This is a genomic window from Alcanivorax sp. S6407 (assembly GCF_023016115.1).
Classification (GTDB): Bacteria; Pseudomonadota; Gammaproteobacteria; order Pseudomonadales; family Alcanivoracaceae; genus Alcanivorax.
The window spans coordinates 977,899-1,090,678 of the sequence record NZ_JALKBH010000002.1 but is presented as its reverse complement, the minus strand read 5'-3'; the positions used below and the strand labels follow the sequence as shown (position 1 = coordinate 1,090,678).

The following is a 112,780-nucleotide window of genomic DNA, read 5'->3' as shown; positions in this document are numbered from 1 at the left end:
CATGAAAAACAGACAAGCGATCCAATCCTGGTGCCCCCCAGGATTGGGGCTGATCAATAAGAGACAATGCAGACAGGAATGATCTGTTAGGGAGAAAGAGATGCGTGGGAGGTCTTGTGCCAGTGATCCCGAATGCGTAGACATTCTTAATGCCATCAGTGGTGGCAGTCCATTGGTGCTGATGATTGAAATAGTGCTGTTTATCCTGATCTGTACGTTGATTATCGTTTTGGTTATGGGGCGGGATTCCGAATAGTCATTAGTCCTCATCCTCCTCTCTGCGGCGCTGGGCTCTCGGATGGGCTCCATCGTATACCTGCGCCAGATGCTGGAAATCCAGATGGGTGTAGACCTGGGTGGTGGCCAGGTCGGCATGGCCCAGAAGTTCCTGTACGGCGCGCAGGTCGCCGGAGGATTCCAGCAAGTGGGTGGCGAAGGAGTGGCGCAATTTGTGGGGATGCAGATGGTCGTCCAGTCCTCGCTCCAGGGCGTGGCGCTTCAGCCGTTGCTGAACACTGGAAGGGGAAAGGCGTTTGCCATTCTTGCTGAGGAAGACCGCTTTTTCGGCGCTGTCCTTGACGAACAGGGTGCGCGCCTTGAGCCAGCGTTTCAGCGCGGTCACTGCCGGCTTGCCCATGGGGAGCTGGCGGGTCTTGTTGCCTTTACCGGTGACCAGCAACTGGGCCGCAGGAAGATCGATGCTGTCGATATTCAGGCTGAGCAGTTCCGCCAGACGCAGGCCGCAGGCATAGAGTAGCTCCATCATGGCCTGGTCGCGCAGGCTCAGCGGATCGCCCTTGTCGGTGCCCGCATCCAGCAGCTGGGTCACCTGATCCGCATCGAGCGCCTTGGGCAGGCGCTTGCCGCTTTTCGGCGCGCGCACATCCACCACCGGATTGTCCCTGGCGATGCCTTCGCGCATCAGATAACGGTAGAAGGTGCGGAGGGTGGAGAGCAGGCGGGCAATGGTCTTGCCACCTTTTCCCTGACGATGGAGTGAGGCCACCAGGGAGCGGATGTCATGCACGGTGACTCCCGCCCAGTCCTGCTGACCCAGCACCCGGGAGGCCTCTTTCAGATCACGCTGATAATTGGTGACGGTGTGGGCCGAGAGCCGCCGCTCAGACTCCAGGTGTTTCAGGAACGCAGTAACAGTGTCAGGGTCACGGGGTGCGCTGTTCACTGTTAACTATTCACTGTTCACTGATTTTCTTGGCTGCCTGATGCGGGTACTGGCGAAGCACTTCGTGCAGGCGACGGCTGAGGATCTGGCCGATATGGGTGATGAACAGGGTGCCCAGGGAGCTGCGGAAGTGCATGGCGCTCTTGCTGCCGATGGCCAGCAGACCGAGGCGGCCCTGGTACTCCAGCGGCACCATGGCGGCGGAGCGAATGTCGGTGGCGTGTTCCTTGAACAGGTCTTCCATTTCTTCCTGGCGCATGGCGCCGCACACGGCTTTGCCATTGCGCAGCAGGTGATTCAGTGCTTGTGGCAGGGCGGTGCTGTCCACGCAGCGGATCTGGTTGCGAAGATCGCCAAGGATTGGCACTTCCCGGTCGTACAGCATGAGAGAGACGCGATCACTGCGGAAATCATCGGTCAGGCTGCCGAGCAGGTTGCGGAACAGTTTTTCCGGGCTGCGTGCCTCGAGCAGGGACAGGGTCAGTTTGCGGGTCTTGTCGAACAGATGGTCGTTTTCCCGGGCCACATCCAAAAGGCCGTTGAGGCGGTCACGCAGCTCGGTGTTGCGCTCGCGCAGGATCGAGGCCTGACGTTCCAGCAGGGAGACGGCCTGGCCTTTTGAGTCGGGCAGGCGCAACAACTCCAGCAGTTCCGGGCGCTGTTCGAAGAATTCCGGGTTGTCGCGCAAATAGGCGGCCACCTGATCGGCGCTTACCGGGCTGTGATCCGTCATCTGTCCTTCCTGTGCTGGTGGGTATCCGTCTGTGCGGATTCAGTCAGTCTCAATGTTGATGTTGCCATCATAGACATGGCTGGCGGGCCCTGTCATCCGAATGCCGCCGGTTCCGGCATATTCGATCTGCAGGCTGCCGCCTGGCAGGTGCACGGCGACCTGTTCATCCAGAAAGCCGCGACGCTGGCCGATCACCACTGCAGCACAGGCGCCGGAGCCGCAGGCCAGGGTTTCGCCGGCGCCACGCTCATAGACCCGCAGGCGCACCTCGTTGCGGCTGACAATCTGCATGAAGCCCACATTGACCCGCTCCGGGAACTGCTCGTGGCTTTCCAGGATCGGACCCACGGTTTCCACCGGGGCGGTATCCACGTTTTCCACCAGCAGGGTGCAGTGCGGGTTGCCGAGGCCGACGGCACCCACTTCCCAGGCTTGTGTGCCGGAGACCAGAAAGTAGCTGTCGGCTTCCGCCTTGGCAGTCATGGGAATGTCGTCCGGGGCCCAGCGCGGCGCACCCATGTCCACGGTGACCTGCTCATCCTCTGTGATGGTCAGTGTCATCAGCCCTGCGGCGGTTTCCACCACCACATCCTGTTTGTCGGTGAGCCCCTGATCGCGGACAAAGCGGGCAAAGCAGCGGGCGCCATTGCCGCACTGGCTCACTTCCGAACCATCGGCATTGAGGATGCGATAGCGGAAATCCGCCTCGCCGCCGCGGGCCGGCTGGACGATCAGCATCTGGTCGAAGCCCACGCCGAAATGGCGGCTGCCCAGACGGCGAATCTCATCCGCGGAAAACGGCAGGCCGTCCTCCGGCAGCGACTGGCTGATACCGTCGATGACCATGAAATCGTTGCCGAGGCCGTGCATTTTGGTAAAGCGCAGGTTCATTGCTGCTGTCCGGTACAGGTTAAAGGGGCATTGTACTCCGGCTGGCAGGCGGCGTCAGGGGGCGTGACGAGTCTCGAGTCGCGAGTTTCGAAGATCAAAACCGGTTTTGCCTTTCGTAACTCGTCACTCGCTTCTCGCTGCTACAATACCGACTCAGGTGTACAATGCGCCCCTACACTATTTCAGGCTGCCATCATGCTTTCCTACCGCCACAGCTACCACGCCGGTAACTTCGCCGATGTCCTCAAGCACATCGTGCAGATCGCCATCATCGAGTATCTCAAGAAGAAGGAAAAACCCTTCACCTTGCACGATACCCATGCCGGCGCGGGGAATTACCTGATCGACAGCACTCATATGCAAAAGACCGGGGAGTACCACGATGGCATCGAGCGGCTGTGGGAGCAGCGCACCGGGGTCGGCGTGATTGACCAGTATGTAAAACTGGTCAAGCAGCTCAATCCGGTGGGCAAGCTGCGCGAATATCCCGGCTCCCCTCGGATTGCCGCCAGCCTGTTACGCGAGCAGGATCGACTGCAATGTACCGAGCTGCACAGCACCGATTTCGAATTGCTCAGCAAGCTGTTTGCCGGCAACAAGCAGGTGCGGGTGGAAAAGATGGATGCCTGGCAAGGCATCAAGGCGATGCTGCCGCCACAGCATCGTCGCGGCATGGTGCTGATCGATCCCTCCTACGAGCTGGAAAAGGATTACCGGGAAATGCTGCCAGCCCTGCAGGCCGCCATGGAACGCTGGGTCACCGCCACCTACGCGATCTGGTACCCGGTGATGGATCGTAACCGCACCGAGTCCTTTATCCGCCAGTTCATCAAGGCGGATATCCCCAATATGTTGCGACTGGAGCTGTGCGTTAAGCCGGATGCCTCCGGCCGAGGCATGACCGGGTCGGGCATGCTGGTGATCAACCCGCCCTTTACCCTGGCCCAGCACATGGCCCAGGCCATGCCGCTGCTGGAAAAGCATCTGTGTGAAACCGGCGGGCACTCACTGGTCAAACGGTTGACTGAAGAAGCGTCATGAGTGCGGTGTTGAGAGCGGCCCGCCGCGAGGATGCCGCCGAGCTGCTGCGTCTGATTCGTGAGCTGGCACGCTATGAGAAAGCGGAAGACCAGGTCGAAACCGATGCAGCGCAGCTGGCTTCCACCTTGTTTGATCCCGGCGCCACCGCCCATGCCATCGTCGCTGAGCAGGATGGACGTCTGGTCGGCATGGCGATCTACTTCTTCAATTATTCCACCTGGCAGGGGCGCAACGGCCTGTATCTGGAAGATCTGTTTGTCGAGCCCGAGCAGCGTGGTGCCGGCATTGGCAAGTCGCTGCTGGCCCGGCTGGCAGCCATCGCGGTAGAGCGTGATTGTGGTCGCTTCGAATGGAGTGTGCTGGACTGGAACACGCCAGCGATCCAGTTCTATGAGAGCTTGGGGGCTCAGGCCCAATCCGAGTGGGTGCGTTACCGCCTGGAAGGTGAAGCCCTGCAGGCGCTGGCCCGAACGGCGAGCCAGGGAGTCTCTGAATAACTCCTTGCATGCTCAGTCTTTTAGGCTGATTCACAATCTAGGCGCACTTTTGAAGGCATGCTGGTTGCCTGTCGAGAAAGTGCAACAACGAGTGTGGATCAGCCTGGAAGACCCGGAGGGCGGGGCCTGGAGCGCCCATCTGCTGCGCCTTGTCTCTCGGAAAGGGAACCACCCTGACCATCGAGACAAGACACAACAGCTGCACGCTCCAGGCCACGCTGAGTACGCAAGGAGTTATTCAGAGGCTCCCTAACGCGCCGACGGCTGGCGCTGCATGGCGCCTGCGGCGCTGGTAGACTGCGCCGCTTTCAGCGTTACCGTAAGTGCTTACTCGCTCTGCGGGGCGTATAACTGAAAGCTCTTTTTCCGGATCCTGCCGTCATGACCGAGACCCGAATTCGCCGTCCCTCCTTAGTCGATGCCCTGTTCCCGATCCTGGTATTGATCAGCCTGCTGGCGGCAGCGGTGTATTTATACGGTGATGATGCCTCCTACGGCCCCAACCAGATTGCCCTGTTGTTCTGTGCGGGCCTGGCCTCCCTGATCGGTCTCAAGAATGGCCTCACCTGGCGGGAAATTGAAACCGCCATGGTGCGGGGGATCTCGGTGGCGTTGGGGGCCATCCTGATTCTGCTGATGGTGGGAGCCCTGATCGGCACCTGGCGATTGGCCGGCATCGTACCGTCGCTGATCTACTTCGGGCTGGAGTTGATGAACCCGTCGCTGTTCTACGCGGCGGCCTGTCTGATCTGTGCGGTGATCGCCCTCAGCATCGGCTCCAGCTGGACGGTGGCGGCGACGGTGGGGGTGGCGCTGATCGGGGTCGCCAGTGGTCTCGGGCTCTCCCTGCCGGTGGCAGCGGGGGCGGTGGTGTCCGGTGCCTATTTCGGCGACAAGATTTCCCCGCTCTCCGAAACCACCAACCTGGCGCCGGCGGTGGCCGGTTCTGAACTGTTCGAACATATTCGCTTGATGCTGTGGACCACGGTGCCGTCCATCGTGATTGCCCTGCTGATCTTTCTGGTGATGGGGCTTAACACGGATATTCCTGACACCGGGGAGGATCGCATTGCGCCCCTGTTGGCGGGTCTGGAAAGCCAGTTCCATATTTCCATTATTCATCTGGTTCCGCTGGGGCTGCTGCTGTTCATGGCGCTCAAGCGCATGCCGGCGCTACCCGCCATCTTCATCGGTGCGCTGGTGGGAGGTGTCTGGGCCTTGTTGTTCCAGCCGGATGCCATTGCGGTGCAGGCCGGCGTCGAAAACCCGGACTGGACGCTGACCCTGCAAGTGATCTGGCAGACCTTCTTCGCCGGGGTCAGCGTGGATGCCGGCGATGCCGCGCTCAACGATCTGCTCTCCGGCGGTGGCATGGCCTCCATGATGAACACGGTGTGGCTGATCATGTGCGCCATGGCGTTTGGTGCGGTGATGGAAAAGGCGGGCTTGCTGGCGCGCCTGATCGAGGGGCTGCTGGGGATGGTAAAGGGCGCGGCGGGTCTGATCACCGCGACCCTGGGGACCTGCTTCGGCAGCAATATCCTCACTGCCGACCAGTACATCTCCATCATCATGCCCGGGCGCATGTTCCGCGAGGAATATGAGCGCCAGGGGCTGGCGCCGGTGAATCTGTCCCGCGCCCTGGAAGACGGCGGCACCATCACCAGCCCGCTGATTCCCTGGAATACCTGCGGTGCCTACATGCAGTCCGTGCTGCTGGTACCGGTGACCGACTATCTCTTCTTTGCTTTCTTCAACCTGATCAATCCCGTGCTGGCACTGGCCTATGCCTGGCTGGGCATCAAGGTGCTGCGTTTGAGCCTCCCACAAAAAACCTCAGCCTGATACCGTAAGAGCTGCGCAGATAGGTCTTCAAACAAAAAGGCCCGCCCGGAAACCCGGGCGGGCCTTTTTGCTTTTGGCGTGTTGCCTGTTGCGTGAAGCGTGCCGCGTCTCCTACATAAACTGCATATTCACTGCAAAGAACAGCTGCCACTCCGGCTGGCCGGGGCCGCGGTCGGCGATGGAGACCTGCGGTTCCATGAACACGTTGAACACGGTCTTGTTGGCCTTCAGCACCTTGCCGAGGCGGGCGCCCACCGGGACGCTGTAGTTGTCGGACTGGAAGTCATAGTTCCACAGCGGGGCGGTGCCGGTGTACCAGCCATCTTCCAGCTGATAGAAGAAGAACGGCTGCATGGCGGCCAGGCTGACCCGCGACCGGCCGTTGGTATCGCCAATGCCGCCACGGTAGATCAGCAGGTAGCCGTACTGGTATTTGGCCGAGGTGGCGTTGAAGTAGACGTTGGCGACACCGGCCTGCCACTGTTCATTGCCGAGCGCATCGTCAGAGGCGGTGGGGGCCACCAGTTGTGGCCCGACCCCGAAGCTGATGGCCGGGTTGCCGGTATCCATCAGGTAGGCCGCAAAGATATCCGCATCACCCACGCCGGTCTGGTGGGCGCCACGCATCCCGGTGGGGAAGGTGTTGATGGGCAGGGAGGCGCGCATCAGCCAGTCGCTGTCACCCAGGGAGAAGGGCTGGGCATAGCGCAGCACCATCTGGTTGGCATCCTCGTCCGTGTCGGTCAGTTCGCCGATGTAATAATTCTGAACGTTGAAGGCCTTGATGTCGGCCAGCGGGTTGTTGGCCTGGGCGGCGGCTGAGCCTTCAGCATGACTGAGCCCGGGCAGCGTCAGTGACAGGGTTGTGAGGGTCATGGCACCAAGTCCCTTGGCCATCTTTTTCATGCTCATGCTGCTACCTTTCTGTTCCGTCAAAAAAACAGTGTAGAGAAATTCCCTGGAGCTGCCACGTGAAGATCAGTCTTCGTTGAACAGCAGCACCAGGGTGCCGCCGCGCAGTACGCTGCCGTAATTCAGATTGATGCCGATGCCTACATTTCTGACAAAGGGAATGCGCTCGGGGATATCCACCAGCCAGCCGATGCCCGCCTCGTAGTAGTAATGATTGCCCAGCGGTTCATCCAGGTCAGCACCCAGATCGTAGCGTGATGCCTGCATCCATACGTTCTGGCCACGCATCAGCCGGGTCAGAATCGGGCTGCGCCAGCGTACTCCATTGGACCAGTACCAGGCTTCCGGCTGAACCTCATGGGCAGTTTCCCCGGTGTCGAAAGTGCGCCCGCGCATATAGTGGATTTCGCTGATCAGTTTCACTTCGCTGTCGCGGCCTCCCACAAACCAGGTGGCGCGCAGGTGGGGTTCGGCCTGCCAGGCCTTGGCGGAATAGTTGGTAATCAGACCATCAAGGAACGGCGCCAGCGCCTGTGACTCCAGGGTGTTGAAGTCAGTTTTGTTGCGGTAGCGCTGCAGGTGCAGGTTGAGGCCGGCATCCAGACGCAGGTAATCGTTGCTCCGATGGCGCAGCTCGCCACCGAGAGAAAGCGTGGTGACTGAGCTGTCGATCACATCATCGGTACCGTTACCGGTGGGGATAATTTTGGTTTCCTGCTTCTCGCCCAGGTAGGCGGCTTTGGCGCCCAGTACCAAGGTGTTGCTGTGCTCACCAATGGGGGTTTTCCAGCTCCAGGGCAGAGAAAGGGTGCTGATCTGTTGTCGAAGCTCCTGGGCTTCCAGTGTTCCCAGCTGTTCATCTTCCAGGCCGACAAAATCATTGGGATTGAAGTCCCAGAAGCCAAAGCGGACTGCATTACCACCTGTGAGCAGCAGGGCGGTCACATAGCTTTCCGCCAGACCGAGACGGATGGCCCTGTCCAGCGGCGTCGCAGCCCGGGCCGGCATGGCGAGGGTGGTAATGAAAAAAAACAGCAAAAGATGTCGAGTCATGGCCGGGGACGCTCGTGACGATGCGCCCAGTTAAACACAAAACGACAAGGTTTGACTGCCACGCGAGGGGCATCAGAAAGCAAAAAGGCCGCACCCAACATCCGGGCGCGGCCTCCTGCGTTTTCGCTTAAACAGCAACTTTTCCGCGTTGTAGCGTGAAGCATGCAGCGTGTTGCGTTTTTACGGCAAAACCGATTCCAGCTTGAGCTGCTCGTCAAAGGTTTCCCGCTGACGCACCACAAAGGCCTGATCACCATCCACCATGATTTCCGCGGGGCGGTTACGGCTGTTGTAGTTGCTGGCCATGGCAAAACCGTAGGCGCCAGCGCTGCGGACGGCGAGCAGGTCGCCGGTTTCCAGGGACAGGGCGCGATCCTTGCCAAGGAAGTCGCCGGTTTCACACACCGGGCCAACGATATCCCAGGTACGGCAATCCGCATCGTGGGGCTTCACTGGCACGATGTTCTGCCAGGCGGAATACAGGCTCGGCCGGATCAGATCGTTCATGGCGCCGTCGACGATGGCGAAGTTCTTGTGCTCGGTGGGCTTCAGGAAAAGCACCTGGGTAATGAACAGCCCCGCGTTGGCGGCAATAGAGCGGCCGGGCTCGATGTGCACCGGCAGGTCGCCGGGAATGTGCTTGAGCAGGGCCTGCACATAGGCCGCGCGATCTGGGGGTGTTTCTTCGTCATAGGTCACGCCGAGGCCGCCCCCCAGATCCAGGTGATGGATCTCGATGCCGTGCTGCTGAAGGGTGCCCAGCAGCTTGAGAACGCGCTCCAGCGCATCTTCGAACGGTGACAGGCTGGTGAGCTGGCTGCCAATGTGGCAATCGATGCCGAGAATGCGGATATGCGGCATCTCGTGGGCGCGTTGATAGAGGGCCGGGGCCTTCTCGATGTCCACACCGAACTTGTTGTCTTTCAGGCCGGTGGAAATATAGGGGTGGGTCTGGGCGTCCACGTCCGGGTTTACCCGGATGGCAATGGGCGCTTCCATGTCCAGCTCGCCGGCTACCAGGTTGAGCAGTTCCAGCTCGGCGGCGGATTCCACGTTGAAACAGTGGATGCCGGCTTTCAGGGCGGCGGCCATCTCGGCGGCAGTCTTGCCGACGCCGGAGAATACGATCTTGTCCGGATCACCACCGGCACGCAGTACCCGCTCCAGCTCGCCACCGGAGACGATATCGAACCCGGCTCCCTGACGGGCCAGTACATTCAGTACTGCCAGGTTGGAGTTGGCCTTTACCGCATAGCAGACTTGATGCGGGTGCTCGCCAAAGGCCTCATCGAAGGCTTGATAGTGGCGTTCCAGGGCGGCGCGGGAATAGAGGTACAGAGGTGTGCCAAAGCGGTCTGCCAGTTGTTCTATGGGCAGTTCTTCGGCAAAAAGCTGGCCGTCGCGGTACTGAAAGGGATCCATGATCAGTCCTGTTCGTCGTCTTGCTGAGCGTCGTCAGCGGTGTTGGGGGCCGGTTGGCTGGCGGCCGGCTGTTCGGGCTCGTCCGGGGCATAATACAGCGGGCCTTTCTGGCCACATCCGGCAAGAAGAGCAAGCAGGCAGAGGGCGGAAAGACGCATTGTCGGACTCCGGCGTTGGCTGGCGGTGCCCGCTGTGCGAGACCGCCAGGGAATGATGGCTTAGGCGTTGCCGGTATTGTCCAGCGCTTCGCGGGCGCGGGCAACGGCGGCGCGAACCTGATCGGGGGCGGTGCCGCCGATATGGTTACGGGCGCTCACGGAGCCTTCCAGGGTCAGTACCTCGAACACGTCATCGTCGATCTGGTCACTGAACTGCTTGAGTTCGGACAGGGACATGTCGCCAAGGTCCTTTTTCTTCTCTACGCCGTAGGCCACGGCCTTGCCGACGATCTCGTGGGAGTCACGGAAGGCGATGCCCTTGCGCACCAGGTAATCGGCCAGGTCGGTGGCGGTGGCGAAACCACGACGGGCCGCTTCGCGCATTACTTCGCGGTTGGGCTCCAGGGCCGGGATCATGTCGCCGAAGGCGCGCAGGCTGCCCTTGAGGGTGTCCACGGCGTCGTACAGCGGCTCCTTGTCTTCCTGATTGTCCTTGTTGTAGGCCAGCGGCTGGCTTTTCATCAGGGTCAACAGGCTGATCAGGTGGCCGTTGACGCGACCGGTCTTGCCGCGTACCAGCTCCGGCACGTCCGGGTTCTTCTTCTGCGGCATGATGGAGCTGCCGGTACAGAAGCGGTCGGGCAGGTTGATGAAGTTGAACTGGGCGCTGGTCCACAGCACCAGCTCTTCACTGATCCGGGAGAGGTGAGTCATGGACAGGGCGGCCAGGGCGCAGAACTCGATGGCAAAGTCACGGTCGCTCACCGCATCCAGGGAGTTTTCGCAGACACCGTCGAAGCCGAGCAGCTCACAGGTGCGCTCCCGGTTGATCGGGTAGGTGGTGCCGGCCAAGGCGGCCGAGCCCAGCGGCATGCGATTAACACGCTTCTTGGCGTCCAGCAGACGCTCGCGGTCGCGCTTGAGCATTTCGAACCAGGCCAGCAGATGGTGGCCAAAGGTCACCGGCTGGGCGGTCTGAAGGTGGGTAAAGCCGGGCATGATGGTGGCGGCTTCGCGCTCGGCCAGGTTGAGCAGGCCCTGCATCAGGTACAGGTACTGCTCTTCCATGATCAGCATTTCATCGCGCAGCCACAGGCGGATGTCGGTGGCCACCTGGTCGTTACGGCTACGGCCGGTGTGCAGTTTCTTGCCAGTGATGCCGATCTTGTCGGTGAGGCGTGCCTCGATGTTCATGTGCACGTCTTCCAGGGCCACAGACCACTGGAATTCGCCGGCTTCGATCTCTTTCTGGATTTCCGCCAGGCCATTGATGATGGCGTCGCGTTCCTCCTCGGTGAGTACGCCCACTTCTGCCAGCATGGTGGCGTGGGCCTGGGAGCCGAAGATGTCCTGACGGTACATGCGCTGGTCAAAATTCACGCTGGCGGTGAATTCCTGCACGAACTGGTCGGTGGATTCGCTGAAGCGGCCGCCCCAGAGTTTGTTCTGCTGCTTGTCAGTCATCGTTCTTGCTCATCTAAAGCCGGAATTGCGGGCGCGCAGTATAGCAGGGACGAGGGAACCTCTGAATAACTGCGTGCAGACAGGGATTCCGTGAACCGGTTCAGCCGCCTTATAACTATCCCTTGGGGCTGACGCCATGTTCAGGTATAAGTGTCTGAAGACTCGTAATTTATACCGATAAGGAGCCGGAATGGCGGCCATGGAAGAGCAGCCCTCCTCGAGCTTTCTGCCGGATCTATGTAGCGCCCGTGCCGTGCTGGTGGTGGTGGTGGTGGCAGAATTGCTGGCCATGGTCGTCACCCTGGTAGCCACCTACTACGACGATTTCAGCCTGGCCCGGCTCGCCACCACGTCCCTGTTCGTGCAATGGGTGGGGCTGACATCGGCGGCACTGGTGTGTCAGCTGCGCTTTCGCCTCAATCGTCTGCCCTCCAACTGGGCTGCCGTGGCCGTGGTACTGCTGGTGGTCGTGGATACCCTGATCTTCAGCGTCATCGCGGCAGCGGTGATGGGCTGGGTGCAGGGAATTCTGCCAGTGGTGTCTCTGGTCAATGCCACGACTTTCGTCAACGGCCTGATTGCCGCCATCATTGCTGGCCTGGTCATGCGTTATTTCTATGTGCAGGAACAGCTGCGGGCAAAGGGCCAGGCCGAACTGCAGTCCCGGATTCAGGCGCTACAGTCGCGGATTCGTCCCCATTTTCTGTTTAATTCCATGAATATCATTTCCAGCCTGATCGCGGTGGATCCGGACGCTGCTGAACAGGTAGTGGAAGATCTCTCCGTATTATTCCGGGCCAGCCTGAAAAGCACGGGCAGTGAGGCCTCGCTGGAGGATGAACTGGAGCTGTGTCGCCGCTATATTCATATTGAGCAGCTGCGCATGGGGGACCGTTTGCAGGTGGAATGGGATATACAGGTACCCACTAACCGGGTACCAATTCCACTGTTAACCTTGCAACCCTTGCTCGAAAATGCCATTTATCATGGTATCCAACCGTTGGCAGCAGGTGGTCTGGTGACCATTCGCGCCACGGAAGCGGACGGCATGCTGGTGTTGTCAGTGAGCAATCCCAAGCCTGCCGGTGATGGGCATCACAAGGGTAACCGCATGGCGCTGGAGAATATTCGCCATCGCCTGGAGGCGCTCTACGGTGACCAGATCGCGGTAGAGGCCCATCCGCAAGAAAAAGAATACGAGATCGAGATTCGATATCCGCTGCAACGAAAGGGATGAAAATTATGCGGGTACTAGTATGTGATGATGAACAGCTGGCTCGGGATCGGCTGAAACGTCTGGTCGAAAAGGCCGACAACGTGGAAGTGGTTGCCGAAGCCGCCAATGGCCGTGAAGCCATTGAGCAGGCCCAGGAGCATCGCCCCGATGTGGTGCTGATGGATATCCGCATGCCGGAAATGGATGGCATGGAGGCGGCAGAACACCTCAGCAAGATTGATAACCCGCCGGCGATTATTTTCTGTACCGCCTATGATGAGCATGCCCTGCAGGCCTTCAAGGTCCATGCGGTGGATTACCTGCTCAAACCAGTGAGTCTCAGTGATCTGGAGCTGGCACTGGCCAAGGCGCGCACCCTCAACCGGGTACAGCTGGCGGAACTGGGCAAGGAAGTCAGCGAAGACAAGCCTCGCCGTCGCGGGCATATCAGTGCCCGCACCCATCGTGGTTTGGAGCTGGTGCCGGTGGATGACGTGCGCTACTTCCTGGCCGACCAGAAATACGTGACGGTCTGTTTCAGCGAGGGCGAAGTGCTCATCGATGAAACCCTGAAAGACCTGGAAAACGAATTCGGCGACCAGTTTGTACGCATTCATCGTAATGCCCTGGTGGCGCTGAAGTATATCGAGGGGATGGAGCTGGCTACCGCCGGGCATCACCAGGTGCGTCTGCGCGGTATTGAAGAGCGCCTGACGGTGAGTCGCCGTCATGTGGCGGGGCTGCGCAAGGTGCTGCAGAGCCTCTGATTCAGTGCGTCCGGGGTAATTAACAGGTGTCCCCGGGCGTGCTAGCCTTGGCTTTCCTTGGGGTATGCAACAAATAACAACAACAGGTAAAACGCCATGAAGAAATTCCTGATGCTGCTGGCCAGCGCCGTGCTGCTCAGTGGCTGTGCCACTGCCACCATGCCGGTATCCGGCCTGCTGTACGCCAATGTGAAGGCGCCGCTCACCGCGACGGCCTCCACCGAGAAACCCACCCGCGTGGGCCGTGCCTCCACCCGCTCCATTCTCGGCCTGATCGCCTCCGGCGACGCCACCATCCAGACCGCAGCCCGTAACGGCGGCATTACCGAAATCCACCATGTGGATTATGAAGCGCAGAACTTCTTCGGGGTGCTGGCGGAATATACGGTGGTTGTGTACGGCAACTGATAAAAACAGCTACAAGCTACAAGCTACAAGCTTCAAGCTGCAAGCGACAACGCGGCTGAGAGGCTTGAGAAGGCTGCAGCACCGGGGCCGCGTCCAGAGTCTGGCCGCGGCCCCGGTCGTTTATAAAGACTAGGTGCCGGTTCAAGTCATAGGGTTTGTGGTTTTTGATTGGGCCTCCGGGTTGTCCGGGGGCGTAGTCGCGGCCCCAAAACGTGAAGCAGGCCCCGCCCTTTATGGCGCGTTGTAGCTTGCAGCTTGAAGCTTGCCGCTGCTTTTCCTGTAGACTAGGGACCCTCTGAGCAATGCCTTGCTTACTCAGCGCGGCCTGAAGCGTTCAGCTGTTGTGTCTTGTCACGATGGTCAGGGTGGTTCCCTTTCCGAGAGACAAGGCGCAGCAGATGGGCGCTTCAGGCCGCGCCCTCCGGGTCTTCCAGGCTGGCCCGCACTCGTTGTTGCGCTTTTTTGATGGATGGACATACACCTTCAAAAGCGCGCCTAGATTGCGAACCAGCCTGAAAGACTGAGCATGCAAGGCATTGTTCAGAGGCTCCCTAGGCCCACTTTTAACTGAACAACAGGATGCCCCATGTCCCGCGAAATCTTGCGTATCGCTACCCGTTCCAGTCCGCTGGCCATCTGGCAGGCCGAGTATGTTCAGGCCCGGCTGGAAAGTCTGCATGAAGGTTTGAGCGTGGAGCTGGTGCGGATCAAGACCCAGGGGGACAAGATTCTCGATACCCCGCTGGCCAAGATCGGCGGTAAGGGCCTGTTCGTGAAGGAACTGGAAGAGGCGATGATGGATGGCCGCGCCGACATCGCGGTGCACTCCATGAAGGACGTCCCCATGGAGTTGCCGGAAGGCTTTGTGCTCCCGGTGATCTGTGAGCGGGAAGACCCCCGCGATGCCTTTGTCTCCAATACCTATGAAAGTCTTTCTGCGCTTCCCCTGGGCGCCTGTGTCGGTACCTCCAGCCTGCGTCGCCAGGCCCAGGTGAAGGCCAATCGTCCTGATCTGGTCGTGAAGAGCCTGCGCGGCAATGTGCAGACTCGTCTGGGCAAGCTTGATGCTGGCGAATTCGACGCCATTATTCTCGCGGCCGCCGGTCTCAAGCGGCTGGAAATGCATGAGCGTATCCGCTACGAAATGCCGCCGGAAGAATCCCTGCCTGCGGTGGGCCAGGGCGCGGTGGGTATCGAATGTCGTGAGGGGGACGAGCGCACCATTGAGCTGCTCAGCCCGCTCAGTGATGTGGATACCTGGGACCGGGTGGTGGCCGAGCGAGCCATGAATCGCCGCCTGGAAGGCGGCTGTCAGGTGCCCATCGCCGGCTTTGCCCTGCTGGAAGGCGATGAGCTGTGGATGCGGGCCCTGGTCGCCGAGGAAGATGGTAGCCGGGTGCTGCATGCCCAAGGGCGAGCCCACCGGAGTGAAGGTGCAGAGCTGGGTGTGCGGCTGGCGGAGGAGCTGCTCGGCCAGGGCGCGGATGCCATCCTGAAGGCCCTGTACGACAAGCATTGATCATGCGAATTCTGGTTACCCGTCCTGCGGGGCAGCAGCAAGCGCTGATGGATGCCCTGCAGGCGGCCGGTTACCAGGCCGCCCACTGCCCGGCGCTGCGGATCGAGCCGCTGCCGGTCAGCGGCGATACCCGGCGGGTGTTGATGGATCTGGACCTGTATCACGCCGTGTTCTTTGCCAGCGCCAATGCCGCCAGGCTGGCGCTTACCGCCATGTCGGATCTGTGGCCCCAGTGGCCGGTGGGAGTGCATTGGCTGGCGGTGGGCCGGGCCACGGCGGCAGAACTGGCTACCTGGCATCTGCAGCCGGAGGTGCCGGAGGCCGGCTTCAATAGCGAAGCGGTGCTGGCTCTGCCCTGTCTGCAGGATCTTCACGAGAAAAAAATCCTCATCTGTCGGGGTAACAGTGGCCGGGAGCTACTGGCTGATACCCTGAAAGCGCGTGGTGCGGAGGTGGTAGCCTTGCCATTCTATCAGCGCTTGCCGAACCCGGATTTCGAGCCCACGGCTGGCTGCCAGTGGGTGATGATCACCAGTGTGGAAAGCTGGCGGGCAGTGGCGTCTAAGTTGCCGGGCGGTTGCGGCATTGTGGCCGCAGGTGAGCGCGTGGCGGCGGCTATTGCAGAAGACCATTCGGGCGAGATCCGGGTGGCGGCCAGCGCCCATGATGACGATATGATTGCGGCCCTGCCCCTTCCTGTCTGAATGGTGTCGTCCGGCGCACACCATTACATTGTTTAATGGACACAAGGCCTTGCCCCCATTAAGGTTTTTCAGGTGTCTTTTGTCCGATAAATCGCAATCTGATCATGGAGCTGTCATGACGCAGGATCGTCTTTCTTCCCGCCAGACCGGTATGACCCGTTGGCTTGTGCTTGTCATCCTGATCCTGGCCTGCGTCATTGGAGCCGGTGGGTGGCTGGGCTGGCAGGAATATCTGCGCCTGCAGGCTGACAAGGCAGATGTGGTTGGGCAGATGGAAGCGCTGCAAGCCGACATGGCGGCCCAGCGCAGCGAGGTGCAGGGGGCGCTGGCCGGGTTTGAGAAGAAGCAGGCGGAACTGGCTGCCCAGCGGGTGAAGGACCAGGCGGTGCTCACCGACATGAAAACCGGTGGCCAGAAACTGTGGTTGATCAACGAAGCCCGCGCTTTGGCCAGCCTGGCCAGTCAGCGTTTGCTACTTACCCAGGATGCCCTGGCGGCCCGCCGCTTGCTGGAAGCGGCCGATGGCGTGCTGACCCGTATTGATGATCCCTCGGTTCTGACTGCCCGCCAGGCACTGGCTGTGGACATGGATAAACTCAGCCGTGCAGGCAAGGTGGATGTACAGGGCATGGTGCTGCAGCTGGGCGCCCTGCGCCAGACGGTGGCGGAACTGGCGGTGCCAGTGGAGGAAGCCCCGCCGGAGCGGGATACTCCGGAAGTCAGCCAGCCCTGGTGGCAGGATGTGCTCGATCGTATGCCGGTGACGGTGCGTCATCACGAAGGTCGGGTGCCGCTGCCCCTGTCTGCCCAGCAGGCCTCATTGGTACGCCTGACGCTGGATGGCAGCCTGCAGCAGGCTCAGCTGGCGTTGATGCAGGGGCGAGGCGAAGCTTATGAACAGGCGCTCAGCAACGCCGAGATGACGCTGAAGGAATGGTTCCGCAATGACGACCCGCGTGCCTCGCACATGCGTGAGGTTATCGAGGAAATGGGTGGTCGCCAGATAGCTTATACCTTGCCAGAGATCGGCGCAGGGCTGGCGGCGATCGAGGCGCTCAAACGCAAGGAGGGCGGCGCATGAAGAAAGTCGTCCTGCTGATCGTCATCGCGCTGATCGCGGCCCTCGGGCTGGGGCGCTGGATGGCGGCGGACTCCGGCTATGTACTGGTGATCCGTGATGATTTCTCCATGGATACCACCCTGGGATTCGTGGTTCTGATGCTGATCGTGTCAGCGGTGGCTCTGGTGGTGTTGACCCTGTTGGGCAATGCCGCCTGGAATACTCTTGAGCCTCTCCGCGCCACCCGGCGCTGGAAAAAAGCGGTGGCCGCTCGCCGTTTGCGCAGCGGTTTTCTGCAGCTGGTGGATGGCGAGCTGGACAAGTCCGAGCGTCTGTTGGTGGCTGCCGGTGAGGACGGTGACTGGCCGCTGCTGGCCTGGCTGCTGGCGGCAGAAGCGGCTCAGGAGCAGGAGAATGTGGAAGCGACTCAGCGTTATCTGGAAAAGGCGGGTAGTGACCACCGCGGCCGGCTGGTCGCGGGCCTGATGAAGGCGCGTTTTGCGCTGGATGATGGCTATCCTGATCAAGCCCGGGAAGAACTCAAGGTGCTGGCGGACATGGCACCACGCAACAAGCGTATTCTGCGGACCTATGCCCAGGTGCTGGAAAGCCAGCGCGACTGGATAGCGCTGTGCAAGCTGATGCCCAGGCTCAAGCGGGCGTTTGGAGATGGCGAGTCTCGCCGGGAGCGACGTGCCTGGCTGGCCCTGCTGCAGGAGACCGCCCGTAAACCTGGCTTCAATGATGCCGACAGCCGTCGCGAGGAGTTGCGCAAGCTGTGGAAGGACGTGCCGGTGCAGCTCAAGAATGATCCGGCCATGGTGGCTCGCTACACCGGCTTCCTGGCCCAGCTGGGGGGTGGCAAGGGAGCGCTTAACCTGGTCCGTGAACAGCTCGATCGGCAGTGGGATGATCGCCTGCCTCCGGTGCTGGAGGCGATTGATGAAGTCTCTCCCGATGAGCTTCTGCAGATTCTGGAGCGCTGGCTGGAGCAGCGGCCGGGAAACGCCGCGGTACTGATCACCGCCGGCCGGGTAGCGCTGAAGGCCCGCCTGTGGGGCAAGGCCCAGGGCTTCTTCGAAGCCGCCGCCAACTCCAGCCAGAGCGCCACGGCGCTGGCAGAGCTGTCCCGCCTTTATCAGGCTCTGGGAGATTCCAGCAAGGCCATGAAGACGTTCGAGAAGCGCCTCGACAAACTGCAGGGCGAATTGCCGGCCTTGCCCATGCCAGACAAGGCGGTGTAGGAGACGCGGCACGCATCACGCTGCATGCGACACGCCCCAAAACAAAAAAGCCGCGCCCATTGGGCGCGGCTTTTTTGTTTTGACCACAGAGGGCCCTTTCGCCGTAGGAGCCTGCCTGCAGGCGATAAAAGCGAGTAACGAGGTACGAGTTTCGAAAGGCAAAAACACCAGGTTGAAAGGTTTTCGCAACTCGAAACGCGTCCCTCGCTTCTCGACCCTTGCCTCGCTTGGGCTCGGATCGCCTGCAGGCAGGCTCCTTCGGCATAAGGGGGGCTCCGGGAGTCCCCGCTTTCAATCAATCCCGTGGCGCGTAATCGAATACGTCGGAGTGGATGTTTTCTGCGGGCACGCCTTCTTCTACCAAGGCATCGAATACCGCCCAGGCCATGGGCGGGGAGCCGCCGAGAAAGAACAGGGGGAGTTCCGGTTCGCTGAGGGCGGCGAGGGCGGCTTCGTGCACCAGGCCCTGCTCATGATCGGGGTGGTGCATGTCCGAGAGCGCGGTGGTGCCTTCGAAATCCCTGAGCTGGCTGGTCCAGTCCCGAAGCGGGTCGGTGAGATACAGATCCTCGGCCACGCGTGCGCCCCAGAACAACCGCACCGGTTGCTGAAAGTCCAGCTCCACCAGACGCTCGATCATGGCCTTCACCGGGGCGAACCCGGTAGAGCCGCAGATGAACCACACCGGCTGGTTGGGCGCGGCATCAATGAAGCGAATCCCGGCGGGCAGGGTCACACTGACGGTGCTGTCCTGGTTGAGGCTGGCCATGATGTCGCGGGCGGCGCTGTTGTCGTCGCCATGGCGGACATGGAGCTCGAGTTGACGGCCCTGGCAGACATTGGCGATGGAAAACGGGTAGCACTCGCCATGCAGATTGAGCATCAGATACTGCCCGGCATGCCACTGGATGCGCTTGCCGGCGGGCAGCAACAGCCACACCCGGCTGACATCGTGATTGAGCGACTCAATCTGGCCGATCTGGCAGTTCAGGGTATGCACCGGCAGTTCACCGGGGGCTGTCACATCAGACACGCTAATCTCGCAATCGCTCAAGGGCTGGGCAACGCAGTATAACACCTCAGTGCTGCCGGCTTCGCCCGCATGAATGGTGTGGTTTTTTTGCTGAACGTGACCGGCGGTGAGCGCGCCCTCGCAGCGCAGGCAATTGCCGTTGCGGCAGGCCATGGGAAAACTGAAGCCGGCCAACTGGCCGGCTTCAATAATTTTCTGGTCGTCACGGCAGGGGAAAGAGCCCTTGCCGTTGACGATGATGGTGAAGGTCGTCATCAGGGGCGAGACCCGAGTTTGGAGTTACGAGTAGCGCAAAGCTCAAACAGGGCTTCGATTTTTGCCTTTCGAAACTCGTTCCTCGCAACTCGACACTGCCTTTTAGCTGCTAACGCCAACAAACAGGGCAACAATACAGCCCATGCCGAACAGCCATACCACGGTACGGGCGCTGGCCCAGTCGGCTACATAGCAGAGGGTGAACAGCAGACGGCTGACCACAAAGGCGAGCGCAATGCCGTCGATGGTGGGCTGTGCAGAGGTGGCGGCCAGGTGGGCGATGATCACCGCTGCGGCAAAGGCGGGAGTGACTTCAAAGCCGTTCTGCTGGGCCCAGTGGGCGCGTTTGCTGGCCCCCTGCTGCTGTTCCAGGAATTCACGGGGGTTATGATTTTCCTTGAGACCAAAGCCGCTGGTGGCCTTGGCGATCATGGTAGACAGGTAGGGCAGAAAAAGTGCGGCAAGCACGCACCAGTAAGCAACGGTCATGAAGTTCTCCTTGGTTATTTTAAAATGTGTGGGGGCTGGCAGGCAGAGTCAGGTTCAGTTGAAAGTTCAAAGTTCAAAGTTGAAACGCGAAGACAGGGCCTGGCAATTTCCAGCTCTGGTGCCCCGCGCTTCACGGTTAAGGTTCGCGGGCAGGGCATTAAGGTTCTCGATAAACCCTTCCCGCGCTTTTCAACTTTAAACTTTGAACTTTCAACTCGATCTTGTCGTCGCGGCCGCCAACCCCGCTTCGGCAGACTACCTCAATCGCCGTCGCTCTCGCGTGAGACTGAGGCTAGCAGGCTGCGCTCGATTATCGCAAAACGATCCTGTCCCCAGACCATGTCATCTTGTGTCAAAAAGGTGGGCACGCCCCAGCTGCCGGCGGCCATCATGGCGTTGCGGTTATCTTCGGCGCGATCGCGCCAGCTGTCGTCATCCAGCCAGCGGCGGGCCCGGTTCCAGTCCAGACCGGCGGTTTCCACCAGGAACTTCAGGCCATTGTCGCTGGCAGCATTGATGCCTTTGCTCCAGATGCCGGTGGCGGCGGCCCGCAGCCATTCACGCAGACGCCCTTCCTTTTCCGCAAAGGGCCACAGGGCCATGCAGCGCTCCACCCCGGGTCCGACCGGATCACAGACCCGGCCAAAGGGCACCTGGTGAAGCCGTGCTTCCCGGGCGGCATCCTTGAGAATGTAGAAGCGCTTTTCCTTTGGTACGCTCAGCCCGCGCATGACCATGGGCAATACCGGGCGGATCTTCAGGTCCAGTCCGTAGTGATCCGCCAGTGCATAGGCGCGGGACAGGGCGAGATAGGAGTAGGGGCTGCGGAACGAAAAGAACAGCACCAGGGGTTTGCCCTTCAGTGCGGGTTCGCTGTGGCTCATTTGGGCCCGTTTGGCACGACCATAAGGCAGCGGCCAGTCCTGGGAGCCAAGTCCCATTTCATTAAGACGGTGGCCCAGATGATCGAGCCGCTCTACGCTCCAGTACCATTCACCCTCATAGAGCAGGGTGCCGGTGAGGTAATGGCCGTCGCTGAGGAACTGGTCGCGGCGGGCCTCCAGGGCCAGTTGTGCCTGGTCCGCGGGCATCTGTCCGTGCTCGTTGAGCAGGGCTTCCAGTTTGCCGTGGTCATGGCGCCAGAGGGCATCGGCCAGCGCGGCGGCCAGGCTCCAGAAACGCTCGTCCTTTTCATGGTGAAGCAGGCAGCGGGTTGCCGCCAGACTCACTTCCCGCTGCGGCAGATGCCAGTCGGCAGGAAAATCCAGCCCATGCAAGTCGGCCAGTTGGCGGGCATCCCGGGGTGCCAGCTCAGCCAGCATATCCGCGGCGGGATACATCTGCTGATCCAGATAGAGCATCACGCGCGGGGTAATCTGGATACCGAAATGGCGGGCAAAGCGGGGAAGCACCTGGGCCATCAGCACCGAGTAGGGGTCATCAATGCGAAAATAGAAGGTTGCCTGATGTGGCTGGCGGCGCAAGAGTCGGCGCCATTCCAGCAGTCGCCGGCGTAACTGTTGCAGGCCTTCACTGGTGATCAGCCCGGCAAACAGGGGCATCAGTTTATGTTTGAGGCTCATGCGGTCGGAAGCTCCTTTGGCATGGGGCACGTTGCTGGCCAGAGTGAAGACTATAGCCTAAGCGATCCATGCTTATCCGTGAAAAGGGGTAAAAACGCCAGGGAGCCTCTGAATAACTCCTTGCGTACTCAGCGTGGCCTGAAGCGTGCAGCAGTTGTGTCTTGTCTCGAAGGGAAGGGTGGTTTCCTTTTCAAGAGGCAAGGCGCCGCTGATGTGCGCTTCAGGCCGCGCCCTCCGGGTCTTCCAGGCTGATCCACACTCGTTGTTGCACTTTCTCGACAGGCAACCAGCATGCCTTCAAAAGTGCGCCCCTCTTTACCTTGGCCGAGGGGGTGAATCAGCCTGAAAGACTGAGCATGCAAGGAGTTATTCAGAGGCTCCCTAGATGCTGGACGCCTGACGCCTGACGGGAAAAGCGAAAACAGGCTCTGCCTCTGACTTTGATTTTTCTGCGTCGGGCATCGGGCGTCCAGCGTCTGGCTTTCCCGGAGCACAAAAAAGGCGGGCCCATATAAATGGGCCCGCCTTTTTTGTGCTCCGGGAATTACTCCCCGATCTGGCTCAGATCTCGTACCGCGCCGCGGTCGGCGCTGGTGGTCAGGGCCGCGAAGGCTTTCAGCGCAGCAGAGACGCGGCGCGGGCGGATTTCCTTGGGCTTGAACGCCAGCTTGCCACGGTTCTCCATGTGGGTGCGGCGGTGGGCCAGCTCTTCATCGCTGATATCCAGCTTGATGGTGCGGTTGGGGATATCGATGGCGATGGTGTCACCTTCTTCCACCAGGGCAATGGCGCCGCCTTCAGCCGCTTCCGGAGAGGCGTGGCCGATGGACAGGCCGGAGGTGCCACCGGAGAAGCGGCCATCGGTGAGCAGGGCGCAGCTCTTGCCCAGCCCCTTGGATTTCAGATAGCTGGTGGGGTAGAGCATTTCCTGCATGCCGGGGCCGCCTTTCGGACCTTCGTAGCGGATCACAACCACGTCGCCAGCCACGATCTGGTCGCCGAGAATGGCGCGCACGGCGGAATCCTGGGATTCAAATACGCGGGCACGACCGGTGAACGTCAGAATGGATTCATCCACACCGGCGGTTTTCACGATACAGCCGCGCTCGGCGATGTTGCCGTAGAGGACAGCCAGGCCGCCGTCCTTGCTGTAGGCGTGTTCGTAGTTGCGGATACAGCCGTTCTCTCGGTCGTCATCCAGACTCTCCCAGCGGGTGTCCTGGCTGAAGGCGGTCTGGGTGGGGATACCGGCGGGCCCCGCTGTGTACATCTTCTTCACCGCCTCATCGCTGGTGCGCACGATGTCGTACTTCTCCAGCGCCTCTTCCATGGTGGCGGAGTGCACGGTGGGGCAGTCGCGGTGCAGCAGACCGGCACGATCCAGCTCGCCGAGAATGCCCATCACGCCACCAGCGCGGTGCACGTCTTCCATATGATATTTCTGGGTGGCCGGGGCTACCTTGGAGAGACACGGTACCTTGCGGCTCAGGCGATCGATGTCTTCCATGGTGAAGCCCACCTCGCCTTCCTGGGCCGCGGCCAGCAGGTGCAGCACGGTGTTGGTGGAGCCGCCCATGGCGATATCCAGGCTCATGGCATTTTCAAACGCCTTGAACGAGGCAATGTTGCGCGGCAGCAAGGCTTCCACGTCCTGCTCGTAGTAGAGCTTGGCGATATCGACGATGCGACGGCCGGCTTCCAGGAAAAGCTCGCGGCGATCCGCATGGGTGGCCAGCAGGGAGCCGTTACCGGGCAGGGACAGGCCCAGCGCCTCGGTCAGGCAGTTCATGGAGTTGGCGGTGAACATGCCGGAGCAGGAACCGCAGGTGGGGCACGCGGAGCGCTCTACCTCATTGACGGTTTCATCGTCCACGCTGTCATCGGCGGCCATCACCATGGCGTCCACCAGATCCAGCTTGTGTTCACCCAGCTTGGTCTTGCCGGCTTCCATAGGGCCGCCGGACACGAAGATTACCGGGATATTCAGGCGCATGGCGGCCATCAGCATGCCGGGGGTGATCTTGTCGCAGTTGGAAATGCAGACAATGGCATCGGCACAGTGGGCGTTCACCATGTATTCCACGGAGTCGGCGATGATGTCGCGGCTGGGCAGGGAGTAGAGCATGCCGTCGTGGCCCATGGCGATGCCATCGTCCACGGCAATGGTGTTGAACTCCTTGGCGATCCCGCCAGCCTTCTCCACTTCTTCAGCTACCAGCTGGCCCAGGTCCTTGAGGTGTACGTGACCGGGCACGAACTGGGTGAAGGAATTGGCGATGGCAATAATCGGCTTGCCGAAATCACCGTCCTTCATGCCCGTGGCACGCCACAGGGCGCGGGCACCGGCCATATTGCGGCCATGGGTGGTGGTACGGGAGCGATATTGCGGCATGGGAACCTCGTAATGGTCGATAACTGTGCATAAGGGGAGCCATTGTAACCCACACGAGGAGGGGCTTGTAGGCACGATGCGACTGGGATCATTGGGGGGGAGACCGAAGTCTGGAGCATGCGGATTGCGTAGGCTGTAGGGGGGGCAGGCAGGTCTGTTTTATGCATATGTCTCTTGCTGAGGGTATATTCCTGCATCGGATGCAGCCGCTCTTTTGGGGAAGGAGGAGCGTAGCCTGCATGGTTCCATTCGACTTCGGTGGTGAGGATGAAGAGACATCTGGCAATTTCAAATATTCAGTGTGATAACTCAGGCGGGGTTGGCCGGGTTAGCGCCGAGGTTGATGGGGAGACAGTTTGGTTCGAGAGTGTTGGGACAAATTTAATGGCCTCGCCGGAAGGGTTTGTCTCGGCTTTTCTTTTTTCTGCCATGGAAAAAGGCAGAAAGATTGTTATCGATGCGCCTCTGGATCCGGTATTCCTGAAAAATATCAAAAATCTGATGGCCATCTATTCGAAGTGGTGGGGGTACCGCCCGATATCGGTTGTTTCACGTTCTGAGGCGGTTCTCGCTACCGAACCAAGTGGTGACGAGGATGGTAACCATGAGACGGAGAGTGGCGCAGGATTGCTTTTCACTGGAGGAGCGGATTCATTTTATACGCTGAGGAACTTTGGTGATGTTCCTTTTAAATACCTTGTAAATATCCATGGATATGATGTTCCCCTTGAGGATGAGAGCAGGTTTGCGGCTATGTCGGAGTGCCTTGAGGTTGTTGCCAGAAGTGTAGGCGCGAAGCCTGTAAGGATGAGGACTAACTTGCGACAGCATTCCCGGTTTTCCAGAAATTGGTCGCGAGGACATGGCGGTCCCCTTGTGGCTGCTGCGTTCATGATTCCAGGGATTGATCATTTGGTGATATCCGCTTCTTTTCCCTATGTTTACCATCAGCCCTGGGGGACTCATTGGGATACAGATCATTTGTGGGGCAGGGAAAATACTTCCGTGTCGCACTACGGTGCGGAGCTGTGGAGGACTGATAAGTTGGTGCGGATCAAGGACGATGAGCTGGTTCAGCAGAACTTGCGAGTTTGCTGGGAGAGGAAGGGAGAGGGTGTCAATTGCTGTCGGTGTGAAAAGTGCTTTCGAACCATGCTTGCCTTCAATCAAAGCGGTTGCCTGGACAAGTTTACCACTTTTCAGTCTGTTGCTTTGTCTGAAGTAGCGGATTCGCTTTCGGGGGTGTCTCTACAGCTGGTGCCGATCTATCAGCGATATATGGAAGAAACTGATTCCGTTGGGCTGAAGCGAGCTTTGCAGGAACTGATTGATCGAAGTCTGGAGTCAGGTCAGGTGGTGAATGCTGGTTGGAGGCAGTTCATTTCTCGACTGCGCCTATTCTTGTTTCGACGATTGCAGAGAGCTTCCTGACGATGAGCTGGGACAGAAAAGCATTGCTTGCACGCATTAATGAATCTGATCGAAGAACACGATTTTCAGCCGGGAGTCCAAATCAGGAAGAGGTGGAGGCTTATCGGCGTGGGTTGCTGTCATGTTCGTCAAGAGAGTCGGCGCTGGTCCTGGGGATGACTCCGGAGTTGAGGGTGCTTGTTGCGGATATTTTCAATAACACCTTTGCTGTTGATAACAACCCGGATTCCGTTGATATCTATCGCGACTGGCTGCCCGAAAAGTACAGAGAAAAAGAGAGTTTGGTTCTCGATAATTGGTTTCATTTGCGGGATAGGTTTGAGGAGCCATTTTCAGCGATAGTTGGTGATGGGGTCTTTGGCAATATTCTCGGTCGAGAACTGCATTATTCCTTGTTGAGCGTGATTCACGGGTTGTTGTCAGAGGGCGGTGTCTTTGTGACCAGAAAAGTCGTGATACCGCGTCATTTTGATCCAGAAAAGGAAGGTCTTGATGCAAAAATCATGGCCTTCCGGAATGGTGATATTGGCAGTGATGAATTTGGATTTTTTACAAGAATGCTCGGTTTCTATTCAGACTGTTACTCCCGCGAAAGCTGCATTCTTGATAACCGGAAGGTGTTTGGCAGGGTAGAGCAACTTTTACATGAAGGTGAAATTACGAGCCAAGAGTTGGATTCTATAAATCGTTATTATTTTTCAGGCGAGAATTGTGTGGTTCCTGAAGACGTTTGGGAGAATATGCTTCGCGAAACCGGTTTTGAGTTCGAGGTGATACCCTGTTTTGGCAAAGATTGGTATCGCTACTATAAGGTTTACCATTGCTGGCATAAACAATAGCCGGCGGACAGGCTTTAAGGTTTTGCTGGCCTGGACGGCAAGTCTACAGCCCCTTCACAAACACCTTCGAATTTCGCTGCCAGTTATACAGCGACTGCCGGGCCCCCGGCAGCGCATCCACGCCGGCCGCTTCAAAGCCCTGTTGCTGGAACCAGTGCGCGGTCAGCGTAGTCAGCACGAACAGGCTGTTCAGGCCTTGTTCTCTTGCCCGCCGTTCCACGTAGCCAAGAAGTTGTGCGCCGCGTTCCCCTTTGCGGTAGCTGGGGTGAACCGCCACGCAGGCCAGTTCGCCGGTCTTGTCGTCCGGGAAGGGGTAGAGGGCGGCGCAGGCGATGACCATGCCGTCCCGTTCGGTGATGGCGAAGCGCTGGATTTCGGTTTCCAGCAGTTCCCGTGAACGGCGCACCAGGGTGCCGTCGGCTTCCAGGGGTTCGATCAGTTCCAGAATGCCGCCCACGTCTTCGATGCGCGCACCACGCACGGTTTCATAGGTTTCCCGGGTGACCAGGGTGCCGCAACCGTCGCGGGTGAACAGCTCCTTGATCAGGGCACCATCCAGATTCGCATCAAGCAGGTGGGCGCGGCCCACGCCATTGCTGGCGGCGTGGCAGGCAGCGGTGAGCTGGCGGTCGATGTTGCTGTCCTGGAACAGGTCTTCTGCCAGCAGCTTGCCGGCTTCCTGGGGGGACAACTCGCGCAGCTGGTTGTCGCTGCCATCGGTGAGACGCAGGTCGTTACCCATCAGGATCAGTTTGTCGGCACCCAGGGCAATGGCCGCAGTGGAGGCCACTTCCTCGGCGTTGACGTTGAACAGTTCGCCGGTGGGCGAGCAGCCTACCGGGGAGAGCAGTACCACGTTGCCAGCATTGTGCTGCTGGCGAATGGCGTCCACGTCGATGCGCCGCACTTCACCGGTGTGCTGGTAATCAAAGCCGTTACGAACCCCCACCGGTTTGGCCACCACGAAGTTGCCACTGACCAGTCGGATGCTGGCGTTGTGCATGGGGGAGTTGGCCAGCCCCATGGAGAACAGCCCTTCCAGTTTCAGGCGCAGGGCGCCCACGGCGGCCATGACGCCATCCAGTGCGGGGGCGTCGGTGATGCGCATGTGCTGTTCGAAGACGGATTCGATACCCGCCTCCGCCAGCCGTGCACTGATCTGCGGCCGCGCCCCATGCACCAGTACCAGCTTGATGCCGAGACTGTTGAGCAGAGCCAGATCATGAATCAGCGTGGCCAAGCCCGGGCCGTCCAGCAGTTCTCCTGCCAGCATGACCACAAAGGTTCGGCCTCGATGCGCGTTGATATACGGCGAAGAGTGGCGGAACCAATGGACCTGATTGTCGGGTGTGGTGCTGGACACGGTGTTTTCCCTGCTGTTCCCCTGTTTGGGGGCGGTAAGTCGTTGATTGGCCAGTATAGCCAGTGGGGGCGTGCGGGCGCTAGCGGTCGCTACAGAGACGCTGTGGGAGACTGCCTGCAGGCGATTGGACATAAGAAGGGAGGAGTCAAGTTTCGAGTTGCGAGTAACGAGTTTCGAAAGGCAAAACATTCCTTTGTCTTTCAGGTTTTCGCAACTCGAAACTCGTACCTCGTAACTGGCTTTTTATCGCTTGCAGGCATACCCTGAAGGGCACAGAGAGCTCCCACAGTGGAGATGACAGACGTTGCGCCAAACAAAAACGCCGCCCGGAGGGCGGCGTTAGCGTGTTGCTTGCTGCGTGAAGCGTGCAGCGTCTCCTTAAGCCCCAAACAGGCCTTTGAAGAAGTAGAAGAACAGGATGGACAGCAGTGCACCGGCGGGCAGGGTGACTACCCAGGAGGTGAAGATGGTGCCGATCACGCGCAGGTTCAGGGAGCCGATGCCGCGAGCCATACCCACGCCGAGGATAGCGCCCACCAGGGTGTGGGTGGTAGAGATCGGCAGGCCGGTGCCGGAGGCCAGTACCACGGTGGTGGCGGCGCCCAGTTCGGCGGCGAAGCCACGGGACGGGGTCAGCTCAGTGATCTTCTTGCCCACGGTAGCCATTACCCGGGCACCGAAGATGGCGAGACCGAAGACGATGCCCATGGCGCCCACCAGCAGGATCCAGCTGGGCATGGCGGCCTTGGCACCGACCTGGCCGCCGGAGGCGATCACGCTGTTGATGGCGGCCAGCGGGCCGACGGCGTTGGCCACGTCGTTGGAGCCGTGGGCAAAGGCCATGGCACAGGCGGTGAAGATCATCAGTACCGCGAACACGCGCTCCACGGAGCTGAAGCGGAAGTCCTTGTCGGCTTCCGGATCCGGCTTGATGCGCTTGAGGAACATGCTGCCCACGATCATCACGATGGCACCGCCACCCAGGGCCCACAGGAAGCTCTGCAGGAAGGTCAGGTGCAGGCCCACGTGCTTGAGACCCTTGACCATGGTGACCATGGAGATCACGAAGCCCACCAGGAACATGTAGTAGGGAACCACTTTTTTGGCGCGCTCGAAGGGGTCATCGTGGTTAAGTACCAGCTTCTGCACACTGCGTATCAGAGCAAAGGAGATAAACCCGGCCAGTAACGGCGAGGTGACCCAGCTGGCGACGATGGAGCCGACCTTGTCCCAGTGCACCGCTTCCATTCCCAGCCCCACTGCGGCAAAGCCGACGATGGCGCCAACGATGGAGTGGGTGGTGGACACCGGCCAGCCGAACCAGGAGGCGATCATCAGCCAGATGCCGGCGGCCAGCAGGGCGGACATCATGCCGTAGACCAGGTATTGCGGGGCATGAGCGAAGGTTTCGGCATCGATGATGCCCTTGCGGATGGTGGCGGTCACTTCGCCCCCGGCCAGATAGGCCCCGCAGAATTCAAAGATGATGGCGATGATCACTGCCTGTTTCACGGTCAGCGCCTTGGCGCCCACCGAGGTGCCCATGGCGTTGGCCACGTCATTGGCGCCTACGCCCCAGGCCATCAGGAAACCGAAGCCGCCGGCGAGCAGCAGCATCAGGTAGGCGTTGTCGAGCATCCACTCCATAAGAAATCTCCTAGCGTGCGACCAACATCTGCAGGCGGCCGCCCACTTTCTGGGCGCGATCGGCGAGATCACCTACCCATTCGATGATCTTGTAGAGGAAGATGACGTCCACCGGGGACAGGTCTTTTTCCAGTTTGAACAGGGTGGAGCGGATGGCGATCTGCTGTTCGTCATTGGCGCGCTCCAGCCGGTCGAGTTCTTCGATCAACTCTTCCACCAGGCGAATTTCGCGACCGCTGAAGCCAGTCTCGATCAGCTCATCCAGCTCGTTGATCGCCTTCTGGGCCTGGGCGGAGGTGTCGATGGCGCCCTGCACATAGCTGCGCATGGCTTCGGCGATGGGGGCCGGGATGGACATTTCGCGACCCAGCATCAGGCCGGAGATGTCCTTGGCCTTGTTGGCTACCTTGTCCTGCACGCTGATCAGTTCAAGCAGATCGGTGCGCGGCATGGGCAGGAACAGACTCTTTGGCAGATTCAGGCGGAACTCTTTCTTCAGTTCGTCGGCCTGATTTTCCAGCTCAGCCACCTGCTTGCGCAGGGTGCGGGCCTTGTCCCAGTCGCCTTCGATAACGGCGTCAAAAAACTGGCCAAGACTGCAGGCGCACTCGTGCACGGTATCGTAGTGTTGCTGGAGGGGTTTGATCGGGGAGCGGCCAAACAGGCCGGCAATGGAGCTTCCTAAGGACATAAGCGCCTCGGATCCTGGTTAGGGGGTCTTCATTTTCCCATGTTGCCAGCGGCTCGCCTATGGCGGTCCCTGGCAGACGGAAATGCGCTATGTCACATTGCCGTCATGAAATTGGTCGCGAGTATAGTGAATGCGGGCCGGGCTGTCAGGCCTTAAGGGGTTTCTGGATGGTTACCGGGTGTTAGGGTTAGAGTTACTACTTATAACGATAAGGGCGCCTGACCGTAGAACAGCGCCTGAACAGAATTCGGAGAGTCTTGAGTGAACGCCACTGCCAAACCCGCTGTACCGGACGGATTGCAGATCGATGTGCGCTGGTTGATGCGCGAACTGCTGGATGAGGGGCGAGTCAGCCAGGAAGACTTCAATGTCATTTCCACCACGCCGCGGGAAAAGAAGGAGCTCAACTGGCACCCGATCCAGGTGCTGGCCAAGTATCGCCTGACTGACCGCTCCGATACCCGCCAGATTCTGGATGTGGACTTCCTTACCGAGTGGCTGGGCAAGCGGGCGGACATGCGTGTCTACCATATCGATCCCCTCAAGGTGCAGGTGGATCAGGTGGCGAACGTGATGAGTTATGCCTTTGCGGAGCGGCACGGCATTGTGGCGGTGGAGGTGCAGCGTGACCGGGTGATCGTAGCCTGCGACCAGCCGTTTATCCACGATTGGAAGGACCACCTGCAACAGGTGCTGCGTGATCGGGATCTGGAGGTGGTACTTACTAACCCTGAGCACCTTCGCCGCTACCGGATTGAATTCTACAATCTCAGTCGCTCCATCGCGGGAGCCACAGGCAACACTGGCCAGGAGCTGTCCGGGATCACCAACTTCGAGCAGTTGCTGGAGGTGGGCAAGGGGCATCACGATGCGGACGACCAGCACATCGTCAATATCGTGGACTGGATTCTGCAGTACGCCTTTACCCAGCGTGCCAGTGATATCCATCTGGAGCCGCGCCGGGATGCGGGCAAGATGCGTTTCCGCATCGATGGTGTGCTGCATGATGTCTACGAGCTGCCGGCAGCCATCATGGCGGCGGTCACCAGTCGTCTGAAGATCCTCAGCCGCCTGAATGTGGCCGAAAAGCGCAAACCGCAGGATGGCCGTCTCAAGACCAAGTCGCCCGACGGTAACGAGGTGGAGTTGCGTATTTCCACCCTGCCCACCGCTTTCGGTGAAAAGATGGTGATGCGGGTGTTCGATCCGGACGTACTGGTGCGCAGTTTTGAGCAGATGGGCTTTACCCGCGAGGATTATGATTCCTGGCAAAAAATGACCAAGAATCCCCACGGGATCATTTTCGTCACCGGGCCCACCGGTTCCGGTAAGACCACCACCCTGTATTCCACCCTCAAACAGCTGGCTACCAGCGAAGTGAATGTCTGCACCATCGAGGATCCCATCGAGATGGTGGAGCCAAGTTTTAACCAGATGCAGGTGCAGGCCAACATCGACGTGAGCTTCGCCCAGGGGGTGAAGGCCATGCTGCGTCAGGACCCGGACATCATCATGATTGGTGAGATCCGGGATCTGCAGACCGCGGAGATGGCGATTCAGGCGGCCCTGACTGGCCACCTGGTGCTCTCTACCCTGCATACCAATGATGCGCCGTCCTCGATTACCCGTCTGGTGGATCTGGGAGTAGCGCCCTACATGATTTCGGCCACGGTGATCGGCGTCATGGCCCAGCGTCTGGTGCGTACCCTTTGCCCCAGCTGCAAGGAAGAGGTGGCCCCTGAGGCGGAAGCCTGGGAAGAGCTGGTGCGTCCCTTCAAGATGAAGGTGCCCGAAAAGATCTGTCGCCCGGTGGGCTGCCTGGAATGTCGAGGCACCGGTTATCTGGGGCGGATGGGGGTGTACGAGGCCATGCCGCTCAATACCGCCCTGAAGAACCAGATCACCCGTGGTGCGGACCTGGAAGTGCTTACCCGCCAGTCATTGAAAAATGGCATGAAGCCGCTGCGCATCAGCGGTGCCATGAAAGTGGCCAAGGGGCTGACCACCATCGAGGAAGTGATGCGGGTGACGCCGTCGCAGGATTTGTTGCTGGGGTGAAGCAGAGAAAAGCCTGCAAAGAAGCCGCTGTAGGAGCTTGCCTGCAAGCGATCCGAGCCTGGGCGAGGTAAGGATTCCAGAGAAACGAGTAGCGAGTTTTGAGTCGCGAAAACCTTAAACCCCAAAATGAGTGAGGTGTTTTGAGTATCGAAATCCGTCACTCAAAACCCGCTTCTTTTTTCCTCGCTCAGGCTCGGATCGCTTGCAGGCAAGCTCCTACAGCAAAAAAGGCGCCTTCGTTGTCGTAACCACAGGCTTCTCCCGCGCCTGGCAGCTCATAGCTCGCGGCTGTTATTCCCGCTTGTAGCTTGCCCCGTCGCGTAAGACAATAGCCACCCATGAATGAACCCCAATATTCCGCCCTTCCCGACGAACTCTCGGTGCTGGTCAGCCAGCATTGGCAGCACTTCGTTGAATCCGGCAATGTCATGCCGCCCGCGCTCTATGAGGATCTGCCCCGTGTCTGGGCCGGGTCGGATTATGTGGCGAGCCAGTTTCAGCGTGATCCGGAGTTGGGCCAGTGGTTGGCAGACAGCGATCTGAGTCAACCGCTGGAGGCAGCGTCACTGCACCAGCAGGTGCGTGACAAGCTGGCGGACTGTGACAACGAAGATGAGCTCAAGCGCCGGGTGCGCCGCCTGCGTCACCGGCACATGGTGCGCATTATCTGGCGGGACCTGGCCGGTATCGGGGATTACCACAGCACGGTGGCGGATCTGTCCCTGCTGGCCGATACGCTGATCGATGAAACCCTGTCATGCCTGTATCAATGGGCCTGTGAGCGCAGCGGCACCCCCACCGACCCGGATGGAAAGCCGGTGCAGCTGGTGGTCCTGGCCATGGGCAAGCTGGGGGCGGGGGAGCTGAACCTGTCCTCGGATATCGACCTGATCTTCGCCTATGAACACGAAGGTGAGCTGGAAGGCGAGCGGCGCTCCCTGTCCTATCACCAGTTTTTCGTGCGGCTGGGGCAGCAGCTGATCAAGGTGCTCGACCAGACCACGGCCGACGGTTTCGTGTTCCGGGTGGACATGCGTCTGCGTCCCTGGGGCAAGAGTGGCGTGCTGGCCATCGGCTTTGATGCCATGGAAGGGTATTACGAGACCCAGGGGCGTGAGTGGGAGCGCTATGCGCTGATCAAGATGCGCCCCGTGGCGGGAGATCTGAAAGCGGGCGCTCGCCTGCTCAAGCGACTCACGCCTTTCATGTATCGACGTTACATCGACTACGGTGCCTTCCAGTCCCTGCGTGAAATGAAATCCCTGATTGAGCGGGAAGTGAACCGCAAGGGCATGCAGGCGGATGTGAAGCTGGGCGCTGGCGGCATCCGCGAAGTGGAATTTATCGTCCAGGCGTTCCAGCTGATCCGTGGTGGTCAGCAGCCCGCCCTGCGCGAGCCGAACCTGATCAAGGTGCTGCCCATGCTGGTGGAGCAGGAACTGCTTCCTGACGATGTGGCGGATGAGCTCACCGATGCCTATCTGTTCCTGCGGGACGTGGAGCACCGGTTGCAGGCCGTGGGGGACAAACAGACCCAGCGACTGCCAGATGATCAGTTGGGCTGGCAACGACTGACCTTCGCCATGGGGTTCTCTGAGCGGAGTGCTTTCGAGCGCAAGCTGCGCCGCTACCGGGAAACGGTGCGCCATCACTTCAGCCAGGTGATTGCCGATCCTGAGCAGGAAACCGATGCCGCGCAAGGGGCGGATCAGGAGCTGCTGGATCTGTGGCTGGGTGAGCTGGACGATGCCGCAGCTATTGCACAGTTGCAGGGAATTGGCGTACAGGAAGCCGAGGCGGTGTATGTCCGTCTGAATGCTTTCCGTGACAGCCGGGCTGTGGAAAACATGCAGACCATCAGCCGCGAGCGGCTGGACCGCCTGATGCCATTGATGCTGGAGGCCATTGGTTACCAGGGGCATGGTGAAACCACCGCTGCGCGGCTGCTGAATTTTGTCGAAGCGGTGTTGCGCCGCAGTGCCTATATCGCCCTGCTGGTGGAAAATCCCGGCGCACTCACCCAGCTGGTGAAGCTGTCCGGCGCCAGTCCCTGGATTGCCGAGCGTCTGGCCCTGCACCCGGTGCTGCTGGACGAGCTGCTGGATGTGCGCACCCTGTATTCCCCGCCGGAACGTGCCGAGCTGGATGACGAGCTGCGACAGCAGTTGCTGCGGGTGGCAGAGGACGATCTGGAACAGCAGATGGAAGTGCTGCGTAACTTCAAGCAGGCCCATCTATTGCGGGTGGCCGCCTCGGAAGTGACCGAAGTGCTGCCGTTGATGAAGGTGAGTGATTACCTCACCTGGCTGGCAGAAAGCATCCTCAACCAGGTGGTGATGCTGGCCTGGGAGCCGCTGGTAGAGCGCCATGGCCGTCCGTCCCGGGACAATGGTCAGCCCTGCAATCCTGATTTTGTGGTGGTGGGCTACGGCAAACTGGGTGGCATCGAGCTGGGTCACAACTCCGATCTGGATCTGGTGTTCCTCCATGATGCAGCCAGTGGTGGCATGACCGATGGTGAGAAGTCGGTGTCCAATGAGCAGTTCTATGCCCGCCTTGGCCAGCGCATCGTGCATATCATTTCTACCCGGACCATGAGTGGGCAGCTGTATGACGTGGATACCCGTCTGCGTCCGTCCGGTAGTGCCGGCTTGCTGGTCAGCTCCATGGATGCGTTCGAGAAGTACCAGCTCAATGATGCCTGGACCTGGGAGCATCAGGCGCTGGTGCGCGCCCGGGTGGTGGCGGGTTGCAACCGTTCCCGCGAGCGTTTTGACGAGATCCGCCACAAGGTGCTGTGCGCCAATCGCGAGCAACAGAAATTGCGTGACGATGTGCTGGAGATGCGCGGCAAGATGGTCAGCCATCTGGGTGACAAGAGTGAGGGGCAATTCCACCTCAAGCAGGATCCCGGTGGTATCGTTGATATCGAATTTATGGTGCAATACGGGGTTCTGAGATGGGCCTCCTCCCACGGTGAACTGACCCGCTTCACCGATAACGTGCGGCTGCTGGAAACCCTGGCCGCGCTGGACATCATGTCGGCGCAGGACGCCGGCCTACTGCGGGAAGCGTACCTCGCTTACCGGTCCGCGGCCCATCGCGCCTCGTTGCGCAAAGAGAAATCCATTGTCGACGACAGCCAGTTCCGTGATTTGCGGGAAGGCGTTCGAGCGATCTGGAAGCATTGGTTCGACCTGTAGAGCGGGTGCTCGAAGGTCCTTAGCGTTGGAGACACATTGCCATGTCGATGGCTGTAAGAGACGGTTTTATCTGGCTGGATGGTGAACTGGTTCCCTGGGAAGAAGCCAAGGTTCACGTCCTCACTCACACCCTGCACTACGGCATGGGCGTCTTTGAAGGGGTGCGAGCCTACGAAACCGCCAAGGGTCCGGCAATTTTCCGCCTCAAGGAGCACACCGATCGTCTGTTCGGCAGTGCCCACATCATGAACATGAAGATCCCGTTCTCCAAGGACGAGATCAATGCCGCCCAGGTGGAAGCCGTGAAGGCCAACAACCTGCCGCATGCCTATCTGCGCCCGATGGTGTTCTACGGAAGTGAAGGCATGGGCCTGCGTGCCCATAACCTGAAAGTGCACGTGATGGTGGCTGCCTGGGAATGGCCTGCCTACATGTCGCCGGAAGCGCTGGAACTGGGCATCAAGGTGCGCACCTCCAGCTATACCCGCCACCACGTGAACATCACCATGTGCAAGGCGAAGGCCAACGGCAACTACATCAACTCCATGCTGGCGCTGAACGAAGCGCTGTCCGGTGGTGCTGATGAGGCCCTGCTGCTGGATAACGAGGGGTATGTCGCCGAAGGTTCCGGCGAGAATATCTTCGTGATCAAGAACGGCGTGATTTTCACTCCGGAGTTGACCTCCTGCCTGGACGGCATTACCCGCAAGACCATCATCCAGCTGGCCGAAGAGCGTGGCTACACGGTACGCGAAAAGCGCATCACCCGGGATGAAATCTACGTGGCCGATGAAGCCTTCTTTACCGGCACCGCTGCCGAAGTGACACCGATTCGTGAGCTGGATGGCCGCATCATCGGCGAAGGCAAGCGCGGCCCGATCACCGAGTTGCTGCAGAGCACCTACTTCGATCTGGTGACCGGCAAACTGGATGACCAATACGGAGAGTGGCTCACTTACGTGAGCTGATTGCCCGGATGTCCCAGACTCCGTCCGCCATCCTTGTCGTCGGCCCTTCCTGGGTCGGCGACATGGTGATGGCGCAGACCCTGTTTTCCGAACTGCGTCGCCAATACCCCGACTGTGCCATTGATGTGCTGGCGCCCGCCTGGTGTCGGCCGTTGCTGTCACGGATGCCGGAAGTGCGCGAGGCGTTGGCGCTGCCGTTTGATCATGGTGATCTGAAGCTTGGCGAACGCCGGGCGTTGGGCAAGTCCCTGCGTGGCCAGTATCAGCAAAGCTACGTACTGCCCAATTCCCTCAAGTCGGCCCTGGTGCCCTGGGCGGCAAAGATTCCGGCACGGATCGGCTGGCGTGGCGAAATGCGCTACGGTCTGCTTAACGATGTGCGCGCCCTGGACAAGGAACGCTATCCGCTGATGGTGCAGCGCTTTGTGGCGCTGGCCTTGCCGGAAGAGGCGCCGGTACCGCTACTGGATGAAATCACGGCCCCGCACCTGGAAGTGGATGATGCCTCCCGCGAGCAGGCCATGGCCGCCTATGATCTTTCCATGGAGCGTGCCGTACTGGGGTTGTGTCCCGGCGCCGAGTTCGGCCCTGCCAAGCGTTGGCCGGAGCAGCATTACGCAGCCGTTGCCCAGGACTGGATCGATCACGGTGGCCAGGTGTGGATCTTCGGCTCCGGCAAGGATCATCCGGTGGCCAACGATATCGTGGCGGCACTGGATGAGAGTGCCCGAGCGCATGCTACCGTGCTGGCAGGCAAGACCTCTCTCGAGGAGGCAGTGGATCTGCTTTCCGCTACTCATGCGGTGGTCAGTAATGATTCCGGGCTGATGCACATTGCGGCGGCTCTCAAGCGGCCGTTAGTGGCAGTGTACGGTTCCACCTCACCGGGCTTTACGCCGCCGCTGGGTGACCGTGTGGCGGTGGTGCGACTGGGGCTGGAATGCAGCCCCTGTTTCGAGCGGGAATGCCCGCTGGGCCATCTGAACTGTCTCAAGCAGCTGCCGCCAAACCGGGTCATCGAGGCCCTGCAGCAGCTCGAAACCGCCGATGCCTGACCGGGTGATGCCATGCGTGTGCTGTTGATCAAGACCTCCTCCATGGGGGACGTGATTCATACCTTGCCGGCACTCACCGATGCTCTGGCGGCGATTCCTGATCTGCAAGTGGACTGGGTGGTGGAAGAAGCGTTTGCCGATCTGGCCCGCCGTCATCCAGCCGTCGCCAATGTGTTCCCCTGTGCCTTGCGTCGCTGGCGCAAACACCCCTTGAAGGCGCGCCGCTCCGGAGAGTGGGGTGAGTTCAAGTCCGCACTTCAGTCCACGGAATATGATGTCGTGATCGACGCCCAGGGGTTGATCAAGAGTGCCTTTATTACGCGCCTGGGGCGTGGCCCCAAGTTCGGTCTCGACAAGTCCTCTGCCCGCGAAAGTCTCTCTGCCCGTGTTCTGGACCATCCCCAGTCGGTAGCCAAAGGGCAGCATGCCATTGCGCGGGTGCGTCAGCTGTTTGCCCAGTCATTGGGGTATGCCCTGCCGGGCAGTCGGCCGGACTATGGCCTTCCCCGCAGCCATGTGCCCGCGCCGCTGGATCAGCCTGGTGAGCTGGTGTTCTGCCATGGCACCACCTGGGTCACCAAGCATTATCCCGAGGCGTTCTGGCGTCAGCTGGTGGAACTGGCCTGTGCGGAGGGGCACCGGGTGCATCTTCCCTGGGGCAATGAAGCGGAAAAAGCGCGCGCGGAGCGTCTGTCTGAAGGGGTCGAGCTGGCCACGGTGCTGCCGAAAATGGGTTTGGACGCCCTTACTGACAAGCTGTTGAGCTGGGATGCCTTTGTGGCGGTGGACACCGGCCTGGCTCACCTGGCGGCGGCGGCAGGGCTGCCGGGACTGGCGCTGTATGGTCCCACCGATCCGGTACTTACCGGGGTGCTCGGGACCCGGGCCGAATCGCTGGCGGCGGACTTTCCATGCGCCCCCTGTGTTCAGGAAAAATGTACCTACCGGGGTGAGCTGGGCAAGGGGGTGACGCCGCCGTGCTTCAGCAGCCTGAAGCCGCGGCAGGTCTGGCAGGAATTGCGGAGGCGCACGGCATGAAGATGGCCTTCGCGTTGTTTGAGTATTTCCCCTACGGCGGCTTGCAGCGAGACATGCTGGCGATAGCCCGGCGCGCCGTGGAAAAAGGCCATCAGGTCACCATTTTTACCCGCAGTTGGGACGGCGAACCGGCCCCGGATGCGATCCGGGTGCAGCTGCTGCCGGTCAGTGCTTCCAGCAACCATGGTCGTGACAAGGCGTTCGCGCAACAGGTGGCGCAGCTCTGGGGGGGCTTCGATTTGCGGGTGGGTTTCAACAAGATGCCCGGGCTGGACTGGTACTACGCGGCAGACGGTTGTCTGGCGGAGCGTTACCGGTTTCCACGCAGTCTGCTGCCCCGTTATCGCAGCAAGCTGGCGATGGAGAATGCGGTTTTTGGTGTGAAAAGCCAGACCCGAATCCTGTCCATTTCACCGCCCCAGATGCAATTGTTTATGGACCATTATCAAACGCCGGATGCGCGGTTTGTCAGTTTGCCTCCTGGCATTCGGCGCGACCGGGTATTGCCGGAAGATTTCGCCAATCAGCGCGAAGCCTTCCGGGCGGAGCTGGGGCTCGGTGACGATGAGCCCATGTTGCTGTTTGTCGGGTCCGGGTTTCGCACCAAGGGACTGGATCGTGCCATCGAAATCGTGGCCAGCCTCGATGCTGGCCAGCTCTATATTGTCGGCGATGACAAAGCGGACCGTTTTCAGGCATTGGCCGACAAGCTGGGGGCGGCAGAGCGAGTGCATTTCATGGGGGGGCAGGACAACGTGCCCCTGTGGCTGTGGTCGGCGGATCTGCTGCTGCACCCGGCCTATGCGGAGAATACCGGTACTGTATTACTGGAAGCGGCCATCGGTGGCTTGCCGGTGCTGACCACTCGCGCCTGTGGTTATTCACCCTATATTGAGCAGGCCGGGATGGGCCGGGTGATGGACAATGAGGCCGACCGGGATGCCATGGCCTCCGCTGCCCGCGATATGCTTGCCTGCGATCGAGATGACTGGCGTCACAAAGGGCGTGCGTTTGCCCGCACCGGTGATATCTATGATCTGGTGGAGCATGCGGTTTCTGCGCTGGAAGGCGGCGCTGCCGTGACTGAATAAAGGGGCCTCCATGCAACTGTTTCTTCGCGATGATCTGGCCGCTGCCTGGCAGGGCAAGGACCCGTTTGAGCAGGCATCGCGCCAGCAGGGGGACATCTTCCGTGAGCGCGAGGGTCGCCGTACCCTGCGCTTTCAGGCGGGCAGTCGCAGTTATTTCCTCAAGTACCATGCCGGCATCGGCTGGCGTGAAATCATCAAGAATCTGACCCAGGCCAAGCTGCCGGTGATTGGTGCCATGCAGGAAGTGCAGGCGGTGGACGCGGTGCGCGCCGCCGGACTGGATACCATGACGGTGGTGGGCTATGGCGCCCGGGGCCTGAATCCGGCCCGGCAGGAATCGTTTATTGTCACCGAAGATCTTGCCAATACCCTGAGCCTGGAAGAGGTCGGTGAGGCCTGGCTGGAGGCGGGTAAGGTGCCGGTGTTATTCAAGCGGCAGCTGATCGAGCGGGTGGCGCATATGGCCGGGACCATGCATCGGGCGGGCATCAATCACCGTGATTTCTACATCGCCCATTTCCTGATCCCGGAGCAGGCCGTAAGGGAGCAGGATGCACAGGCTCCGTTGTATCTGATTGATCTGCACCGGTCCCAGGTCCGGGCGCGAGTGCCCTGGCGTTGGCAGGTCAAGGATCTGGGCGGGCTGTACTTCTCCAGTGCCCGTTATGGTCTGTCCCGAGGCGACGTTTTTCGTTTTCTGAAAACCTATTTTGGCGAAGATCTGCGGACGTTGCTTCAGTCTCATGCCAGGCTGCTCCGCGCCAGCCGCAAGGAAGGGGAAAAGATTTACCGGCGTTATTATGAAATCGAGCCGGCGTTTCCACTGCAGTATTGCGACCACCCGGGGAAGAACATATGAGCATGGGGTTGTCGGTTGTCATTCCTGCCTATAACTACGCGCATTGTCTGGTAACGGCGGTGCGCTCGGTGCTCAGCGAGCCGGGTGATGACTTTGAAGTGCTGGTCATCAACGATGGTTCCAGCGACAACACCGATGAGGTGATGACCGCGTTGCTGGCCGAAGGTGACGCCCGTCTTCGTTATATTTCCCAGCCCAATCAGGGGCTGTCTGCAGTGCGCAATCGGGGTATCAAGGAAGGTCTTTTTGAGTGGCTGGTGTTTCTGGATGCGGATGACGAGATGTGCCCGGGGGCGCTGGAAGCCTATCGCCGTTGTGCCAGCGAACATCCCCGGGCGCGTTTGCTGATTGGTGGCCACTACTCCTGCAAGGGCGATCGGAAAACGGCGATTGCGCCTATCGAGGTCAGCGCCAGCCACCGTGACAACCTGGCAAACTATCTGGAAAAGAAATTGAGTATTTCCAATGGCGCTTGCGCCATGCACAAGTCCCTGTTTGCCAATGTTGGTTATGACCCTAACCTGCGCCACACCGAGGATGTGCCGGTGTTCTCCCATATCCTCGCCAACTTTGATGTGGCGTCGTTTGCCACACCGGTGGCGGCCATCAACAAGCATGATGACAGTATGCGTCATGATGTGGATGCTGCATTGAAAGTAGGGCCGGCACTGGAAGCCCACATCTTCGATGACAATGGGTTGCCGGAGTGGGCGCAGTCCCTGCGTAAGGCATATCGCACCCGCCGGCTGTTGTCTCTGCTGAAGATCTGTGACAGGGCGGATCGGGCACGGGAAGTGCGCGGGCTCTACCTGCAATTACTTCGTACCGCCCCGGTCGAGGCTCTCAAGCCTCGTTATCTGCGCCGCTTTGTCCGGAGCCTGTTCGCGTCATGAGCTGGTCTACGCTGCAGGCCCGCAATCTTGACGCCATGGAGGGTTTCTCCCTGGCGATTGCCGGCCATGATTTCCATGCGCAAAAAGTGCTGCGGCTGATTCCCGGCAAGCGCATGGTGGCCGCAGGAGAGTGGCAGGGGCAGCCTGTGGTGGCCAAGCTGTTTTTTCTGGATCAGTGTGCCGCCGGCCATGAGGCCGCTGTGCTTGGGCAGTTGGCCAGCAAGGGGATTCGGGTACCGGCGGTGAAGGCGGTGGAGCCTCACGAGGATGGCTCTATCCTGTTGCTGGAGAAGGTGCCGGGAGAGGATCTCGGTATCACCTTGCAAGCGGGGTTCAGTGAAAGCCGCGCCGAACAGGTGCTGGACATGGTGTGGTCATTGTTTCAGGCCGGCTGGCTGCAAACGGATCTGCATTTCGGAAATTTCTTCGCTGAAAAGGATGGCCTGTGCTGCATTGATGCCGGGGCCATGAAGCCTGTGGCAGAAGGAAATCTGCGGGCCTTGAAGGACAACCTCGCCCTGTTTGTGGTGCAGACCACCCTGCAACATCAGCAGCGTCTGATGGCGTTGGTTGTGGCCAGAATGGCACAGTGGGGGCTGCAGGCCGGGGGATTTGAAGCGCAGTGCCGTGGCCGTTTGCAGCGCAGGATTCGCCAGGCGGACAAGAAGTGGGCGCGAACCTGCACCGCCATCGAGGTGACGGAAGAGCGTGATCGCAAGGTATACCGGGATCGTTCACAGCGGCAGGAGGAATTGCTGGGGCTGTGTACTGCCCTGGACCGGGTGCCGGTACTCAAGGAGGGTAGTCGGGTCCGGGTGCATGGCAATGAGCACTGGATTATCAAGCACTACCATTCCATGGGGCTGAAGGGGCGAGTACGGCAGAAACTGTTGCAGTCCCACGGGATGATTAGCTGGAAGCGGGGGCACAGCTGGGACCTGCTCGGCATTCCCACCCCAAGGCCTGCACTGCTGGTGGAGTTCGTGGCCGGAGAGCGGGCGGGGCAGAGCATCATCATTTTTCCTCGTTGTGACGGCCAGCAGCTTAGTGTGCTGATGGAAAGCGACCGTGAGCGGGCCAAAGAGTGTGCCGACACGGTACGCCAGTGGCTGCGGCACTTTCACTGGGCGGGTTTGCGCCACGGAGACCTGAAGGCACAGAACATCCTGGTGAATGAACAGAACGCTATTACCTTTATCGACCTGGATGCAGCCAACTTTACCTCGCTGAACCGGCGAGCGGATGCCTGGCATCAGCGGGAAGTGCAACGATTCGAGAAGAACTGGGAGCAATTCAAGTGACGGCAGTGGATTACTGGGATGGCCTGAATGTGCGGCAGAAGGCTGGGCTGTTGGCTTTTGTGGGCAGTCTGGTGCTGTCCTTTCTGGCCTTTTTCAGTGATCCGGTGATCAATCGTGACGGCATGCTTTACGTGGACATGGCCAGAAACATTGCCGGCCATGGCGGAACCGGGGAGCGTTTTAACTGGCCGTTCTTTTCTTTCTTTCTGGCTGGAGCCATCAAGGTCAGTCCTTTCGGCGATGTGACCACCAGTATGATGGTGGTTTCCCTGTTTACCGCCGCTGCCAGTGCCGTGCTGGCGGTGCTGCTGGCCTGGCATACCCCGGCCCGGTTCATGTTTCTGGCGGTGCTGGTGGCGCTTGCCTTCCCCGGTTTTAACGAGAGCCGCTCGCAGATACTGCGTGACTGGCCCGCCTGGTTTTTCTCGCTGAGTGCGATCTGGACCCTGTTCCGGTTTGAAGCGAGCGGGTGCTGGCGGTATGTCTTGGTCGGCGTGGTCTTGCTGTTGCTGGGGATGCTGTGCCGATTGGAAGTGGCAGGTCTTGCCATGGCGCTGGGTCTGGCGTGGGGACTGAAGACGGGGCGGCGAAAATATCTGTTACTGGGGGGCGCGCTAACCTTCGCGGCTCTCGTGGGGCTGTGGGTTGTTTTCCAGGGCGATTTCGGCGAACGGGTTCAGTTGTATGTGGATGCCCTGAATGTGGTGACGCGTTATGAGACATTCATGACGATCGCCAATGAGTTTGCCGCGCAGTTCATTCACCCTTATTCGCAGGAGTATGCGGGCCTGGTCCTGCTGGTCGGGTTGCTCAGTATTATTCCGGCCCAGTTACTGGGCGTTCTGGGGCCTTATGCCTTGGTATTTTTTACCAGGGGCGCTGCCGTTTCTGACAGTGAGAAACGGATTTACAGCACCGTCTTTGTGGTCTGGTTTGTGGTGTTGTCAGTCTTCCTGACTGCCTACTTCCTGCTTTCTTCCCGTTATGTGGTGCTGCTTGGGCTGGTGCTACTGCCCTGGCTGTTTGCACGCTTTGTGCAGGCGTATGGACGGTGGTCACCGCGCTGGCGAGCCTTTGCGGTGTTCATTCTGGCCGTGATGGCGTTGTCCGGTGCCTACAGTTCTTCGGCAAGGGAAAAGATGTTCCTGGTCAAGGCCGGGGACTGGCTGACGGATCAGGCGCAGCCGGTGGTCTATTTCAATGATCCCCGGGTCAGTTTTTATGCTGGTGGCACCTATTTCATGACGCCAATGAAGGAGCCAGAACCAGCACAGTCCGGAGAGCTGTTTGTCTGGCTGCTGGACCGCAGCGAAGTTGCCGCGGTGGTCGAGGCGCACCAGTCATCACTGCAGCAGGTGAAGTTGTTTGATACCGGCAGCGATGATGTGGTGCTGGTGATGTCGGCACTATGATTTCTTGTACAGCGAGGGCTGGCCTGCGGGCTGATGCTTGAAGCGCTTGTGCACCCACAGGTACTGCTCCGGGCACTTGCGCACATAGTGTTCGATGGTCTGGTTGATACGGGCGGTGTCCTGCTCTTCATCGTCACCGGGAAAATCCTCCAGCGCCGGACCAAACTCGATCTCGTAGCGGCCCCCAGGCAAACGGTAGTGGGCACAGGGGATGACTGCTGCCTTGCCCATGCGCGCAAGCCGTGAGGTGGCCGTGATGGTGGCAGCAGGAATGCCGAAGAAGGGTACGAACACCGCGTGCTGGATGCCGTAGTCCTGATCGGGTGCATACCAGATGATCTTTCCTTGCCGCAGCATTCGCACCATCTTGCGCATGTCCGTCCGGTCGATGGTGCTGTTCACGTAGTGACGGCGGCCGTTATCAATCAGCCTGTCGATGACCGGGTTGTCGTTGGGGCGATATACCGCATGAATCTCCAGCACCTGGCCGAGCATGCGTGAGCCCACATCCAGGCTGTTGAAGTGCATGCCGAGCATCATCACTCCCTTGCCTTCTGCCCGGGCTTTCTCGATGTGCTCCATGCCCTTGATGGTCACGCGCTTTGACAGATCGATGCGGTGGTTGTTGTAGCTGCCGGCCATTTCCAGAATCGCTTCGCCGGTGCTGATCACACAGCGATGGGCGAGCTCGATCTGTTCCTGTTCGGAGAGTTCAGGAAAGCACAGGCGAATATTGGTGGTGGCCACATGACGGCGGCTTTTCGCCAGGTGCCAGGCCAGATGGCCGAGGCCCCGCCCTGCCGTCAGCAGCAGGTTCCAGGGGAGTTGGCCAATCAGCCAGTACAGCCCTACCCCAATCCAGGAAGGAATCAGGCGTGGGTCACTGAGTCGGGTGGGGCGTTGTTTGCGTTTTCCCATGGCTTCGATATTCGCCTAGCGTAGCTCGGGTTGGGCGGAGGGGCGCTCGCACAGGCGCGCCATCAGCAATGCCAGTGGCAGCCACAGACTCATCCAGCTGGCATGGAAGGGCACCAGCAGGTAGGTGCCGGTAGCAAATGCCATGCACAGGCCGGGAATGATAGCGATAGTGTAGGCGCCGCGGGCAGCCTGAAAATCTTCCCGTTGCAGCAGGGCTGCCAGCGGACTGCCCCAGCTGGCGATGAATAGAACCAGACCCACCAGACCGAGACTGTGCACCAGCAACAGGAACAGGTTACGCGGGTGGGCCAGCTCAATCAGCTTGTCGCCATCACGGCCAAGTATGCCGTTAAGGCTTTCCTGATTCAGGCCGTTGCCAATCAGCGGATGCAGGAAGTAGCGATCCATGGTCACATCGGTTCCGCCTTGTACCATCAGATACAGTGCCGCGATGACCGGCACTGCGGCGAGCCAGGGGCGTGAGGTGCGACTGACCAGCCAGGCGATGGCCAGCATCAGGCTCATCAGGCCCAGCGGCAGTGAGACCAGCCCAATAAAGACAATCCCCATGGCGGCACCGGCAAGCCGCCGGCCGCCCTTGCCTCCAGCCCCTTCTGCCATGCCTTGTGCCAGCAGGATGAAGGTGGGTGTCACCATGGCCATCAGTGCCAGCGAGGGGTCCAGTGAGGGCAGGCGGAAAATCAGGTTGGCGGGCTCACTGAACAGCGGACTGTTGAGTGGCTGAGTGGTGTAGTAGCTGACGGTGACCATGGCTGCCACCACCATGGCGCAGAGTGCGCCATTGGCCAGCGCTTCACGGAAAGTGTTTCGGAAATACAGATGCAGCCAGCGGAAGATCCCGACCATCACCAGTATTTGCACCACGCCGCGTACGGTACGTGAGGTATTGGGTTCTTCCGCCCAGGCCATGCTCAAAAGCGCCCAGCCGAGCAATAGATAAAACGGTACCAGCAGTGGCGACGTCAGCAGGCGATGGTCGCCACTGACCATGGCTCGGGTCAGCAGGGTCAGGGAGGGCAGGAAGAAAAGCACATCCAGCACGTTCAGTAGCCCGATGCGGGAGTGGAACAGGAAGGTGCTGGTGAACATGACCGCGAAAGAGAGGGTCAACCACCAACGAAGCCAGCGTCCTTGCATGATGTTGGGAGGAAGAGGTGGCATGGGGTTCCTGTGTCTCCTGAATGTTCCTGAAAGGCATCATACCCTTAACGACGGGTGCTGTGAGTGACAGCAGCGGCAAAGTGTACTGTTCGCGTCTGTTCGCATCCACTACCGGAAAGGATGACCGGGTCCCTGTTCGTTTGCCTATGCTACACTTCGCCGAAATTTGGCACTGTTGTGTTTTGGAGAGAATATGCAAAATCCGCGCATTCCGGTTCTGGCCAAGGCCCGTGTATTGGTGGCTGGCGATGTGATGCTGGATCGTTACTGGCATGGACCCACAGGGCGGATCTCGCCGGAAGCACCGGTGCCGGTGGTGCGGGTCACGGATCTTGAGGATCGTCCTGGTGGTGCGGCCAATGTGGCGTTGAACATGGCGGCGCTTGGCGCTGGCGCCGAGCTGGTGGGGATTACCGGTGATGACGAGGCGGCGCGTATTCTCGAGGAGCGTCTGCAGGCGGCGGAAGTGGGCTGCCACTTCCAGAAGGTGCCGGGCCTGCCCACCATCACCAAGCTGCGGGTCATCAGCCGGCAGCAGCAGCTTCTGCGTCTGGATTTCGAAGAAGCCTTTCATGATCAGGACCCGCAGCCGTTTGCCGACAAGGTGAAGGAGCAGCTGGGGCAATGTGGTGCTCTGGTGCTCTCTGACTACGCCAAGGGCGCACTGCGTGACTGCCAGACGTTGATTTCCCTGGCCCGTGATGCCGGCGTGCCGGTGTTGGTGGATCCCAAGGGATCGGATTTTGCCCGCTATCGCGGTGCCACCCTGCTGACTCCTAATCTGAGTGAGTTCGAGGCCGTGGTGGGTGCGGTGAGGGATGAGCAAGACCTGATCAACAAGGGGCAGCAGCTGATTCGTGACTTCGACCTGCAGGCCTTGCTGGTGACCCGAAGCGAAAAGGGCATGACCCTGTTGCGTGACGGCAAACCGGAACTGCACCTGCCGGCCCGTGCCCGTGAAGTGTTTGATGTGACCGGTGCCGGTGACACGGTGATCTCCGTACTGGCGACGGCCATTGCTGCCGGTGCGCCCATGGAAGACGCGGTGGCGCTGGCCAACATTGCTGCCGGTATCGTGGTGGGCAAGCTGGGCACCGCAGTAGTCTCCGCCCCGGAACTGCGCCGTGCGGTCCATCAGGAAGGCGGTTTTGGACGCGGCGTGATGACCGAGGAGCAGTTGCTCATCGCCATCGAGGATGCCCGTGCCCAGGGTGAGAAGATTGTCTTTACCAATGGCTGCTTCGACATTATTCACGCTGGCCATGTGGGCTATCTGGATTCCGCCCGCCGCCAGGGAGACCGGCTGGTATTGGCGGTGAACGGCGACGATTCCATCCGCCGCCTGAAAGGGCCGGGCCGCCCGATCAACCCGCTGGAGCGGCGCATGGCTGTACTGGCCGCCCTGGAAGCGGTGGATTGGGTGGTGCCTTTCGATACCGACACCCCGGAACCCCTGCTGGAAGCCATCAAGCCCGATGTGCTGGTGAAAGGCGGCGACTACAGCGTGGAAGAGGTGGTCGGCCATGAGTTTGTTAAGGGTTATGGCGGCGAGGTGAAGGTGTTGGACTTTATTGATGATATTTCGACGACGAAGATCGTGGAGCGAATCAAAAAAGACAATGAATAATTAATAATGAATAGTTAATAGCTGCGCGAGCAGCTGGTTTTATTGTCTCAAACGCAAGAGGCCGCGCCCAAACCATGGGCGCGGCCTCTTGCGTTTCAATGCAGAAAACCTTTTCCGCGTAATTATTAACTATTCATTATTAATTATTAATTCCTTTGCGGTGACGCGCCGGTGTCACCCCCGTCCAGCGCTCAAACGCCCTGACAAAGGCGGCGGATTCGCTGTAGCCGAGCAGTTCAGCGATCTCCGCGACGCTGCGGTCTGAGTCGGCCAGGTAGCGTTTGGCCTTTTCTTCCCTGACCTTGTCCATGATGCCCTGAAAGGGGCGGCCTTCCTTGCTGAGCTGGCGGCGGAAGCTGCGCTCGGGGATGCTGAAGGCCTGGGCCACCTGTTCAGCGGAAGGAAAGGTGCGGGCAAACAGGTTCAGGTAGGCGCAGACCCGGTCTGCGAGGTGGTCGCTGGGGGCCTCTCTCCGTGCCAGCATGGCGTCGCACTGGTCGCGGTACATGTCCTGGGCCATCTTGTTGTAGCCCGGCAGGCGAATGGCCATGTCTTCGTTACTGATGAGCGCCTTGCAATAGGGCTGGTCATAGAGCACGGGGCAGCCGAAATAGTCCTCGAAGACCTGGGCTTCAGCGGGGCGAGGGTAGGGCATCCACACCTCCACCGGTTTCAGGCTCAGGTTGAGCTGGGTCTGGATGTCGTTGATCAGTTTGAAGGTGCCGACCATGTCGCGGTCGATCAGGGTGCGGCTGACTTCCGGTGGCAGGGGGATCGGGTGGAGCTCCAGTGCAGTGGTGGTTTCCCCTGGCACCAGCGCCAGCTCTCCATACAGATAGGTCAGTGCCTGGTATTTCACCCCGAACTGAAATCCCTGGAAGGCGGTCTCGCTGGTCATGAACAGCATGGCCAGCTGGCCATAGCCGGCGAAGCCAAAACTGCTGCCCATCCTGAAGCCGAGCAGGGGATCGTCCACCTGCGGGAGCAGCTCGGTAAAGATCAGCAATTCCCGGTCGCGGCCAATCTCGCTGCTCGGGTCCAGTTTGTTTCGGTCCAGCCCATGGCGCGCCAGCACTGGCGCACAGTCCATGCCCTGCTCTTTCTCGAGCAGGTCGATGGTGTAGATCAATGCGAGTATCGAGCGTGCAGACATGGCCGGAATTATCAATTTTTCAGTCAGGTTAACACGTATTCACTACGGTTGGGCAAGGATACAGTGTCGTCATGCCTACACACCGGATTGCCGGAGGAGACGAATAATGACAAGTCAGGCCCAGATCAACGTAAAAACCCGTCGCGTAAAAGTCGCCATTGTTGGTGGCGGTTTTGGCGGTATGTGCATGGCCATCAAGCTGCGTGAAGCGGGTATCGAGGACTTCGTGCTGCTGGAGAAAGGCAATGGCATGGGCGGTACCTGGTATCACAACAGCTATCCGGGCGCGGCCTGTGATGTGCAGTCTCACATGTACTCCTTCTCCTTCGAGGGCAACCCGGACTGGAGCCACCGCTATAGTGGCCAGCAGGAAATCCACAACTACATTGAAGGCGTGAGCCAGAAGCACAATCTGCGTCAGTACACCCGCTTCAATGCGGAAGTGACTGGCGCGCATTTTGACGACAAGGCCGCTCTGTGGACCCTGGACCTGGCGGATGGCTCCCAGGTGGTCTGCCAGCATTGGGTGCTGGCCAGCGGCCCCCTGCATGTGCCGTCATTCCCCAACTTCAAGGGCATGGAGTCGTTCAAGGGCAAGATCATCCACTCTGCCCTGTGGGACCAGGACTACGACATGGCCGGCAAGAAGGTGGTGTCCATCGGCACCGGTGCCAGCGCCATCCAGTATGTACCTCATGTAGCGAAAGCTGCAGGTCATCTGACTGTGGTGCAGCGTACTCCGCCGTGGATCATCCCCCGCGATGAGCGCGCCTATTCCGGCCTGAGCAAGTGGGTGTTCCGCCGCTTCCCGGCCCTGCGCAAGCTGCATCGTCTGCGCCTTTACCTGAGCAACGAAGCGCGCGTACTGCCGATCTTCAACCCGCGTCTGGCCAAGCTGGCCGAACCGGCCCTGAAAGCCTTCATCAACTACCAGGTGAAGGACAAGGAGACCGCGCGCAAGCTGGTACCCAACTACACCCTGGGTTGTAAGCGGATTCTGATTTCCAACAATTACTACCCCACCTTCAACCGCGACAACGTGGAGCTGGTGACCGAAGGGGTGAAGGAAATCCGGGAAAACAGCGTGGTGTTCAGTGATGGTTCTGAGCAGCAGGCAGACTGCATTGTGCTGGGTACCGGTTTCATCGTGGATCCGCGTATCTACATGAAGGATTTCGAGATCACCGGGCTGCCTGGCCGTCGTCTGCAGGATGACTGGAAGGATGCAGCGCAGGCCTATCTGGGCACTACCGTGAGCGGTTACCCGAACATGTTCCAGCTGGTGGGCCCAAACACTGGCCTGGGGCATAACTCCATCATCTTCATGATCGAGAGCCAGGTGCGCTACATCATGGATGCCATCACCAAGCTGGATAAGCGTGGCGATGCCTGGCTGGATGTGAAGCAGGATGTGCAGGATCGCTTCAACGACAAGCTGCAGGACGAGCTGAAAGGCACGGTCTGGCAGAACGGCGGCTGCAGCAGCTGGTATCAGCAGGCGGATGGCCGTAACACCGCCCTGTGGCCCCACGCTACCTTCCAGTTCATGGCGCGCACCTGGACGCTGAACATGAAGGACTACGACTGGCAGCCGGCGGTCAAGAAGGTTTCCGTCAAGGAAGCCGCTGCCAGCTGACCAGGAAGGTTGCGAGTGACGAGAAGCGAGTTTCGAAAGGCGAGACCCTGCTGGTAATGTCCGGGTTTCGCGGCTCGAAACTCGTGACTCGCTTCTGACTTTTACCGTTCACAGTCCGTTGCCGTTGCCTGCTCATAGAGCGACATTGCGTTACCCATGCGTTCGCCTAGTGCTTCGATCCGGCTGTCATGGTTGGGGTGGGTGGAGAGAAATTCGAGAGGCTGGCCGCCGCCGGCCTTGGCCATGTTGCGCCACAGCGCTGTACTTTCCCGCGGATCAAAGCCGGCGCTGGCCATCAGTTCCAGCCCCATCAGGTCGGCTTCTTCTTCATGGGCACGGCTGAAGGGGAGGGCGATACCGAGGTAGGCGCCCAGCCCCAATGCCTGCAGTATGCTCTCGGTGTCGGCATCCCCTTCGCTCAGCAATCCAATCAGCATCAGGGTGGCCTTGATGCCCAATTCCTGAGTCAGCCGTTCGTTGCCGTGGCGGGCCAGTACATGCGCTACCTCGTGGCCGATCACGGCAGCCAGCTGGTCATTGGTTTCAGCCACGGTCAGCAGCCCCCGGTTCACGCCAATCTTGCCCCCGGCCACGGCGAAGGCATTGGGCGTGTCGTTGGCAAACAGGACTACCTCCCAGGTATCCGGTAACGGGCTTCCGGGAAAACGGTTGGCGATCTGGCTGATCAGATGAGTCGCCACACACTGCACCCGCTGGTTGGCTTGCTCATCGTTGCTTGGCGGAACCTGTTGCTGAATTTGCATAAAGGTTTGCCGCCCGAAGTCGGCCATCATACTGTCCGGAATCACCGCCAGCTGGTCTCGGCCTGTGGGCGTTTGATCACAGCCGCTCAGAGCGAAAAGCAGGCAAATCAACAACAGCGGGTGGCGCATATCCTGAGTCCGGGGTGGAAGCGTTGGGCTAACGTTAGCGGAGGTGGCGTGAAGAAGGTAGCCGTGAACGGCTGAGAGGCAGAAACGAAAAAGGCCTCGCGAAGCGAGGCCTTTTCGAAGATGGTGCCCGGAGGCGGAATCGAACCACCGACACGGGGATTTTCAATCCCCTGCTCTACCGACTGAGCTATCCGGGCAATCAGGGCGCGTATTAAAGCCTCTGGAACGGGGCGCGTCAACCCATCAGGCGTTCATTTGTTCGCATCGTGAGCAACCGGGGTGTATCCCTCGGCTTTTTCGTAGTTTTCGTTGTTCAGAAAACGCTCACGTTGCTCATCCAGAAACGCCTTGGCCTGCGGATCCATCACGTTCAGGTGCTTTTCGTTGATCAGCATGGTCTGTTCGTGCAGCCATTCCTGCCAGGCTTTCTTCGAGACATGCTCAAAGATGTCCTGACCCTTGGGGCCGGGGAAGGGGGCGCGGTCCAGACCTTCCAGTTCTGTCTGGTATTTGCGGCACATTACCGTGCGGCTCATGGCAACTCCGTGGGCTGATACATGTGGGGTGGACTATAACATGCGTGACTGGCGTGGGCTGTCCAGTGTCGCCAGCAGTTTCTTTACCGGGGCGGCAAGGCCCAAGGTGCCGGGTTGGACGGGGTCGACCCACTGGCCCTCGCTGTCCCGCGTACCCGAGGCCCGGACCGGAATTACCAGCGGGGAAATATCCAGATGGAAATGACTGAAAGTATGGCGGAAGCCGTCCAGGGGCTGGGCATCAGCGCAGGGGCTAAAGGCGCGAGCCTCAAGGGCGGCATTGGCTTCTTCGCTGGTCTCGGTCTGCGGGAAGCACCACAGACCGCCCCAGATACCCTGTGAGGGGCGTTGTTCCAGCCATACATGGCCTTGCTCGTTGCGCAGGATCAGCATGGTGGTGGTGCGCACCGGGATGACCTTCTTTGGTTTCTTGCCGGGAAAGTCCTGCGGGTTGCCATTGGCGAAGGCGGAGCAGCCCTGATTCAGGGGGCAGGCCTCGCAGTCGGGTTTGCCGCGACGACACAGGGTGGCGCCCAGATCCATGATGGCCTGGGTGTAGTCGGCCAGTCTTTCATGGGGGGTATAGTGCTCGGCCAGTTCCCACAGCCGGGTTTCCACCGGTTTCTTGCCGGGCCAGCCTTCCACCGAGTGCAGGCGGGAAAGTACCCGTTTCACGTTGCCATCCAGGATGGAGGCACGCACCCCGCGACTCTGGGCGAGGATGGCGCCGGCGGTGGAGAGACCGATGCCGGGCAGGGTGGCTACCTCCTCAACGGTTTCCGGGAAGTCACCCCGGTAGTTCTCGAGCAGCTGTTTGGCGCACTTGTGCAGATTGCGGGCACGGGCGTAGTAGCCGAGGCCGGTCCACAGGTGCAGCACCTCGTCCTGTTCGGCCAGTGCCAGGGTCTGCACGTCCGGAAAGCGCTCCATGAAACGCTCGAAGTAGGGGATGACGGTGGTGACCTGGGTCTGCTGCAACATGATTTCCGAGATCCACACCTGGTAGGGCGTGCGCGGATGCTGCCAGGGCAGGTCCTGACGCCCGTACTGGTCGTACCAGGCAAGCAGGTTCTGGCTGAATCGTTTTGGGCTAAGCGATTTGTTCGGCATCAGGTTCTGGACAGTAATGGCGGAGATGGGCTTTCGCCCATTTCCGCCCTACGGGTGGTTTCCGGTTTTGGCGTGCTGCATGTTGCGTGAAGCGTGCAGCGTCTCCTAATTAAACAACTTCTTCAGACCGTCCTGGAGCTGCTTGTCCATCTCTTCCTTGGCCTTCTTCTTGGCGGCATCCTTGATGACTTCTTCGGCGGTGTCACCTTCGCCTTCAATGCCGAGCTTGTCTTTCAGCTTGTCCTGGGTGGCCTTGGCGGCAACCTGTTTGCCGATGTCCTTGAAGCCGGATTTGTCCGGGCCACACCACTTGGCCGGATCACCTTCCAGGTTACCTTCGCAACGCAGCGGCCAGGTGGTGTCGGTCAGGTACTTGGAAGTACCCAGTTCTGGCGACTGCATGCCGATCTTCAGATCGAAATCCTGGTTGAGGATGTTCATCCAGCCGTTGCCGCTGATCTTGCCCTTGCTGAGTACCGCATCCAGGCTGTCCAGGTAGGCCACATTCTTGTCCAGACGTGCCTTGGAGTTCAGGTCGAGGATCTTGGTGTCTTCGGACAGGGAGGAGGGCAGCTTGCCGGATTCCTGGCCGGGGATCAGGGTGGCGGCTAGTCCGGAGAACTGGCCGAGCATGTCGTTCACGCCGCCTACCAGGGTGTGGTACAGGTTCAGACCTCGCACGGTGGCGTCTGCCAGATTCAGGTCAATGTTCCCTTTGGCGGAATCCATCAGGGCCTTTTCGCTGTTACCACTGGCGCTGTAGGTGCCGGTCATGGTGAAGATCCCCTTGGCCAGATCATCATCCAGTGCCATCTGGGCGATGGGTTGTATCTGCACGCTAGTCACGCTGTTGCTGGCGGTGATCTTCGGCGTTTTGCCGGAGGCGTCCAGGGTAGCCTTGGCACTGAAGCTGCCGTCCAGGGTCTTGCCGGTGGCCTCGGTCAGTTTGACGATGCCGTCTTTGGCGGTGACAGCGAACTTCATGTCGCTGGCGCTAATGCCGTCATAGCTGAGGCTGCCGATGGCGAATTTGCCGTCGATCAGAAGCGGTCGCAGGGTGTCTACCGGGATCAGTTCGTCGGTGGACAGGCTGGCGGTGCCGCCGGTCTTGCCGGTGCCTGCAGCGGCGGAGCTGTCTTCCTCTGTGTCCACAGACGGCGGCATATAGCCGTCCAGGTTGATCTTGTCGAGCAGCAGGTCAAACACGATTTTCCCACTCGCCAGGCTGGCCAGACCGGCACTGCCGCTGAGCGTGCTGTCGTCCAGTTTCAGTGTCAGCGGCTTGACCATGATGCTGTTCGGCTCGCCGCCCAGGGTGGCATCCAGGGAGATCTTGCTGAGCGCGTTACTGTCGGTGGTTTCAATGGGGGCTTCACCAATGGCCTTGAGGACCTTGTTGGCATCAAAGGGCAGGGTGGAGAGCTTGCCGCTGACTTGCAGATCACCGGTGAGGGCTTTCACATCCACATTGCCGCGGGTCTCGGTGCCGGCAGCGGTGATCAGCAGGTCCTTGATGCTGAGGGTGTCGTCATTGAGGTTCACATCCAGGTTCTGCTCCAGATGCACATCCACCGGCATGGTGGTGGCGCCGGCAATGTTGGCGTCCAGGGTCATCGGGTTGAGCACGAAATGGGTGTTGTCGATATCGGCGGCCAGCACCGTGTCCAGATTCATGTCCACGCGCATGTCGCTCTGATCCTGGTAGCGCAGGGACATCTGCAGCGGGAAGGGGCTGTCCAGATTCACGTCCTGGGCACCCAGGTTGAAGTGCTCGACCACGATGTCGGTGCCGTCGCTGCTGTTGCGGTAGCGGATCTTGCCATCGGAGACCACCACTTCCGGGATGGTGAGTGGGATGTCCAGGCTGCCGCTTTCGCCGCTGTCCTGATTGCCGGTTTCTGTGTCGGTGTTTTCTGTCTCGGTGGCCGGTGTCTGCGGGCCGATCAGTTCCCAGTTGGCGCCATCCGGGCCATCCACCAGATTGACTTCAACGCCGGCAAGGCGGATACCGTCCATTTCCACCTGGCCATACAGCAGGGGCAGAACTGCCACGCTGAGGGAGGCCTCATTGAGTGCTGCGAAAAGGTCCTCCTGATCGGCAATGCGTGCTTCGGTGCGGCCGATGCTGACGCCAAGGGAGGGCCAGAACTGCCAGGCCAGGTCGCCCTCGATGTTCAACGTGAGGTTGGCCTGTTCGCGGGCCTGCTTCTCGATTTCCGGCTTGAATTCATTGGGATCAATCACCTGGGTGATCACAAAAACAGCTATCGCCAATAGCAGAATGATGGCAATTACAGTGATCAGCAAAATTTTTAGCAGGCGTCCCATGTAGCTCTCCTTGCGTGTTGGCCGGTGGACCCGGATTATAGCAGTGGGAATGACGTACCATAATCGCAGAAACAGCAAAGGAGCTAAAGGAAGCTCCTTTGTCATAGTTAGGGGAAGGACCTTTGCAAAAGTTCCATTTGGTTTTGTTTGTCCTGTTGGCGTTGCTGAGCTCGGCGGCGCAGGCAATCAAGCCCGAGCCTGTTGCCCTGAAAGGAATCGGGGAAGAGGTCACGCTGGGCGACAAGATGCAGATTCTCGAAGACCCGGAAAGCGACTGGTCCCTTGACCAGGTGCGCAACCAGTTCGCCAGTCGCTTTCGCAGCAGTGAGGCTTCGGCGCTGAATTTCGGTTTTACCGACAGCACCATCTGGCTGCGTTTTGCGGTGGATGCCAGCAACGCCGAGGGGAGCTGGTTTATGGTGGAGCGTCACCCCATTCTGGATGAACTGACGCTCTATGTGCCGGACTCTGCCGGGGGCTACAAGTCGTTCCCGGTGGGGGATACACGGCCCTTTTCGCTGCGGCCGATGAATCACCGCTCCTTTGTATTCTCTCTCGATACCGATGATGGTGGAGTGACAGAGTACTACCTGAAGATTAAGGGCAAGGGGGCATTGAATATGATGCCCATGCTCTATAGTGCCAAGGGGCTGGTGGAATATTCCTATGTGGAGCAACTGATCCAGGGGCTGTTCTATGGCTCATTGGCCATCATGTTGATCTATAACCTGATGCTGTTCCTGTCCCTCAGGGACAACGTGCACCTGCATTTTGTGATGTTTCTTGCCGGGATCATTTTCTTCAACATCACGGTGAGTGGCTACGGCCTGCAGTTTCTGTGGCCGGAAACGCCAAAGATTAATGAATATTTCTGGCTGGCGACCTATGTGATTGCGCTGGCGCTGGCATTGTATTCGCGACAGTTCCTGCAGCTGGCGCAGCGCTTCCCGCGTTATGATCGCCTGTTGCGCCATTACCTGATTCTGATCGGGGTGGCGTTCCTGTTGCAGTGGGTGCTGCAGCCTCCATTCTCCTATCATCTTTCCACCTTTATCGCCTTGCTGACGATAGTGTTGTTCAGCTGGCTGGGCTGGACCGTGTGGCGGCAAGGGTTCCGGGTGGCCCGGTTGTATGTGCTTGCCTGGTCGATATTCCTGCTGACCATTTTCTTCTATGCCATCGGCAATCTCGGGTTAATTCCCTACCATCCCCTGGTACCGTATCTGCCGCATATCGGCGCTTTGTGGGTGGTGGTTATGTTGTCGCTGGCGCTGGGTGACCGGATTCGTTTCCTGGAAAACGAGCGCAAGCAGCTGGCCCTGGAAGCGCAGCAGAATCTGGAGCGACACCTCTCGGATATCGAGCAGATGAACCAGGACAAGTCCATGTTCCTGCAATACATCAGCCATGAGCTGAACACGCCGATCAACTGGATCGGCGCAGCGGACTCCCTTGGCAGCAACAGCAATGAAGACAGCGACGTGGATGTGTGGGCCATGGTGCGCAAGGGCCAGAAGCGCCTGATCGGCATTGTTGGCACTTCATTGCGGTATTTTGATCTGTCTGACCGTAATCAGGCGCCGCTGGTGGGAAGCTGCCAGCCCATGTGGATGATGGATGCGCTGATCCGGGAGGATTCCGATCGCATCGAACAGGCCGGTATCTCCATTCGCAACCGTGTTTCCCCCAACCTGCGGGTACGGGCCAGCGAGACGGAGTTGCGGGAAGTGTTCGCCATCGCGTTGGATAATGCGCTTCGCTTCAGCGCCGAAGGCGGGCATGTGGAAGTGTCCAGCGAAGTCAGCGTGAACGACGGCTTTGCCCATCTCGTGATCCGGGACGAGGGCAAGGGCGCCACTGCCGACCAGCTGGAGCACATCATGGAGCCGTTCTTTGTGATGGGGTCCCGGCACCATGAGGAAGGCTTTGGCCTGTCGCTGGCAATGGCAAGGGTGATGGTGGAGCAGGTGGGTGGCCAGCTGTGGGCGGAAAGCCCCGGTCCCGGCCGGGGCTTCAGCCTGCATCTGCGTCTGCCGTTGGCCGATTTCGACGGCGCCAGCGCAGAATAAGCGTTTCAGGTATCAGGAGGTGGCTTGCTGGCAGTGTGCTGGCAGGTTCACTTCCTCGCCCAGTGCCTGGCCGATCAGACGGACAAAATCCTTGCCCACCCCGCGGCCGCGGGTGGCAGGGTGTACCACCATCCAGTCCAGTACGGGCTGGTTTTTCTCAATCAGGGCAATAGCCACACGCTTGCCATTGAAATGCGCCGCGAACAGCCGGCGATCCCCTGCATCCTGCGCCGCCTGCAGTTTTTCCCGGTATTCCGGGTCATCGCGCAGTACCTGTTCGAAGGTCTGACATTGTTCCGGTGAGAGAGGGTGGGCCTGAACGCTGATAGGCATGGGGCGACTCCGCTGGTTTGGGGAATGGGGGCTCTGCCACAATGGTGTCAACAGGCCGTCAGGCTGCGTATAATAGCCGGCCCAATGCCCGGGAGGTATAGATGAGCAAGCGAAGCGCGACTGTTGAGCGCAACACCCTGGAAACCCAGATTCAGGTTTCCATCAATCTGGATGGTACTGGCCAGTGCAAACTGGACACCGGTTTGCCGTTTCTGGAGCACATGCTGGATCAGGTGGCTCGCCACGGTCTGGTAGATCTGGAGATTACCGCCAAGGGTGATTTGCACATCGATGCTCACCATACCGTGGAAGATATCGGTATTACCCTGGGCCAGGCCTTTGCCAAGGCGGTAGGCGACAAGAAGGGTGTACGCCGCTATGGCCATGCCTATGTGCCGCTGGATGAAGCCCTGTCCCGTGTGGTGGTCGATCTGTCCGGCCGTCCCGGCCTGGAAATGTTCGTGGATTTCACCCGTGGCAGCATCGGCGGCTTCGATGTGGACCTGTTCTATGAATTCTTCCAGGGGCTGGTCAATCACAGCATGATCACCCTGCATATCGACAACCTGCGTGGCAAGAATGCCCACCACCAGGCCGAGACCGTGTTCAAGGCCTTTGGCCGTGCCCTGCGCATGGCCGTGGAGCCGGACGAGCGCATGAGCGGTATCACCCCTTCCACCAAGGGTACCCTGAGCGAAAGCGAGTAAGTGCAGCCATGACTGAAGTAGTTGCCGTTATCGATTACGGCATGGGCAACCTGCACTCCGCAGGCAAGGCGCTGGAGAAGGTGGCCAATGGCCAGCAGATCCTGATTACCGGCGATGCCGACCAGATTCGCGCCGCTGACCGGGTTGTGTTCCCTGGCGTGGGTGCCATTCGTGACTGCATTGCGGTGCTCAGGGAAACCGGCCTGGATCAGGCGATCCTGGATGTGATCGCCGCCGGCAAGCCGTTGCTGGGAATCTGTGTCGGTATGCAGGCCCTGATGGCGCGCAGTGAAGAAAACAACGGGGTGGACTGCCTCGGCGTGTTCGACGGCGAAGTGACTTTCTTCGGAGAGATGCAGGATGACACTGGCAGCAAGCTGAAGGTGCCGCACATGGGCTGGAACCAGGTGCAGCAGGGCATGGCGCACCCCATGTGGGCCGGCATCGCCAACAACGCCCGTTTTTATTTTGTGCACAGCTACTGCGTCACCGGCCTGGCCGATGAGGAAGTGGCGGGTTACTGCGACTATGGTCGCCGTTTCGCCGCCGCGGCCACCCGCAATAATGTGTTTGCGGTGCAGTTCCACCCGGAAAAGAGTGCCGACGCCGGGCTCACCCTGCTGGAAAACTTCCTGCGCTGGCAACCATAAGATCAGTTGACCGTTGATAGTGGACAGTTGACAGCGACAACCACCGTTCCTTCCGTTGCATCACCGTGACGGTTCAGTTTTAGAGAACTTGATATGCTTTTGATTCCTGCCATCGACCTGAAAGACGGAAAATGTGTTCGCCTCAAGCAGGGGCGGATGGAAGACGATACGGTGTTTTCCGAAGATCCGGTGGCGGTGGCCACCCATTGGGTCGAGCAGGGCGCCCGTCGCCTTCATCTGGTGGATCTGAATGGTGCCTTTGCCGGTGAGCCGGTGAATGGCGAGATCGTCAAGGCGATCGCCCGCAAGTACCCGGATCTGCCGATCCAGATTGGTGGCGGCATCCGCAGCCCGGAGATCATTCAGGCCTACCTGGATGCTGGCGTGCAATGGGTGATCATCGGCACCAAGGCGGTCAATGAGCCGGAGTTCGTGCGCGACATGTGCAAGCAGTTCCCTGGCCACATCATTGTCGGCCTGGACGCCAAAGACGGTTGGGTGGCCACCGATGGTTGGGCCAATGTGACCGATGTGAACGTGATCGATCTGGCCAGGCAGTTCGAGAATGATGGTGTGTCCGCCATCGTTTATACCGATATCAGTCGTGACGGCATGCTGCAGGGCGTCAACGTGGATGCCACTGTGCGTCTGGCCCAGTCCATGTCCATCCCGGTGATCGCTTCCGGTGGCATCACCAATCTGGATGACGTGCGTAACCTGTGTGCAGTGGCAGACCAGGGCATCAGTGGTGCCATCACGGGACGTGCCATTTACGAAAACACCCTGAACTTTGCAGAAGGTCAGGCCCTGTCTGACGAACTGATCAGGGCCTGAGGCGGAGACAAGCATGGGACTCGCCAAACGCATTATCCCCTGTCTGGATGTGGACGATGGTCGCGTGGTCAAGGGTGTCCAGTTCGTGGACATCCGTGACGCCGGTGACCCGGTGGAAGTAGCAAAGCGCTACAACGATGCCGGTGCCGATGAGATTACCTTTCTGGATATCACCGCCAGTCATGAAGGGCGTGACACTACCCTGCACACGGTAGAGCAGATCGCCAGCCAGGTATTCATTCCCCTGACCGTGGGCGGCGGTGTGCGCACCTTGGAAGATATTCGTAACCTGCTCAACGCCGGTGCGGACAAGGTAGGGATCAATTCTGCTGCCGTGCACAACCCGGAATTCGTTCGCGAAGCGGCGGAGCGGTTTGGTTCCCAGTGCATTGTGGTGGCCATTGATGCCAAGAAGGTCAGCGCCGAAAGCGAGCCCAACCGCTGGGAAATCTTTACCCATGGTGGCCGCAAGCCCACTGGCCTTGATGCGGTGCAATGGGCAAAGCGCATGACCGATTACGGCGCCGGCGAGATCCTGCTTACCAGCATGGATCGTGATGGCACCAAGAACGGTTTTGATATCGCCCTGACTCGCGCCATTTCTGATGCGGTGCCGGTGCCGGTGATCGCCAGTGGCGGAGTAGGCAACCTGCAGCACCTGGTGGATGGTGTGATCCAGGGTGGCGCTGATGCGGTGCTGGCAGCATCCATCTTCCACTTTGGTGAATATTCCGTGGAAGAAGCCAAGCGCTTCATGCAGAGCTCGGGTATCGAGATGAGGTTGTGATTTACGCCTGATGCCTGATGCCTGACGTCTGACGCAAAAAACCGCCGATCCCGGCGGTTTTTTTGTGATCAGCCCACAGCCCGGGTTGCCTCGCTGTGGGAGCTTGTCCCCCCTTTGTTTGGCGTCGGGCTTCAGGCGTCCAGCCTCTGGCCTCTCATCATGGCCAAAAGCGCCATCCTCAATGCCGTTCATGCTCTGCCGCTGGTGGCAGCCTCTGCACTGAATTACTCTCGAATGTATATCTATAAGAAAGAGTCCGGGAGAGTACGCAATGGGTTCCAGTGCACTGATTGATATTGGCCTGCCGATATCCCTGTTTCTCATTATGGTTGGCATGGGCATGACGCTGACCCCGAAGGATTTTCGTGAGGTGGCGATTGCCCCGCGGGGTACCACCTATGGGCTGGTCTGCCAGATCCTCTTGCTGCCGATGGTGGCGTTCGGGGTGGCCGTGGCGATGGAGCTTTCCCCGGCACTGGCCGTGGGGCTGATTGTGGTGGCCGCCTGCCCTGGGGGTACCACCTCCAATCTGTTTGTCTATCTGGGCCGTGGTGACGTGGCGCTGTCCATCGTACTCACGGTGCTCGCCAGTCTGATCACCATCGTTTCACTGCCCGCATTCACCGGCTGGGCACTGCAGCACTTCCATGATTCCGCCATGAGTATCGAGCTGCCAGTGATGCGCACGGTGATCACCCTGATCGTGATTGTGCTGCTGCCGGTGGCTATTGGCATGACGATTCGGCACTTCAAGCCGGTGCTGGCGGCGAAGGGAGAGAAGGCTGTGGGGCTGCTGGGGCTGGTGGTGCTGATCGCGGTGATTGTGCTGTTGCTGGTGAAGCTGGGCGATGAGGCTTTCGAGCTGTTCCGCAAGGCCGGGGTCTCGGCCATCATCCTGAATGTGGCCGGTATCGTACTGGGGATGCTGGGTGGCCGGCTGATTGGTTTGAGCCGGGATCAGGCCTTCACGGTGGCCATTGAGCTGGGCATCAAGAACGGCACGCTCGGGCTGATGGTTACCCTGACCCTGCTGCATTCCGAGGCCATGTCTGTGCCCTCGGCGGTGTACGGGGTGCTGATGTTTGCGTTCGGTTTCCTGATGATTGGCTACGCCCGGCTGACTGGTGTCGGTCGTAATGCTCAGGGAGCCTCTGAATAACTCCTTGCGTACCCTGACGAGCATAAATACTCAGCGTGACCTGGAGCGTGCAAGGCGTTATTCAGAGGCTCCCTCAGCTTTCGCCGTGATCGCCGGGCAGAGCGGCTGCGGTGTTCAGTTGTGGCGCGGGCGTGGAGAGCAGTTCCGATACTGGAACCACCTGGATGCCCGCCTGTTTCAGTAGTGGCAGTACCTGTTGCAGATAGTGCACGGTTTCCGGATAGGGGTGGCCAATGGCAATGGCATGGCCGCGCTGACGCGCCAGCTTGATCAGCTTGTTGAACTGGTTATTTATCTTTATCAGGTTGCGGTCATTATCGAGAAAAATGTCCCTGCCAGCATTGGCCAGGCCGGCTTTCATGGCCTGATCCTGTGCCACAGAGCGACCACTGGTGCGGCTATCCACAAAGAATAGCTGGTTAGCCTTGAGCTCACCCATCAGCCAGCCCATGGACTGCTTGTGTTCGGTCAGTGCACTGCCCATGTGGTTATTCATGCCGCGGGCCTCCGGGAACTGCTGCAGTGCCTTGCGGACCTGAGCGAGTAATTGAGGCTCGGACATGCCAGTGGTCAGGCCGCCCCGATCCAGTCTGGCATGCTGGTGCGCCGCCATTGGCATGTGAATAAGGACTTCCTTGCCCTGCTGACTGGCCTGTCTGGCGAGACGTTGGCCATGGGGAGAAAACGGAATCACCGCACAGGTGACGGCGGCGGGTAGATCCACGATGGCCTGGCCATGCTGGCGGCTGTAGCCCAGGTCATCAATGATGATGGCAATGCGGGGTTGTCCTGCGTTGGCGGCAGAGCCCCACAGGGCCAGCGCCAGCAGGATGATCCTGGTCATCGGACTCGCCATCAGGGGGTGTCGCTGGAGGCCTGACCCGTGACCGCCCGGGACATGACTGCCCCTTTGAGAATGGCCAGCGCCTGGGCCAGAGGGTAATCCTCCTGAGCCAGCGACGGGGTTGTCTTCTTGCTGTTGCCTTCGCCGTTCTCATTGTCCAGATGGCGGGGCAGATCAGCTTCGCGCAGCTGCTGGTCCTCACGCACTTCCAGATGGGTCACCTGGTCGATAGTGATATCCGGGACAATGCCTTCGGCCTGAATGGAGCGGCCGGCCGGCGTGTAGTAGCGGGCGGTGGTCAGTTTCAGTGCCTTGTCCTTGCTCAGTGGCAGTACCGTCTGAACGGAACCCTTGCCAAAGGTGCGGTTGCCTACCACCAGCGCGCGGTGCTGGTCTTGCAGGGCGCCTGCGACAATCTCGGATGCCGAGGCGCTGCCGCCGTTGACCAGCACCACCAGGGGAACACCTGCCAGGCGGTCACCGGCTGATGCCTTGAATTCGCTGCGACTTTCCGGACTGCGCCCTTCGGTATAAACGATCAGGCCGCTATTGAGGAACAGGTCGGCCACTTCCACAGCGCCACCGAGTACGCCACCCGGGTTATTGCGCAGATCCAGAATCAGGCCGCTCAGTTCGCCATCCTTGCCCAGCTTGTCCAGCGCCCTGGCCGCATCGTTGCCAGTGTTGTTCTGGAACTGGGAAATACGGATATAACCAAGCCCGGGTTCCAGCACTCGGGAGCGCACACTGTGCAACTGGATCTTGTCACGCGTGACGGTCACCTGGCGGGGGTTTTCTTCCCCCGCGCTGAGCACCATGAGCTCGACTTCAGAGCCAATTTTACCGCGCATCAGTTCCACGGCTTCTCGGAGGGTCAGCCCCTTTACGAAAGTCTCGTCGATTTTCAGAATCAGGTCGCCGGCCTGGATGCCGGCCTTGCTGGCCGGGGACTCATCCACCGGAGTGATCACCTTGACGAAGCCGTCTTCCATGGTCACTTCGATACCCAGACCGCCAAATTCGCCAGTGGTGGTGACTTGCAGATCGTCGAACTGATCCGGTGTCAGATAGCTGGAGTGAGGGTCCAGTTCGTAGAGCATGCCGCGAATGGCGGATTCCAGCAGATCGCGATCGCTGACCTCTTCGATATAGGCACTGCGAATGCGCTCCATCACCTCCGCAAAAGCGCGCAATTCTTCCACCGGCACACCCTGCTTTTCAGCCTGTCGATCCAGGGCGGGATCGGTGGCCTGGGCCAGTGAGCCAAGAGCAAGCAGGCTGGCAGCAGCGGTGGTGCGGAAAAAATGAGAGAGTGATGTTGGCATCAAGTGTCCCCGAAGCACGGTGTGCCGTGCGTGTTATTGGTCGTTCCTTGCAATCGGAGGCAGTGTAACACGGCGGTCGCACCAGCGTGTCGGGTTCACCGCCTTGCCGCGATGGCGTATCTCGAAATACAGACCACTGGCCATGTTGCCGCCGGAGTTGCCGGCCAGCGCCAGGCTGTCGCCAGCGGAGACCCATTCGCCGACTTCGCGCAACAGGGCCTGGTTGTAGCCATACAGGCTCAGATAGCCGTCACCATGATCAACAATGGTAAGCAGGCCATAGCCGCGCAGCCAGTCGGCGAACACTACCCGGCCAGGGTGAATGGCCCGCACCGGGGTGCCGCCGGGGGCTGACATGATCACACCCTGCCAGCGCAACGCGCCTTCGCGGCGGCTGTTGTAGCCAGTGGTGATGCGTCCCGGTAGTGGCCAGGGGAGTTTGCCGGCCAGCTTGCCGAAAGGCTTGCCGCCCAGGTCGGCGGGAATGTCGTCAAAGCTGCGACGCATCTCTTCCAGTAATTTGGCCAGCCGCTGCTGGTCGCTCTTGAGCTGGTTGATGTCGCTGCCGCGGCTGTCCAGGGAGCGGTTGAGTGCGGCCAGGCTTTGCTGGCGCTTTTGCTGGGCCTGTTCCAGTTTGCTGGCGTGTTGCTGAATCTCGCTGCGCTTTTCCAGCAGCTCCTGGCGGGCGCTGGCGACTCGTTGGCTCACCGCCTGTAGCTCCACCAGCTCGGCCTTGACCGCTTCCAGCCGATCAGTGCGGGCGCGCTGGTAATACTCCTGGTAGCGCATCAGGCGGGCAATCTGGTCTGGTTGCTCCTGGTTGAGCAGCAGCTTGAGGCGTTCCTGTCGTCCGCTCTGATAACTGGCGCGAACAGTGCGGGCCAGCCATTCCACCTGGGTGCGTTTGTCCCGGGCCAGTGCCGCCTGCTCTTGCTCCAGCGTGCGCAGCTTTTGCTTGGCTTCGGCCTCCCGTTTTTCCAGATCCCGTTGTTCCCGGGCCAGACGGCTGATACGTAATTCGGCTTCGCGCAGGTCCGCCTGCACCGAGTCACGCTGGCGCAGTTCCTTCGCCTGCGCCTTGCTGAGCTCGCTGATGCGGCTTTTCAGGGCTTCCAGTTCTGCCTTGGAGGGCGTGGATTGGGCGTGTGCAAGGTTGCATAGCAGGGACAGCAATAGCAGGCCAAGGACGCTGCCTGGGAGGCGAAGGGGAAGGAATGTGGACGGCATGGTTTTACCTTACCCCCCAAGGGGTGTGTATACTTGGCGCCGATTTTTCATCGATCCGGCCGCAGGGATAAAGCCCCGCAGGACGGATTAACGCCACTGATTCGGGGTTCCCATGAGCCAACTGTTTGAATTCGCCAGCAACCATTATCTTCTGGTGTCCGCCTTTTTCCTGCTTTGGGCTGTATTTTTCGTGCTTGAATCCCGTCGGGGCGGCAAGCCGGTGACGCCGCAGATGGCCACCAACATGGTCAACCGGGATGAGGCTGTCATCGTGGATCTGCGTGACAGTGACGAGTTTCGTGCCGGGCATATTGCCGGTAGTCTCAATATTCCTGCCAGTCAGGCCCTAGAGCGTATTGCAGATCTGGAAAAATACAAGGGCAAACCGCTGATTCTGACTTGTGATATGGGCAGTAAGGCCTCACATCTTGGCAGGCAGTTGCGTACCAAGGGCTTTGAAGACCTGTACCGGATCCAGGGCGGCATCAACGCCTGGCGTTCCGCTTCACTGCCGGTAGTGAAAGGCTAATTGACTTCAGGAGGGGATAACCATGGCGAAAGTGGAACTCTATACAACCGCGTGGTGCCCTTTCTGTGTCCGCGCCAAGCGGCTGCTGGACAGCAAGAACGTGTCCTATGAGGACACTGATGTGGATCGTGACCCGTCCCAGCGTCAGGTGATGATGCAGCGTGGCGGAGCCCACACGGTGCCGCAGATCTTTATCAATGATCACCCCATTGGCGGGTGTGATGAACTTTATGCTCTCGAGCGGGCGGGGGAACTGGATGCCCTGCTCGGAGCCGATCAGTAACTGGAGAGAATAATGGCTGACGAACAGCAACAGGTTTTCCAACTGCAGCGTGTTTACCTCAAGGATGCCTCCTTCGAGTGTCCCGGCGCGCCGGAAGTGTTTCTGCAGGAGTGGAAGCCCAAGGTCAACGTGCAGATCAACAACGGTGCACGCCGTGTCGGTGAGAGCACCGAGTATGAAGTAGAGCTGACGGTGACTGTGACCGCCAAGGACGAGAACGAAGAAAAGACCTTCTACCTGGCCGAAGTCAAACAGGCCGGTATCTTCACCGTAAAGGGTATCGAAGGCGAAGAGCTGGGCCAGCTGCTGGGAGCCTACTGTCCCAACCTGCTGTTCCCCTACGTCCGCGAAGTGGTCTCCGACCTGGTCGCCAAGGGCTCCTTCCCGCAGATGCTGCTGCAGCCGATCAACTTCGACGCCCTGTATCAGCAGCAACGCCAGCAGCAGGCGCAAGCCCAGGCTGAGGCGAAGGGCGAAACAGTGCAGTGAACAGTTAACAGTGAATAGTGAACAGCGCCGCGAAGCGGGGTTGTCCTGTTCTTAAACGCAAGAGGCCGCGCTCAGGTATTGGGCGCGGCCTCTTGCGTTTGGGGCTGAAACAAACCAGCCCCGCGCGCTGTTCACTGTTAACTATTCACTGTTCACTGCCCCTCCATATCCCAACTGCCGCCACGCCTCATACACCGTCACTGCCACCGCGTTACTGAGGTTAAGGCTGCGGCTGTCGGGGACCATGGGCAGGCGCAGGCGTTGTTCGGTGGGCAGGGAATCGATGATGTTCAGGGGCAGGCCGCGGGTTTCCGGGCCGAACAGCAGAACATCGCCATCCTGGAAACTGGCTTCGCTGTGTGGACGGCTGGCTTTGGTGGTCAGGGCAAACAGTCGTTGACCCGAGATCTGCTGTAAAAATGTCTCGAAATTGCTGTGAAGATGCAGGTTGGCAAATTCCCGGTAGTCCAGCCCGGCGCGCCGCAGCTTCTTTTCGTCCAGTGAAAAGCCCAGCGGTTCGATCAGGTGCAGGGTGGCGCCGGTGTTGGCTGCCAGGCGAATGATGTTGCCGGTATTGGGCGGGATTTCAGGTTCGTACAGAGCGATGTGCAGCATTGTGTTTTGCCGTCAGGGCGGAGCCGTGGTACTCATGGGGGGAGTAAAGGATAACAGGGAATGAGCATGAAGCGAGGATGGCAAATCGGTTTGGCTGGATTGTCAGCGCTGGTGTTGATGGGCGGGTGCCAGGGGGAGCCTGAGGGCGAACTGCTTGAGGTGGCTCCTTACCGCACCGCCTGTATCGGTGTCGGTCCCATGTCGTGCCTGCAGGTACGCCGTGATGGTGAGGAAAACTACTCGTTGTTTTACAGCAAGATCGAGGGGTTCGAGTTCGAATCCGGCTATCAGTACACCCTGCGGGTGAAGGTGACCCCGGTGGAAGACGCCCCCGCGGATGCCAGTTCTGAGCGTTATACGCTGCTGGAAGTGGTGGAAAAGGCTGACGTGAACAGGGCGGACTAGATTGCGTCGTGTCTATCAGGCCCGCGATGGGTTGGAAGCCCACGTGGTGGCAGATCTGCTTCAGCAGGTAGGGATCGCCGCGCGGGTGCAGGGCGACCTGCTGCAGGGTGGCATGGGTGAGCTGCCGGCCGCAGGGCTGGTGTCGGTATGGGTGGATAATGAAGAAGAGGCCCGAGCCCTGGAACTGGTGGAAGAATATCAGCGTGAGCAACCAGACCTGCCCGAGTCCCCGTCTCCGACGGCGCCGTTATCCTCGGCGGGGTTTCTGTCCGGATTGCTGGTGGGATTCTTTGCCGGGGTGCTGGTGATGTTGATGCTTTTAAGATGAGTATCGAATTGCGAGTAACGAGTTTCGAAAGGCTGCCCTGGCGCAGGTGCGCGGGTTTTGGTCTTTGCGCGAAGTCTTTTGCGTGACGCATGATGCGGCCGCAGCAATAAAAAAGCCGGGTAACTACCCGGCTTTTTTATTGCTGCGGCTTTCGGTTACGCCCGGCCGGCGCGCTTGCGCTCGGTTTCGGTGAGCAGCTTTTTGCGAATGCGCAGGCTCTCCGGGGTCACTTCTACCAGCTCATCATCTTCGATGAAGTCCAGCGCCTGCTCCAGGCTGAAGCGGATCGGCGGAGTCAGGACGATGTTTTCATCGGTGCCGGAGGCGCGCATGTTGGTCAGCTGCTTGCCCTTGGTGGGGTTCACGGCCAGATCGTTGCCGCGGCTGTGAATGCCGATAACCTGACCTTCATACACTTCCACGTTCGGGTCGATCAGCATGCGGCCACGTTCCTGCAGGTTGAACAAAGCGAAGCCCAGCGCCTTGCCTTTCACCATGGATACCAGTACACCGTTGATGCGCTTGGCCATGTCGCCGGCCTTGAATTCGCCATAGTGGCTGAAGGTGCTGTTGAGGATGCCGGTACCGGAAGTCAGGGTCAGGAACTGGCTGCGGAAGCCGATCAGGCCACGGCTGGGAACCAGGAACTCCAGGCGCACACGGCCCTTGCCGTCCGGTTCCATGTTGGTCATCTCGGCCTTGCGCAGACCCAGCTGCTCCATGATGGAACCCTGGTGCTGTTCTTCCACGTCGGCCACTACGGTTTCGTAGGGCTCCTGCTTCACACCGTCTTCTTCGCGGATGATTACCTGCGGGCGGCCTACGGCCAGCTCGAAGCCTTCACGACGCATGTTCTCGATCAGCACGGACAGGTGCAGTTCGCCACGACCGGAGACGCGGAACTGGTCGGCGCTGCCGGTTTCTTCCACGCGCAGGGCCACGTTGTGCTTCAGTTCGGCTTCCAGACGTTCGCGAATCTGGCGGCTGGTCACGAATTTGCCTTCCTGACCGGCGAACGGGGAGGTGTTCACATGGAAGAACATGCTCACGGTGGGCTCGTCCACGCTCAGCGGAGTCAGGGCTTCTACATTGGCTGGATCACACAGGGTGTCGGAAATGTTCAGCGGATCCAGACCGGTGATGCAGACGATTTCGCCGGCAGAGGCGGTGGGGGCATCGACACGCTCCAGGCCATGGTAGCCCATGATGGTGAGGATCTTGCCGTTACGGGTTGCGCCGTCAGCACCGATGACCTTAACCGGGCTGTTGGCCTTGATCTGGCCACGCTTGACCCGGCCGATACCGATGATGCCCAGGTAGCTGTTGTAGTCCAGGGAAGAGATCTGCATCTGGAACGGACCGTCGGCGTCCACATCCGGGTAGTCCACCTTGTCGACGATGGCCTGCAGCAGCGGAGTCATGTCGTCGGCCAGGTTGTCGGCTTCCAGGCCGGCGATACCGTTCAGGGCGGAGGCGTAGATCACCGGGAAGTCCAGCTGCTCGTCAGTGGCACCCAGGTTGTCGAACAGGTCAAACACCTGATCCATCACCCAGTCAGGACGGGCGCCGGGGCGGTCGATCTTGTTGATCACTACGATCGGCTTGAGGCCCGCCGCGAAGGCTTTCTGGGTCACGAAGCGGGTCTGTGGCATGGGGCCGTCTACTGCGTCCACCAGCAGCAGTACGGAATCCACCATGGACATGACCCGCTCTACCTCGCCGCCGAAGTCGGCGTGTCCGGGGGTGTCCACGATGTTGATGCGGTAGTCATTCCACTGAATGGCGGTGTTCTTGGAGAGGATGGTGATGCCACGCTCCTTCTCCAGATCATTGGAATCCATCACCCGCTCGATGTCGCCAGCGCGATCTCCCAGGGTGCCGGACTGTTGCAGCAGCTTGTCCACCAGGGTGGTCTTGCCGTGGTCAACGTGGGCGATAATGGCAATATTGCGCAGGCGTTCAATCACGAGTGTAGCTCCAGTGAAGAATGGGCGAACCCGCTCAGAGGCTCGCAGGGGCGCGCATTATAGCAGCGCTGGTGGCAGGGGATAGCCCATCGGTCAGCTTTCTTGTTTGTGACGGACTTCATGATTTTACGGTTGTTCCTGCGAAGAACCCCGGGATGACCTAGAATGGCGCAACCTTTTTGTCCCGGCTCAGTCACAAAGCTGTCTCACTGGCCGATTTTCCGGGCAGTAACGCTTTTAGTTTCAGGTTGTTATGATGCGATTTCCTCTTTGGCTGTTGTTGGCCGGTTGCGTTCTTGTGGCACACGCCGACGTGCCCACCAGCAAGGTTATTTATGGCTTGAACGAGCATGTCCAGCTGCGTGAGCTGGGGGTGACGGTGCCAGCCAAGCTGGATACCGGCGCGGAATCCGCTTCTCTCAGTGCCCGTCACATCCGCGTATTCGAGCGCGACGGGGTGGATATGGTCGAGTTCGATCTGGCCCTGATGAAGCAGGACCGCGAGGCACTGGGGATCAGCCGGGAGCAGTGGGATGACATTCAGCTGCCGCTGGTGGGGCATGTGCGTATCAAACGTCTTGCAGAGAGTCTCGTAGAGGAAGAAAGAGGGTACAATCGACGGCCCATGGTCATGCTGACGGTATGCATGGGGCGTCGGGCCGAGCAGATCGAGGTCAATCTGACGGACCGCAGCGATTTCAGCTATCCGTTGCTGATCGGAGCGGATGCCCTGAAGCGACTCGGGGCGGTGGTCGATCCTTCTCTGGTGATGACCGCAGGCCATCCCCGCTGCACGCTGGAGCTGGATGAGGAAGGTGACGACATGACGGAGGCCGCCGAGGCGCAATAATGGGTTCAGTGAAGTTTCAGGCTCGCCTTCTGGCGTTGATGCTGCTGCTGTTGGGAGCGGGCAGCATCCTATATCAGGTTTTTGTCCAGCATGTTCCCCTGAGTCAGGATGAGAAGGATCCTGTCTGGGTTATTGATGCCCAGGTCGGGTTTGCCGCACGTCCCAACAAGCCGGTGAAGGTACGCATGTTTGTGCCGCCGCTGGGCAGTGGCTTCACCACCCTCAATGAAAGTTTCATTTCCAACAATTATGGCGTGAACGTGAATGAGGAGAAGGGCAACCGGCAGGTGACCTGGTCTTCCCGTCGCGCCGAGGGGCGCCAGTACCTCTACTATCGCCTGATGCTGACTCATCGTTATGCTCCCGCCCTAGAGGTGGAGCCTGGCCCGCAGTTCCGTCAGGCGCCCAATGTGGAGGGGCCGGAACGGCTGGCGGCAGAGGCGCTGCTGGAGCCCATTCGCCAGCATTCTGCCGACGTGGAAACCTTTATCAGCGAGACCATCAAGCGCGTCAACGAACTTGAGAATGATAATGCCCAGCTGCTGCTGGGTAGCGATGTGTCCGCACTGAATCGTGCTCGTGTCGTGGATTTGTTGCTGGGCCTTTCCCATATACCGGTGGAGCCGGTACATACCCTGCGTCTGGCGGAGTCTCAGGAGCAGGAGCCGGAATTGTGGCTGCGCAGCTATAACGGCCGCGAGTGGCTCTACTACAATCCGGTCAACGGCCAGCAGGGGCTGCCTGAGGATCGGTTGGTATGGTGGCGCGGCTGGGAACCTCTGATGAAAGTGGACGGTGGCAAGTCTGCAGACATGGTGTTCAGCGTGCACCGCAATGAAATGAGCGCTCTGCAGTTGGCCCAGACCCTGCGTCTGAAGGATGCCAGCAGCTTTATCGATTTCTCCCTGTATGAACTGCCCCTGCCTGCCCAGCAGCTCTACCGCACCCTGATCATGATTCCGTTCGGGGTGATTCTGGTGTTGTTGATGCGTTCCCTGGTGGGGATGGAGACCCTGGGTACTTTCACGCCGGTGTTGATTGCGCTGGCTTTCCGGGAAACCCAGGTGATTTACGGCGTGTTGCTGTTTGTGTTCATCACTGCGCTGGGTCTGTCGTTACGGTCATACCTTGAGCATCTCAAGTTGCAGTTATTACCCAGGCTTTCGGTGGTGCTGACCTTTGTGGTGATGGTGATGGCGCTGATGAGCCTGATCGGCTACAAGCTGGGCATCGGTTCCGGGTTGTCTGTGGGGCTGTTCCCCATGGTGGTGCTGACCATGGTGATTGAGCGCACCTCCATCGTCTGGGAAGAGCGGGGAGGCAGTCAGTCCCTGAAAGTGGGGCTGGGTACCCTGTTCGTGGCAGTACTCAGTCACTTGTTGATGGTCTGGCAGCCGCTCTCCTATTTCGCCTTTACTTTCCCCGGTGTGCTGCTATGCCTGGCGGCCTTCATGGTGTTGATGGGCCACTATCGGGGCTACCGACTCACTGAGCTGGTTCGTTTCCGTGCCATGGTGGATGGAGACAAGCACTGATGTTCTGGTCGAAGACCCGCAAGGCGCTGCGTGCCCGTGGGGTGATGGGCATCAACCAGCGAAATGGTGATTACATCCTGCGCTACAACAAGCGCAGTCTGTACCCGTTGGTGGACGACAAGCTCAAGACCAAGAAGATGGCCATTGAGGCCGGCATCCGGGTGCCGGATCTGTACGGTTCCATCGCTACCGAGCAGGGCATCAGCACCCTGCGCAAGGTGGTCGATACCCACCGGGATTTTGTCATCAAGCCGGCCCAGGGAGCTGGTGGCGATGGCATCATGGTGATCGCCGACCGTTTCGAGCATTACTTCCGTTCTGCCTCCGGACGCATCATTACCCAGGATGAGCTGGAGCATCATATATCCGGGATCCTGTCCGGGATTTATTCCCTGGGCGGCCACCGTGACCAGGCCCTGATCGAGTACCGGGTGCGCTCCACTGAGCTGTTCAATCGCATCAGCTACGAAGGGGTTCCGGATATTCGCATTATCGTCCTCAAGGGCTACCCGGTGGCGGCCATGCTGCGCCTGCCTACCCGGCAGTCCCAGGGCAAGGCCAACCTGCATCAGGGCGCTATCGGTGTGGGGCTGGATTTGTCCAGCGGGGTCACGCTGGGCGGAACCTGGCATAACCAGCGTATCGAGCGGCACCCGGATACGGCCAATGCCGTTGCCGGGCTCACGGTACCGGACTGGGAAGACTGCCTCGCATTGGCGGCGCGCTGCTATGACCTCACCGGCCTCGGGTACCTGGGGGTGGATCTGGTGATGGACCGTGACCACGGCCCGATGATGCTGGAATTGAACGCCCGCCCCGGGCTGAATATCCAGATTGCCATGGATGATGGCCTGCTGCGCCGCTGCGGCATTGTCGAAAAGCGTCTCGAAGCGCTGAAGGGTGAAGATCGTCCGGCGGCCGAACGGGTGGAATTCTCAAAACAACAATTTGCGGTGGCGGGTGTGGTTCCGCTGGAAACCGAATAACAAGCATCAAGGCGCACTCAGGGGCTGCTTAAGATTGTCTTAAGTCGGCGGAGGCAATCTCTGTTGACGGTCTCTTCGAGTGAGCAATCATGTCGCCCTCCTTCTTGTCCGGGGCTCGTTTACGGGCCTTCTACCTGGCCAATCTGCTGCTTCTCCTTGTCATCCAGATTTATACCGGCCGCGTTGCGGTGGCCGGACTGCCGCTGGATGGCGCCCTCTTTCTGGTGGTGGCGGCGTCCGGCTATGCCGCGCTGTATGTGGGGCTGGGGGCGGGTTTCTGCCGGCTGCTCAGTCTGTTGCTGGGCAAGGGTGTTGAGCAGTTGCTGGCGGTAATGGTGATGTCGCTGCTGACCATCCTGCTGCTGGTGGATAGCCAGATCTACGGCATGTATGGCTTTCATCTCAATGGCTTTGTCTGGAATCTGGTCACTACGCCCGGAGGTATTGAATCCATGGGTGGCAGCGACGCCACGTCGCTGACGGTGGTTGCCGCCTGTCTGGTTGTGGTGCTGCTGCAGGGCGGCTTGTGGCTGTTGACCCGTGCCTGTTCTGTGCCCGGATTGCGCTACGTGGTGGCGGTGCTGGTGCTGTGCATGGTGGGTGAGCGTGCGGTGTATGGATTCAGCCACCTCAAGGGCTACCGCCCGGTGCTGATGGCGGCTCAGTCGGTGCCGTTCTATCAGCCCACCACTTTCCGCCGCGCAGCAGAAGACTGGGGTATCCAGATGACCCGCAGTACCGAACTGGATGCAGGGGTGTCCGGTCGTCTGCATTACCCTCGGCATCCGATCCAGGTGGATTCAAATGCGGCGCATCCCAATGTGATGATTCTGGTGGCGGAATCCCTGCGCTGGGACATGCTGACACCGGAAATCATGCCGAACCTGTGGCGATTCGCCGAGCAGCATGGCACCCGCTTTACCGATCATATCAGTGGCGGTAACGGCACCCGGATGGGTATTTTCAGTCTCTTTTACGGTCTGCCGGGTAACTACTGGTTCAGCATCCTGGATGAGCGCAAGGCGCCGTTGCTGATGGAGCAGTTGCAATCGCAAGATTACCGGCTGGGGCTGTTTACCAGTGCCAACTTCAGCTACCCGGAATTTGATCGCACCGTGTTCGTCAATGTGCCGAAAGAAAACATGGTCAGCGATGACAAGGAAGAAGGCTGGAAGCGCGACCGTCGTAATGTGGCACGGCTGCTGGACTGGATGAATGCCGCTCCGGCGGATCAGCCTTTCATGGGATTCATGTTCTTTGAGTCAGCCCATGCCCGCTATTACTTCCCGGATGAGAGCGTGATTCGCGAGGATTACCTGCCGGAACTCAATTACGCCACCATGGATCTGGAAAAGGATATCGGTGGAATCTTCAACCGTTATATCAATGCTTCCCATCATCTGGATCAGCAGCTGGGCCGGGTGCTTAGTGAGCTGGAAGCCAGTGGCAAGCTGGATGATACCGTGGTGATCATTACCGGGGATCATGGTGAGGAATTCATGGAAAATGGCCGCTGGGGGCATAACTCGGAGTTTCATCAGGAGCAGATTCGCGTGCCCATGGTGGTGTCGGTACCGGGCCGGGCCCCGGCAGTGGTGAATCGCCCCACCAGCCATATGGATGTGATGCCGACGCTCCTGCCCCTGCTCGGCGTGACCAACCCGGCATCAGATTACGCCAGCGGCACCTCACTGTTCGCGGAGCGTCGAGATCAGCCTTACCGTCTGGTGGCCAGCTGGGATGCGCTGGCTTATGTGGGGGGCAACTACAAGGTGGCCATGCCGCTGAAAGCCGGAGGCCTGTCGGAGATGACCATCAGTACCGTGGATGACAAACCTGTGGGGGACGAGGGTCGGGTGATGGGCCGTCTCAGCGATGCCATGGCCTTGGTACTGCAGGATATTTCACAGTTTTTCCGTAAGTCTTGAGGTTGGCAAGCGCCTTCACGGCCTCCGCTCGAGCATGGCGCATGCCAGGTTATGTCAGAGGGCGCAGGCTGACGGTATGGGGGCAGGCTGCAGGCTGAGGCGTGCAAGTGACAAGCGGTGGCCGTGGAGGATGCGTGAAAATCGCCCCGTTGCTATACTTCGCCGCCCAATTTTCAGGCTCAGGGCGCGCCATCCGGGTTCGCCGCTGACAGGCAGGTTTATTCATGACTGAGGCAACCCAACCCATCAAGCGTCGCGCCATCGCGCTGGTGTCCGGCGGACTGGATTCCATGCTGGCTGTGAAGGTAATGCAGGAGCAGGGCATCGAGGTGGAAGGGGTGAACTTTTTCACCGGCTTCTGCGTGGAAGGGCATACCCATGCGATTCGCAAGAAGGACAAGGACAAGGAAAAGCGCAACAACGCCTTGTGGGTGGCCGAGCAGCTGGGTATCAAGATGCACATCATTGATATCTCCGAGGAGTACAAGGATGTGGTGCTGAATCCCAAGCACGGTTATGGCGCTAACCTGAATCCCTGCCTGGACTGCAAGATCTTCATGGTCAATCAGGCCACGCTGATGATCAACAAGGCGCGGGAATTTGCCGGTGATCGCGGCTTTGACTTTATTGTCACTGGTGAGGTGATCGGCCAGCGGCCCAAGAGCCAGCGCAAGGAAACCATGCCGATCATCAGCCAGGAATCCGGTGCTGATGATAGGCTGCTGCGGCCGCTGTGTGCCCAGAATCTGCCGGCCACCCTGCCGGAGCGCGAGGGCTGGGTAAACCGGGATGAGCTGTATGACTTTTCCGGCCGCAACCGCAAGCCGCAGATGGCATTGGCGAAAAAATTCGGTCTGGATGACTTTGCGCAGCCCGCAGGTGGTTGCTGCTTCCTCACCGATGAATCCTACTCCAACAAGTTGGCGGACCTTTGGAAGGCGCGCAACGAGCGTCGCTATGAGCTGGATGACATCATGCTGCTGAAGGTGGGGCGTCATCTGCGCCCTCAGCCTCACTACAAGCTGATCATCAGCCGGGAGGAAGGTGAGAACCGCTTCCTTGAAGGGTACCGCTACATGTTCACCAGTATCACCACGGTGAGTTGTCCGGGGCCGCTGGCGCTGGTGGATGGCAATTTTGAAAGTGAAGAGGAGCTCCAGCAGGCCGCGGCTATTGTGGCTCGCTACTCGAAAGGCCGGGTGCTGGATGAGGTGACCCTGGAAATTCGTCAGGCTGACGGCGTGGCGCGCCAGGTTACCGTCAAGCCAGCGCTGCCTGACGAAGTGCCGGTCAGCTGGAATGTGGGGTAAGGGTGATGTCTGACGAAATACATGAGCTGGATACCCGGCGCCTGCTGTGCCCGATGCCGGTGATCAAGACCCAGAACAAGGTAAGAACCCTGCAGAGTGGTGACTGCCTGAGAGTTATCAGCACGGATCCGGGATCCTTGAATGACATTCCGGCCTGGTGCCGGATTAACGGTCACGAAGTGCTGGAAACCGGTGAGCAGGGCTACGAGGTTTTCGTCGTCTTGCGGGTGGGCGAAGACAATGGTGCACTGTTTTAGTGCTGTGCACCGCATTGATGCATCATTATGATGCATTGTGGTGGTGCGCATCCTCTTAACTCCCTGTTAAATGGGTTGATGCGCTAAAAAAGGGCTGGCATGGTATTTGCCTCCCTATTGGCATTACTGGCCGACTGGCCGAGAATACCGGCTCTCTGTGTTGCTCCATGCCGGTGCAACAGACTGAGTCAGAGATAAACCCGCTGTTCCTTAGGAGGACGCACGATAATGTCTGAGAAGACCCTCAAACTGATCAAAGAAAACGATGTGAAATGGGTGGACCTGCGCTTCACCGATAGCCGTGGTAAGGAGCAGCACGTAACTCTGCCGGTGGGTGAGATCGACGAAGATTTCTTCACCGACGGTAAAATGTTCGACGGTTCTTCCATCGCTGGCTGGAAAGGCATTAACGAGTCCGACATGGTGATGATGCCTGACGACTCTACCGCCGTTCTCGACCCGTTCACTGACGTTGCTACCCTGAACCTGCGTTGCGACATTCTCGAGCCGTCCACCATGACCGGTTACGAGCGTGATCCGCGTTCCGTTGCCAAGCGTGCTGAAGAGTACCTGAAAGCTACTGGTATCGCTGACACCGCGCTGTTCGGTCCGGAGCCGGAATTCTTCGTATTTGATTCCGTGCAGTGGAAATCCGACATGCAGGGTTCCATGTACAACATCCACTCCGAAGAAGCGGCGTGGGTTTCCCATGAAGACTTCGAAGGTGGCAACATCGGTCACCGTCCGGGCGTGAAAGGCGGCTACTTCCCGGTTCCGCCGGTAGACAGCCTGCACGACCTGCGTGGCGCCATGTGTTCCGCCATGGAGTCCATGGGTCTGAAGATCGAAGTACACCACCACGAAGTGGGTACCGCTGGCCAGTGTGAGATCGGTGTTGGCGCCAACACCCTGACCGCCAAGGCTGACGAAGTGCAGATCCTCAAGTACTGCACCCATAACGTGGCTCACGCCTACGGCAAGACTGCTACTTTCATGCCCAAGCCGCTGATCGGTGATAACGGCTCCGGTATGCACGTGCACGTATCCCTGGGCAAAGATGGCAAGAACCTGTTCGCCGGCGACGGCTACGCGGGTCTGTCCGACGAAGCCCTGTACTTCATCGGCGGTATCATCAAGCACGCCCGTGCCCTGAACGCTTTCACCAACGGTTCCACCAACTCCTACAAGCGTCTGGTGCCCGGTTTCGAAGCTCCGGTAATGCTGGCCTACTCTGCCCGTAACCGTTCTGCTTCCATCCGTATTCCGTTCGTGAGCAGCGCCAAGGCCCGTCGTATCGAGGCGCGCTTCCCTGATCCGTCTGCCAACCCCTACCTGTGCTTCGCGGCACTGCTGATGGCTGGCCTGGACGGCATCAAGAACAAGCTGCACCCTGGCGATGCCATGGACAAGGATCTGTACGATCTGCCGGCTGAAGAAGCGAAAGACATCCCGACCGTGGCTCACACCCTGACCATGGCTCTGGATTGCCTGGAAGCTGACATGGACTTCCTGACCGAAGGTGACGTGTTCACCAAGGACATGCTGGAAGGCTACATCGACCTGAAGCGTGGTGAGATCGAGCGTCTGAACATGACCCCGCACCCGGTTGAGTTCGACATGTACTACTCCTGCTAATTTTCCTTCGGGAGAATCGGTAGAGAAAAGCCCCCGCTAGTCGGGGGCTTTTTTTATGCCGCTCTGCGGCTGCAACACGCTTCACGCAACATGCAGCACGCCAACCCTAAATCCCGGGTTCAACGTCAAGGTGGTATGCGCTGGGGCTCTCTGGAGCGGGGGGAATGCAGCTAATTGAGCAATTAGGACTTTCCTGTTGTCGAATCAGGAGACAGAATCAGGATAACGAGTCATGGAGACAGCTATGAAAAGGCAATGGGGACTGGTGCTGGGATTGATGCTGGTGTCGGCTGGATTGATCGCCGCGGAAGCGGGTGACAAGCCTGCCAGCGGGATTTATCGCAGTGTGGACGCCAACGGCAATGTGGTGTTTACCGATCAGCCGCCGCAGAGTGGTGAGGCGGAAGAGGTGGAGCTTCGCGAACTGAATACGGTGCCCACCGACAAGATGCGCCAGGTCCTGGATAGCGGCAGCGATGAGGAGGAGGTTGCAGACGAGGGCTACACTCGTCTGGTGATTACCTCCCCCGGAAATGAAGCCACGGTGCGCAATCCTCAGTCAGCAGTGCAGGTGTCGGTGCAGTTGGAGCCCGCGTTGCAGCCGGGGGATTCCATGGTGCTGTACGATAATGGTGTCGCCCAGCCGGGCATGGCGCTGGAGTCACCGGATCGTGGTGTGCACACGCTGGAAGTCAAGGTGATGGGTGAAGATGGAGAAGTGAAGATCACGTCCCCGGTGATCGAGTTCTACATTCATCGCAGTTCTGTCAGTGATTTTCGCCGGCGCCCGGATGCCAATGGGGCGACGGCCAATGTGGGTGGGGCGGCCAGGGTGGGCGGCTCTGCCAAGTTGGGTGGGGCGGCGGCCGTGGGTGGCGCTGCCACCGTGGGTGGTGCGGCCGAGCCAGCCAAGCCTGCCCGTCCTGCACTGCCGCGACCCACTCCTCGCAACTAAAATGCACCCTTGTGGTGCAATATTGATTCCCTTCCCGATACACTCTCCATTATCTGTGTTTTAAAACGCATCATCAGGCCTTGATACAGGCAATTTAACGGTGCGTCTAACATGGCCTGATAATTGCTTATGCCCTGTTATGGGCCAATAGTTGATGGATGGTGTCATTTTGCACAAGCGGTTACTGGATAACCTGCGCACTGCGGTAGTCATGCTCGATAGCGAGCTGCGCGTGCGTTATCTGAATCCGGCAGCAGAGATGCTGCTCGCGACCAGTGCTGTGCGAGCCATCGGTCAGCCTCTCCCTGACTATTTCTACGATGACGCAGAAGCACGTGCTGCTCTTGAGGAGTGTATTCAGGATGAGCACCCCTTTACCCGTCGCGAAGCCAGACTGTCGGTGGCGCCCGGATACGAGGTGACCGTCGATTATTCGGTGAGCCCTATCAACGAGCCTGGGCAGCCACTTTGTCTGTTGCTGGAATTGCAGGCGCTGGATCGGTTGTTGCGGATTACCCGTGAGGAGGCCCTGTTGCATGCGCACCAGGCAACCCGGGCGCTGGTGCGCGGGGTGGCTCACGAAATCAAGAATCCCCTGGGCGGGATTCGCGGTGCGGCCCAGCTGCTGGAGCGGGCGCTGCCGGATCCGGAGCTGACCGAGTACACCAAGGTCATCATTGATGAGGCTGACCGCCTGCGCAATGTGGCCGATCGCATGCTGGGGCCGCGCAAGCCGCCCCGGTTCCGGCCTGTCAATGTACACGAATGCCTGGAGCATGTGCGGCAATTGTTGCTGGCAGAACATCCCACTGGTGTGGCGATCTGGCGGGATTATGACATCAGCTTGCCGGATGTGGTGGCAGATCGGGATCAGCTGATTCAGGTGCTGCTTAACCTGATTCGCAATGCCACCCAGGCGCTACTGGAATCGGCCACCGAGGATGCCCGCATCATCATGCGAACCCGGGTGCTGCGTCAGTTCACCATCGGCGCCCAGCGCCACCGGCTGGTGTTGCGGGTGGATGTCATCGACAACGGGCCCGGGATTGATGCACAGGTACAGGAAACCCTGTTCTATCCCATGGTCAGTGGTCGTGCCGCCGGTACCGGGTTGGGGCTGTCCATTGCCCAGTCGATCATCAGTCAGCATCACGGTCTGATCGAGTGTGAGAGCGTGCCCGGAGAAACCGTATTCAGCATCCTGTTGCCCATGGAGCAGCCGGAAGAAGTAGAGAAAGAGATAAGCGCGCTATGAAAGCGATAAATGAGAATATGTGGGGAGATTGGTCATGAGTGTAAGTATCTGGGTTGTAGATGATGACCGCTCCATCCGCTGGGTTCTGGAAAAGGCGCTTGGCCAGGAAGGCTATGCGGTAACCTGTTTCGAAGATGGCGACGAGGCCCTCAATACCCTTGAAGAGGGTGGTGCGGAACCGGATGTGTTGATCAGTGATGTGCGCATGCCGGGAACTGATGGCTTGCGCATGCTCAAGATTCTGCAGCGCAAGAACCCGGATCTGCCGGTGATCATCATGACCGCCCACTCCGACCTGGATTCTGCGGTGGCCTCCTATCAGGGTGGTGCCTTTGAATATCTGCCCAAGCCCTTTGATGTGGATGAAGCCGTTGCTCTGGTGCGCCGCGCCATCAAGCATCGTGAAGAGACCCAGGAAGGGGTGCCGGTGGCACCGGAAGAGGCGCCAACGGAAATTATCGGCGAAGCCCCTGCCATGCAGGAAGTGTTTCGCGCCATTGGCCGTCTCAGTCACTCCAATGTGACGGTTCTGATCAATGGGCAGTCCGGTACCGGTAAGGAGCTGGTGGCCCGGGCCCTGCATCGTCATTCCATGCGCAGGGAAAAGAATTTTGTTGCCCTGAATATGGCCGCGATTCCCAAGGACCTGATCGAATCCGAACTGTTTGGCCACGAAAAAGGGGCCTTTACCGGCGCCAACAGCCAGCGCGTGGGCCGTTTTGAGCAGGCCAATGGCGGCACTCTGTTCCTGGATGAAATCGGCGACATGCCGCTGGAAGCGCAGACCCGTTTGCTGCGTGTCCTGCAGGAAAATGAGTTTTACCGGGTGGGCGGTACCACGCCGATCCATGTGGATGTGCGTATCATCGCGGCCACTCACCAGGATCTGGAAAAGCTGGTGAAAGAAGGCGACTTCCGGGAGGATTTATTCCACCGCCTCAACGTGATCCGTATCCATATTCCGCGGCTGTCCGAGCGCCGGGAGGATATTCCCCGTCTGGCCAATTACTTCCTGCAACGTGCCGCCAATGAATTGGGCGTGGAGCCCAAGGTGCTGCACAAGGATACCGAAAAGTATCTGGCCGCCCAGGCCTGGCAGGGCAATGTCCGGCAGCTGGAAAATACCTGTCGCTGGCTGACAGTGATGGCTTCCGGTCGTGAAGTGCTGGTAGATGATTTGCCGCCGGAGTTGAAAGAGGTGGTGTCCAGCAAGGGTGGAGATGTCAGTGGAGACTGGCTCAAATCCCTGCGCAACTGGGCCGACCGGGCCCTGTCCCAGGGCGAGCGCGGCATCCTTGAGCAGGCGGTGCCCGGCTTTGAGCGCACCATGATCGAAGTCGCCCTGCAGCACACCGGTGGCCGCAAACGCGACGCCGCCGCTCTGCTGGGCTGGGGCCGCAACACCCTGACTCGCAAGATCAAGGAGCTCGATATGGAAGGCGAGTTGGGGAGTGATGACGACTGAGCTTTCAGTTAACAGTGAATAGTGAACAGTTAACAGCGGCGCGATTTTGCGTTGTTTTGACTTGAATGCATGAGGCCGCGCCCGCAATTTGGGTGCGGCCTCATGCGTTTAAAAGCAAAGAAAAAAACGAAAAAACTTGACGGGACATGCTGCTCGGGCAGCCTTCACTGTTCACTGTTCACTGTTCACTGTTCACTGTTCACTGTTCACTGTTCACTGTTCACTGTTCACTGTTCACTGTTCACTGTTCACTGTTCACTGTTCACTGTTCACTGTTCACTGTTCACTGTCATTCGTAGACCCGCTTGCTCTCCAGGCTCTCAATCTTCCAGTCGCCGTCCTGCACTAACCAGTGGCTGTCCACCTGATAACTGTCGGCTTTTTCCGGCAGGGTATTTCTGCCTCCCCAGACCAGCGCGGTGAAGCGGGCCCGGGCGGTGGTGCCGTTGGGTGCCATTTCGATGCGGATGCCTGCCAGGGTGAGCTGGCGTTTGGGGTAGCGGAAGAACAGCCCCACCAGGGTGCGTTGCAGGGTCTTGCGATCCATGGACTGGCCGCGATGAATTACTGCTGAGTCGGTCAGCCGGTCGAGGATGGTGCTGGTGTCGCCGGCTTCAACGGCTTCCTCCAGTTCGCTCAGCGCCGCCTTGATGGCTTCTTCCGGAGGTGTGTCCTGGCAGCCGCTGATAAGCAGTTGCAGCACCATGACCAACAGGTATGCTGCTGTTTTTGGTCGGGATAAAACATTACCCATGGCCCTGTTTCCTTATCTGGATTGTCGCCACCATTTTTACCTGCCGGTGGGAGATGGTCATCAATTGTATGTGGAAGAAAGCGGTAATCCGTCCGGTTTGCCGGTTGTCGTGTTACATGGTGGGCCGGGCGGTGGCAGTTCTCCCCTGCAGCGACGATTTTTCGATCCGCAGCAATTTCGCATTATCTTGCTGGATCAGCGTGGGGCTGGTCAAAGTCGGCCACTGGCGGGTACCGCGGCCAATACCACGGCGCATTTGGTGGCTGATCTGGAATTGGTGCGCGAATACCTGGGCGTCGATCGCTGGATGTTGTTTGGGGGCTCGTGGGGGGTAACGCTGGCCCTGGCATACAGTGCGGCCCATGGGGATCGAGTGCTGGGAATGGTGCTGCGAGGGGTGTTCCTGTGTCGGCAACAGGATATGGACTGGCTCTATACGGATTTGGGCGCGGCGCGATTGTTTCCACGGGAGTGGCAGGCAGTCAATGCACCGGTGACAGACCGTACAGGTTCCCTGATCGAGCGCTACGCAGCGGCGCTGGAGGGGGAGGGGGCCAGGGCGTTTGCCCGTCACTGGTGTAACTGGGAGGCGGTATTGGCCGGCATGTCTGCGCTCCCGCAGGGTCCGGGTGGTGATGACGAGCTCTGCATGGCGACACAGGAGGTGCATTACTTCCGGCATGGTGGTTTTCTCCAGGAGCCGTTGCTGGAGGCGTGTGCCGGCAGTGTGTTGCCGGTGGAAATCGTACACGGGGACCGGGATTTTGTCTGTCCGCTGGATCAGGCCGAGGCCCTGCATCGGGTTCTGCCCAACAGCGTGTTGACCCGGGTGGCCGGTGGTGCGCATTCGGCTTCCCACCCAGCGATAGCCAATGCCCTGGTGAATGCAGTGAAACGATTACGCAAAAGAGTGATGGAATGAAAGTATTGATGCAGCGCGTCAGCCAGGCCCGGGTAGAGGTCGAGGGGCAGATAGTGGGCAATATTGATCGCGGACTGTTATTGCTGATTGGCATTGAGGCCCACGATGACGAAGCACTGGTGGCGAGAATGGCACAGCGCGTTGTGGGCTATCGTGTCTTTGCTGACGAGGCAGGCAAGATGAATCTGGATGTGCGGGATGTGGGTGGGGAGCTGTTGGCGGTGTCACAGTTCACCCTGGCGGCGGATACCCGCAAGGGGCGTCGCCCCGGCTTTTCCGGGGCTGCTGAGCCGGGCAAGGGGCGTGAGCTCTACGAATATTGTGTGCAGTGCCTGCAGGCACAGGGCGTTGGGGTTAAGACCGGGATCTTCGCTGCGGATATGCAAGTGGCGCTGGTGAATGATGGCCCGGTCACATTTTTGCTGGAGTTATAATTGAAAGCGACATACGTGTTGCAAAGGTGACGACCTTGTTTATGATGAGATCAGTTGCCTTGAACGGGTGACGGGGAGAGCACCGGCGAAAACGCTACAATCGCCGTGCGATGCAGGCTAGCCTGATCTGCATCCCCAGGGATGATTTTATAAAAACTTGGAGGTATTCAGGATGAAAAAGACTTTGATTGCTGCTGCCATGCTGGGCGCATCTACTTCTGCCATGGCTGTGGCTCCGGGTGGTCCGGGCTGTGGTTGGGGCAACATGCTGTTTGAAGGCCAGTCCGGTATGCCGATGCACCTGCTGGCTACCATTGTGAACGGTACTTCCGGTAACGCTACCTTTGGTATGACCACTGGTACCAACGGTTGCGACACCAGCGGCGCTCTGTCCTACAGCGGTTCCAGCCTGCTCGGCATGACCGGTGTAATGGAAGAAGTGGCTCAGGACATGGCTACCGGTGAAGGCGAAGCCCTGACCGCACTGTCTGTTTCCATGGGCATTGAAGCCTCTGATCGTGCTCACTTCAACGCGGTAATGCACGAAAACTTCGCAGCTATCTTCCCGCATCAGGATGTGACTGCTGACGAAGTGATGGCTTCCATCACTGACGTAATGAAGAAAGACGACAGCCTGTCCAAGTACCTTGCCTAAGGTCTGCTTTCAGGTTTGACGCAAAGCCCCGCTACGGCGGGGCTTTGTTTGTCTGGCAGTTTGCGCTGTACAGGCAATCAAGATTTTCTCGCCGGTTTGACGGACCTTTTCAATGCGTGCGGTTTTCCTGAGTTTCCTGTTGTGCTGCTGCGCAACGGCTTTTGCTTCTCCCACTGACAAGGAACTCGCCGCGCAGCCTCGCTGGCAGGCGTTGTTGCATATCAACCCCGGCGCCACCCTGCGTGACCGCCAGCGAAGTTACGTAGACGATGAGCAATTCTTTTTATCTGAGCAGGGCAAGGATGATGCCCTGGAAGAGCTGACTGCAAGCCGTGAGGCGCTGGTTGCTCCCGGTGCTGAGGCGCGCTGCCGTTTTCCTGCCCGCTATCGCTTTCTGTCAGAGCAGCTGGGATGGCAGGACGCAGCGCCTTTTTCTCACTGCGCTGAATATCAGGAATGGCGGCAGGCGGTGACGGCAAAGCGGGCAGTGCTGGTGTTTCCTGCCGCCTATCTCAACAGTCCTTCCTCCATGTTCGGGCACACCCTGTTGCGTCTGGATCAGGGGGATGATTCAGCAGTCTGGTTGTCCTGGGCGGTGAACTTTGGCGCCGTGGCCATGGCGGATGATAATTCCTTTTTCTATATCTACCGCGGCCTGGCTGGTGGCTATCCCGGTCGGTTTGCACTGGTACCCTATGTGCAGAAAATCCAGGAATACTCGCACATGGAAAACCGCGACATGTGGGAGTACACCCTGGATCTGGATCAGCAGGAGATGGACTGGCTGATTGATCATCTGTGGGAACTGAAGGATATCAATTTCGATTACTACTTCTTTGATGAAAACTGCTCATTCCGTTTGCTGGAATTGATGGAAGTGGCTCGTCCCGGTTCTCATCTGCTGGATGAACTGCGTTTTGCCGAGGTGCCGGTGAACACGGTGCGGGCACTGGATGAGGGCGGATTTATCAGCGAGCGCCATTACCGCCCTTCCAAGGCGGTGGAGCTGGATAACCTCCGTAGCCAGTTAAGCGGCCGCCAGCAGACGTTGGCCCGTCGTCTGGCCAATGACCCGGCGCTGTTGGACAGTGAGGAATTTCTGGCCAGCAGTGAGCAGGACCAGGCCTTGATGGTGACGGTGGCGTACCGTTTTCTGCGCCTGAAGTATCGCAAGGAAGATCGTACCGACAAGGTGGCAGCGGATTCGTTTGCGCTGCTTTCAGCGATCAACAGGATGCCGCCGGTCACGGTGCCGGAAACCCGCGATGCGCAGCCCCCGGAAGGGGGGCACGGTACCCAGATGCTGGCGGCCAGTGGCGGCCAGCGTGACGGCAACCTGGATTTTGGTGAGTTGAGCTACCGGCTCACCTACCATGACCTGCTGGATAATCCCTATGGTTTCCTGCGCGGCGCGCAGATTGAGGGGATCGACCTGACCCTGCGCAGCACCGAATCCGGAGACCCTAAACTGGAAGAGCTGGGCGTGGTGAGCATTCGCTCCATGGCCCCGCGTAATCGCTTTATCAAGCCGTTGAGCTGGTACGTTGAAGGTGGTCTGGAGCGAGCCTGGGCGGAACGCCGAAGACTGGTGCGATACGTGCAGGGCGGCGCGGGTGCCAGCTGGCATTGGGGTAACTGGCAGCCCTATGTGCTTTCCAGTTTCCGACTGGAAAACAACAGTGCCTTTGACCGTTTCGTGACAGCCGGCGCCGGACTGGATGCCGGTATGCTGTATCGTCGGGGAGACTGGCAGTGGCAGCTTGGCAGTGTCGGTCACTATTTCACCAATGACGTCTATCGCCACACTTCTACCTTTGCGGTGCAGTGGGCCATGACCCGGCAGCATGGTTTGCGGGCCTCCGTCGAGCGGGAAGGTTGGCGTGGCGATGGCGAAAACGAGTTCAAACTGCAATGGCGATGGTATTACGACTAGGGGCAGTTGCGCTGGCAGCATTGATGCTGACCGCTTGCAGCAAGCTGTTCTTCTATCCGATGGAGCCCTGGGTGCAGAACCCGGAAAACCAGGGGTTGAAGTACGAGGATATTGTCCTGATACACCCGCGCGGCCTGCGTATCCATGGCTGGTGGCTGCCGGCAGCCCGGGAGGTGCCGGTGCGTGGCACCGTCTACTATCTGCATGGTAATGCCCAGAACATCAGTACCCACCTGGCCAATGTGCAATGGTTGCCCGGGCGAGGCTATAACGTTTTCCTTCTGGACTATCGCGGCTATGGCCTGTCGGAAGGCAAGCCGCGCCTGCCGGAGGTGTATGCGGATGTGCAGCTGGGTCTGGACTGGCTGCGTACCGCGCGGCGTACCGAGGGGCCTTTGGTGGTGTTCGGGCAAAGCCTGGGGGGCGCTATGGCTGCCACGGTGTTGGGTGAAGAGCGCAATGCCCAGGCCGCAGATTGTGTGGTGCTGGAAGCTGCCTTTGCCAGTTATCGCGGCATCACCAACGACATCATGAAAACCAGCTGGCTGCTGTGGCCGTTTCGCTGGTTGGTCTTGCCCGGCATGCCGCAGCAAGAGCAGGATCCTGAACAGCGTATCGGAGTGATTGCGCCCACGCCTCTGCTGGTGATGCACAGCGACGAGGATGAAGTGGTTCCTTACACTCATGGTGAGCGGCTGTATGCTGCCGCGCAGGCGCCCAAGACCTTTCAGCCCTTGCATGGCCGTCACGGGCAGAGTACCCGGGATCCTGCGGTGCAACAGCGTATCGTGGATTTCCTGGCAGACAGTGGTTGTGCTGCCGCCCCCGAGGAGTCCAGTGAGCCACAGCCGGTACAGGAAGAGCCTGTGCTGCCTCCGCTAGAGACCAGCCCGCCCCCGAGAAGTCCTGAACGAGGTTATACCTTCTGAAGAGACTTCCCGGCAGCGGATAACGGTTGCTCCTGGTGGAGGTCTGCGAAGAATTAAGCTGCGAGCTACGAGCGATGAGGCAGAAACAGTGGGGGGCACCGCCGAGGATGCTATTGGTCGTCGGCGGCGGGCTTCTTCTCGACCAGGCGGGCGGCCAGCAATCCCATTTCGAACAGGAACCACATGGGCAGGGCCAGCAGGGTCTGGCTGATCACGTCGGGGGGCGTCAAGAGCATGCCAAGGACAAAGCAGCCCACCACCACATAGGCGCGAGCTGCGCTGAGTTTTTTCACGGTGGTAGCGCCGGTGCTGACCAGCAGCACGATGGCAATAGGGAGCTCAAAGGCGAGACCAAAGGCCAGGAACAGGGCCAGCACGAAGTCCAGATAGCTGCTGATGTCCGTCGTTACTGCCACGCCTTCCGGGGCAATGGCGGTAAAGAACTGGAACATCAGGGGAAACACCACGAAGTAAGCGAAGGCGGCGCCGGCATAGAACAGCAGCACACTGCTGGCCAGCAGTGGCACGGCCAGTTTCTTTTCATGCTTGTACAGCCCCGGAGCCACAAAAGCCCAGGCCTGATGAAGAATGAACGGCATGGCTGCGAAGATGCTCAGATAGAGCGTCAGCTTGAACGGCGCCAGGAATGGGGAGGCGACGCCCGTGGCAATCATGTTGGTGCCTGCCGGCATGGCGTCCATCAGGGGTTTGGCCACCAGGGTGTACAGTTCTCGCGAAAAATAGAAAAGACACAGAAACACCACAAAGATTGCCACCATGGCCTTGAGCAGGCGGTTGCGCAGCTCAAGCAGATGATCCATCAAGGGCTGGCCGGTGTCGGTGCTGGCGTCAGTCATTGCGTGTCTGGTCCTGGGCCTGGGCGTCCTTGGAGCGGTCTGGCTGGATGCGGTTTTCCTCCCCGGCGGGCTGGCGAGCCTTGGCAATGTCGTCAGGGCTTAACAGGCTTTCCCGGGCTTCGCGGATGCTGTCTTCGTCCAGCCCCATCTCGCGCATCTGTTTTTCCATGCGTTCGCGCATGTCCCTGGTGACAGCTTCACGTTCCAGTTCATTTTTCAGATTGTTGAACGTAGAGCGGGCGCGGCCCAGCCAGTGGCCCACCGTGCGTGCCACGGTAGGCAGCCGTTCCGGGCCAAGTACCACCAGACCGATGATGAAGATCAGGGTAAGTTCGGCAAAACCGATATCAAACATTGCAGCCTCGGCTGGGCAGGCGGTGTGTTATGCCTGATCCTTGTCTTTGGATGCAGTCTTTTCGGCGGCAGGCTTGTCGTCTTCTTCGGCGAGACGCTTCTGGTCCTGCTCTTCTTCTCCCTCTTTGACGGCGTTCTTGAAGCCTTTCACGGCGCCGCCCAGGTCGCCGCCGATGTTGCGCAGTTTCTTGGTGCCAAACAGCAGGACCACAATGGCCAGAAGGATCAGTAACTGCCAGATGCTGATGCCGGATAACATGGGTTCTCTCCGCTTTTATTAGGTGTGTGCCTGCGTCAGTGCTTTTGGCTGCGCGAGGCTTTTTCGTCATGGCCGGACAGGCCGAAACGGCGTTCCAGTTCCGCCAGTACCTTATCCGGGTGTTCGCCCAGTTTGGCCAACATGACCAGGCTATGGAACCACAGATCTGCAGTTTCGCTGATCAGGGCCTTGTTGTCGCCGCTGACTTCACTGTCCCGGGCGGCCAGAATGGTCTCTACCGCTTCTTCGCCAACTTTCTCGAGAATCTTGTTGAGGCCCCTTGCATACAGGCTGGCCACGTAGGAGCTGTCCGGATCGGCGCCCTTGCGGGATTCCAGTACCTGAAAAAGCTGGCTAAGAATATCTGACATAGTTGACGTATTTCTGCTGGTTTTCAGTAAGTCGGTGTTGTGCTTGCGGCTTTCCCGATCGATCTGGCCTTTTGCTGGCAGACCGGGAGAAAGCGGATTCACAGTCTAGCGCCGCCAGCCCCAGCTCACCAGTACCAGAGCCGCCGCAGAAAGAGGCCAACTGTAAGGATTGGCTAACCACAGGGCGGCGCCGGCACAGCCCAGCCCGGCGAATCCGGCCAGCAGCTTGTGACGGTGACGGACCAGTTGCTGCTCCAGACGCGCTTCCAGGCGATCCTGCTGGTAAGGCAGGTCGCGCAGGGTTTCCAGGCCATCGCGCAGTAAATCCGGCATGTCCGGCAACTGGGCGGTCCATTCGGGCAGGCGGTTCTGCAGCTTCTTCAGGGTGGCGCTGGGGCCGTATTCGGCCATCATCCACGCTTCCAGCAATGGTCTGCCGGTATTCCAGATATCCAGTTGCGGGTAGATGCTGCGCCCCAGCCCTTCGATGTGCACCAGCGTCTTCATCAGCAGGATGTACTGCACCGGCATTTCGATGTGATAGCGACGGGCCAGGTCAAACAGCTTCATCACCAGCGGGGCAAATTCCAGCTGGTCCAGCTGCGCCGAACGTACCGGTTCCACCAGGTCAATCACTGCTCGCTCGAAGCGGGGGCGGTCGATGGGCGCCCGGTTCCAGCCGGCGCGGATCACCGCATCGACCAGGCCGCTGTAGTCTTCGCGCATCACTGCCAGCACCATGCGGCCCAGCACATTCAGGTCTTCTTTGGAAAGCCGCCCGGCAATGGCCGCATCCACGGCCATGTATTGTGGCGACTCGGGATGTTCCGGATTGACGAAGATGTTGCCTGGGTGCATGTCGGCATGGAACAGGTTGAAGCGGAATACCTGGGAAAAGAAGATTTCCACGCCGCGCTCAGCCAGCAGCTTGGGATCAATGCCTGCGGCCTTGATGCGCTCAATATCATTCACCGGAATGCCATTGATGCGATCCATGATGATCACGGTATTGCTGGAATACTCCAGATGAATAGCCGGGATATACAGCAGCGGGCTAAACAGAAAGTGGCGGCGCATGGCTTCGCTGTTGCGTGCTTCGGCACTGAGATCCAGCTCGCCGAGAATGATGTCGCGGTAATCTTCCACCACCTGCACCGGACGGAAGTAGCGGGCATCGCGCCACAGCCGTTCCAGCCAGCGGGCGCCGAAGGCCATGACCTTGAGGTCCCGTTCCACCACCGGACGGATAGTGGGGCGTAGCACCTTGGCGACTACCTGCTGACCATTCTTCAGTGTTGCCGGATGCACCTGGGCCACCGAGGCGGCCGCCAGCGGGGTGGTATCGAAGTCAGCGAAAACCTCATCCATGGGTTGGCCGAGACTGGCTTCCACCAGGGCTCTGGCCTGTTCACCGCTGAACGGTGCGACCTGGTCCTGCAGCTGGGCCAGCGCGGCGGTCCACTCCGGAGGCAGCATGTCCTGCCGGGTGGCCAGTAGCTGGCCGAACTTGATGAAGATCGGTCCCAGTCGCTCGAGCGCCTTCTGTAGCCGCTCGCCTTCGCTGAGCTTGCCGGTACCCAGCCAACTGGAGGGCATCAGGAATGACAGCAACAGCAGCAGGTTACGAAGAGGGTGGGCCGGTAGCAGGGCGATCAGCCGGTAGCGGCACACCACATGGGTGACCACCAGAATGCGGGTAATGGGCAGCATCAGTGGGTGTTGCTCCCTTCACCTGAGGCGCTGTTGCGGGCAGCGCGGAAGCGCTGAATACGCGCCTCCAGGCGGTCCACGTCCATACGGATATCATCCACGTCCTGGCCGAATTCGTACACCTCGCGGCGGCTGGGAATCAGCCCGGATTCATTGCCTACATAATCGCCGATCTGATCCACCAGTCGTCCGGCAGCCTGTTTGGCCCAGCCAAAAAACTGCCGTGCGCCGAAGTCGATCTGTTGTGCCAGTTCCGAGCCGGTAATGGGCTCCAGCAAGGCGCCCCAGTCGATTTGCAGTTCACTGGCCAGGTCCTGCAGTTCCTGCAGTAGTTCACTGTTGCCGGTGATCTGTACCGGGCCGCCGATTACGCCGGGACGGGTGTTCCAGTCCAGTAGCTGGGCAGCCAGATCCATCGGGCTACCTTTCACGGCCACATCCGGGGTGGCATCACTGCGGTGATACAGCTCGACGCCGTCTTCGACGATGAGCGCGTAGACTGCCATGGGCGGCAGGGATACTTCGATGGCAACCAGCCGGCCAGAATGCACAGCCACCTTGGCAGCCGTGGCAGGGTCGGTGCGCAGCGCGGTGTTGATGGCGCGCTCTACGGTGGCCAGGGCGGTGGTGGAAATCAGCCCCGGTGAACGGGATTGGTCTTTGAGGCTCATCAGAACTTGAATCCCCTGTGCAGGGCAACAATGCCGCCGAGCATGTTGAAGTATTCGGTACGGGCAAAGCCGGCTTCATCCATCATGCCTTGCAGGGTGTCCTGATCCGGGTGCATGCGAATGGACTCGGCCAGATACTGGTAGCTGTCAGCGTCGTTGACGATCAGCTTGCCCAGTTTCGGCCACACGGCGAAGGAGTAGGCATCATAGGCCTTGGCCAGGGTCTTGTTGGTGGGCGTGGAGAATTCCAGTACCAGCAGGCGGCCGCCGGGCTTGAGCACCCGCAGCATGGAGCGCAGCGCCGCGTCTTTATCCGTAATGTTGCGCAGGCCAAAGGCGATGGTGATGCAGTGGAAGGTGTTGTCTTCAAACGGCAGGCATTCGCCGTTCACCTGGGCCACCTGGGTGTTGTGGCTGCAGCCGGCATCGATAAGACGGTCGCGGCCCACTTCCAGCATGGCATCGTTGATGTCGGCCAGCACCACCTGACCGGTCTCGCCGACCAGGCGGGAAAACTTGATGGCCAGATCGCCGGTGCCACCAGCCAGATCCAGCACCTTCTGGCCCGGGCGAATGCCGGCCAGCTCGATGGTCATGCGCTTGAGAATGCGATGGCTGCCCATGGAAATCAGGTCGTTCATCACATCGTACTTGCCTGCTACAGAGCGGAATACGCCGGCCACTTTCTGCTGCTTTTCCTGCCACGGCACCTGCTGGTAGCCGAAGTGTGTGACCTTTTCGTTGTCAGACATGATGATTCTCAAACGGTGACGGATGGTGATCGTAAACCCGGTCCATAATGGCCGACTCGGTGGCCGCCAGTTGCTCCAGCAACAGACCTACACTGGGGACCGGCTTCATGACCCGGAAACTGCGATCCATGAAATCATACAGGTTCGAAAAGCCCGCCGCATGGACTGGCTTGCGCACCATGCGAAAGGTGGTGAGCAGCATACGCGAGCGGATGTAACGATCCAGTCGATGCCCCAGTTCAGCCACCAATTGTAGCTGACGCTGACGCTCGTTGCGGTGGTGATCCTGGCGAAAACCCTTGAGGTAGATCATTTCCGTGATCGGTTGATCCAGTTCCTCGCCGAGCAGCTCTGTCACCGCCTCATCCAGCTCCTGGGTAAGGATGGCGGCCTCCAGGGCGGCGGCAGAAGTAACCATGACCTTGTCCGGCAGCAGCTTCATGGCCTTGGGCAGGGCGCGACGGATCTCCTTCGCCACCGGCAGCAGCTCGCGGCCGCCATACACCTCTTCCAGCAGAAAGCGGATGCCTTCGGCGGTCACCGGGTCATCCAGCAGGTGGGCATGGGTGTTTTTCAGACGTTCGCCCTGCCAGTCCTGCAGGCGGCGCAGACGCTCGAGAAACAGGGCATCGTCACCGTGCTGGCGCAGGGAAAAGAATCGGTCGAGATAATGTTGAAGCTGTTCGCCGGCAGTCATGGATTTTCCTCCGGCGGGGATAATAGCAAAGGGAGACGCAAGCACGCACCACGCATCACGCTAGCACGCAGAAAGGCGTGTTGCATGATGCGTGTTGCGTGCCGCGGTTACAGAATATACCGGCTCAGATCTTCGTCATCGGCCAGTTCGCCGAGATAGCGATCCACGGCTTCTGCATCCAGCACCAGCGGTTTGTCGTGGTATTGGGTGGCGAGATCGTCGGCGTCGTAGCTGATCTCTTCCAGCAGTTTCTCCAGCACCGTGTGCAGGCGGCGGGCGCCGATGTTTTCGGTGCGTTCATTCACCTGCCAGGCCACTTCCGCGATGCGGCGGATGCACTCGTCGGTGATTTCCAGGCTCAGGCCTTCGGTTTCCAGCAGCGCCTTGTATTGCTCGGTGAGGGAGCATTTCGGTTCGGTAAGAATGCGCTGGAAGTCTTCCGGGCTCAGGGCGCTCAGTTCCACGCGGATCGGCAGGCGGCCCTGCAGTTCCGGGATCAGGTCGCTGGGCTTGGCCAGATGGAAGGCGCCGGAGGCGATGAACAGGATGTGATCGGTCTTCACCATGCCGTACTTGGTGGACACGGTGGAGCCCTCGATCAGCGGCAGCAGATCGCGCTGGACCCCTTCCCGGGACACATCGGTGCCGCCGGTTTCGCCGCGCTTGGCCACCTTGTCAATTTCGTCGATGAAGACGATGCCGTTGTTCTCCACCGCATCAATGGCCTGCACCTTGAGTTCGTCTTCGTTGACGTGGCGGGCCGCTTCTTCATCACGAATCAGGCGGTAGGCTTCGCGGACCTTGAGTTTCTGCGTCCTGCGTTGCTGGTTCCCGCCCATGCGGGAGAACATCTGCTGCAGCTGGCTGGTCATCTCTTCCATGCCGGGCGGGGTCATGATCTCGATGCCGGCCGGGTTCGCGGCCACATCGATGTCAATTTCCTTGTCGTCCAGCTCGCCTTCACGGAGTTTCTTGCGGAAGATCTGGCGGGTCGCGTTGTCGGTCTTGCTCTGTTCTTCGCCACGCGCACTGGGCAGCAAAGCATCGAGAATGCGTTCTTCAGCGGCGTCATCGGCCTGGCTGCCGACCCGGGCAATGGCCTTTTCACGGAGCATCTTGATGGCCATTTCCACCAGGTCGCGAATGATGGATTCCACATCGCGGCCCACATAGCCCACTTCGGTGAACTTGGTGGCTTCCACTTTCAGGAAGGGGGCGTCGGCCAGCTTGGCAAGACGACGGGCGATTTCGGTTTTACCCACCCCGGTGGGGCCAATCATGAGAATGTTCTTGGGGGCGACTTCTGCTCGCATCTCGGCGGGCAGCTGCATGCGGCGCCAGCGGTTGCGCAGGGCCAGGGCAACGGATTTCTTGGCGGCCGCCTGGCCGACAATGTGCTTGTTCAGTTCCTGAACAATTTCGCGCGGAGTCAGGTTAGGCATGGGATTACCAGCTCAATTCTTCAATGGTTTGCTTTTGGTTGGTGAATACACAGATATCGCCGGCGATGGTCAGGCTCTTTTCGACGATATCCCGAGCATTCAGCTCGGTGTTGTGCAGCAGGGCGGTGGCGGCGGACTGGGCATAGGGCCCACCGGAGCCGATGGCAATCAGGTCATCCTCCGGTTCGATCACATCGCCGTTGCCGGTGATGATCAACGAGGCTTCCTTGTCTGCCACGGCCAGCAGGGCTTCCAGGCGGCGCAGGGCGCGGTCGGTGCGCCAGTCCTTGGCCAGTTCCACGGCGGCGCGGACCAGGTGCCCCTGGTGTTTTTCCAGCTGAGCTTCAAAGCGCTCGAACAGGGTAAAGGCGTCGGCGGTGCCGCCGGCGAAACCGGCAATCACCTTGCCGTGGTAAAGGCGGCGTACCTTGCGGGCATTCCCTTTCATGACGGTGTTACCCAGTGACACCTGGCCGTCACCGCCAATAACAACGTTGTTGCCGCGGCGCACGGATACGATCGTGGTCACATTCTGCTCCTTTCATAGTGATTCTGCAGATGTGGGGCTGAGGGGGAGGGATTCAAGCGTCTGAAAGCAGTTAATAGTGAATAGTTAACAGTGAATAGCGGCGCGGGTTGGCGCAGGAGGGCGGGAAGAGGTTGGAGGCCGCGCACGGATGGTGAGTGGGGCGGGTTGTTTTGAGAGGGATGCACCCCGCCGGTTCGGCCGGCGGGGTGCTGGAGCTTACGGGGTGACGATGTTGAACCAGAACTCGAAGGAATCCAGTGAGCTGCTGAAGGATTTCAGTAGCTCGCCATCGCCTTCGATGCTCACGTCGCCTTTTTCAATGGCGTCATTGAAGGTGGTTTTACCAAGGTTCACCTGGTTGAGGGTGGCTCGGGTGGTGGTGATGCTGACGTCTGCATCATCAGCCGTTTTGCCGAGGGTGTAGTTGAGTACACCGTTACCCAGGTAGATGGTCACCTTGTCGCCGGTATCGGTCATGGTCAGGTTCATGGTGCCGTTGAGCTCGGCGGCCTTCTCGCCGTTGTAGCGCACGGCCAGATAATCCAGCAGGGTCGGCAGGCTCAGGTTGTTGACGATATCCGGGCTGGCGGTATCCGGTGTGGCGGCCTGTTTGACGCCGTCGCGCAGTTCCTTGGCGCCACTGAGGTAAAAGTTACGCCAGGGGCCGGATTCTGCCTGGTAGCCCATCTGGGTGTAGGCATTGGCGAGCAGGTTTTTGGCCTGTTGGTTGTCCGGATCGGCAAAGACTACATGGTTGAGTGCCATGGCCACCCAGCGGTATTCGCCGTTGTCGAAATCTTTTTGCGCCTTGCTGATGATGCTGTCAGCGCCGCCCATGTATTCCACATATTTTGCCGCGGAATCCTGTGGTGGCAGGGCGTGCAGATTGGCGGGGTTGCCATCGAACCAGCCGAAGTAGAGCTGGTATTGGGCGCGCACGTCGTGGCTCACCGAGCCGTAGTAGCCGCGGTTGGCCCAGACCTTCTGGAGTGAGTCGGGGAGCTGGATCATCTCTGCGATTTCGATCCCGTTGTAGCCATGGTTGGCCAGACGCAGGGTCTGGTCGTGGATGTAACGGTATACGTCGCGCTGGGCGGTCCACAGGTTGAGGATTTCCTCATTGCCCCAGGTGGGCCAGTGGTGGCTGCCGAAGGAGACTTCCACGTCATCACCGAAGCGTTCGATGGTTTCATGGATGTACTTGGACCAGAGCAGGCCGCTGCGTACCTTCGCGCCACGCAGGGTGTAAAGATTGTGAAGAGTGTGGTTGATCTCTTCGGCCTGACACAGGGCTTTCAGCGAGGGGATGTAGAACATCAGCTCGGCAGGGGCTTCTGCGCCGGGGGTGTGCAGGAACACCATTTCGATGCCATCCACGGTTTCCTTCTGTGGTGAATGATCGATGGTGACGTTGGGTTCGGCGATGCTGACGCTGCCGGCGGCGGTGGTGGTGCCAAGCCCGCTACCCAGGGTGCCGGTGGGGGACTTGTCCAGCACGTTGCCGTACATGTAGCTGGCGCGGCGGGACATCTGGTTGCCGGCCATCAGGTTTTCATTCACGGACTCTTCAAAGAAATGTTCGGGCGCCACAATCTGGACATTCCCTGAGGCGATTTCCTCTTCTTTCAGCACCCCTTTGACGCCACCGAAGTGATCCACGTGGCTGTGGGTGAAAATCACTGCGGACACCGGCAGGTCTTCCACCTTTTCACGCAGCAGTGCCAGGCCGGCCGCGGCGGTTTCGTTGGCGGTGAGCGGGTCGACAATGATCCAGCCGGTCTTGCCGCGGATGAAGGACATGTTGGCAAGGTCGAAGGCGCGAATCTGGTAAAGGCCGTCGGTGACCTGGAACAGCCCGTGCTTGGCGTTCAGCTGGCTCTGTCGCCACAGGCTGGGGTTGGCGGTGGCGGGCGCATCGCCCTCTATGAAATCGTACTGGTTCAGATCGAAAGCGGTGCTGCCCTGGGCATTCTGGATGATGTTGTCATCCAGTGTGGCAATGAAACCCTTATCCACGTTGGCAAAGTCGCTGGTGTCATCAAAGGGCAGGTAATCGCGCAGGGCGTCGTTGGCCTTGATGGTGGCCGGCTCGGCCTCGGTAACGGTTTCTACCTTGGTGGCCGGGGCGGCGGTTTGTCCGGAGGGGCTGTTCGCGTTCTCGTTGCAGCCTGAAACAAGAGTGAGAGAAGCCAGCAAAAGCGGGCCTGAGTACCATAACGATTTCATCTATCTTCTCCTTGATTGAACTGGCTCAAACAGCTTGCACGAAGGCGATAACGCCCACATGACAGAAATCCTTTTGCCGATACTGCGCTAATAATCGTTCTGATCCAAGTTCATGGAGGGGGGCAAAAGACAGGTAAAGACAGTTAATAGTGAATAGTTAACAGTGAATAGCGGCGCGGGTTGGCATCGTGGGGGCTGAACGGCTGATGGCCGCGCACCGGCGTTGGGTGGGGGATTGGGGGTAGGGCGGAAATGGGCGTGAGCCCATCTCCGCCGCGTGCAGGCGTGTTGCGTGATGCGTGATGCGTGCTGCGTCTATTTTTTCATCTTGATCGGCAGGGTCTCGATGCCGTTGCTGGCCAGCTGATCCTGGGCGCGATGCATGGCGTTGAGGTTGTTGTAGGGGCCGATCATGACCCGGTGCCAGCTATCACCGGTGTCCAGATTGACGGACTGAATGGAGGCTTCGAACCCCTTCAGGATCAGCTCGGCACGGCGGCGGTCGGCGTCTTCGTTGCGGCGGAAGCTGCCGGCCTGCAGCAGGTATTTCTCGTCGCTGGTACGGGAGCTGGTTTCCGTGCTGGTCTGGCGGCTGCTTTCCTTTGGTTTGGTCGTGGTGGTTTGCCGGGTGCCGCTATCCGTTTCCGTCTGCGGCACGATCACTTCCATTTTCGGCAGCACCGCATAGAAATCGAACTGGGGTGAATCGTCACCGGCCTTGGGTTCGTCCTTTTTGGGTGCCGGTTTGTCTGCCTGGGGTTTGGGCTTGGTGGTGCTGGCGGTGGGTTTGCCGCCCTGCTGCAGCTGGGTGTTGCCCAGGTGGAACAGGAACGCCACAAACAGACCGACCATCAGGCCGGTAAACATCCATACCCAGCCGGGCACCTGTCGTTGTGTCTTCTTCTTTCTGGCGGGGCTGCGGCTGGCGCCCCGTCGCGTATTCTTCGCCATGGTCCTTCCTGGTAATGCAGCGGAGGTCGGTTACATCCGTTCGAGTGGCGTCAGGCCCAGCAGTTCCATGCCCTGTTTCAGGGTGCGGGCGGTCAGGGCTGCCAGTTTCAGGCGGCTCTGCTTGAGAGCTTCATCCTCGCTGTTGAGGATCGGGCAGTGCTCATAGAAGCTGGAGAACAGGCCGGCCAGCTCATACAGGTAAAGGCACAGCAGATTGGGCAGACCCTTTTCTGCCACACTTTGCAGCACTTCACCGAATTGCACCAGCCGGGCGGCCAGGGCCTGTTCGGCGTCTTCCTGCAGCAGGAACTCGCCGCTGACCTGGGTCATGTCCAGTTCGGCCTTGCGGAAGATGCTGGCGACCCGGGTGTAGGCGTAAAGTAGATAGGGCGCGGTGTTGCCTTCAAAGCTGAGCATCTGGTCGAAGTTGAAGATGTAATCGCTGCTGCGGTTCTTGGACAGATCCGCATATTTCACGGCGCCAATACCCACGGCGCGGGCAATGGTGCGCAGTTCTTCTTCGTCCAGCTGCGGATTCTTTTCCTTCACCAGCGCATAAGCGCGCTCTTCTGCCTCATTGAGCAGGTCGATGAGCTTCACGGTGCCGCCATCACGGGTCTTGAATGGGCGGCCGTCCGGTCCGTTCATGGTGCCGAAGCCCATGTGCGACAGCTCGGTGCTTTCCGGTACGAAGCCGGCCAGCTTGGAGAGGCTGAACATCTGCTGGAAGTGCAGTGCCTGGCGCTGGTCGACAAAGTAGAGCATGCGATCCGCGCCCAGGGTGTTGGCGCGGTAGCGTAGGGCGGCCAGATCCGTGGTGGCATAGAGATAGCCGCCGTCGGCCTTCTGCACGATCACCGGCAGAGGGTCGCCTTCCTTGTTCTTGTATTCGTCCATGAACACGCACTGGGCACCCTGATCTTCGCTGAGCAGGCCTTTGGCGTCCAGATCGGCGACCACCTGCGACAGGTCGTCGTTGTAGGCGCTTTCACCGCGTACGTCATCAGCAGTCAGGCTGACGCCGAGACGGTCGTAGACCGCCTGGCAGTGGCTCAGGGAGATGCTGTTGAACTCGCCCCACAGCTTCAGGCAGTCGGGATCGTGGGCCTGCAGCTTGACCACCAGACCACGGGCACGGGTGGCAAACTCTTCGGATTCATCGAAGCGTTGCTTGGCGGCGCGATAGAATCCTTCCAGGTCGCTCAGTTCGCTGGACAGCTCTGCCGCACTTTCCTCGTGTTTCTGCTCATCCAGATAGGCCAGCAGCATGCCGAACTGGGTGCCCCAGTCGCCCACGTGGTTTTGGCGAACGACGTTATGGCCGAGGAATTCCAGGGTGCGCACCACGGCGTCGCCAATGATGGAGGAGCGCAGGTGGCCGACATGCATTTCCTTGGCCAGGTTGGGGGAGGAGTAATCCACCACCACGGTCTGCGGCTGCTCGGGGCGGGCTACGGACAGGTGCTTATCGGCCAGGGCCTGATCCAGCAGGCTGTTGAGCCAGTCGCTGGCCTGAAAGAAGTTGATAAAGCCGGGCCCGGCAATTTCGGTTTTGGCGATGGCGCTGTCTTGCGGCAGGGCGGCAATCACCTTTTCGGCCAGGTCGCGGGGCTTCATGCCGGCAGGTTTGGCCAGCATCAGGGCGATATTGGTAGCGAAATCACCGTGGCTCTTGTCCTTGGTGCGATCAATCTGCACCGGGCGCTTGGCATCCGCAGGCAGGGTGCCGTCGGCAATCAAGGTGTCGAGGGCGCTTTCAATCAGGGTAATCAGGCGTTCTTTCATGGGGTCCGTCGGGGCCGTTTGACTGGCCGGCGATTGTACGGGAAAAGGGCTTGTTACGCAGCACGCAACACGCAACACGCATCACGCGGGGCTCCGGCATGTTGCGTGAAGCGTGCTGCGTGTGGCGTTTTCAAAGCATGTCTATTGGATCTACATCCACATGCCAGCGGCATTGACGGGCCTGGGGGAGGCTGCGGGCGGTGGCCAGCAGGGCGTCCAGGGTCTGGTGCAGCGGACCGCGCTGGGGGCTTTGCAGTAGCAGTTGGGCGCGGTAACGGCCGGCGCGCTTTTCCATGGGGGCAGGCACCGGGCCGAGTACATTCACCCCGGGGGCGGCCTGCTGTACGGCCAGTTCCTGCAGGAAGTTCATGGCCTTGCCCAGGGTCATGGCCTCGCAGCGAAACAGGGCCAGATGACCAAACGGCGGCAGGGCAGCCATGCGGCGCTCTTCCAGCAAGGCGCTGGCCAGGGCGGGGTAGTCCCCGCTGGCCGCCAGCTGCAGAAGATGGTGATCCGGGTGGCGGCTCTGCAGCAGTACCCGGCCCTTGCCTTCCCGGCCGCTACGGCCGGCCACTTGCAGGAGTAACTGGGCGGCTTGCTCGGGGCCGCGGAAATCGGCGCTGAGAAAGCCTGCGTCCATATCCAGAATCACCACCAGCGCCAGCTTCGGAAAGTGGTGGCCCTTGGCGAGCATCTGGGTGCCCACCAGTACCGCCGGTTCCCCTTTGCGGATGGTGGCCAGCTTGGCGTCCAGTTCGCCCTTGCGGCGGGTGGCATCCCGGTCCACGCGAATTACCGGCACGGGCAGGGATTGCTCCAGCAGCTCGGTGAGCTTTTCGGTGCCGCTGCCGGCCTCATGGATAGCGCCGGAGCCGCAATCCGGGCAGCGGGCGGGAACCCGTTGCTGGCTGTCGCAGTGGTGGCAGCGCAGGCTGTTCTCGCTGCGGTGCCAGGTAAGGAAGCTGTCGCAACGTTTGCATTCTGCCTGCCAGCCACAGTCCTGACAGAGAATCATCGGGGCGTAGCCGCGCCGGTTGATGAACACCAGGGCCTGGTTGCCTTCGCTGACGCAGTGTTTGATGGCCTGCAGGGAGGTGGGCAGCAATGGCTGATTGGGTGGCGCCAGGGTCGCGTCGAGAATTTCGATATGAGGGCGTTGCTGTTCGGTGGCGCGACGGGACAGTTTCAGCCAGCTGAAACGGCCATCACGGGCCAGTTGCAGGGTTTCCAGGGACGGGGTGGCGCTGCCCAGCACCACCGGGATGTCCAGCTGCTGGGCACGCCAGGTGGCCAGGTCCCGGGCGTGGTAGCGAAAACCATCCTGTTGCTTCAGTGAGCCATCGTGGGCCTCGTCGACGATGATCAGGCCGGCTTGGTCCAGTGGCGTAAAGATGGCCGAACGGGTACCGATGATGATGCGTGCCTTGCCATCCCGGGCCGCCAGCCAGTTATCCAGGCGTTCACGGTCGGTAAGGCCGGAGTGCAGGGTGACCACGGGCACCGAGAAGCGCTGACGGAAGCGTTGCACGGTCTGTGGAGTCAGGCCGATTTCGGGAACCAGCACCAGCACCTGTTTGCCCGCCGCCAACACAGGCGCCATGGCCTGCAGGTAGACCTCGGTCTTGCCGCTGCCGGTCACGCCGTCGAGCAGAAAAGGCGTAAAGCCGCTGGCATCCTGAATCGCATGGATGGCGGTGCGCTGTTCGCCGTTGGCGGGCAAGGGAGGCTCGGCGAGCACTTCCCTGGGGGTGTGCATCGGGGTGTCGAGCAGGATCTGCTCGGCCCAGCCCTTGTCGCGAAGGCTGGTCAGTGCCTGCGGACTCACGTCCAGTGCCCCCAGCATGGCACTGCTGAGCCCCTTGGGGTGCTCTCTCAGTACTTGCAGTGCCTGCAGTTGCCGCGGGGCACGGCGGACCTGGTCGTCCTGGACGTGCTGGCCGCGCTCGGTCAGCTGCCAGCGTTTTTCCTGGCTGGCCTGCGGGTCGTTGCCCTGGCGCAACAGTGCGGGCAGGGCGTCGCTGAGCACTTCGCCCAGCGGATAGTGATAGTAGCGAGACGCCCTTTCACACAATGCATACAGTTCGGCCGGTATAACAGGGGTAGTGTCGAGGACGGTCTTGATGGCTTTCAGCTTCGGGTAGTCGCTATTGCCGTGGCCGTGGACCACACCGATAAGGGTGCGTTGGCCAAATGGTACCTGTACACGACAGCCCTGTGCCGGCGGTTCACTGCCTTTGTAGAGATAGTCGAACAACCCTGGCAGGGGGACTGGCAGGGCAATTTGCAGTGTGGGTTGGGCTGGCACGAGGGTTCCTGATGTCGAGTGGTTCTGAGACCACAGTGCTACGGCGCTTGCGGATTGGAGCCAAGCTGCTATGATTCGCCTTCTTTTTTTTCGACGCAAGTCGTGTGGTGCCTGTCGGAGAGGCAGGTAGCGACACATACCGGAGCAAGACCATGAAAGCAGAGATCCATCCCGAATACCAGGCAGCTACCTATACCTGTAGCTGCGGCAACGTGATCGAGAGCCGTTCCACCCGTGGTGGTGACATGTCTCTGGACGTATGTTCTGCCTGCCATCCGTTCTACACCGGCAAGCAGAAGCAGGCCGACAGCGGCGGCCAGATCGACAAGTTCAAGCAGCGTTTCGGCGTGATGCGCAGCAAGAAAGGCTGATAGCCTCTCTTCTCCACATCATGTTTTGCAAAAAGCACCCTCCGGGTGCTTTTTGCTTTATTGACCTTGCGTACACAGTGTATATCCCTTTCAGGGACCAGCGGAGACCATCATGTCCGAGGATTTGAAGACGGCAGCGTTGGAATACCACGCCAAACCCCGTCCCGGGAAAATCAGCGTTGAGGTAACCAAGCCGGCGGCGACCAGCCGCGATCTGAGCCTGGCCTATAGCCCGGGTGTGGCAGAGCCGGTACGGGAGATCGCGCGGGAGCCGGAGTTGGCATACCGTTTCACCTCCAAGGGTAATCTGGTGGCGGTGATCAGTGATGGTACTGCCATTCTGGGACTGGGCAATCTGGGGGCGCTGGCCTCCAAGCCGGTGATGGAAGGCAAGGGCATCCTGTTCAAGCTGTTTGCCGGTATCGATGTGTTCGATATCGAGGTGGATTCTGAGGACTCCCAGGCCTTCATCGATACCGTGATGCGTATCCATCGCACCTTTGGTGGCATCAATCTGGAAGATATCCGTGCCCCGGAGTGCTTCGAGATCGAGCGGATCCTCAAGGAGCAGTGTGATGTGCCGGTGTTCCATGATGATCAGCATGGCACCGCCATCGTGGTTTGTGCCGGCCTGATCAATGCGCTGGAGATCCAGAAAAAGCGCATTGAGGACATCAAGGTGGTGTGTGTGGGTGCGGGTGCTGCAGGTGTGGCGTCTGTGCGATTGCTGATCGAGATGGGCGCGCGCAAGGAAAATATCCTGGTGCTGGACCGCAAGGGTGTGATCCACAGTCGTCGTGATGATCTGAACCAGTACAAGGCTGCGCTGGCCAACGATACCGACAAGCGCACTCTGGATGACGCCATCGAAGGTGCGGATGTGTTTATCGGTGTATCCGGGCCGGATACCTTGACACCGGAGATGGTCAAGAAGATGGCCGACAAGCCTGTGATCTTCGCGCTGGCCAACCCGGACCCGGAAATTCGCCCGGAAGTGGCCAAGGCCGCTCGTGCCGATGCCATCGTGGCCACCGGCCGTTCCGATTTCCCGAATCAGGTCAACAACGTGCTGTGCTTCCCGTACATGTTCCGCGGGGCGCTGGATGTGCGATCTACCTCTATCAATGAGGAAATGAAGATTGCTGCCGTGCACGCCATCGCTGAGCTGGTGCGTACCGCTCCGCCTCAGGAGGTGCTGGATGCCTACGGTGGTGAGCCGCTGACCTTCGGTGCTGACTACATCATCCCCAAGCCCAACGACCCTCGTCTGCTGGGCAAGGTGTCAGCAGCGGTGGCGAAGGCCGCGGTGGACAGTGGCGTGGCCCGCAAGGGATACCCGTCCCACTACCCGCTCAACTCCCTGGATGAGATTTTCCCGGAGTTGTAACAAGCAACGCCAGCCATAAAAAAACCGCCTAAAGGCGGTTTTTTTATGGCTGCAAGCATCATGCATGATGCTTCACGCCTTTCCGTGTTGCGTGATGCATGTTGCGTGAAGCGTCTCTTTAAAAAATCTGCTCCGGCGCGTTGCTGCCGCCGGCCAGGCCCAGCGGGGGCTCCAGCTCGGGGAGTTGATCCTCAATGAAGTACTCGGCGACGCTGTCCGGATTTTGTGGTCGGGCCAGCAAGCCGTTCTCCGGGTTGATTCGCACCATGGTGATGCCGCTGGGTTGTTCCATCTGCTGGTCAGGCCGGCCTTTCAGGGCCGGGCCCATATAGTCCATCCAGATGGGCAGGGCGGCCTTGCCGCCGTACTCGCCCCAGCCCAGGGTGCTGGGGTTGTCGAAGCCTACCCAGACGGTGGCCACCAGTTCAGGGGAGTAGCCTGAGAACCAGGCGTCTACCTGGTCATTGGTGGTGCCGGTCTTGCCGGCCAGATCGCGGCGGCCAAGGGTGTTGGCCATGTGGCCGGTGCCGCGGCGGACCACGTCCTGCATCATGGAATACATCAACCAGGCGACGCGGGCATCCAGTACCCGAGGAGCCACCAGTGGTTCAGGCTGGATGGTCACGACGGCCTCGTTGTCGGCATCACTGCTTTCAGGTTCCTCCTTGTGCAGGACTTCGGACAGGGAAGGAGGGGCGGAAACCGGCTCCAGCTCCACCTCGCTGGCTTCCGCTGGCTGGCAATCCTGCTCACAGAGAACGACCTCGGGGGCTTTCCACAGGACGTCACCATTTTCCTTCTCGATACGCAGGATGCCCCAGGGCGACACGCGATAGCCGCCGTTGGCAAAAATACTGTAGGCGGTGGCGATTTCCATGGGGGTGACACTGGCGCTGCCCAGCGCCAGGGACAGGTCGCGCTGAAAGGTGTCAATGGGCAGGCCGAAGCGTTCCAGGGTGCCCATGGCCTGGCTGATGCCAATCTGCCGCAGGATACGAATGGAGACCAGGTTCAATGAGCGATACAGGGCTTCGCGCATGCGGGTTGGGCCGTAAAACTTGCCGCTGGCACCGCTGGGACGCCAGGCGGTTTCCAGCTTCTCGTCATCGAATACCACGGGGGCATCATTGATGATGGAGGCCGGGGTAAAGCCGTTTTCCAGTGCCGAAGTGTAGACGAAGGGCTTGAAGACCGAGCCCGCCTGGCGCTTGCTCTGAACTGCCCGGTTGAAGTTGGAGACAGAGAAGCTGTAGCCGCCCTGCATGGCTTCGATCGCGCCATTATGGGGGTTTAGTGACACCAGTGCGGACTGGGCGCGGGGTAGTTCGGCCAGGCGCCAGCGGCGCTCGTCGCCGCTGCCCACAGGGCGTACATGGATTACGTGGCCAGGGGCCATGACCTGGCTGACCTTGCTGGGTTCGTCACCCACGTACTTGTCGCTGATGTGGCGGCGAGCCCAGCGAATGTCATCCCAGGCAAGGCGGGCGCGCTTGCCGTCGCGGAACAGGATTTCAGCTTCCTTGTCGTCGATGGCGGTGACGATGGCCGGATTGAGGGGGCCGATGCGCGAACGGTCCTTGATCAGGGCGACCCAGGCGGCAATGTCGGGATCCAGGCCGTTGATAGTCAGGTCCAGCTCGGCTTTATCTTCGCTGCCTTCTGGCGTCTCCGGTTGCTCGGGTGTGGTCTCGGTGCTGGCGGCGGTGATCACGGGCAGGGCTGGCAGCTTGCTGATGTCCAGTTTGGCCAGCGGGCCGCGATAGCCGTGGCGCTCGTCGTAGCTGTGCAGCCCCTGGCGCAGGGCGTTCACCGCGTAGGCCTGGCGCTCGCTGTCCAGGGTGGTAATGATGCGGATGCCGGCGGTGTAGAGATCGTCATCGATCAGTTCCATGGCCTGCAGTCGCACCATCTCGGCAAAATAGGCGCCGTCCACTTCCGGCTGGGCAGCATGGAAGCGGGCGCTGACCGGCAGCTCTTGGGCGGCCATGCGTGCCTCGGTATCAAGCGCGCCGGTTTCCTCCATGCGCTGAAGAATCCAGTTGCGGCGGACCAGGGCTCGCTCCGGGTTGGTGATCGGATTGTAGGCGGAGGGCGCCTTGGGCAGGCCGGCAATCATGGCCAGTTGGGCCACGTTCAGCTCACTGATGGACTTGCCGTAATACACCTGGGCGGCGGCTTCTGCTCCGTAGGCGCGGTGGCCCAGGTAGATCTTGTTCAGGTAAAGCTCGAGAATTTCTTCCTTGTCGAGCACCCGTTCTATCTGGATGGCGAGCACAATTTCGTTGAATTTGCGCAGGAAGCGCTGTTCGCTGTCCAGGAAGAAGTTCCGAGCCACCTGCATGGTGATGGTGGAGCCGCCAGAGCGGATTTCCCGATAGCGTGCCAGTTCCACTGCGGCGCGAATCAATCCCTTGAGATCGACCCCGTTATGGCTGAAGAAGCGCTCGTCTTCGGCGGCCAAAATAGCCTGTACCAGTTGTTCGGGAAGCTGTTCATAGGAAACTGGTTGGCGTCGCTTTTCCCCGTATTCTGAAATAAGCTTCATATCCCGGCTGTAGATGCGCAGTGGGATCTGGTATTCCACCTCGCGAATCTGGCTGGCGGGGGGCAGCTGCGGGGCCAGATACAGGTAGCTGGCGGCGAGTACAAGAAGGCCGCCGCCTGCGCCGGCTGTGGCGAGGAGGAGGAGGAATCGGGTCCAGATGGGTAAACGCATGTTTTCGGCAACTACTGGCTTGGATCGGTAGAAAGGCCTAGCCGGCCCGTGAAGTGGATCATTATATGGTGGAAAGGTTGTTGTGATCTAATATCTGTTCTGCTATTACTTACACCTAAAGTAATTCGACATAAAAAACCTGTAAGTGTATCTTTAGCAAGAAAAAACACTTCAATAATAACCAGACGGGACGACGACAGTGCTGCCTTTCCTCAGAAAAAAGGCCCAGACACTACTGGGGATCGACATCAGTTCTACCGCAGTCAAGCTGCTGGAACTGTCCAAATCCGGTGGCCGTTACAAGGTCGAGAGCTACGGGGTTGAGCCCCTGCCGGCCAACGCGGTTGTCGAGAAGAATATTGCTGATGCGGAAGGGGTGGGCGACGCCATCGCTCGGCTGGTCAGTCGGGCGCGCCCGGGGGTGAAGACCTGTGCGGTGGCGGTTTCCGGCTCCGCGGTGATCACCAAGCTGATCGAACAGGATGCCTCCCTTAGCGAAGATGATCTGGAAGCCCAGCTCAAGGCGGAAGCGGATCAATACATTCCCTATCCCATGGATGAAGTCCGTATGGACTTCCAGGTCATCGGCCCCGTCGAAGGCAATGAAGAGCGGGTGGAAGTGCTGGTGGCCGCGTCGCGTACCGAGAATGTGGAAATGCGCACCGATGCCATCGAAATCGGTGGCCTGCAGGCCAAGGTGGTGGATGTGGAAGCCTACGCTATGGAGCGGGCTTTCCAGTTGGTGCTGCCGGGTCTTCCCAATTCCGACGAACTCGAAACCGTGGCGGTATTCGATATCGGTGCCACCATGACCACCCTGAATGTTTTCCATCAGGGTCGCAGCGTTTATACCCGTGAGCAGTTGTTTGGGGGCAAGCAACTGACCGAGGAAATTCAACGTCGTTATGGCATCTCCATGGAAGAAGCTGGTCTGGCCAAGAAAACCGGTGAGCTGCCTGATGATTATGAAAGTGAAGTGTTGCAGCCGTTCAAGGATGCGGTGGTTCAGCAAGTGAATCGCTCCCTGCAGTTCTTCTATGGTTCTACCCAGTTCAATGAGGTGGATTACATCCTGTTGGCGGGTGGCTCTGCATCCATTGCAGATCTGGATGATCTGGTCCAGGAAAAAGTGGGGGCCAGCTGTTCCGTGGCCAATCCGTTCAGTGACATGGCGTTGGCCAATAAAGTCAGTGCCTCTGCCATTGCCAACGATGCCCCGGCATTGATGATTGCCTGCGGCTTGGCGCTGAGGAGCTTTGAGCAATGACAACAACAATTAACCTGTTGCCGTGGCGCGAAGAGCGTCGCAAACAGCAACAACAGGAATTCATCGTCATGCTGGTGGTGGCGGCCGTGGTGGGCGGTCTGCTGTTCTTCCTGTGGCAGGGAAGTGTCGATCAGCAAATCGCGGACCAGCGTGCCCGCAACAGTCATATTCAGGCGAAAACTGCTGAGCTGGACGAAAAGATCAAGGAGATCAAGGAGCTCAAGCAGCGTCGTGCCGAGCTGGTGGCCCGCATGGAGGTAATTCAAAGCCTGCAGGGGAACCGGCCTTCCATTGTTTATGTTTTCGACCAGCTGGTGAAAACCCTTCCGGATGGCGTCTACTACAACGAAATCAAGCGCCAGGGCCAGTTGTTTACCATCAAGGGGTTGGCGGAAAGCAACAATCGGATCTCCCGTTTGATGCGTAATCTGGATCAGTCCGACTGGTTTGAAGAGGCGAATCTCCTCAATGTCAGTGCCAGCGAAAATGACTCTGAAGTCAACAGCTTTACGTTGACGGTCAAGCAGGCTTCCCGATCCGGCAAGGGGGGAGAAAAATAATGAACGCCTCTGAGTTGAAGAATATGGATCTGGGGGAGCTGGTCGACCAGCTGAACTCCCTGGATTTTGAAAATGTGGGGAGCTGGCCTGCGCCGGTGAAGGTGATCTCGGCCCTGTTGGTGTTGGCGCTGGTGGTTGGCCTGGGTTACTTCTTTGTCATCAAGGATATGTACGGGGAACTGGATCGGCAGACTGTGGAAGAGGAAACCCTGCTGACCGCATTCGAGAAAAAGGCCTTTGAGGCTCATAACCTGGATCAGTACCGCAAGCAGCTGGCGGAAATGGAGCAGACCTTTGGTGCGTTGCTGAAGCAATTGCCGAAAGACACTGAGGTGCCGGGTCTGCTGGAAGATATTACTCATACCGGCCTGGGCAGTGGTCTCGAGTTCGAAGAAATTGAACTCAAGAAAGAAGTGGCCAAAGAGTTCTACATCGAGCTGCCGATCCAGATAAAGGCACTGGGGGATTACCACAGCTTTGGTTCCTTCGTATCCGGGGTGGCGGCACTCCCTCGGATCGTTACGCTGCATGACTACACCGTGTCCCGCCCTGACAAGAAGAACAAGGACCTGGCTGCGCTGGGTCTTTTGAATCTGGATATCACCGCCAAGACCTATCGCTATGCGAATAAGGATGCGGCTGGTGGCGGAAAGGGTGGTAAAGGCAAAAAAGGCGGGAAAAGGTAAGGGCGCATGATGAAAAATATAATGATCCTACCCGTTATTCTTCTGGCCCTGGGCTCTCTGGGGGGCTGTAGTTCCGGGGCTAATCTGGGGGAACTGGATGCTAGGCTGGAAGAAATCAAGGCGCGTCCTCGCGGCCGTATTGAGCCACCGCCGGAATTCAAGCCGGTGGCCTCCTACGCCTACTCGGCACATCAATTACGCTCGCCGTTCAGTCCGCCGGTTGATCAAAAGCTGCTGGTAGTGCCGGATGGCCGCAAGGTGGAGCCGGATCTGGGGAGGCCGAAGGAATATCTTGAGCGCTTCTCACTGGATGCGCTGAAGATGGTGGGCACCATTGCCCGTCCGGACGAGCCTCTGCAGGCGTTGATTGCGGATCCCTCCGGGGCGGTAACGCGAGTGCGTCCAGGTAGCTACATGGGGAAAAACTTCGGGCGGGTCAGATCCGTGTCCGAAGCAGAAGTCAGTCTTGTCGAGGTCGTTCCGGATGGTCGTGACGGCTGGGTAGAACGTGCCAGTAACGTTTCAATCACCGAATAACAGTCGCTGGGGATCCAGTTATGAAAATTACAATGATGAAGAAAAATGTTAGCGCTTCCCGGCGTCTGGTGGGGGTGGCCCTGGCCGGGGTGCTGGGAGCCATGAGCTCGATTTCTGCGGCGGCCACCCTGAAATCCATTGAGGCCAATGCCCTGTCCGGGGACTCCATGGAGGTTCGCCTGAAGTTCGAAGGCGGAGTGCCTGAGTCCAAGGGTTACAGTATTGAGCAACCGGCCAGAATTGCACTGGATCTGCTCGGCGCGGATACCGATGTGGCCGGCAAGCGTCAGAACCTGGGTACCGGCAATGCGCGCAGCGTCACTATTGTGGAGGCGAAGGATCGCACCCGTCTGATCTTCAACCTGGACTCCCTGACCGCCTACACCACCAGCGTGGATGGTGATTCCCTGGTGGTCATGCTGGGTGGCGAGCAGTCGAAAAGTGCAGATGTCAAAGCCGCAGCGGGCGAATCCGCCGTCAATGGCGTTGATTTCCGTCGCGGTGAAGAGGGTGAGGGTCGAGTCATCATCAACCTCTCCAAGCCTTCCATTCCTGTAGATGTTCAGGAAGAGGGTGGCCGTATCGTTGCCCGCTTCGTGGGTGCTGGTGTGCCGGATGAGCTGATTCGCAAACTTGATGTCACCGACTTCGCCACACCGGTGAAAATGGTCGATGTGAAAGTGGCCGATGGCAGCACCATTGTCGAGATCGAGCCCACGGGTGTCTGGGAGTATCTGGCCTATCAGGCGGACAACCAGTTCAGCATCAACGTGAAGCCGGTAACCCGTGCCGAAGCGGAGCGCAAGAAGAAAGACGCCTTTGAGTACACCGGTGAAAAGCTGTCCCTGAATTTCCAGGACATTGAAGTGCGCTCCGTGCTGCAGCTGATCGCCGATTTCACCGGCCTGAACCTGGTAGCCTCTGATACCGTGAATGGCCGCATTACCCTGCGTCTGCAGAATGTGCCCTGGGACCAGGCGCTGGAACTGATTCTGAAGACCAAGGGCCTGGACAAGCGCCAGGTGGGCAATGTGCTGCTGGTGGCCCCGGCGGATGAGATTGCAGCCCGTGAGCAGCTGGAGCTGGAAAGTCAGAAGAAAATCGAGGCGCTGGCGCCGCTGCGTACCCAGTACATCAACATCAACTACGCCAATGCCAGTGAGCTCAAGGAGTTGATCAGTAACGCCGGCGGCAAAGGCGATGCGCTGGTGTCCGAGCGCGGTTCCGTGGTGGTGGATCAGCGTACCAATACCCTGATCGTTCAGGATACTGCTGCCAAGCTGCAGGATATTCGTGAACTGATCGAGCAACTTGATATTCCGGTTCAGCAAGTGCTGATCGAAGCCCGCGTTGTGGTGGCCACCAACGATATTTCCGATGAGTTCGGTGTGCGCTGGGGTGGTCTGGGCTTCGATGGCGAAAGCATGCTTCAAGACAAGCGCACCTACGGCGTGTCCGGCCGGCTGCAGTCCATTCGGGATCTGCACCAGAGTAATGTGGACTCAACCGTGTTTGGTGGTGACACTGTGCTGGATCCCAGCGATGTGGATTTCGGTCCCGATGACTTTGAGTTCGAGCCACTCGAAAATGGCGATGACCTGATCGTGGATCTGGGTGTGGATTCTGCTGATGCAACCCGATTTGCGGTGGGCTTTACTTCCCTGGCCTCGGGTCTTATCGAGCTGGAATTGTCTGCACTTGAAGCGGAAGGGCATGGTGAGCTGGTAGCTACACCTAAAGTGCTGACTGCCGACCAGCAGCCTGCGGTGATCGCTTCCGGTCAACAAGTGCCGTTCGAGACGGCGACCAATGCGGGTGCGACCGCCATTGAGTTTATTGAGGCTGAATTACGTTTGGAGGTGACTCCTCATATTACCCCCGACGGCAATATCATTATGATGCTTAAAGTCAATAATGATGCACTGAGTGCAGGCCCTAATAATACGTTTGCTGTAGATACTAGTCGTGTAGAAACCTCGGTGCTGGTAAGTGATGGCGAAACCGTGGTGCTTGGTGGTATCTTCCAGCAGGAAAAGATCAATGCGGTAACCAAGACTCCCTTCCTGGGGGATCTGCCGTGGATCGGAAACCTGTTCAAGAAGACCGTCAAGCGTGACAGCAAGCAGGAATTGCTGATCTTTATCACGCCGCGCTTGATGAAGGATGCGTTGGCAGCTCGGTGAAAGAAACAAGTAACCCTTCCTTGATATTGGTCGGTCCCATGGGTGCAGGTAAAAGCACCCTGGGCCGACACCTCTCCCAGATTCTGGATTACCCTTTCTACGACTCTGACCGGGTCATCGAAGAGAAGACCGGTGCCGATATTCCATGGATATTCGACATGGAAGGTGAGGCCGGTTTTCGACGTCGCGAGCATGAGGTCATCGAGGAGCTCTCAGCCCTTGACGGTGTTGTGCTGGCCACTGGTGGTGGTGTGGTGGTGACGCCGGAAAATCGTCAACTGCTGCATGATCGTGGTTGTGTGGTGTACCTGTGGACGCCGGTGGAGGTGCAGCTGGCTCGTACCCGTAACGACCGCAATCGCCCTCTGCTGCAGACGGCCGACCCCCAGGCGAAACTGGAGGCACTGTTTGCCGAGCGCGACCCGCTCTACCGGGAAGTGGCGCACCATGTGGTGTCCACGGCTTCCGGCAACCTCAAGAAGGTAGCCGATGACGTGCTGGCTTGTTTGGCTTCCCACCGACAAGGATAATGTCCGCAATCCCGTGGTCAGTGATATTGACTGACTGAGGTCGTCCTACATTTGCGGAGAGATGATGCGCACACTTCAGGTGGCTCTGGCCGAGCGTAGTTACCCCATTCACATCGGTGAGGGTTTGCTCGACTCCTTCCCGCTGGCGGAGCAGGTTCGTGGCAATCAGGTGATGATTA

At 59.5% G+C, this 112,780-nt stretch carries 104 protein-coding genes and 1 tRNA gene (1 of these 105 cut by a window edge); 60 read left to right on the top strand and 45 right to left on the bottom strand.

All coding sequences use genetic code 11. From position 1 onward, the window contains the following. The first annotated feature begins 100 nt into the window (after positions 1-100). Positions 101-256, top strand: a complete 156-nt coding sequence (locus tag MWU49_RS08195) for a hypothetical protein (protein WP_246970450.1) — start codon at positions 101-103, stop codon at positions 254-256. Between the two features lie 3 nt (positions 257-259). Here the strand turns inward: MWU49_RS08195 and xerC are convergent, their stop codons facing one another. The 3 genes from xerC to dapF are packed head-to-tail and all read right to left on the bottom strand — an operon-like array spanning position 260 to position 2,807. Beyond that, a complete protein-coding gene (xerC, locus tag MWU49_RS08190) occupies positions 260-1,183 on the bottom strand; it encodes a tyrosine recombinase XerC (protein ID WP_246970449.1) in 924 nt (307 codons plus the stop codon). A gap of 10 nt (positions 1,184-1,193) precedes the next feature. After that, positions 1,194-1,916 (bottom strand): DUF484 family protein, encoded by a 723-nt coding sequence (locus MWU49_RS08185; protein WP_246970447.1) that lies wholly within the window; start codon positions 1,914-1,916, stop codon positions 1,194-1,196. A 39-nt stretch (positions 1,917-1,955) separates the two neighbouring features. Next, entirely contained in the window at positions 1,956-2,807 is an 852-nt protein-coding gene (dapF, locus tag MWU49_RS08180) for a diaminopimelate epimerase (RefSeq protein WP_348646694.1), read from the bottom strand. Between the two features lie 195 nt (positions 2,808-3,002). Here dapF and rlmJ point away from each other — a divergent pair, with 195 nt between their 5' ends. From rlmJ to nhaC, 3 genes are all read left to right on the top strand, one after another. Further along, on the top strand, positions 3,003-3,848 hold the full coding sequence (gene rlmJ / locus MWU49_RS08175; protein WP_246970445.1) for a 23S rRNA (adenine(2030)-N(6))-methyltransferase RlmJ: 846 nt from the start codon (positions 3,003-3,005) through the stop codon (positions 3,846-3,848). Beyond that, complete coding sequence (locus MWU49_RS08170; protein WP_246970444.1) at positions 3,845-4,345, top strand: GNAT family N-acetyltransferase; 501 nt, start codon at positions 3,845-3,847, stop codon at positions 4,343-4,345. The genes rlmJ and MWU49_RS08170 overlap by 4 nt, the downstream gene beginning before the upstream one ends. A gap of 381 nt (positions 4,346-4,726) precedes the next feature. Continuing rightward, entirely contained in the window at positions 4,727-6,190 is a 1,464-nt protein-coding gene (gene nhaC / locus MWU49_RS08165) for a Na+/H+ antiporter NhaC (protein ID WP_246970443.1), read from the top strand. Between the two features lie 111 nt (positions 6,191-6,301). On the opposite strand, the gene MWU49_RS08160 is transcribed toward nhaC, so the two are convergent. The 5 genes from MWU49_RS08160 to argH all read right to left on the bottom strand — a co-directional run bounded on the left by MWU49_RS08160 (position 6,302) and on the right by argH (position 11,199). Beyond that, positions 6,302-7,102, bottom strand: a complete 801-nt coding sequence (locus MWU49_RS08160; RefSeq protein WP_246970442.1) for a hypothetical protein — start codon at positions 7,100-7,102, stop codon at positions 6,302-6,304. Positions 7,103-7,168: 66 nt separating this feature from the next. Continuing rightward, positions 7,169-8,155, bottom strand: coding sequence for a Solitary outer membrane autotransporter beta-barrel domain (locus MWU49_RS08155; protein ID WP_246970441.1), 987 nt, complete (start codon positions 8,153-8,155; stop codon positions 7,169-7,171). A 180-nt stretch (positions 8,156-8,335) separates the two neighbouring features. Beyond that, positions 8,336-9,577: a diaminopimelate decarboxylase gene (gene lysA, locus MWU49_RS08150; protein WP_246970440.1), complete on the bottom strand. Its 1,242-nt coding sequence runs from the start codon at positions 9,575-9,577 to the stop codon at positions 8,336-8,338. 2 nt (positions 9,578-9,579) lie between these two features. Beyond that, positions 9,580-9,735 (bottom strand): lipoprotein, encoded by a 156-nt coding sequence (locus tag MWU49_RS08145; RefSeq protein ID WP_246970439.1) that lies wholly within the window; start codon positions 9,733-9,735, stop codon positions 9,580-9,582. A 60-nt stretch (positions 9,736-9,795) separates the two neighbouring features. Further along, on the bottom strand, positions 9,796-11,199 hold the full coding sequence (gene argH, locus MWU49_RS08140) for an argininosuccinate lyase (RefSeq protein WP_246970437.1): 1,404 nt from the start codon (positions 11,197-11,199) through the stop codon (positions 9,796-9,798). 190 nt (positions 11,200-11,389) lie between these two features. On the opposite strand from argH, the gene MWU49_RS08135 reads away from it, so the two are divergent. From MWU49_RS08135 to MWU49_RS08105, 7 genes are all read left to right on the top strand, one after another. Next, positions 11,390-12,436 (top strand): sensor histidine kinase, encoded by a 1,047-nt coding sequence (locus MWU49_RS08135; RefSeq protein ID WP_246970434.1) that lies wholly within the window; start codon positions 11,390-11,392, stop codon positions 12,434-12,436. Positions 12,437-12,441: 5 nt separating this feature from the next. Continuing rightward, entirely contained in the window at positions 12,442-13,182 is a 741-nt protein-coding gene (locus tag MWU49_RS08130) for a LytTR family DNA-binding domain-containing protein (RefSeq protein ID WP_246970432.1), read from the top strand. 96 nt (positions 13,183-13,278) lie between these two features. After that, positions 13,279-13,590 (top strand): TRL-like family protein, encoded by a 312-nt coding sequence (locus MWU49_RS08125; protein ID WP_153499574.1) that lies wholly within the window; start codon positions 13,279-13,281, stop codon positions 13,588-13,590. A 586-nt stretch (positions 13,591-14,176) separates the two neighbouring features. After that, positions 14,177-15,109: a hydroxymethylbilane synthase gene (gene hemC, locus MWU49_RS08120; RefSeq protein ID WP_246970430.1), complete on the top strand. Its 933-nt coding sequence runs from the start codon at positions 14,177-14,179 to the stop codon at positions 15,107-15,109. A gap of 2 nt (positions 15,110-15,111) precedes the next feature. Continuing rightward, positions 15,112-15,813, top strand: a complete 702-nt coding sequence (locus MWU49_RS08115; RefSeq protein WP_246970427.1) for a uroporphyrinogen-III synthase — start codon at positions 15,112-15,114, stop codon at positions 15,811-15,813. Between the two features lie 115 nt (positions 15,814-15,928). Continuing rightward, positions 15,929-16,894, top strand: a complete 966-nt coding sequence (locus tag MWU49_RS08110; protein WP_246970425.1) for a uroporphyrinogen-III C-methyltransferase — start codon at positions 15,929-15,931, stop codon at positions 16,892-16,894. Next, positions 16,891-18,117, top strand: coding sequence for a heme biosynthesis HemY N-terminal domain-containing protein (locus MWU49_RS08105; RefSeq protein ID WP_246970423.1), 1,227 nt, complete (start codon positions 16,891-16,893; stop codon positions 18,115-18,117). The genes MWU49_RS08110 and MWU49_RS08105 overlap by 4 nt, the downstream gene beginning before the upstream one ends. A 295-nt stretch (positions 18,118-18,412) precedes the next feature. Here MWU49_RS08105 and MWU49_RS08100 read toward each other — a convergent pair whose 3' ends face one another. The 4 genes from MWU49_RS08100 to ilvD form a co-directional block, all read right to left on the bottom strand. Beyond that, positions 18,413-19,405, bottom strand: a complete 993-nt coding sequence (locus tag MWU49_RS08100; RefSeq protein ID WP_246970421.1) for a 2Fe-2S iron-sulfur cluster-binding protein — start codon at positions 19,403-19,405, stop codon at positions 18,413-18,415. A gap of 102 nt (positions 19,406-19,507) precedes the next feature. Beyond that, on the bottom strand, positions 19,508-19,894 hold the full coding sequence (locus MWU49_RS08095; RefSeq protein ID WP_246970419.1) for an MAPEG family protein: 387 nt from the start codon (positions 19,892-19,894) through the stop codon (positions 19,508-19,510). 260 nt (positions 19,895-20,154) lie between these two features. Further along, a complete protein-coding gene (locus MWU49_RS08090; protein ID WP_246970416.1) occupies positions 20,155-21,477 on the bottom strand; it encodes a DsbA family protein in 1,323 nt (440 codons plus the stop codon). A gap of 544 nt (positions 21,478-22,021) precedes the next feature. Next, a complete protein-coding gene (gene ilvD, locus MWU49_RS08085; protein WP_246970414.1) occupies positions 22,022-23,869 on the bottom strand; it encodes a dihydroxy-acid dehydratase in 1,848 nt (615 codons plus the stop codon). Between the two features lie 267 nt (positions 23,870-24,136). Between ilvD and MWU49_RS08080 the strand changes: the two genes are divergently transcribed. Together MWU49_RS08080 and MWU49_RS08075 are read left to right on the top strand one after the other, a co-directional pair. After that, positions 24,137-25,300, top strand: a complete 1,164-nt coding sequence (locus tag MWU49_RS08080) for a hypothetical protein (RefSeq protein WP_246970413.1) — start codon at positions 24,137-24,139, stop codon at positions 25,298-25,300. A 2-nt stretch (positions 25,301-25,302) separates the two neighbouring features. Beyond that, positions 25,303-26,139 carry a class I SAM-dependent methyltransferase gene (locus MWU49_RS08075; protein ID WP_246970411.1) on the top strand — a complete coding sequence of 279 codons (837 nt, stop codon included), beginning with the start codon at positions 25,303-25,305 and terminating at the stop codon, positions 26,137-26,139. Positions 26,140-26,182: 43 nt separating this feature from the next. Here the strand turns inward: MWU49_RS08075 and argA are convergent, their stop codons facing one another. From argA to MWU49_RS08060, 3 genes are all read right to left on the bottom strand, one after another. Beyond that, positions 26,183-27,502: an amino-acid N-acetyltransferase gene (gene argA / locus MWU49_RS08070; RefSeq protein ID WP_246970409.1), complete on the bottom strand. Its 1,320-nt coding sequence runs from the start codon at positions 27,500-27,502 to the stop codon at positions 26,183-26,185. A 378-nt stretch (positions 27,503-27,880) separates the two neighbouring features. Beyond that, the gene (locus tag MWU49_RS08065; RefSeq protein WP_246970407.1) at positions 27,881-29,149 is read right to left on the bottom strand and encodes an inorganic phosphate transporter; all 1,269 of its coding nucleotides are present in this window, start codon (positions 29,147-29,149) and stop codon (positions 27,881-27,883) included. A 10-nt stretch (positions 29,150-29,159) separates the two neighbouring features. Continuing rightward, positions 29,160-29,840 (bottom strand): TIGR00153 family protein, encoded by a 681-nt coding sequence (locus tag MWU49_RS08060; protein ID WP_246970405.1) that lies wholly within the window; start codon positions 29,838-29,840, stop codon positions 29,160-29,162. A 321-nt stretch (positions 29,841-30,161) separates the two neighbouring features. Here MWU49_RS08060 and MWU49_RS08055 point away from each other — a divergent pair, with 321 nt between their 5' ends. The 10 genes from MWU49_RS08055 (at position 30,162) to MWU49_RS08010 (ending at position 43,718) form a co-directional block, all read left to right on the top strand. Further along, positions 30,162-31,898, top strand: coding sequence for a GspE/PulE family protein (locus MWU49_RS08055; protein WP_246970778.1), 1,737 nt, complete (start codon positions 30,162-30,164; stop codon positions 31,896-31,898). A 338-nt stretch (positions 31,899-32,236) separates the two neighbouring features. Further along, on the top strand, positions 32,237-35,101 hold the full coding sequence (gene glnE / locus MWU49_RS08050; protein ID WP_246970403.1) for a bifunctional [glutamate--ammonia ligase]-adenylyl-L-tyrosine phosphorylase/[glutamate--ammonia-ligase] adenylyltransferase: 2,865 nt from the start codon (positions 32,237-32,239) through the stop codon (positions 35,099-35,101). 41 nt (positions 35,102-35,142) lie between these two features. After that, entirely contained in the window at positions 35,143-36,069 is a 927-nt protein-coding gene (locus MWU49_RS08045) for a branched-chain amino acid transaminase (RefSeq protein ID WP_246970401.1), read from the top strand. An 8-nt stretch (positions 36,070-36,077) separates the two neighbouring features. After that, on the top strand, positions 36,078-37,124 hold the full coding sequence (gene waaF / locus MWU49_RS08040) for a lipopolysaccharide heptosyltransferase II (protein WP_246970776.1): 1,047 nt from the start codon (positions 36,078-36,080) through the stop codon (positions 37,122-37,124). A 12-nt stretch (positions 37,125-37,136) separates the two neighbouring features. Then, positions 37,137-38,162, top strand: a complete 1,026-nt coding sequence (gene waaC / locus MWU49_RS08035; RefSeq protein ID WP_246970399.1) for a lipopolysaccharide heptosyltransferase I — start codon at positions 37,137-37,139, stop codon at positions 38,160-38,162. Continuing rightward, positions 38,159-39,253 (top strand): glycosyltransferase family 4 protein, encoded by a 1,095-nt coding sequence (locus MWU49_RS08030; RefSeq protein ID WP_246970396.1) that lies wholly within the window; start codon positions 38,159-38,161, stop codon positions 39,251-39,253. Before waaC ends, MWU49_RS08030 begins: the two co-directional genes overlap by 4 nt. Positions 39,254-39,263: 10 nt before the next feature. Beyond that, positions 39,264-40,112, top strand: a complete 849-nt coding sequence (gene rfaP / locus MWU49_RS08025) for a lipopolysaccharide core heptose(I) kinase RfaP (RefSeq protein WP_246970394.1) — start codon at positions 39,264-39,266, stop codon at positions 40,110-40,112. Then, entirely contained in the window at positions 40,109-41,005 is an 897-nt protein-coding gene (locus MWU49_RS08020; protein WP_246970391.1) for a glycosyltransferase family A protein, read from the top strand. The genes rfaP and MWU49_RS08020 overlap by 4 nt, the downstream gene beginning before the upstream one ends. Beyond that, positions 41,002-42,306, top strand: a complete 1,305-nt coding sequence (locus tag MWU49_RS08015) for a lipopolysaccharide kinase InaA family protein (RefSeq protein WP_246970389.1) — start codon at positions 41,002-41,004, stop codon at positions 42,304-42,306. Before MWU49_RS08020 ends, MWU49_RS08015 begins: the two co-directional genes overlap by 4 nt. Next, positions 42,303-43,718, top strand: a complete 1,416-nt coding sequence (locus MWU49_RS08010; protein ID WP_246970387.1) for a hypothetical protein — start codon at positions 42,303-42,305, stop codon at positions 43,716-43,718. The genes MWU49_RS08015 and MWU49_RS08010 overlap by 4 nt, the downstream gene beginning before the upstream one ends. On the opposite strand, the gene lpxL is transcribed toward MWU49_RS08010, so the two are convergent. Both lpxL and MWU49_RS08000 read right to left on the bottom strand, forming a co-directional pair. Next, entirely contained in the window at positions 43,713-44,636 is a 924-nt protein-coding gene (gene lpxL, locus MWU49_RS08005; protein ID WP_246970384.1) for an LpxL/LpxP family Kdo(2)-lipid IV(A) lauroyl/palmitoleoyl acyltransferase, read from the bottom strand. The genes MWU49_RS08010 and lpxL overlap by 6 nt on opposite strands. A 15-nt stretch (positions 44,637-44,651) precedes the next feature. Further along, positions 44,652-45,818, bottom strand: a complete 1,167-nt coding sequence (locus MWU49_RS08000) for a hypothetical protein (RefSeq protein ID WP_246970382.1) — start codon at positions 45,816-45,818, stop codon at positions 44,652-44,654. Between the two features lie 193 nt (positions 45,819-46,011). Between MWU49_RS08000 and hldE the strand changes: the two genes are divergently transcribed. Then, positions 46,012-47,445, top strand: a complete 1,434-nt coding sequence (gene hldE / locus MWU49_RS07995) for a bifunctional D-glycero-beta-D-manno-heptose-7-phosphate kinase/D-glycero-beta-D-manno-heptose 1-phosphate adenylyltransferase HldE (protein ID WP_246970380.1) — start codon at positions 46,012-46,014, stop codon at positions 47,443-47,445. A gap of 139 nt (positions 47,446-47,584) precedes the next feature. On the opposite strand, the gene MWU49_RS07990 is transcribed toward hldE, so the two are convergent. Next, positions 47,585-48,598 (bottom strand): AraC family transcriptional regulator, encoded by a 1,014-nt coding sequence (locus MWU49_RS07990; protein ID WP_246970377.1) that lies wholly within the window; start codon positions 48,596-48,598, stop codon positions 47,585-47,587. A gap of 106 nt (positions 48,599-48,704) precedes the next feature. Here MWU49_RS07990 and MWU49_RS07985 point away from each other — a divergent pair, with 106 nt between their 5' ends. Next, a complete protein-coding gene (locus MWU49_RS07985; protein ID WP_246970375.1) occupies positions 48,705-50,234 on the top strand; it encodes an NAD(P)/FAD-dependent oxidoreductase in 1,530 nt (509 codons plus the stop codon). Positions 50,235-50,335: 101 nt separating this feature from the next. Here the strand turns inward: MWU49_RS07985 and MWU49_RS07980 are convergent, their stop codons facing one another. From MWU49_RS07980 to MWU49_RS07960, 5 genes are all read right to left on the bottom strand, one after another. Further along, complete coding sequence (locus MWU49_RS07980; RefSeq protein ID WP_246970373.1) at positions 50,336-51,127, bottom strand: M48 family metallopeptidase; 792 nt, start codon at positions 51,125-51,127, stop codon at positions 50,336-50,338. Between the two features lie 121 nt (positions 51,128-51,248). Next, positions 51,249-51,324: transfer RNA gene (locus MWU49_RS07975), tRNA-Phe, on the bottom strand. 54 nt (positions 51,325-51,378) lie between these two features. Further along, positions 51,379-51,663: an oxidative damage protection protein gene (locus tag MWU49_RS07970; protein ID WP_246970371.1), complete on the bottom strand. Its 285-nt coding sequence runs from the start codon at positions 51,661-51,663 to the stop codon at positions 51,379-51,381. A 33-nt stretch (positions 51,664-51,696) separates the two neighbouring features. Continuing rightward, complete coding sequence (gene mutY / locus MWU49_RS07965) at positions 51,697-52,773, bottom strand: A/G-specific adenine glycosylase (protein WP_246970368.1); 1,077 nt, start codon at positions 52,771-52,773, stop codon at positions 51,697-51,699. 105 nt (positions 52,774-52,878) lie between these two features. Continuing rightward, positions 52,879-55,101 (bottom strand): AsmA family protein, encoded by a 2,223-nt coding sequence (locus MWU49_RS07960; protein ID WP_246970365.1) that lies wholly within the window; start codon positions 55,099-55,101, stop codon positions 52,879-52,881. A 122-nt stretch (positions 55,102-55,223) separates the two neighbouring features. Between MWU49_RS07960 and MWU49_RS07955 the strand changes: the two genes are divergently transcribed. Then, positions 55,224-57,170: a sensor histidine kinase gene (locus MWU49_RS07955; protein WP_246970361.1), complete on the top strand. Its 1,947-nt coding sequence runs from the start codon at positions 55,224-55,226 to the stop codon at positions 57,168-57,170. Positions 57,171-57,182: 12 nt separating this feature from the next. On the opposite strand, the gene MWU49_RS07950 is transcribed toward MWU49_RS07955, so the two are convergent. Beyond that, a complete protein-coding gene (locus tag MWU49_RS07950) occupies positions 57,183-57,503 on the bottom strand; it encodes a GNAT family N-acetyltransferase (RefSeq protein WP_246970359.1) in 321 nt (106 codons plus the stop codon). 101 nt (positions 57,504-57,604) lie between these two features. Between MWU49_RS07950 and hisB the strand changes: the two genes are divergently transcribed. The 5 genes from hisB to MWU49_RS07925 all read left to right on the top strand — a co-directional run bounded on the left by hisB (position 57,605) and on the right by MWU49_RS07925 (position 61,640). Further along, entirely contained in the window at positions 57,605-58,210 is a 606-nt protein-coding gene (hisB, locus tag MWU49_RS07945; protein ID WP_246970357.1) for an imidazoleglycerol-phosphate dehydratase HisB, read from the top strand. Positions 58,211-58,218: 8 nt separating this feature from the next. After that, complete coding sequence (hisH, locus tag MWU49_RS07940; protein ID WP_246970355.1) at positions 58,219-58,860, top strand: imidazole glycerol phosphate synthase subunit HisH; 642 nt, start codon at positions 58,219-58,221, stop codon at positions 58,858-58,860. A 93-nt stretch (positions 58,861-58,953) separates the two neighbouring features. Beyond that, positions 58,954-59,694: a 1-(5-phosphoribosyl)-5-[(5-phosphoribosylamino)methylideneamino]imidazole-4-carboxamide isomerase gene (gene hisA, locus MWU49_RS07935; RefSeq protein ID WP_246970353.1), complete on the top strand. Its 741-nt coding sequence runs from the start codon at positions 58,954-58,956 to the stop codon at positions 59,692-59,694. 13 nt (positions 59,695-59,707) lie between these two features. Beyond that, the gene (gene hisF / locus MWU49_RS07930) at positions 59,708-60,481 is read left to right on the top strand and encodes an imidazole glycerol phosphate synthase subunit HisF (protein ID WP_246970351.1); all 774 of its coding nucleotides are present in this window, start codon (positions 59,708-59,710) and stop codon (positions 60,479-60,481) included. A 271-nt stretch (positions 60,482-60,752) separates the two neighbouring features. Further along, complete coding sequence (locus MWU49_RS07925) at positions 60,753-61,640, top strand: bile acid:sodium symporter family protein (RefSeq protein WP_246970348.1); 888 nt, start codon at positions 60,753-60,755, stop codon at positions 61,638-61,640. A gap of 73 nt (positions 61,641-61,713) precedes the next feature. Here MWU49_RS07925 and MWU49_RS07920 read toward each other — a convergent pair whose 3' ends face one another. Genes MWU49_RS07920 through MWU49_RS07910 form a run of 3 tightly spaced genes read right to left on the bottom strand, consistent with a single transcriptional unit; the run spans position 61,714 to position 65,036 of the window. Continuing rightward, on the bottom strand, positions 61,714-62,484 hold the full coding sequence (locus tag MWU49_RS07920) for a divergent polysaccharide deacetylase family protein (RefSeq protein WP_246970347.1): 771 nt from the start codon (positions 62,482-62,484) through the stop codon (positions 61,714-61,716). An 11-nt stretch (positions 62,485-62,495) separates the two neighbouring features. Continuing rightward, positions 62,496-63,809, bottom strand: a complete 1,314-nt coding sequence (locus tag MWU49_RS07915) for a S41 family peptidase (protein ID WP_246970346.1) — start codon at positions 63,807-63,809, stop codon at positions 62,496-62,498. A 33-nt stretch (positions 63,810-63,842) separates the two neighbouring features. Further along, on the bottom strand, positions 63,843-65,036 hold the full coding sequence (locus MWU49_RS07910; protein WP_246970345.1) for a peptidoglycan DD-metalloendopeptidase family protein: 1,194 nt from the start codon (positions 65,034-65,036) through the stop codon (positions 63,843-63,845). 112 nt (positions 65,037-65,148) lie between these two features. On the opposite strand from MWU49_RS07910, the gene MWU49_RS07905 reads away from it, so the two are divergent. From MWU49_RS07905 to secB, 3 genes are read left to right on the top strand one after another with little or no spacing between them, the layout of a single operon-like run. Next, a complete protein-coding gene (locus MWU49_RS07905) occupies positions 65,149-65,565 on the top strand; it encodes a rhodanese-like domain-containing protein (protein WP_246970344.1) in 417 nt (138 codons plus the stop codon). 22 nt (positions 65,566-65,587) lie between these two features. Beyond that, entirely contained in the window at positions 65,588-65,848 is a 261-nt protein-coding gene (grxC, locus tag MWU49_RS07900) for a glutaredoxin 3 (RefSeq protein ID WP_246970343.1), read from the top strand. Between the two features lie 12 nt (positions 65,849-65,860). Beyond that, positions 65,861-66,337: a protein-export chaperone SecB gene (gene secB / locus MWU49_RS07895; RefSeq protein ID WP_246970342.1), complete on the top strand. Its 477-nt coding sequence runs from the start codon at positions 65,861-65,863 to the stop codon at positions 66,335-66,337. A 141-nt stretch (positions 66,338-66,478) separates the two neighbouring features. Here secB and trmL read toward each other — a convergent pair whose 3' ends face one another. After that, the gene (gene trmL / locus MWU49_RS07890; RefSeq protein WP_246970340.1) at positions 66,479-66,952 is read right to left on the bottom strand and encodes a tRNA (uridine(34)/cytosine(34)/5-carboxymethylaminomethyluridine(34)-2'-O)-methyltransferase TrmL; all 474 of its coding nucleotides are present in this window, start codon (positions 66,950-66,952) and stop codon (positions 66,479-66,481) included. 60 nt (positions 66,953-67,012) lie between these two features. Here trmL and MWU49_RS07885 point away from each other — a divergent pair, with 60 nt between their 5' ends. Both MWU49_RS07885 and MWU49_RS07880 read left to right on the top strand, forming a co-directional pair. Next, positions 67,013-67,357 (top strand): DUF4377 domain-containing protein, encoded by a 345-nt coding sequence (locus MWU49_RS07885; protein WP_246970337.1) that lies wholly within the window; start codon positions 67,013-67,015, stop codon positions 67,355-67,357. 1 nt (position 67,358) lies between these two features. Beyond that, the gene (locus MWU49_RS07880) at positions 67,359-67,685 is read left to right on the top strand and encodes a DUF2007 domain-containing protein (RefSeq protein ID WP_246970334.1); all 327 of its coding nucleotides are present in this window, start codon (positions 67,359-67,361) and stop codon (positions 67,683-67,685) included. Positions 67,686-67,840: 155 nt separating this feature from the next. Here MWU49_RS07880 and typA read toward each other — a convergent pair whose 3' ends face one another. After that, positions 67,841-69,652, bottom strand: coding sequence for a translational GTPase TypA (gene typA / locus MWU49_RS07875; RefSeq protein ID WP_246970331.1), 1,812 nt, complete (start codon positions 69,650-69,652; stop codon positions 67,841-67,843). Positions 69,653-69,908: 256 nt separating this feature from the next. Here typA and MWU49_RS07870 point away from each other — a divergent pair, with 256 nt between their 5' ends. The 10 genes from MWU49_RS07870 to glnG all read left to right on the top strand — a co-directional run bounded on the left by MWU49_RS07870 (position 69,909) and on the right by glnG (position 81,828). After that, the gene (locus tag MWU49_RS07870; RefSeq protein WP_246970329.1) at positions 69,909-70,502 is read left to right on the top strand and encodes a RimK/LysX family protein; all 594 of its coding nucleotides are present in this window, start codon (positions 69,909-69,911) and stop codon (positions 70,500-70,502) included. Further along, positions 70,502-72,037 (top strand): inactive transglutaminase family protein, encoded by a 1,536-nt coding sequence (locus MWU49_RS07865; RefSeq protein ID WP_246970327.1) that lies wholly within the window; start codon positions 70,502-70,504, stop codon positions 72,035-72,037. The genes MWU49_RS07870 and MWU49_RS07865 overlap by 1 nt, the downstream gene beginning before the upstream one ends. Continuing rightward, the gene (locus tag MWU49_RS07860; RefSeq protein WP_246970325.1) at positions 72,037-73,023 is read left to right on the top strand and encodes an alpha-L-glutamate ligase-like protein; all 987 of its coding nucleotides are present in this window, start codon (positions 72,037-72,039) and stop codon (positions 73,021-73,023) included. Before MWU49_RS07865 ends, MWU49_RS07860 begins: the two co-directional genes overlap by 1 nt. A gap of 89 nt (positions 73,024-73,112) precedes the next feature. Then, positions 73,113-74,951, top strand: coding sequence for a sulfatase-like hydrolase/transferase (locus MWU49_RS07855; RefSeq protein ID WP_246970323.1), 1,839 nt, complete (start codon positions 73,113-73,115; stop codon positions 74,949-74,951). A gap of 224 nt (positions 74,952-75,175) precedes the next feature. Then, positions 75,176-76,261 carry a tRNA (5-methylaminomethyl-2-thiouridylate)-methyltransferase gene (locus MWU49_RS07850; protein WP_246970320.1) on the top strand — a complete coding sequence of 362 codons (1,086 nt, stop codon included), beginning with the start codon at positions 75,176-75,178 and terminating at the stop codon, positions 76,259-76,261. A gap of 5 nt (positions 76,262-76,266) precedes the next feature. Continuing rightward, entirely contained in the window at positions 76,267-76,518 is a 252-nt protein-coding gene (locus MWU49_RS07845; RefSeq protein ID WP_246970317.1) for a sulfurtransferase TusA family protein, read from the top strand. A 228-nt stretch (positions 76,519-76,746) separates the two neighbouring features. Next, entirely contained in the window at positions 76,747-78,153 is a 1,407-nt protein-coding gene (gene glnA, locus MWU49_RS07840; RefSeq protein ID WP_246970314.1) for a glutamate--ammonia ligase, read from the top strand. 244 nt (positions 78,154-78,397) lie between these two features. Beyond that, the gene (locus MWU49_RS07835; protein WP_246970311.1) at positions 78,398-79,108 is read left to right on the top strand and encodes a DUF4124 domain-containing protein; all 711 of its coding nucleotides are present in this window, start codon (positions 78,398-78,400) and stop codon (positions 79,106-79,108) included. Positions 79,109-79,262: 154 nt separating this feature from the next. Then, entirely contained in the window at positions 79,263-80,363 is a 1,101-nt protein-coding gene (gene glnL / locus MWU49_RS07830) for a nitrogen regulation protein NR(II) (protein ID WP_246970308.1), read from the top strand. 34 nt (positions 80,364-80,397) lie between these two features. Then, positions 80,398-81,828 (top strand): nitrogen regulation protein NR(I), encoded by a 1,431-nt coding sequence (gene glnG / locus MWU49_RS07825; RefSeq protein ID WP_281502127.1) that lies wholly within the window; start codon positions 80,398-80,400, stop codon positions 81,826-81,828. A gap of 289 nt (positions 81,829-82,117) precedes the next feature. Here the strand turns inward: glnG and MWU49_RS07820 are convergent, their stop codons facing one another. After that, the gene (locus tag MWU49_RS07820) at positions 82,118-82,582 is read right to left on the bottom strand and encodes a nuclear transport factor 2 family protein (protein ID WP_246970306.1); all 465 of its coding nucleotides are present in this window, start codon (positions 82,580-82,582) and stop codon (positions 82,118-82,120) included. Here MWU49_RS07820 and pip point away from each other — a divergent pair. The 5 genes from pip to MWU49_RS07795 all read left to right on the top strand — a co-directional run bounded on the left by pip (position 82,581) and on the right by MWU49_RS07795 (position 87,455). Continuing rightward, on the top strand, positions 82,581-83,504 hold the full coding sequence (pip, locus tag MWU49_RS07815) for a prolyl aminopeptidase (protein WP_246970304.1): 924 nt from the start codon (positions 82,581-82,583) through the stop codon (positions 83,502-83,504). The two genes, MWU49_RS07820 and pip, sit on opposite strands and share 2 nt — an antisense overlap. Beyond that, positions 83,501-83,938 (top strand): D-aminoacyl-tRNA deacylase, encoded by a 438-nt coding sequence (dtd, locus tag MWU49_RS07810; protein WP_246970303.1) that lies wholly within the window; start codon positions 83,501-83,503, stop codon positions 83,936-83,938. The genes pip and dtd overlap by 4 nt, the downstream gene beginning before the upstream one ends. A gap of 172 nt (positions 83,939-84,110) precedes the next feature. Then, positions 84,111-84,593 (top strand): DUF3015 domain-containing protein, encoded by a 483-nt coding sequence (locus MWU49_RS07805; RefSeq protein ID WP_246970302.1) that lies wholly within the window; start codon positions 84,111-84,113, stop codon positions 84,591-84,593. 112 nt (positions 84,594-84,705) lie between these two features. Continuing rightward, positions 84,706-86,526: a DUF4105 domain-containing protein gene (locus tag MWU49_RS07800; protein ID WP_246970301.1), complete on the top strand. Its 1,821-nt coding sequence runs from the start codon at positions 84,706-84,708 to the stop codon at positions 86,524-86,526. Next, complete coding sequence (locus tag MWU49_RS07795) at positions 86,505-87,455, top strand: alpha/beta fold hydrolase (protein WP_246970300.1); 951 nt, start codon at positions 86,505-86,507, stop codon at positions 87,453-87,455. Before MWU49_RS07800 ends, MWU49_RS07795 begins: the two co-directional genes overlap by 22 nt. Positions 87,456-87,565: 110 nt before the next feature. On the opposite strand, the gene tatC is transcribed toward MWU49_RS07795, so the two are convergent. The 14 genes from tatC to MWU49_RS07725 all read right to left on the bottom strand — a co-directional run bounded on the left by tatC (position 87,566) and on the right by MWU49_RS07725 (position 102,364). Continuing rightward, a complete protein-coding gene (gene tatC, locus MWU49_RS07790) occupies positions 87,566-88,312 on the bottom strand; it encodes a twin-arginine translocase subunit TatC (RefSeq protein ID WP_246970297.1) in 747 nt (248 codons plus the stop codon). Then, positions 88,305-88,667, bottom strand: coding sequence for a Sec-independent protein translocase protein TatB (gene tatB, locus MWU49_RS07785; RefSeq protein WP_246970294.1), 363 nt, complete (start codon positions 88,665-88,667; stop codon positions 88,305-88,307). Before tatB ends, tatC begins: the two co-directional genes overlap by 8 nt. Before the next feature lie 27 nt (positions 88,668-88,694). Beyond that, positions 88,695-88,925 (bottom strand): Sec-independent protein translocase subunit TatA, encoded by a 231-nt coding sequence (gene tatA, locus MWU49_RS07780; RefSeq protein ID WP_246970291.1) that lies wholly within the window; start codon positions 88,923-88,925, stop codon positions 88,695-88,697. Between the two features lie 35 nt (positions 88,926-88,960). Next, a complete protein-coding gene (locus MWU49_RS07775) occupies positions 88,961-89,296 on the bottom strand; it encodes a phosphoribosyl-ATP diphosphatase (protein WP_246970288.1) in 336 nt (111 codons plus the stop codon). A gap of 105 nt (positions 89,297-89,401) precedes the next feature. Next, complete coding sequence (locus MWU49_RS07770; protein WP_246970285.1) at positions 89,402-91,006, bottom strand: AarF/UbiB family protein; 1,605 nt, start codon at positions 91,004-91,006, stop codon at positions 89,402-89,404. Further along, a complete protein-coding gene (locus MWU49_RS07765) occupies positions 91,006-91,677 on the bottom strand; it encodes an SCP2 sterol-binding domain-containing protein (protein ID WP_246970283.1) in 672 nt (223 codons plus the stop codon). Before MWU49_RS07765 ends, MWU49_RS07770 begins: the two co-directional genes overlap by 1 nt. Next, a complete protein-coding gene (ubiE, locus tag MWU49_RS07760; protein ID WP_246970279.1) occupies positions 91,677-92,429 on the bottom strand; it encodes a bifunctional demethylmenaquinone methyltransferase/2-methoxy-6-polyprenyl-1,4-benzoquinol methylase UbiE in 753 nt (250 codons plus the stop codon). Before ubiE ends, MWU49_RS07765 begins: the two co-directional genes overlap by 1 nt. After that, the gene (locus MWU49_RS07755; RefSeq protein WP_246970275.1) at positions 92,422-93,126 is read right to left on the bottom strand and encodes a hypothetical protein; all 705 of its coding nucleotides are present in this window, start codon (positions 93,124-93,126) and stop codon (positions 92,422-92,424) included. Before MWU49_RS07755 ends, ubiE begins: the two co-directional genes overlap by 8 nt. A 107-nt stretch (positions 93,127-93,233) precedes the next feature. Next, positions 93,234-94,568, bottom strand: coding sequence for an ATP-dependent protease ATPase subunit HslU (gene hslU / locus MWU49_RS07750; RefSeq protein WP_246970273.1), 1,335 nt, complete (start codon positions 94,566-94,568; stop codon positions 93,234-93,236). Positions 94,569-94,572: 4 nt separating this feature from the next. After that, on the bottom strand, positions 94,573-95,097 hold the full coding sequence (gene hslV / locus MWU49_RS07745; protein ID WP_246970271.1) for an ATP-dependent protease subunit HslV: 525 nt from the start codon (positions 95,095-95,097) through the stop codon (positions 94,573-94,575). Positions 95,098-95,313: 216 nt separating this feature from the next. Further along, positions 95,314-97,323 carry an alkyl sulfatase dimerization domain-containing protein gene (locus MWU49_RS07740; RefSeq protein WP_246970268.1) on the bottom strand — a complete coding sequence of 670 codons (2,010 nt, stop codon included), beginning with the start codon at positions 97,321-97,323 and terminating at the stop codon, positions 95,314-95,316. A 315-nt stretch (positions 97,324-97,638) separates the two neighbouring features. Then, positions 97,639-98,274: an SPOR domain-containing protein gene (locus MWU49_RS07735; RefSeq protein ID WP_246970266.1), complete on the bottom strand. Its 636-nt coding sequence runs from the start codon at positions 98,272-98,274 to the stop codon at positions 97,639-97,641. A 30-nt stretch (positions 98,275-98,304) separates the two neighbouring features. Beyond that, the gene (gene argS / locus MWU49_RS07730; protein WP_246970264.1) at positions 98,305-100,059 is read right to left on the bottom strand and encodes an arginine--tRNA ligase; all 1,755 of its coding nucleotides are present in this window, start codon (positions 100,057-100,059) and stop codon (positions 98,305-98,307) included. Between the two features lie 130 nt (positions 100,060-100,189). After that, the gene (locus tag MWU49_RS07725; RefSeq protein WP_246970262.1) at positions 100,190-102,364 is read right to left on the bottom strand and encodes a primosomal protein N'; all 2,175 of its coding nucleotides are present in this window, start codon (positions 102,362-102,364) and stop codon (positions 100,190-100,192) included. 152 nt (positions 102,365-102,516) lie between these two features. Between MWU49_RS07725 and rpmE the strand changes: the two genes are divergently transcribed. Continuing rightward, the gene (gene rpmE, locus MWU49_RS07720) at positions 102,517-102,735 is read left to right on the top strand and encodes a 50S ribosomal protein L31 (protein WP_161318397.1); all 219 of its coding nucleotides are present in this window, start codon (positions 102,517-102,519) and stop codon (positions 102,733-102,735) included. A gap of 112 nt (positions 102,736-102,847) precedes the next feature. After that, entirely contained in the window at positions 102,848-104,122 is a 1,275-nt protein-coding gene (locus MWU49_RS07715; RefSeq protein ID WP_246970260.1) for a malic enzyme-like NAD(P)-binding protein, read from the top strand. 118 nt (positions 104,123-104,240) lie between these two features. Here MWU49_RS07715 and MWU49_RS07710 read toward each other — a convergent pair whose 3' ends face one another. Further along, positions 104,241-106,838 (bottom strand): penicillin-binding protein 1A, encoded by a 2,598-nt coding sequence (locus MWU49_RS07710; protein ID WP_246970258.1) that lies wholly within the window; start codon positions 106,836-106,838, stop codon positions 104,241-104,243. Positions 106,839-107,037: 199 nt separating this feature from the next. On the opposite strand from MWU49_RS07710, the gene MWU49_RS07705 reads away from it, so the two are divergent. From MWU49_RS07705 to aroB, 7 genes are all read left to right on the top strand, one after another. Next, on the top strand, positions 107,038-108,105 hold the full coding sequence (locus tag MWU49_RS07705) for a pilus assembly protein PilM (RefSeq protein WP_246970256.1): 1,068 nt from the start codon (positions 107,038-107,040) through the stop codon (positions 108,103-108,105). Next, positions 108,102-108,665, top strand: coding sequence for a PilN domain-containing protein (locus MWU49_RS07700; RefSeq protein WP_246970254.1), 564 nt, complete (start codon positions 108,102-108,104; stop codon positions 108,663-108,665). The genes MWU49_RS07705 and MWU49_RS07700 overlap by 4 nt, the downstream gene beginning before the upstream one ends. Then, entirely contained in the window at positions 108,665-109,351 is a 687-nt protein-coding gene (locus tag MWU49_RS07695; protein ID WP_246970251.1) for a type 4a pilus biogenesis protein PilO, read from the top strand. The genes MWU49_RS07700 and MWU49_RS07695 overlap by 1 nt, the downstream gene beginning before the upstream one ends. 6 nt (positions 109,352-109,357) lie before the next feature. After that, positions 109,358-109,888 carry a pilus assembly protein PilP gene (locus MWU49_RS07690; protein ID WP_246970248.1) on the top strand — a complete coding sequence of 177 codons (531 nt, stop codon included), beginning with the start codon at positions 109,358-109,360 and terminating at the stop codon, positions 109,886-109,888. A 20-nt stretch (positions 109,889-109,908) separates the two neighbouring features. Continuing rightward, positions 109,909-112,071: a type IV pilus secretin PilQ family protein gene (locus tag MWU49_RS07685; protein WP_246970245.1), complete on the top strand. Its 2,163-nt coding sequence runs from the start codon at positions 109,909-109,911 to the stop codon at positions 112,069-112,071. Beyond that, entirely contained in the window at positions 112,068-112,601 is a 534-nt protein-coding gene (gene aroK / locus MWU49_RS07680; protein ID WP_348646693.1) for a shikimate kinase AroK, read from the top strand. The genes MWU49_RS07685 and aroK overlap by 4 nt, the downstream gene beginning before the upstream one ends. Positions 112,602-112,665: 64 nt before the next feature. Then, positions 112,666-112,780, top strand: the start of a protein-coding gene (gene aroB / locus MWU49_RS07675; protein WP_246970239.1) for a 3-dehydroquinate synthase. It continues 965 nt past the right edge of the window; 115 of the gene's 1,080 nt are visible here — the first part of the coding sequence; it begins with the start codon at positions 112,666-112,668; its stop codon lies beyond the right edge, outside the window.

What these genes read in the sequence shown, in the direction of transcription:
- MWU49_RS08195 (WP_246970450.1), top strand. Translation starts at nt 101, where the DNA reads ATGCGTGGGAGGTCTTGTGCCAGTGATCCCGAATGCGTAGACATTCTT.
- MWU49_RS08185 (WP_246970447.1), bottom strand. Translation starts at nt 1,916, where the DNA reads ATGACGGATCACAGCCCGGTAAGCGCCGATCAGGTGGCCGCCTATTTG.
- dapF (WP_348646694.1), bottom strand. Translation starts at nt 2,807, where the DNA reads ATGAACCTGCGCTTTACCAAAATGCACGGCCTCGGCAACGATTTCATG.
- rlmJ (WP_246970445.1), top strand. Translation starts at nt 3,003, where the DNA reads ATGCTTTCCTACCGCCACAGCTACCACGCCGGTAACTTCGCCGATGTC.
- MWU49_RS08170 (WP_246970444.1), top strand. Translation starts at nt 3,845, where the DNA reads ATGAGTGCGGTGTTGAGAGCGGCCCGCCGCGAGGATGCCGCCGAGCTG.
- nhaC (WP_246970443.1), top strand. Translation starts at nt 4,727, where the DNA reads ATGACCGAGACCCGAATTCGCCGTCCCTCCTTAGTCGATGCCCTGTTC.
- MWU49_RS08160 (WP_246970442.1), bottom strand. Translation starts at nt 7,102, where the DNA reads ATGAGCATGAAAAAGATGGCCAAGGGACTTGGTGCCATGACCCTCACA.
- MWU49_RS08155 (WP_246970441.1), bottom strand. Translation starts at nt 8,155, where the DNA reads ATGACTCGACATCTTTTGCTGTTTTTTTTCATTACCACCCTCGCCATG.
- lysA (WP_246970440.1), bottom strand. Translation starts at nt 9,577, where the DNA reads ATGGATCCCTTTCAGTACCGCGACGGCCAGCTTTTTGCCGAAGAACTG.
- MWU49_RS08145 (WP_246970439.1), bottom strand. Translation starts at nt 9,735, where the DNA reads ATGCGTCTTTCCGCCCTCTGCCTGCTTGCTCTTCTTGCCGGATGTGGC.
- argH (WP_246970437.1), bottom strand. Translation starts at nt 11,199, where the DNA reads ATGACTGACAAGCAGCAGAACAAACTCTGGGGCGGCCGCTTCAGCGAA.
- MWU49_RS08135 (WP_246970434.1), top strand. Translation starts at nt 11,390, where the DNA reads ATGGCGGCCATGGAAGAGCAGCCCTCCTCGAGCTTTCTGCCGGATCTA.
- MWU49_RS08130 (WP_246970432.1), top strand. Translation starts at nt 12,442, where the DNA reads ATGCGGGTACTAGTATGTGATGATGAACAGCTGGCTCGGGATCGGCTG.
- MWU49_RS08125 (WP_153499574.1), top strand. Translation starts at nt 13,279, where the DNA reads ATGAAGAAATTCCTGATGCTGCTGGCCAGCGCCGTGCTGCTCAGTGGC.
- hemC (WP_246970430.1), top strand. Translation starts at nt 14,177, where the DNA reads ATGTCCCGCGAAATCTTGCGTATCGCTACCCGTTCCAGTCCGCTGGCC.
- MWU49_RS08115 (WP_246970427.1), top strand. Translation starts at nt 15,112, where the DNA reads ATGCGAATTCTGGTTACCCGTCCTGCGGGGCAGCAGCAAGCGCTGATG.
- MWU49_RS08110 (WP_246970425.1), top strand. Translation starts at nt 15,929, where the DNA reads ATGACGCAGGATCGTCTTTCTTCCCGCCAGACCGGTATGACCCGTTGG.
- MWU49_RS08105 (WP_246970423.1), top strand. Translation starts at nt 16,891, where the DNA reads ATGAAGAAAGTCGTCCTGCTGATCGTCATCGCGCTGATCGCGGCCCTC.
- MWU49_RS08100 (WP_246970421.1), bottom strand. Translation starts at nt 19,405, where the DNA reads ATGACGACCTTCACCATCATCGTCAACGGCAAGGGCTCTTTCCCCTGC.
- MWU49_RS08095 (WP_246970419.1), bottom strand. Translation starts at nt 19,894, where the DNA reads ATGACCGTTGCTTACTGGTGCGTGCTTGCCGCACTTTTTCTGCCCTAC.
- MWU49_RS08090 (WP_246970416.1), bottom strand. Translation starts at nt 21,477, where the DNA reads ATGAGCCTCAAACATAAACTGATGCCCCTGTTTGCCGGGCTGATCACC.
- ilvD (WP_246970414.1), bottom strand. Translation starts at nt 23,869, where the DNA reads ATGCCGCAATATCGCTCCCGTACCACCACCCATGGCCGCAATATGGCC.
- MWU49_RS08080 (WP_246970413.1), top strand. Translation starts at nt 24,137, where the DNA reads ATGAAGAGACATCTGGCAATTTCAAATATTCAGTGTGATAACTCAGGC.
- MWU49_RS08075 (WP_246970411.1), top strand. Translation starts at nt 25,303, where the DNA reads ATGAGCTGGGACAGAAAAGCATTGCTTGCACGCATTAATGAATCTGAT.
- MWU49_RS08065 (WP_246970407.1), bottom strand. Translation starts at nt 29,149, where the DNA reads ATGGAGTGGATGCTCGACAACGCCTACCTGATGCTGCTGCTCGCCGGC.
- MWU49_RS08060 (WP_246970405.1), bottom strand. Translation starts at nt 29,840, where the DNA reads ATGTCCTTAGGAAGCTCCATTGCCGGCCTGTTTGGCCGCTCCCCGATC.
- MWU49_RS08055 (WP_246970778.1), top strand. Translation starts at nt 30,162, where the DNA reads ATGCGCGAACTGCTGGATGAGGGGCGAGTCAGCCAGGAAGACTTCAAT.
- glnE (WP_246970403.1), top strand. Translation starts at nt 32,237, where the DNA reads ATGAATGAACCCCAATATTCCGCCCTTCCCGACGAACTCTCGGTGCTG.
- MWU49_RS08045 (WP_246970401.1), top strand. Translation starts at nt 35,143, where the DNA reads ATGTCGATGGCTGTAAGAGACGGTTTTATCTGGCTGGATGGTGAACTG.
- waaF (WP_246970776.1), top strand. Translation starts at nt 36,078, where the DNA reads ATGTCCCAGACTCCGTCCGCCATCCTTGTCGTCGGCCCTTCCTGGGTC.
- waaC (WP_246970399.1), top strand. Translation starts at nt 37,137, where the DNA reads ATGCGTGTGCTGTTGATCAAGACCTCCTCCATGGGGGACGTGATTCAT.
- MWU49_RS08030 (WP_246970396.1), top strand. Translation starts at nt 38,159, where the DNA reads ATGAAGATGGCCTTCGCGTTGTTTGAGTATTTCCCCTACGGCGGCTTG.
- rfaP (WP_246970394.1), top strand. Translation starts at nt 39,264, where the DNA reads ATGCAACTGTTTCTTCGCGATGATCTGGCCGCTGCCTGGCAGGGCAAG.
- MWU49_RS08020 (WP_246970391.1), top strand. Translation starts at nt 40,109, where the DNA reads ATGAGCATGGGGTTGTCGGTTGTCATTCCTGCCTATAACTACGCGCAT.
- MWU49_RS08015 (WP_246970389.1), top strand. Translation starts at nt 41,002, where the DNA reads ATGAGCTGGTCTACGCTGCAGGCCCGCAATCTTGACGCCATGGAGGGT.
- lpxL (WP_246970384.1), bottom strand. Translation starts at nt 44,636, where the DNA reads ATGGGAAAACGCAAACAACGCCCCACCCGACTCAGTGACCCACGCCTG.
- MWU49_RS08000 (WP_246970382.1), bottom strand. Translation starts at nt 45,818, where the DNA reads ATGCCACCTCTTCCTCCCAACATCATGCAAGGACGCTGGCTTCGTTGG.
- hldE (WP_246970380.1), top strand. Translation starts at nt 46,012, where the DNA reads ATGCAAAATCCGCGCATTCCGGTTCTGGCCAAGGCCCGTGTATTGGTG.
- MWU49_RS07990 (WP_246970377.1), bottom strand. Translation starts at nt 48,598, where the DNA reads ATGTCTGCACGCTCGATACTCGCATTGATCTACACCATCGACCTGCTC.
- MWU49_RS07985 (WP_246970375.1), top strand. Translation starts at nt 48,705, where the DNA reads ATGACAAGTCAGGCCCAGATCAACGTAAAAACCCGTCGCGTAAAAGTC.
- MWU49_RS07980 (WP_246970373.1), bottom strand. Translation starts at nt 51,127, where the DNA reads ATGCGCCACCCGCTGTTGTTGATTTGCCTGCTTTTCGCTCTGAGCGGC.
- MWU49_RS07970 (WP_246970371.1), bottom strand. Translation starts at nt 51,663, where the DNA reads ATGAGCCGCACGGTAATGTGCCGCAAATACCAGACAGAACTGGAAGGT.
- mutY (WP_246970368.1), bottom strand. Translation starts at nt 52,773, where the DNA reads ATGCCGAACAAATCGCTTAGCCCAAAACGATTCAGCCAGAACCTGCTT.
- MWU49_RS07960 (WP_246970365.1), bottom strand. Translation starts at nt 55,101, where the DNA reads ATGGGACGCCTGCTAAAAATTTTGCTGATCACTGTAATTGCCATCATT.
- MWU49_RS07950 (WP_246970359.1), bottom strand. Translation starts at nt 57,503, where the DNA reads ATGCCTATCAGCGTTCAGGCCCACCCTCTCTCACCGGAACAATGTCAG.
- hisB (WP_246970357.1), top strand. Translation starts at nt 57,605, where the DNA reads ATGAGCAAGCGAAGCGCGACTGTTGAGCGCAACACCCTGGAAACCCAG.
- hisH (WP_246970355.1), top strand. Translation starts at nt 58,219, where the DNA reads ATGACTGAAGTAGTTGCCGTTATCGATTACGGCATGGGCAACCTGCAC.
- hisA (WP_246970353.1), top strand. Translation starts at nt 58,954, where the DNA reads ATGCTTTTGATTCCTGCCATCGACCTGAAAGACGGAAAATGTGTTCGC.
- hisF (WP_246970351.1), top strand. Translation starts at nt 59,708, where the DNA reads ATGGGACTCGCCAAACGCATTATCCCCTGTCTGGATGTGGACGATGGT.
- MWU49_RS07925 (WP_246970348.1), top strand. Translation starts at nt 60,753, where the DNA reads ATGGGTTCCAGTGCACTGATTGATATTGGCCTGCCGATATCCCTGTTT.
- MWU49_RS07920 (WP_246970347.1), bottom strand. Translation starts at nt 62,484, where the DNA reads ATGACCAGGATCATCCTGCTGGCGCTGGCCCTGTGGGGCTCTGCCGCC.
- MWU49_RS07915 (WP_246970346.1), bottom strand. Translation starts at nt 63,809, where the DNA reads ATGCCAACATCACTCTCTCATTTTTTCCGCACCACCGCTGCTGCCAGC.
- MWU49_RS07910 (WP_246970345.1), bottom strand. Translation starts at nt 65,036, where the DNA reads ATGCCGTCCACATTCCTTCCCCTTCGCCTCCCAGGCAGCGTCCTTGGC.
- MWU49_RS07905 (WP_246970344.1), top strand. Translation starts at nt 65,149, where the DNA reads ATGAGCCAACTGTTTGAATTCGCCAGCAACCATTATCTTCTGGTGTCC.
- grxC (WP_246970343.1), top strand. Translation starts at nt 65,588, where the DNA reads ATGGCGAAAGTGGAACTCTATACAACCGCGTGGTGCCCTTTCTGTGTC.
- secB (WP_246970342.1), top strand. Translation starts at nt 65,861, where the DNA reads ATGGCTGACGAACAGCAACAGGTTTTCCAACTGCAGCGTGTTTACCTC.
- trmL (WP_246970340.1), bottom strand. Translation starts at nt 66,952, where the DNA reads ATGCTGCACATCGCTCTGTACGAACCTGAAATCCCGCCCAATACCGGC.
- MWU49_RS07885 (WP_246970337.1), top strand. Translation starts at nt 67,013, where the DNA reads ATGAGCATGAAGCGAGGATGGCAAATCGGTTTGGCTGGATTGTCAGCG.
- MWU49_RS07870 (WP_246970329.1), top strand. Translation starts at nt 69,909, where the DNA reads ATGCGATTTCCTCTTTGGCTGTTGTTGGCCGGTTGCGTTCTTGTGGCA.
- MWU49_RS07865 (WP_246970327.1), top strand. Translation starts at nt 70,502, where the DNA reads ATGGGTTCAGTGAAGTTTCAGGCTCGCCTTCTGGCGTTGATGCTGCTG.
- MWU49_RS07860 (WP_246970325.1), top strand. Translation starts at nt 72,037, where the DNA reads ATGTTCTGGTCGAAGACCCGCAAGGCGCTGCGTGCCCGTGGGGTGATG.
- MWU49_RS07855 (WP_246970323.1), top strand. Translation starts at nt 73,113, where the DNA reads ATGTCGCCCTCCTTCTTGTCCGGGGCTCGTTTACGGGCCTTCTACCTG.
- MWU49_RS07850 (WP_246970320.1), top strand. Translation starts at nt 75,176, where the DNA reads ATGACTGAGGCAACCCAACCCATCAAGCGTCGCGCCATCGCGCTGGTG.
- MWU49_RS07845 (WP_246970317.1), top strand. Translation starts at nt 76,267, where the DNA reads ATGTCTGACGAAATACATGAGCTGGATACCCGGCGCCTGCTGTGCCCG.
- glnA (WP_246970314.1), top strand. Translation starts at nt 76,747, where the DNA reads ATGTCTGAGAAGACCCTCAAACTGATCAAAGAAAACGATGTGAAATGG.
- MWU49_RS07835 (WP_246970311.1), top strand. Translation starts at nt 78,398, where the DNA reads ATGAAAAGGCAATGGGGACTGGTGCTGGGATTGATGCTGGTGTCGGCT.
- glnL (WP_246970308.1), top strand. Translation starts at nt 79,263, where the DNA reads ATGGATGGTGTCATTTTGCACAAGCGGTTACTGGATAACCTGCGCACT.
- glnG (WP_281502127.1), top strand. Translation starts at nt 80,398, where the DNA reads ATGAGTGTAAGTATCTGGGTTGTAGATGATGACCGCTCCATCCGCTGG.
- pip (WP_246970304.1), top strand. Translation starts at nt 82,581, where the DNA reads ATGGCCCTGTTTCCTTATCTGGATTGTCGCCACCATTTTTACCTGCCG.
- MWU49_RS07820 (WP_246970306.1), bottom strand. Translation starts at nt 82,582, where the DNA reads ATGGGTAATGTTTTATCCCGACCAAAAACAGCAGCATACCTGTTGGTC.
- dtd (WP_246970303.1), top strand. Translation starts at nt 83,501, where the DNA reads ATGAAAGTATTGATGCAGCGCGTCAGCCAGGCCCGGGTAGAGGTCGAG.
- MWU49_RS07805 (WP_246970302.1), top strand. Translation starts at nt 84,111, where the DNA reads ATGAAAAAGACTTTGATTGCTGCTGCCATGCTGGGCGCATCTACTTCT.
- MWU49_RS07800 (WP_246970301.1), top strand. Translation starts at nt 84,706, where the DNA reads ATGCGTGCGGTTTTCCTGAGTTTCCTGTTGTGCTGCTGCGCAACGGCT.
- MWU49_RS07795 (WP_246970300.1), top strand. Translation starts at nt 86,505, where the DNA reads ATGGCGATGGTATTACGACTAGGGGCAGTTGCGCTGGCAGCATTGATG.
- tatC (WP_246970297.1), bottom strand. Translation starts at nt 88,312, where the DNA reads ATGACTGACGCCAGCACCGACACCGGCCAGCCCTTGATGGATCATCTG.
- tatB (WP_246970294.1), bottom strand. Translation starts at nt 88,667, where the DNA reads ATGTTTGATATCGGTTTTGCCGAACTTACCCTGATCTTCATCATCGGT.
- tatA (WP_246970291.1), bottom strand. Translation starts at nt 88,925, where the DNA reads ATGTTATCCGGCATCAGCATCTGGCAGTTACTGATCCTTCTGGCCATT.
- MWU49_RS07775 (WP_246970288.1), bottom strand. Translation starts at nt 89,296, where the DNA reads ATGTCAGATATTCTTAGCCAGCTTTTTCAGGTACTGGAATCCCGCAAG.
- MWU49_RS07770 (WP_246970285.1), bottom strand. Translation starts at nt 91,006, where the DNA reads ATGCTGCCCATTACCCGCATTCTGGTGGTCACCCATGTGGTGTGCCGC.
- MWU49_RS07765 (WP_246970283.1), bottom strand. Translation starts at nt 91,677, where the DNA reads ATGAGCCTCAAAGACCAATCCCGTTCACCGGGGCTGATTTCCACCACC.
- ubiE (WP_246970279.1), bottom strand. Translation starts at nt 92,429, where the DNA reads ATGTCTGACAACGAAAAGGTCACACACTTCGGCTACCAGCAGGTGCCG.
- MWU49_RS07755 (WP_246970275.1), bottom strand. Translation starts at nt 93,126, where the DNA reads ATGACTGCCGGCGAACAGCTTCAACATTATCTCGACCGATTCTTTTCC.
- hslU (WP_246970273.1), bottom strand. Translation starts at nt 94,568, where the DNA reads ATGCCTAACCTGACTCCGCGCGAAATTGTTCAGGAACTGAACAAGCAC.
- MWU49_RS07740 (WP_246970268.1), bottom strand. Translation starts at nt 97,323, where the DNA reads ATGAAATCGTTATGGTACTCAGGCCCGCTTTTGCTGGCTTCTCTCACT.
- MWU49_RS07735 (WP_246970266.1), bottom strand. Translation starts at nt 98,274, where the DNA reads ATGGCGAAGAATACGCGACGGGGCGCCAGCCGCAGCCCCGCCAGAAAG.
- argS (WP_246970264.1), bottom strand. Translation starts at nt 100,059, where the DNA reads ATGAAAGAACGCCTGATTACCCTGATTGAAAGCGCCCTCGACACCTTG.
- rpmE (WP_161318397.1), top strand. Translation starts at nt 102,517, where the DNA reads ATGAAAGCAGAGATCCATCCCGAATACCAGGCAGCTACCTATACCTGT.
- MWU49_RS07715 (WP_246970260.1), top strand. Translation starts at nt 102,848, where the DNA reads ATGTCCGAGGATTTGAAGACGGCAGCGTTGGAATACCACGCCAAACCC.
- MWU49_RS07710 (WP_246970258.1), bottom strand. Translation starts at nt 106,838, where the DNA reads ATGCGTTTACCCATCTGGACCCGATTCCTCCTCCTCCTCGCCACAGCC.
- MWU49_RS07700 (WP_246970254.1), top strand. Translation starts at nt 108,102, where the DNA reads ATGACAACAACAATTAACCTGTTGCCGTGGCGCGAAGAGCGTCGCAAA.
- MWU49_RS07695 (WP_246970251.1), top strand. Translation starts at nt 108,665, where the DNA reads ATGAACGCCTCTGAGTTGAAGAATATGGATCTGGGGGAGCTGGTCGAC.
- MWU49_RS07690 (WP_246970248.1), top strand. Translation starts at nt 109,358, where the DNA reads ATGATGAAAAATATAATGATCCTACCCGTTATTCTTCTGGCCCTGGGC.
- MWU49_RS07685 (WP_246970245.1), top strand. Translation starts at nt 109,909, where the DNA reads ATGAAAATTACAATGATGAAGAAAAATGTTAGCGCTTCCCGGCGTCTG.